Source organism: Duganella sp. P38 (genome assembly GCF_050859475.1).
Classification (GTDB): Bacteria; Pseudomonadota; Gammaproteobacteria; order Burkholderiales; family Burkholderiaceae_D; genus Rugamonas.
Map to the genome: position 1 here is coordinate 4,360,301 of NZ_CP193936.1, position 114,693 is coordinate 4,474,993.

The 114,693-nt window shown below is 64.9% G+C and carries 98 protein-coding genes, 1 tRNA gene, 6 pseudogenes and 1 riboswitch (2 of these 106 only partly in view); of the genes and pseudogenes, 43 read left to right on the top strand and 62 right to left on the bottom strand.

The features are described from left to right. On the bottom strand, window positions 1–45 hold the 5' end (the start) of the coding sequence (locus tag ACRQ5J_RS20250) for a hypothetical protein (protein WP_432379247.1). The gene continues 423 nt to the left of window position 1, outside the view; the window shows 45 of its 468 coding nt (coding positions 1–45); its start codon is at window positions 43–45; the stop codon falls past the left edge of the window. 80 nt (window positions 46–125) lie between these two features. Between ACRQ5J_RS20250 and ACRQ5J_RS20255 the strand changes: the two genes are divergently transcribed. Then, complete coding sequence (locus tag ACRQ5J_RS20255) at window positions 126–494, top strand: MerR family transcriptional regulator (protein WP_432379249.1); 369 nt, start codon at window positions 126–128, stop codon at window positions 492–494. Here ACRQ5J_RS20255 and ACRQ5J_RS20260 read toward each other — a convergent pair. Next, on the bottom strand, window positions 487–2,298 hold the full coding sequence (locus ACRQ5J_RS20260; RefSeq protein ID WP_432379251.1) for a DUF4153 domain-containing protein: 1,812 nt from the start codon (window positions 2,296–2,298) through the stop codon (window positions 487–489). The two genes, ACRQ5J_RS20255 and ACRQ5J_RS20260, sit on opposite strands and share 8 nt — an antisense overlap. Before the next feature lie 88 nt (window positions 2,299–2,386). Here ACRQ5J_RS20260 and dapC point away from each other — a divergent pair, with 88 nt between their 5' ends. The 3 genes from dapC (at window position 2,387) to ACRQ5J_RS20275 (ending at window position 5,694) form a co-directional block, all read left to right on the top strand. After that, on the top strand, window positions 2,387–3,595 hold the full coding sequence (gene dapC, locus ACRQ5J_RS20265; RefSeq protein ID WP_432379252.1) for a succinyldiaminopimelate transaminase: 1,209 nt from the start codon (window positions 2,387–2,389) through the stop codon (window positions 3,593–3,595). Window positions 3,596–3,611: 16 nt separating this feature from the next. Then, the gene (dapD, locus tag ACRQ5J_RS20270; protein ID WP_432379254.1) at window positions 3,612–4,439 is read left to right on the top strand and encodes a 2,3,4,5-tetrahydropyridine-2,6-dicarboxylate N-succinyltransferase; all 828 of its coding nucleotides are present in this window, start codon (window positions 3,612–3,614) and stop codon (window positions 4,437–4,439) included. Window positions 4,440–4,545: 106 nt separating this feature from the next. Next, complete coding sequence (locus ACRQ5J_RS20275; protein ID WP_432379256.1) at window positions 4,546–5,694, top strand: PilT/PilU family type 4a pilus ATPase; 1,149 nt, start codon at window positions 4,546–4,548, stop codon at window positions 5,692–5,694. Window positions 5,695–5,747: 53 nt separating this feature from the next. Here the strand turns inward: ACRQ5J_RS20275 and ACRQ5J_RS20280 are convergent, their stop codons facing one another. After that, a complete protein-coding gene (locus ACRQ5J_RS20280) occupies window positions 5,748–7,145 on the bottom strand; it encodes a hypothetical protein (protein WP_432379258.1) in 1,398 nt (465 codons plus the stop codon). Between the two features lie 131 nt (window positions 7,146–7,276). Between ACRQ5J_RS20280 and ACRQ5J_RS20285 the strand changes: the two genes are divergently transcribed. The 4 genes from ACRQ5J_RS20285 (at window position 7,277) to ACRQ5J_RS20300 (ending at window position 11,741) form a co-directional block, all read left to right on the top strand. Continuing rightward, a complete protein-coding gene (locus tag ACRQ5J_RS20285; protein ID WP_432379260.1) occupies window positions 7,277–7,630 on the top strand; it encodes an ArsC family reductase in 354 nt (117 codons plus the stop codon). Between the two features lies 1 nt (window position 7,631). Continuing rightward, window positions 7,632–8,765, top strand: coding sequence for a succinyl-diaminopimelate desuccinylase (dapE, locus tag ACRQ5J_RS20290; RefSeq protein WP_432379262.1), 1,134 nt, complete (start codon window positions 7,632–7,634; stop codon window positions 8,763–8,765). A 6-nt stretch (window positions 8,766–8,771) separates the two neighbouring features. Beyond that, window positions 8,772–9,659 (top strand): 50S ribosomal protein L3 N(5)-glutamine methyltransferase, encoded by an 888-nt coding sequence (gene prmB / locus ACRQ5J_RS20295; RefSeq protein ID WP_432379264.1) that lies wholly within the window; start codon window positions 8,772–8,774, stop codon window positions 9,657–9,659. A gap of 78 nt (window positions 9,660–9,737) precedes the next feature. Further along, window positions 9,738–11,741 (top strand): ATP-binding cassette domain-containing protein, encoded by a 2,004-nt coding sequence (locus ACRQ5J_RS20300; protein WP_432379266.1) that lies wholly within the window; start codon window positions 9,738–9,740, stop codon window positions 11,739–11,741. 4 nt (window positions 11,742–11,745) lie between these two features. On the opposite strand, the gene ACRQ5J_RS20305 is transcribed toward ACRQ5J_RS20300, so the two are convergent. Next, window positions 11,746–12,216 (bottom strand): chemotaxis protein CheW, encoded by a 471-nt coding sequence (locus ACRQ5J_RS20305; protein WP_432379268.1) that lies wholly within the window; start codon window positions 12,214–12,216, stop codon window positions 11,746–11,748. Between the two features lie 114 nt (window positions 12,217–12,330). Between ACRQ5J_RS20305 and arfB the strand changes: the two genes are divergently transcribed. Further along, window positions 12,331–12,729, top strand: coding sequence for an alternative ribosome rescue aminoacyl-tRNA hydrolase ArfB (gene arfB / locus ACRQ5J_RS20310; RefSeq protein ID WP_432379270.1), 399 nt, complete (start codon window positions 12,331–12,333; stop codon window positions 12,727–12,729). A 99-nt stretch (window positions 12,730–12,828) separates the two neighbouring features. Here arfB and ACRQ5J_RS20315 read toward each other — a convergent pair whose 3' ends face one another. Together ACRQ5J_RS20315 and ACRQ5J_RS20320 are read right to left on the bottom strand one after the other, a co-directional pair. Continuing rightward, window positions 12,829–13,257, bottom strand: coding sequence for a sulfite exporter TauE/SafE family protein (locus ACRQ5J_RS20315; protein ID WP_432379272.1), 429 nt, complete (start codon window positions 13,255–13,257; stop codon window positions 12,829–12,831). Continuing rightward, entirely contained in the window at window positions 13,215–13,541 is a 327-nt protein-coding gene (locus tag ACRQ5J_RS20320; protein ID WP_432379274.1) for a hypothetical protein, read from the bottom strand. The genes ACRQ5J_RS20315 and ACRQ5J_RS20320 overlap by 43 nt, the downstream gene beginning before the upstream one ends. Window positions 13,542–13,629: 88 nt before the next feature. On the opposite strand from ACRQ5J_RS20320, the gene ACRQ5J_RS20325 reads away from it, so the two are divergent. Further along, the gene (locus ACRQ5J_RS20325; RefSeq protein ID WP_432379276.1) at window positions 13,630–14,520 is read left to right on the top strand and encodes a LysR substrate-binding domain-containing protein; all 891 of its coding nucleotides are present in this window, start codon (window positions 13,630–13,632) and stop codon (window positions 14,518–14,520) included. Window positions 14,521–14,711: 191 nt separating this feature from the next. Here the strand turns inward: ACRQ5J_RS20325 and ACRQ5J_RS20330 are convergent, their stop codons facing one another. The 3 genes from ACRQ5J_RS20330 to ACRQ5J_RS20340 all read right to left on the bottom strand — a co-directional run bounded on the left by ACRQ5J_RS20330 (window position 14,712) and on the right by ACRQ5J_RS20340 (window position 19,043). Continuing rightward, the gene (locus ACRQ5J_RS20330; protein ID WP_432379278.1) at window positions 14,712–16,580 is read right to left on the bottom strand and encodes a flagellar assembly protein A; all 1,869 of its coding nucleotides are present in this window, start codon (window positions 16,578–16,580) and stop codon (window positions 14,712–14,714) included. Window positions 16,581–16,644: 64 nt separating this feature from the next. Next, window positions 16,645–18,552, bottom strand: a complete 1,908-nt coding sequence (locus ACRQ5J_RS20335) for a flagellar assembly protein A (RefSeq protein ID WP_432379280.1) — start codon at window positions 18,550–18,552, stop codon at window positions 16,645–16,647. 185 nt (window positions 18,553–18,737) lie between these two features. Next, window positions 18,738–19,043: a hypothetical protein gene (locus ACRQ5J_RS20340; protein WP_432379282.1), complete on the bottom strand. Its 306-nt coding sequence runs from the start codon at window positions 19,041–19,043 to the stop codon at window positions 18,738–18,740. A 303-nt stretch (window positions 19,044–19,346) separates the two neighbouring features. Between ACRQ5J_RS20340 and ompR the strand changes: the two genes are divergently transcribed. From ompR to ACRQ5J_RS20355, 3 genes are all read left to right on the top strand, one after another. After that, complete coding sequence (ompR, locus tag ACRQ5J_RS20345; protein ID WP_304514953.1) at window positions 19,347–20,048, top strand: osmolarity response regulator transcription factor OmpR; 702 nt, start codon at window positions 19,347–19,349, stop codon at window positions 20,046–20,048. A gap of 123 nt (window positions 20,049–20,171) precedes the next feature. Further along, window positions 20,172–21,434: an ATP-binding protein gene (locus ACRQ5J_RS20350; RefSeq protein WP_432379284.1), complete on the top strand. Its 1,263-nt coding sequence runs from the start codon at window positions 20,172–20,174 to the stop codon at window positions 21,432–21,434. Then, window positions 21,434–22,228, top strand: a complete 795-nt coding sequence (locus ACRQ5J_RS20355; RefSeq protein ID WP_432379286.1) for a hypothetical protein — start codon at window positions 21,434–21,436, stop codon at window positions 22,226–22,228. Before ACRQ5J_RS20350 ends, ACRQ5J_RS20355 begins: the two co-directional genes overlap by 1 nt. On the opposite strand, the gene ACRQ5J_RS20360 is transcribed toward ACRQ5J_RS20355, so the two are convergent. Then, window positions 22,191–22,700 (bottom strand): Imm26 family immunity protein, encoded by a 510-nt coding sequence (locus ACRQ5J_RS20360; RefSeq protein ID WP_432379288.1) that lies wholly within the window; start codon window positions 22,698–22,700, stop codon window positions 22,191–22,193. The two genes, ACRQ5J_RS20355 and ACRQ5J_RS20360, sit on opposite strands and share 38 nt — an antisense overlap. A gap of 117 nt (window positions 22,701–22,817) precedes the next feature. Beyond that, window positions 22,818–22,916, top strand: a riboswitch (TPP riboswitch). A gap of 57 nt (window positions 22,917–22,973) precedes the next feature. Between ACRQ5J_RS20360 and ACRQ5J_RS20365 the strand changes: the two genes are divergently transcribed. Continuing rightward, window positions 22,974–25,115 (top strand): TonB-dependent siderophore receptor, encoded by a 2,142-nt coding sequence (locus ACRQ5J_RS20365; protein ID WP_432379290.1) that lies wholly within the window; start codon window positions 22,974–22,976, stop codon window positions 25,113–25,115. A gap of 59 nt (window positions 25,116–25,174) precedes the next feature. On the opposite strand, the gene ACRQ5J_RS20370 is transcribed toward ACRQ5J_RS20365, so the two are convergent. The 7 genes and pseudogenes from ACRQ5J_RS20370 to ACRQ5J_RS20400 form a co-directional block, all read right to left on the bottom strand. Then, the gene (locus tag ACRQ5J_RS20370) at window positions 25,175–25,726 is read right to left on the bottom strand and encodes an AAA family ATPase (RefSeq protein WP_432379292.1); all 552 of its coding nucleotides are present in this window, start codon (window positions 25,724–25,726) and stop codon (window positions 25,175–25,177) included. Continuing rightward, window positions 25,723–26,367 (bottom strand): nicotinamide riboside transporter PnuC, encoded by a 645-nt coding sequence (pnuC, locus tag ACRQ5J_RS20375; RefSeq protein WP_432379294.1) that lies wholly within the window; start codon window positions 26,365–26,367, stop codon window positions 25,723–25,725. Before pnuC ends, ACRQ5J_RS20370 begins: the two co-directional genes overlap by 4 nt. A 1-nt stretch (window position 26,368) precedes the next feature. Further along, window positions 26,369–28,498: pseudogene (locus tag ACRQ5J_RS20380) on the bottom strand (S46 family peptidase); the annotation flags it as partial. Window positions 28,499–28,600: 102 nt separating this feature from the next. Beyond that, a complete protein-coding gene (locus tag ACRQ5J_RS20385; protein ID WP_432379295.1) occupies window positions 28,601–30,031 on the bottom strand; it encodes an efflux transporter outer membrane subunit in 1,431 nt (476 codons plus the stop codon). Further along, window positions 30,028–33,309, bottom strand: a complete 3,282-nt coding sequence (locus ACRQ5J_RS20390) for an efflux RND transporter permease subunit (RefSeq protein WP_432379297.1) — start codon at window positions 33,307–33,309, stop codon at window positions 30,028–30,030. Before ACRQ5J_RS20390 ends, ACRQ5J_RS20385 begins: the two co-directional genes overlap by 4 nt. Continuing rightward, complete coding sequence (locus tag ACRQ5J_RS20395; protein WP_432379299.1) at window positions 33,306–36,416, bottom strand: efflux RND transporter permease subunit; 3,111 nt, start codon at window positions 36,414–36,416, stop codon at window positions 33,306–33,308. Before ACRQ5J_RS20395 ends, ACRQ5J_RS20390 begins: the two co-directional genes overlap by 4 nt. Then, entirely contained in the window at window positions 36,413–37,732 is a 1,320-nt protein-coding gene (locus ACRQ5J_RS20400) for an MdtA/MuxA family multidrug efflux RND transporter periplasmic adaptor subunit (protein ID WP_432379300.1), read from the bottom strand. The genes ACRQ5J_RS20395 and ACRQ5J_RS20400 overlap by 4 nt, the downstream gene beginning before the upstream one ends. 216 nt (window positions 37,733–37,948) lie before the next feature. Here ACRQ5J_RS20400 and ACRQ5J_RS20405 point away from each other — a divergent pair. Continuing rightward, window positions 37,949–38,673: pseudogene (locus ACRQ5J_RS20405) on the top strand (response regulator). Then, window positions 38,673–39,929 (top strand): sensor histidine kinase, encoded by a 1,257-nt coding sequence (locus ACRQ5J_RS20410; protein WP_432379302.1) that lies wholly within the window; start codon window positions 38,673–38,675, stop codon window positions 39,927–39,929. Before ACRQ5J_RS20405 ends, ACRQ5J_RS20410 begins: the two are co-directional and overlap by 1 nt. A gap of 121 nt (window positions 39,930–40,050) precedes the next feature. Here the strand turns inward: ACRQ5J_RS20410 and sppA are convergent, their stop codons facing one another. Genes sppA through ACRQ5J_RS20425 form a run of 3 tightly spaced genes read right to left on the bottom strand, consistent with a single transcriptional unit; the run spans window position 40,051 to window position 44,664 of the window. Continuing rightward, window positions 40,051–41,925 (bottom strand): signal peptide peptidase SppA, encoded by a 1,875-nt coding sequence (gene sppA, locus ACRQ5J_RS20415; RefSeq protein ID WP_432379304.1) that lies wholly within the window; start codon window positions 41,923–41,925, stop codon window positions 40,051–40,053. 40 nt (window positions 41,926–41,965) lie between these two features. Then, a complete protein-coding gene (locus tag ACRQ5J_RS20420) occupies window positions 41,966–43,411 on the bottom strand; it encodes a sodium:solute symporter (RefSeq protein ID WP_432379306.1) in 1,446 nt (481 codons plus the stop codon). Between the two features lie 41 nt (window positions 43,412–43,452). Continuing rightward, the gene (locus ACRQ5J_RS20425; protein WP_432379308.1) at window positions 43,453–44,664 is read right to left on the bottom strand and encodes an MFS transporter; all 1,212 of its coding nucleotides are present in this window, start codon (window positions 44,662–44,664) and stop codon (window positions 43,453–43,455) included. A 188-nt stretch (window positions 44,665–44,852) separates the two neighbouring features. Here ACRQ5J_RS20425 and ACRQ5J_RS20430 point away from each other — a divergent pair, with 188 nt between their 5' ends. The 7 genes and pseudogenes from ACRQ5J_RS20430 (at window position 44,853) to ACRQ5J_RS20460 (ending at window position 52,760) form a co-directional block, all read left to right on the top strand. Continuing rightward, window positions 44,853–46,271 carry a TonB-dependent siderophore receptor gene (locus ACRQ5J_RS20430; protein WP_432379310.1) on the top strand — a complete coding sequence of 473 codons (1,419 nt, stop codon included), beginning with the start codon at window positions 44,853–44,855 and terminating at the stop codon, window positions 46,269–46,271. Between the two features lie 8 nt (window positions 46,272–46,279). Then, window positions 46,280–46,960: a TonB-dependent siderophore receptor gene (locus ACRQ5J_RS20435; protein ID WP_432379312.1), complete on the top strand. Its 681-nt coding sequence runs from the start codon at window positions 46,280–46,282 to the stop codon at window positions 46,958–46,960. Window positions 46,961–48,267: 1,307 nt separating this feature from the next. Continuing rightward, a pseudogene (locus tag ACRQ5J_RS20440) lies at window positions 48,268–49,226 on the top strand (beta-galactosidase); the annotation flags it as partial. 102 nt (window positions 49,227–49,328) lie between these two features. Next, on the top strand, window positions 49,329–51,116 hold the full coding sequence (locus tag ACRQ5J_RS20445; RefSeq protein WP_432383700.1) for a beta galactosidase jelly roll domain-containing protein: 1,788 nt from the start codon (window positions 49,329–49,331) through the stop codon (window positions 51,114–51,116). Window positions 51,117–51,126: 10 nt separating this feature from the next. Continuing rightward, complete coding sequence (locus tag ACRQ5J_RS20450) at window positions 51,127–51,351, top strand: DUF3820 family protein (protein ID WP_432379313.1); 225 nt, start codon at window positions 51,127–51,129, stop codon at window positions 51,349–51,351. Between the two features lie 58 nt (window positions 51,352–51,409). Beyond that, on the top strand, window positions 51,410–52,444 hold the full coding sequence (locus ACRQ5J_RS20455; protein WP_432379315.1) for a M4 family metallopeptidase: 1,035 nt from the start codon (window positions 51,410–51,412) through the stop codon (window positions 52,442–52,444). A 10-nt stretch (window positions 52,445–52,454) separates the two neighbouring features. Further along, the gene (locus ACRQ5J_RS20460; RefSeq protein ID WP_432379317.1) at window positions 52,455–52,760 is read left to right on the top strand and encodes a protealysin inhibitor emfourin; all 306 of its coding nucleotides are present in this window, start codon (window positions 52,455–52,457) and stop codon (window positions 52,758–52,760) included. On the opposite strand, the gene ACRQ5J_RS20465 is transcribed toward ACRQ5J_RS20460, so the two are convergent. The 5 genes from ACRQ5J_RS20465 to ACRQ5J_RS20485 all read right to left on the bottom strand — a co-directional run bounded on the left by ACRQ5J_RS20465 (window position 52,757) and on the right by ACRQ5J_RS20485 (window position 57,910). Beyond that, complete coding sequence (locus tag ACRQ5J_RS20465; protein WP_432379319.1) at window positions 52,757–53,125, bottom strand: glutaredoxin domain-containing protein; 369 nt, start codon at window positions 53,123–53,125, stop codon at window positions 52,757–52,759. The genes ACRQ5J_RS20460 and ACRQ5J_RS20465 overlap by 4 nt on opposite strands. A 7-nt stretch (window positions 53,126–53,132) precedes the next feature. Beyond that, entirely contained in the window at window positions 53,133–53,705 is a 573-nt protein-coding gene (locus tag ACRQ5J_RS20470; protein ID WP_432379321.1) for a BPSL1445 family SYLF domain-containing lipoprotein, read from the bottom strand. A gap of 82 nt (window positions 53,706–53,787) precedes the next feature. Beyond that, complete coding sequence (locus ACRQ5J_RS20475; RefSeq protein ID WP_432379323.1) at window positions 53,788–55,956, bottom strand: putative bifunctional diguanylate cyclase/phosphodiesterase; 2,169 nt, start codon at window positions 55,954–55,956, stop codon at window positions 53,788–53,790. Then, window positions 55,949–56,917 carry an EAL and HDOD domain-containing protein gene (locus ACRQ5J_RS20480; protein ID WP_432379325.1) on the bottom strand — a complete coding sequence of 323 codons (969 nt, stop codon included), beginning with the start codon at window positions 56,915–56,917 and terminating at the stop codon, window positions 55,949–55,951. Before ACRQ5J_RS20480 ends, ACRQ5J_RS20475 begins: the two co-directional genes overlap by 8 nt. Before the next feature lie 54 nt (window positions 56,918–56,971). Further along, a complete protein-coding gene (locus ACRQ5J_RS20485) occupies window positions 56,972–57,910 on the bottom strand; it encodes a LysR substrate-binding domain-containing protein (protein WP_432379327.1) in 939 nt (312 codons plus the stop codon). Between the two features lie 159 nt (window positions 57,911–58,069). On the opposite strand from ACRQ5J_RS20485, the gene ACRQ5J_RS20490 reads away from it, so the two are divergent. The 4 genes from ACRQ5J_RS20490 to ACRQ5J_RS20505 all read left to right on the top strand — a co-directional run bounded on the left by ACRQ5J_RS20490 (window position 58,070) and on the right by ACRQ5J_RS20505 (window position 62,202). Further along, entirely contained in the window at window positions 58,070–58,774 is a 705-nt protein-coding gene (locus ACRQ5J_RS20490) for a pirin family protein (RefSeq protein WP_432379329.1), read from the top strand. Between the two features lie 201 nt (window positions 58,775–58,975). Beyond that, entirely contained in the window at window positions 58,976–59,629 is a 654-nt protein-coding gene (ribA, locus tag ACRQ5J_RS20495; protein WP_432379331.1) for a GTP cyclohydrolase II, read from the top strand. An 18-nt stretch (window positions 59,630–59,647) separates the two neighbouring features. Beyond that, window positions 59,648–61,210: a S1 family peptidase gene (locus ACRQ5J_RS20500; RefSeq protein WP_432379333.1), complete on the top strand. Its 1,563-nt coding sequence runs from the start codon at window positions 59,648–59,650 to the stop codon at window positions 61,208–61,210. Next, the gene (locus ACRQ5J_RS20505; protein ID WP_432379335.1) at window positions 61,207–62,202 is read left to right on the top strand and encodes an FHA domain-containing protein; all 996 of its coding nucleotides are present in this window, start codon (window positions 61,207–61,209) and stop codon (window positions 62,200–62,202) included. The genes ACRQ5J_RS20500 and ACRQ5J_RS20505 overlap by 4 nt, the downstream gene beginning before the upstream one ends. A 147-nt stretch (window positions 62,203–62,349) precedes the next feature. On the opposite strand, the gene ACRQ5J_RS20510 is transcribed toward ACRQ5J_RS20505, so the two are convergent. Next, a complete protein-coding gene (locus tag ACRQ5J_RS20510; protein WP_432379337.1) occupies window positions 62,350–62,946 on the bottom strand; it encodes a TetR/AcrR family transcriptional regulator in 597 nt (198 codons plus the stop codon). Window positions 62,947–63,036: 90 nt separating this feature from the next. Here ACRQ5J_RS20510 and ACRQ5J_RS20515 point away from each other — a divergent pair, with 90 nt between their 5' ends. Next, a complete protein-coding gene (locus ACRQ5J_RS20515; RefSeq protein ID WP_432379339.1) occupies window positions 63,037–64,263 on the top strand; it encodes an MFS transporter in 1,227 nt (408 codons plus the stop codon). Between the two features lie 4 nt (window positions 64,264–64,267). On the opposite strand, the gene ACRQ5J_RS20520 is transcribed toward ACRQ5J_RS20515, so the two are convergent. Beyond that, the gene (locus ACRQ5J_RS20520) at window positions 64,268–64,558 is read right to left on the bottom strand and encodes a hypothetical protein (RefSeq protein WP_432379341.1); all 291 of its coding nucleotides are present in this window, start codon (window positions 64,556–64,558) and stop codon (window positions 64,268–64,270) included. 46 nt (window positions 64,559–64,604) lie between these two features. After that, window positions 64,605–65,315 (bottom strand): OBAP family protein, encoded by a 711-nt coding sequence (locus tag ACRQ5J_RS20525; protein ID WP_432379342.1) that lies wholly within the window; start codon window positions 65,313–65,315, stop codon window positions 64,605–64,607. A gap of 183 nt (window positions 65,316–65,498) precedes the next feature. On the opposite strand from ACRQ5J_RS20525, the gene ACRQ5J_RS20530 reads away from it, so the two are divergent. From ACRQ5J_RS20530 to ACRQ5J_RS20550, 5 genes are all read left to right on the top strand, one after another. Continuing rightward, window positions 65,499–66,398: an MBL fold metallo-hydrolase gene (locus tag ACRQ5J_RS20530; protein WP_432379344.1), complete on the top strand. Its 900-nt coding sequence runs from the start codon at window positions 65,499–65,501 to the stop codon at window positions 66,396–66,398. Between the two features lie 52 nt (window positions 66,399–66,450). Further along, complete coding sequence (locus ACRQ5J_RS20535; RefSeq protein ID WP_432379345.1) at window positions 66,451–67,005, top strand: aminotransferase class V-fold PLP-dependent enzyme; 555 nt, start codon at window positions 66,451–66,453, stop codon at window positions 67,003–67,005. Continuing rightward, on the top strand, window positions 66,902–67,591 hold the full coding sequence (locus ACRQ5J_RS20540) for an aminotransferase class V-fold PLP-dependent enzyme (RefSeq protein ID WP_432379346.1): 690 nt from the start codon (window positions 66,902–66,904) through the stop codon (window positions 67,589–67,591). The genes ACRQ5J_RS20535 and ACRQ5J_RS20540 overlap by 104 nt, the downstream gene beginning before the upstream one ends. Before the next feature lie 221 nt (window positions 67,592–67,812). Next, on the top strand, window positions 67,813–68,061 hold the full coding sequence (locus tag ACRQ5J_RS20545) for a BrnT family toxin (protein ID WP_432383701.1): 249 nt from the start codon (window positions 67,813–67,815) through the stop codon (window positions 68,059–68,061). Then, window positions 67,961–68,461: a DUF433 domain-containing protein gene (locus ACRQ5J_RS20550; protein WP_432379348.1), complete on the top strand. Its 501-nt coding sequence runs from the start codon at window positions 67,961–67,963 to the stop codon at window positions 68,459–68,461. Before ACRQ5J_RS20545 ends, ACRQ5J_RS20550 begins: the two co-directional genes overlap by 101 nt. Here ACRQ5J_RS20550 and ispF read toward each other — a convergent pair. The 26 genes and pseudogenes from ispF to ACRQ5J_RS20680 all read right to left on the bottom strand — a co-directional run bounded on the left by ispF (window position 68,401) and on the right by ACRQ5J_RS20680 (window position 92,838). Then, the gene (gene ispF, locus ACRQ5J_RS20555) at window positions 68,401–68,889 is read right to left on the bottom strand and encodes a 2-C-methyl-D-erythritol 2,4-cyclodiphosphate synthase (RefSeq protein ID WP_432379349.1); all 489 of its coding nucleotides are present in this window, start codon (window positions 68,887–68,889) and stop codon (window positions 68,401–68,403) included. The two genes, ACRQ5J_RS20550 and ispF, sit on opposite strands and share 61 nt — an antisense overlap. 2 nt (window positions 68,890–68,891) lie before the next feature. Continuing rightward, entirely contained in the window at window positions 68,892–69,680 is a 789-nt protein-coding gene (gene ispD / locus ACRQ5J_RS20560) for a 2-C-methyl-D-erythritol 4-phosphate cytidylyltransferase (RefSeq protein WP_432379351.1), read from the bottom strand. Window positions 69,681–69,688: 8 nt separating this feature from the next. Then, window positions 69,689–70,378 carry a hypothetical protein gene (locus ACRQ5J_RS20565; RefSeq protein ID WP_432379352.1) on the bottom strand — a complete coding sequence of 230 codons (690 nt, stop codon included), beginning with the start codon at window positions 70,376–70,378 and terminating at the stop codon, window positions 69,689–69,691. Then, window positions 70,375–70,926, bottom strand: a complete 552-nt coding sequence (locus ACRQ5J_RS20570) for an NUDIX domain-containing protein (RefSeq protein WP_432379354.1) — start codon at window positions 70,924–70,926, stop codon at window positions 70,375–70,377. The genes ACRQ5J_RS20565 and ACRQ5J_RS20570 overlap by 4 nt, the downstream gene beginning before the upstream one ends. A 34-nt stretch (window positions 70,927–70,960) precedes the next feature. Beyond that, window positions 70,961–71,266, bottom strand: a complete 306-nt coding sequence (locus ACRQ5J_RS20575) for a DUF2818 family protein (protein WP_432379356.1) — start codon at window positions 71,264–71,266, stop codon at window positions 70,961–70,963. Continuing rightward, window positions 71,266–72,768, bottom strand: a complete 1,503-nt coding sequence (gene nuoN / locus ACRQ5J_RS20580) for an NADH-quinone oxidoreductase subunit NuoN (RefSeq protein ID WP_432379358.1) — start codon at window positions 72,766–72,768, stop codon at window positions 71,266–71,268. Before nuoN ends, ACRQ5J_RS20575 begins: the two co-directional genes overlap by 1 nt. 21 nt (window positions 72,769–72,789) lie before the next feature. Next, window positions 72,790–74,286, bottom strand: coding sequence for an NADH-quinone oxidoreductase subunit M (locus tag ACRQ5J_RS20585; protein WP_432379360.1), 1,497 nt, complete (start codon window positions 74,284–74,286; stop codon window positions 72,790–72,792). A 31-nt stretch (window positions 74,287–74,317) separates the two neighbouring features. Continuing rightward, entirely contained in the window at window positions 74,318–76,414 is a 2,097-nt protein-coding gene (nuoL, locus tag ACRQ5J_RS20590) for an NADH-quinone oxidoreductase subunit L (protein ID WP_432379361.1), read from the bottom strand. 35 nt (window positions 76,415–76,449) lie between these two features. Further along, window positions 76,450–76,758, bottom strand: coding sequence for an NADH-quinone oxidoreductase subunit NuoK (gene nuoK, locus ACRQ5J_RS20595; RefSeq protein ID WP_432379363.1), 309 nt, complete (start codon window positions 76,756–76,758; stop codon window positions 76,450–76,452). After that, window positions 76,755–77,384, bottom strand: a complete 630-nt coding sequence (locus ACRQ5J_RS20600) for an NADH-quinone oxidoreductase subunit J (RefSeq protein WP_432379365.1) — start codon at window positions 77,382–77,384, stop codon at window positions 76,755–76,757. Before ACRQ5J_RS20600 ends, nuoK begins: the two co-directional genes overlap by 4 nt. 97 nt (window positions 77,385–77,481) lie before the next feature. Then, window positions 77,482–77,970 (bottom strand): NADH-quinone oxidoreductase subunit NuoI, encoded by a 489-nt coding sequence (gene nuoI, locus ACRQ5J_RS20605; RefSeq protein ID WP_432379367.1) that lies wholly within the window; start codon window positions 77,968–77,970, stop codon window positions 77,482–77,484. A gap of 10 nt (window positions 77,971–77,980) precedes the next feature. Beyond that, window positions 77,981–79,066: an NADH-quinone oxidoreductase subunit NuoH gene (nuoH, locus tag ACRQ5J_RS20610; RefSeq protein WP_432379369.1), complete on the bottom strand. Its 1,086-nt coding sequence runs from the start codon at window positions 79,064–79,066 to the stop codon at window positions 77,981–77,983. After that, window positions 79,066–81,384 (bottom strand): NADH-quinone oxidoreductase subunit NuoG, encoded by a 2,319-nt coding sequence (nuoG, locus tag ACRQ5J_RS20615; protein WP_432379370.1) that lies wholly within the window; start codon window positions 81,382–81,384, stop codon window positions 79,066–79,068. Before nuoG ends, nuoH begins: the two co-directional genes overlap by 1 nt. A 21-nt stretch (window positions 81,385–81,405) precedes the next feature. Further along, a pseudogene (nuoF, locus tag ACRQ5J_RS20620) lies at window positions 81,406–82,702 on the bottom strand (NADH-quinone oxidoreductase subunit NuoF). Further along, complete coding sequence (gene nuoE / locus ACRQ5J_RS20625) at window positions 82,699–83,178, bottom strand: NADH-quinone oxidoreductase subunit NuoE (protein WP_432379372.1); 480 nt, start codon at window positions 83,176–83,178, stop codon at window positions 82,699–82,701. The pseudogene nuoF and the gene nuoE overlap by 4 nt, the downstream one beginning before the upstream one ends. Before the next feature lie 18 nt (window positions 83,179–83,196). Further along, window positions 83,197–84,450, bottom strand: coding sequence for an NADH-quinone oxidoreductase subunit D (locus ACRQ5J_RS20630; RefSeq protein ID WP_432379374.1), 1,254 nt, complete (start codon window positions 84,448–84,450; stop codon window positions 83,197–83,199). Window positions 84,451–84,454: 4 nt separating this feature from the next. Next, a complete protein-coding gene (locus tag ACRQ5J_RS20635) occupies window positions 84,455–85,045 on the bottom strand; it encodes an NADH-quinone oxidoreductase subunit C (RefSeq protein WP_432379376.1) in 591 nt (196 codons plus the stop codon). A gap of 17 nt (window positions 85,046–85,062) precedes the next feature. Next, window positions 85,063–85,539 (bottom strand): NuoB/complex I 20 kDa subunit family protein, encoded by a 477-nt coding sequence (locus ACRQ5J_RS20640; RefSeq protein ID WP_008450353.1) that lies wholly within the window; start codon window positions 85,537–85,539, stop codon window positions 85,063–85,065. A 3-nt stretch (window positions 85,540–85,542) separates the two neighbouring features. Continuing rightward, window positions 85,543–85,902 (bottom strand): NADH-quinone oxidoreductase subunit A, encoded by a 360-nt coding sequence (locus ACRQ5J_RS20645; protein WP_072780614.1) that lies wholly within the window; start codon window positions 85,900–85,902, stop codon window positions 85,543–85,545. Window positions 85,903–86,062: 160 nt separating this feature from the next. Then, window positions 86,063–86,147: transfer RNA gene (locus ACRQ5J_RS20650), tRNA-Leu, on the bottom strand. Window positions 86,148–86,320: 173 nt separating this feature from the next. Further along, window positions 86,321–86,686 (bottom strand): preprotein translocase subunit SecG, encoded by a 366-nt coding sequence (gene secG / locus ACRQ5J_RS20655; protein WP_432379380.1) that lies wholly within the window; start codon window positions 86,684–86,686, stop codon window positions 86,321–86,323. Window positions 86,687–86,747: 61 nt separating this feature from the next. Continuing rightward, window positions 86,748–87,494, bottom strand: a complete 747-nt coding sequence (tpiA, locus tag ACRQ5J_RS20660; RefSeq protein ID WP_432379382.1) for a triose-phosphate isomerase — start codon at window positions 87,492–87,494, stop codon at window positions 86,748–86,750. Window positions 87,495–87,620: 126 nt separating this feature from the next. Next, on the bottom strand, window positions 87,621–88,601 hold the full coding sequence (locus tag ACRQ5J_RS20665) for an NAD(P)H-quinone oxidoreductase (protein ID WP_432379384.1): 981 nt from the start codon (window positions 88,599–88,601) through the stop codon (window positions 87,621–87,623). Window positions 88,602–88,794: 193 nt separating this feature from the next. Continuing rightward, window positions 88,795–89,403, bottom strand: a complete 609-nt coding sequence (locus ACRQ5J_RS20670) for a tetratricopeptide repeat protein (protein ID WP_432379386.1) — start codon at window positions 89,401–89,403, stop codon at window positions 88,795–88,797. Window positions 89,404–89,426: 23 nt separating this feature from the next. Then, window positions 89,427–90,194, bottom strand: a complete 768-nt coding sequence (locus ACRQ5J_RS20675) for a GIN domain-containing protein (RefSeq protein ID WP_432379388.1) — start codon at window positions 90,192–90,194, stop codon at window positions 89,427–89,429. 193 nt (window positions 90,195–90,387) lie between these two features. Then, window positions 90,388–92,838 carry a family 20 glycosylhydrolase gene (locus ACRQ5J_RS20680; RefSeq protein ID WP_432379390.1) on the bottom strand — a complete coding sequence of 817 codons (2,451 nt, stop codon included), beginning with the start codon at window positions 92,836–92,838 and terminating at the stop codon, window positions 90,388–90,390. A 208-nt stretch (window positions 92,839–93,046) separates the two neighbouring features. Here ACRQ5J_RS20680 and ACRQ5J_RS20685 point away from each other — a divergent pair, with 208 nt between their 5' ends. Further along, window positions 93,047–95,638, top strand: a complete 2,592-nt coding sequence (locus ACRQ5J_RS20685; RefSeq protein ID WP_432379391.1) for a TonB-dependent receptor — start codon at window positions 93,047–93,049, stop codon at window positions 95,636–95,638. Here the strand turns inward: ACRQ5J_RS20685 and ACRQ5J_RS20690 are convergent. Further along, the gene (locus ACRQ5J_RS20690) at window positions 95,635–96,525 is read right to left on the bottom strand and encodes a LysR substrate-binding domain-containing protein (RefSeq protein WP_432379393.1); all 891 of its coding nucleotides are present in this window, start codon (window positions 96,523–96,525) and stop codon (window positions 95,635–95,637) included. The two genes, ACRQ5J_RS20685 and ACRQ5J_RS20690, sit on opposite strands and share 4 nt — an antisense overlap. A gap of 77 nt (window positions 96,526–96,602) precedes the next feature. Here ACRQ5J_RS20690 and ACRQ5J_RS20695 point away from each other — a divergent pair, with 77 nt between their 5' ends. After that, window positions 96,603–97,001, top strand: coding sequence for a CidA/LrgA family protein (locus tag ACRQ5J_RS20695; protein ID WP_432379395.1), 399 nt, complete (start codon window positions 96,603–96,605; stop codon window positions 96,999–97,001). Then, window positions 96,998–97,681, top strand: coding sequence for an LrgB family protein (locus tag ACRQ5J_RS20700; protein ID WP_432379397.1), 684 nt, complete (start codon window positions 96,998–97,000; stop codon window positions 97,679–97,681). Before ACRQ5J_RS20695 ends, ACRQ5J_RS20700 begins: the two co-directional genes overlap by 4 nt. On the opposite strand, the gene ACRQ5J_RS20705 is transcribed toward ACRQ5J_RS20700, so the two are convergent. From ACRQ5J_RS20705 to ACRQ5J_RS20735, 7 genes are all read right to left on the bottom strand, one after another. Beyond that, window positions 97,668–98,318, bottom strand: coding sequence for a GDSL-type esterase/lipase family protein (locus ACRQ5J_RS20705; RefSeq protein ID WP_432379399.1), 651 nt, complete (start codon window positions 98,316–98,318; stop codon window positions 97,668–97,670). The two genes, ACRQ5J_RS20700 and ACRQ5J_RS20705, sit on opposite strands and share 14 nt — an antisense overlap. After that, window positions 98,282–98,710 (bottom strand): hypothetical protein, encoded by a 429-nt coding sequence (locus ACRQ5J_RS20710; RefSeq protein ID WP_432379401.1) that lies wholly within the window; start codon window positions 98,708–98,710, stop codon window positions 98,282–98,284. Before ACRQ5J_RS20710 ends, ACRQ5J_RS20705 begins: the two co-directional genes overlap by 37 nt. Window positions 98,711–98,713: 3 nt before the next feature. Beyond that, window positions 98,714–99,325 (bottom strand): GDSL-type esterase/lipase family protein, encoded by a 612-nt coding sequence (locus tag ACRQ5J_RS20715; protein ID WP_432379403.1) that lies wholly within the window; start codon window positions 99,323–99,325, stop codon window positions 98,714–98,716. Window positions 99,326–99,467: 142 nt separating this feature from the next. After that, the gene (locus tag ACRQ5J_RS20720) at window positions 99,468–100,670 is read right to left on the bottom strand and encodes a glycoside hydrolase family 27 protein (RefSeq protein ID WP_432379405.1); all 1,203 of its coding nucleotides are present in this window, start codon (window positions 100,668–100,670) and stop codon (window positions 99,468–99,470) included. Beyond that, window positions 100,667–101,989: a glycoside hydrolase 5 family protein gene (locus ACRQ5J_RS20725; protein WP_432379407.1), complete on the bottom strand. Its 1,323-nt coding sequence runs from the start codon at window positions 101,987–101,989 to the stop codon at window positions 100,667–100,669. The genes ACRQ5J_RS20720 and ACRQ5J_RS20725 overlap by 4 nt, the downstream gene beginning before the upstream one ends. 15 nt (window positions 101,990–102,004) lie before the next feature. After that, a complete protein-coding gene (locus tag ACRQ5J_RS20730; protein ID WP_432379409.1) occupies window positions 102,005–104,200 on the bottom strand; it encodes a beta-glucosidase in 2,196 nt (731 codons plus the stop codon). Beyond that, window positions 104,197–105,471: a sugar MFS transporter gene (locus ACRQ5J_RS20735; RefSeq protein WP_432379411.1), complete on the bottom strand. Its 1,275-nt coding sequence runs from the start codon at window positions 105,469–105,471 to the stop codon at window positions 104,197–104,199. Before ACRQ5J_RS20735 ends, ACRQ5J_RS20730 begins: the two co-directional genes overlap by 4 nt. Window positions 105,472–105,695: 224 nt before the next feature. On the opposite strand from ACRQ5J_RS20735, the pseudogene ACRQ5J_RS20740 reads away from it, so the two are divergent. The 7 genes and pseudogenes from ACRQ5J_RS20740 to ACRQ5J_RS20770 all read left to right on the top strand — a co-directional run. Continuing rightward, a pseudogene (locus ACRQ5J_RS20740) lies at window positions 105,696–106,723 on the top strand (LacI family DNA-binding transcriptional regulator). Between the two features lie 2 nt (window positions 106,724–106,725). After that, window positions 106,726–107,937, top strand: a complete 1,212-nt coding sequence (locus ACRQ5J_RS20745) for an AGE family epimerase/isomerase (RefSeq protein WP_432379413.1) — start codon at window positions 106,726–106,728, stop codon at window positions 107,935–107,937. A gap of 1 nt (window position 107,938) precedes the next feature. After that, window positions 107,939–108,844, top strand: coding sequence for a carbohydrate kinase family protein (locus ACRQ5J_RS20750; protein ID WP_432379415.1), 906 nt, complete (start codon window positions 107,939–107,941; stop codon window positions 108,842–108,844). A gap of 52 nt (window positions 108,845–108,896) precedes the next feature. Then, the gene (locus ACRQ5J_RS20755) at window positions 108,897–110,381 is read left to right on the top strand and encodes a histidine-type phosphatase (protein ID WP_432379417.1); all 1,485 of its coding nucleotides are present in this window, start codon (window positions 108,897–108,899) and stop codon (window positions 110,379–110,381) included. A gap of 95 nt (window positions 110,382–110,476) precedes the next feature. After that, a pseudogene (gene fdnG / locus ACRQ5J_RS20760) lies at window positions 110,477–113,547 on the top strand (formate dehydrogenase-N subunit alpha). Between the two features lie 18 nt (window positions 113,548–113,565). Beyond that, a complete protein-coding gene (fdxH, locus tag ACRQ5J_RS20765) occupies window positions 113,566–114,480 on the top strand; it encodes a formate dehydrogenase subunit beta (protein WP_432379419.1) in 915 nt (304 codons plus the stop codon). Continuing rightward, window positions 114,477–114,693: the start of a formate dehydrogenase subunit gamma gene (locus tag ACRQ5J_RS20770; protein WP_432379421.1), read on the top strand. 446 nt of this gene lie beyond the right edge of the window; the window shows 217 of its 663 coding nt (coding positions 1–217); the start codon lies at window positions 114,477–114,479; its stop codon lies beyond the right edge, outside the window. Before fdxH ends, ACRQ5J_RS20770 begins: the two co-directional genes overlap by 4 nt.

A 114,693-nucleotide genomic window follows, 5' to 3' on the forward strand; every position in this document is an offset into this window, starting at 1 on the left:
TGCGCTGGCGCGCACGATCTTGCGGTATGCGGTGGTGCTTGGCATGACAGTCTCCAGTTGAATGATGGAGCGATGCTAAAGCCTGGAGTACACTCCACGGTCAAGCATTATCTGGAGACTTGCATATGCGGATAGGGGAAATCGCCGCCGCCACCGGCATCAGCCACGACACGCTGCGCTTTTACGAAAAGCGCGGCCTGCTGCGCGCACGCCGCAGCGCCAATGGCTACCGCGACTATCCGCCTGAGGCGGTGGACTGGCTGCGCTATATCAGGCTGGCGCAGACGCTGGGTTTTACGCTGGCCGAGATCGAGGCCGACCTGCCGCTGCTGGCGGCGCCCGATGCGGCCGCGCCACAGTTGCGCGCGGCCTTGCAGCGCAAATTGACCGAGATCGACCGCCGCATCGACGGCCTGCAGTCGCTGCGCGGCGAACTGGCGCGCCGGCTCGGCGACCCGATGCAGGCCTGCCCGCTGCGCGACGGCGCTACTTGAGGCAGTTCTCGCGCGGCGGCTCCTCCGGCGTCAGTGCCACGCGCCGGTCACCGATGCGCAGTTCCTTGAAGCGCGGCGTGGCCAGCGTGAATTCGCCCTGGCGCAGCTTGTCGATCAGCGGCGCGCAGGCGGCGTCGCGGTAGCTCAGCGTGGCCACCGTGCGCCAGACACCGTCGCCGCCGGCCGCGTACAGCCGCGCGCCGAACGCCTGCTTCTTCTCCAGCAGCAGCACGTCGGACCGGCCGTCGCCGTCGGCGTCGAGCACGAAGGCGTCGCACTTTCCTTCGCGGGTGCTGAGGCAGGACGGCTTCTGGTCGTCCGGCGTGGCCTGCCAGTCCTGCGTCAGGAACCCGGCCGGCACTTGGGCGCCGGCCGGCCAGACGGTGAGGTTGGCGGCCACCGAGACGGGCGCGGTGCTGCGCGCCGGCGGCTTGCCGCGGTCTTTCTCGTCCTGCGCCAGCATGGCTTTGGCGCCAGCGCGCAGCGCCGCCGCGTCCGGACCGGTGGCGTGCGCCAGTTCCTCCAGCGCGGCCTTGCCATAGCGCCCGCCCTCGTAGCGCAGGTAGTGGAAGTCGAAATCGGCGGCCGCCACCTTGCCCTTGGCCAGCCGCGCCATCTGGCTATGCACGCCGATGCGCGCCGGGTCGGCCAGCGGCGTGAACAAGGCCAGCAGCACCGCCAGCACCAGCAAGGCGGTATAGATGTTCACCGTGGTCAGCGGCTGCAGCCAGGTGTCGTACTGGTAGGCCGCCCACAGGTAGCCGCCGGCATAGCACAGCGCCACCAGCAGGAAGGCGGCCGCCATCACGCGGTCGGCGCTCCAGCCGTATTGCGCCACGCGCAGGCCGAGCGCGTAGATGGCGACCAGCACCACCGGCAGGATCAGGATGGCGGCGGTGCGCGCGCCGACGCGCAGCGGCAGCGCCACCACGGCCGCGCCGTTCTGGAAGGCGGCGTTGGTCAGCACCAGCAGCACGCTGGCGGTGGCCAGCAGCACGGCGGTGGCGTGGCGCGTTTCCCACAGCGCCGTCAGGCCGGTGAACGGCAGCGTGCACAGGAAGCCGGAGACCAGCACCACCGCCACCGGCAATATCCACGACAGCAGCACCAGCAGCAGCGTGCGGATACCGCGCACGATGGCCGGGCGCACGTCGGTGACGTGCATGGCGCACGAGAAGGCCATGCAGATCACCGGCACGTTGAACCACGCCTGCCGCAGCAGCTGGCGCAGGAAGCCCAGCTTGACCAGCATGAACAGCTCCGCGCCCATCCACAGCACCAGGAACAGCGCGCCGACGAAGAACACGGAAAACAACAGTTGTATAGCCAGCTTCCACGCGGTTTCGAAGTAGCCGTTGTAGCTGGCGATGCGCCGGCCCTCGTGCGCGCCGGCCAGCACCATGGCGTGGGCGATGAAGAAGAACACGGCGCTGTAGAACAGCAGCGGCACCGACGGCGACCATACCGCCTTGTACTGCCAGCGCGGCAGCAGCAAGTGCGCGTGCAGCCCGCGCCAGACGTCGTGCTGGGCGAACAGCAGCAGCACCGCGGCCGCCGCCAGCAGCCAATAGCCGGCCCGGCGCGGCGCCAGGTGGCCCAGGCTCGACACCAGCAGCATGGGCCAGATCAGCAGCACCGTCAGCAGCGGCACCATGACATAGGCGGCGGTAGCCGGCCAGACGGCGTCGCGCGCGGCCGCGTACAGCCAATACAGCAGCAGTCCCTGCGCCAGTCCTGCCGCCAGCCGCGCCGCCATCACCTTGCGGCTGACTTGCGCCTCCAGCACGATTTCGTTTTCCGCCATCATCTGAGCCTTTTGATTATATATCCGCTTATTTTAACAATTTTGCATGGATGTCCGTGCTCGCGCCGAGGCGCTATAATCAGCGACTATGAACCCACTTCTCGACAAGCTGCAACCCTACCCGTTTGAAAAACTGCGCCTGCTGTTCGAGCAGGTCACGCCCAATGCGCAGTACAAGGCGATCAGCCTGGGCATGGGGGAACCCAAGCATCCGACGCCGGAGTTCATCCGGCAGGCGCTGATCGACAACCTGGGCGGCCTGGCCGTGTACCCGACCACCATCGGCACGCCGGCGCTGCGCGAGGCCATCGCCGGCTGGCTGGAACGGCGCTATCAGCTGCCCAAGCTCAACGCCGCCACCCAGGTGCTGCCGGTGAACGGCTCGCGCGAGGCGCTGTTCGCGCTGGCGCAGGCGGTGATCGACAAGGACGCCAGCTCGGTGGTGGTCAGCCCGAATCCGTTTTACCAGATTTACGAGGGCGCCGCCTATCTGGCCGGCGCCGAGCCTTACTTCGTCAATTCCGACCCGGCGCGCAACTTCGGCTGCGATTACGACAGCATTCCGGAAGAAGTGTGGAAACGCGTGGCGCTGCTGTTCGTCTGCTCGCCCGGCAACCCGACCGGCGCCGTGCTGTCGCTGACCGACTGGGAACACCTGTTCGCGCTGTCGGAGCGCTACAACTTCGTCATCGCCGCCGACGAGTGCTATTCCGAGATCTACCACGGCGACCAGCCGCCGCTGGGCGCAATGGAAGCGGCCCACCAGCTTGGCCTGGCCACCATCGAGCGGCCGTACGCGCGGCTGGTGGTGTTCAGCAGCCTGTCGAAGCGCTCCAATGTGCCCGGCATGCGCTCGGGCTTTGTCGCCGGCGACGCCGAAGTGCTGAAGAAATTCCTGTTGTACCGCACCTATCACGGCGGCGCCATGAGCACCGCCGTGCAGGCTGCGTCGATCGCGGCGTGGAACGACGAAACCCATGTCGAACAAAACCGCGAACAGTACCGCGCCAAGTTCAACGCCATCACGCCTTTGCTGAAGGAAGTGCTGGACGTGGAACTGCCGGACGCCAGCTTCTACCTGTGGGCGGACGTCAGCCGCACCGGCCTGTCCGACACCGAATTCGCCCAGCGCCTGTACGCCGAATATAATGTCACCGTCCTGCCGGGCAGCTACCTGGCGCGCGAGGCGCACGGCGTCAATCCGGGCCGCAACCGCATCCGCATGGCGCTGGTCGCCGAGACGGCCGAAGGCCTGGAAGCGGCGCAGCGCATAGTCCAATTCTGCAAGTCCCTTTAATACTATTGAGTCCATCATGAGCCAACAACTCCAGAACATCATCGAAACCGCCTGGGAAGACCGCGCGAACATCAACCCGGCCAACGGCGCCGCCGAACTGCGCGACGCCGTCAACCACGTGCTGGCCGGCCTGGACGCGGGCACCATCCGCGTGGCCGACAAGGCCACCGGCAGCTGGGTGGTCAACCAGTGGGTGAAGAAGGCCGTGCTGCTGTCGTTCCGACTGGAGAACAACGTGGTGCTGCCATCGGACGGCACCATGCAGTTCTACGACAAGGTGCCAACCAAGTTCGCCAACTACACCGCCGACGATTTCGCCAAGGGCGGCTTCCGCGTGGTGCCGCCGGCCGTGGCGCGCCGCGGTTCGTTCATCGCCAAGAACGTGGTGCTGATGCCTTCCTACGTCAACATCGGCGCCTATGTCGATGAAGGCGCGATGGTCGACACCTGGGCCACCGTCGGTTCGTGCGCGCAGATCGGCAAGAATGTCCACCTGTCGGGCGGCGTCGGCATCGGCGGCGTGCTGGAGCCGATGCAGGCCAATCCGACCATCATCGAAGACAACTGCTTCATCGGCGCCCGTTCGGAAATCGTCGAAGGCGTGATCGTTGAAGAGAACTCGGTGATCTCGATGGGCGTGTACATCGGCCAGTCGACCAAGATCTACGACCGCGCCACCGGCCAGGTGACCTACGGCCGCGTGCCAGCCGGTTCGGTGGTGGTATCGGGTTCGCTGCCTTCGGAAGACGGCAAGTACTCGCTGTACTGCGCGGTGATCGTCAAGCGCGTCGATGCGCAGACCCGTTCCAAAACCAGCATCAACGAACTGCTGCGCGGCGTTTAATACCCCCGCCGCCCGTCGTTCCGGCGCACGCCGGAATCCATGCTGACTTTGGTTGGCCGTTCCATGGGTCCCCGCCTGCGCGGGGACGACATTTGAGGAGAGTTTCATGGCAATGGACCGCTTGTTCCAGCTGATGAAGGAGAAGAACGCGTCGGATATGTTCTTCGCCGTGAACTCTCCCGTTCATATCAAAATCAACGGCAACCTGATTCCGATCAACCAGCAAAAGCTGGAGCCGGACAACATCCACGCCCTGCTGGCGGAAATCGCCACGCCGGAGCAGATGCAGGAACTGGCCGCCACCAATGAATTGAACATGGGCGTGTCGGTGCCCAATCTGGGGCGCTTCCGGCTGTCGGCGTTCCGCCAGCGCGGCAGTATCTCGGCGGTGTTCCGCTTTGTGCCGGCGACGATTCCGCCGCTGGCCGATCTGCGGCTGCCGCCGGTGCTGACGGAGCTGATCATGGAAAAGCGCGGCTTGCTGCTGCTGGTGGGCTCCACCGGCTCGGGCAAGTCGACCACCATCGCCGCCATGCTGGATCACCGCAACGCGCTGCGTTCCGGGCATATCCTGACGCTTGAAGATCCGATCGAGTACCTGTTCCACAACCAAAAATCCATCGTCAACCAGCGTGAAATCGGCAGCGATGCGCGCGATTTCGCCACCGCGCTGCGCAATTCGCTGCGCCAGGCGCCAGACTGCATCCTGATCGGCGAGATCCGCGACAAGGAGACGATGGCGGCGGCGCTGGCCTATGCGCAGTCCGGCCATCTGGTGCTGGCGACGCTGCATGCCAATAACAGCTACAACGCCTTGAACCGCATCATCAGCTTTTATCCCATCGAGAACCGCCCCGCCCTGTTGCAGGATTTGTCGAGCACCATCAAGGCGATCGTGTCGCAGCGGCTGGTGCGTTCGGCCCATGGCGGCGCGCGCTCGGCGGCGGTGGAGGTGATGGTCAATACGCGCCATGTCGCCGAGTTGATCGAGGCCGGCGAAATAGGCCAGATCAAGGAGGCGATGGAAAAGAGCCTGTCGCCCGGTTCGCAGTCGTTCGAGCAGGCTTTGCTCAAGCTGGTGCAGGATGGTGTGGTCAGCCAGGAGGAAGCGCTGGCCAACGCCGATTCCGCCACCAACCTGCTATGGCTGTTGAATAATGGCCCCGACAGCAAGAACGCCCGGGCCGATGAGCCGGAAACCAGGGCAGCCGCCAGCGGCGACGCATCCTTCACCGGATTTACCCTGAACACCTGAGCGTCGCGCCGCCGCAAGCCCGCACCTGCCGCGCGGCTCGGCGCGGGCGCGAGTCACGAGAGGTCAGGGAACAGCTGCACGCTGTCGCGCGCATACCACTGGTCCACCGTCAACGCCACGCCACCGGCATCCACGCTGGCTTTGATGCGGTCCGCCACTGCGGTGGCGTAATCGGTGGTGCAGCCGATCGCGCCGCAATCGGCATACGTCGCGCCTACCTGATGAAAGTGCACGAACATGGTCCCGCCAATGGCGTCGTTGTGGTCCATGGCCGCCATGGTGGTGGCCAGCGGAATGGTCGGCGAGCTGTCCGCTTTGGTGCCAAAGCCGCGCGACATCACATTATTCTGGTAGATGCCAAAGCGGGTGAAGTTCCCCTGTTGATCCGTGGGCGACCGCGTCGAGCGATACGTCTTCATCCCGGCCGCATCCAGGGCCGCCAACTGGGCTTCGCTGTATTCGCCATTGCTTAAGGCCATGTGATACATGGCGGGGCTGTCCAGCCGTTCGGCGGTGAAGTCGGCCCACGACTGGCGCAGATTGCCCGCCGCCTCTTTGGAGGCATAGGAAAGGACCGACACGTCAGTGGTGGTATTGGTGCCATAGGAGAGCGCCTCCCCCGCCAACGCTTTGAATGCCCGCAGATCAGCCCAGGAAAGGCGCGCGAACTTGCCATTGCCCTCGCCCACCTGGCCGGTGGGAATATACATCGTCAGCGGGATATGGCGGGCCTTGAGGATAGGCCACAGCACATCGCGGTGGGTCTTGTAGCCGTCGTCACCCGTCACCACCCATGTTGGCCGGCCTTTGGCGTTGACCAGCAGCGCGTCGACCGAGACATTGGCGGCGTTCGGCGCACTCTGGTTGACCGCCACCCGCACCGTGGTCGGGCCACGGCCGGCCGCCACCACCAGAGGACACTGCGTCGCCATATCCAGCGCCAGGGTGTGGCGGCCCGGCCTGAGCATCACATTGAAGTTTACAGCCTGGCTTACCGTGCCGCGCGCAACCACGACCTGTATCTGCTTAAAGCTGGCATTCCGGGCGGTCGGCGCCACGTGGACCAGCAACGTCATCACACCATAGGCGGCGGGATCATCACCCGGCAGCGTGCCGGTCACAAACAGCGAGCCCCTGGCGCCGATGGTGTCGGCAGATGCATCGGCTGCCTCCACCCCGCCGCCGAGCAGCTGGATCATGCCGCTGCCTTGCAACTGGCCGCTGGCCAGCAGATTGTGTCGAGCGCCCGCCACGTGATCAAAGGTGTAGCCATCCAGCGTATCGTAACCGAGCCCCAGTGCAGGCCGGGGCAAGCCCGGGATGGCGCCCTTGCGCCCGTTCGCCGGCTGCGGGGCGGCGATGCAGTCCACGCCACCAATCAACGGTAACAATGGCGAGGTCGCGAGGAATTTCACGAGGGTGCGGCGCGTTGGCGCGGTATTCTTGCTCATTTAAAAACCTCTGGCCTATAGAAGAAACCTCAATTTATCAATCGGATAATAGCATTTCGCATAGATTGACAACTATCTGTGCCGATACCGCGCGTGGTATCCTACCGGGTCTTTCTTATGTCCCACTGATCATGTCCATTACTCTCTACGGCATCCCGAATTGCGATACCGTCAAAAAGGCGCGCACCTGGCTGGCCGGCCAGCAGCAGGAGTTCATCTTCCATGACTTTAAAAAGCAGGGCCTGAGCCGCGATATCGTGGCCGGCTGGCTAAAGCACCTGTCGCGCGACGTGCTGGTGAACCGCAAGGGCACCACCTGGCGCGCCCTGTCCGATGAACGCAAGGCGTCCATCGTCGACGACGAAGCGGCCATCGCGCTGATGCTGGAAAACCCGTCCGTCATCAAGCGCCCGGTGCTGGACAACAACGGCGCCCTGGCCGTCGGCTTCTCCGACGCACAGTACCAACAAATTTTCAATGGCTGACATGACTCCTTCCAAGACCCTGGCGCTGACCGAAAAGCTGATCTCCCTGTCCTCCGTGACGCCGGACGACAAGGGCTGCCAGCAGCACCTGATCGACCTGCTGACGCCGCTCGGCTTCAAGTGCGAAACCATCGAATCGAATGGCGTCACCAATCTGTGGGCGCGGCGCGGCACGACGTCGCCGGTGATGGTATTCGCCGGCCACACCGACGTGGTGCCGACCGGCCCGGTGGAGCAATGGCGCTCGCAGCCCTTCACGCCGACCCACCGCGACGGCAAGCTGTATGGGCGCGGCGCGGCCGACATGAAAACCTCGATCGCCGCCTTCGTCGTGGCCTGCGAGGAGTTCATCGCCAAGCATGACGATCACAAAGGCTCGATCGCTTTCCTCATCACCAGCGACGAGGAAGGTCCGGCCACCGACGGCACGGTCATCGTCTGCAATATGCTGAAAGAGCGCGGCGAAACGCTGGACTACTGCATCGTCGGCGAGCCGACTTCGGACGAAACGCTGGGCGACATGATCAAGAACGGCCGCCGCGGCTCGCTGTCGGGCAAGCTGACGATCAAGGGCGTGCAAGGCCACATCGCCTATCCGCAGCTGGCCAGGAACCCGATCCACCTGGGCGCGCCGGCGCTGGCGGAACTGGCGGCCGAGGTATGGGACAACGGCAACGAATACTACCTGCCGACCTCCTGGCAGATGTCGAACATCCACGCCGGCACGGGGGCCAACAATGTCATCCCGGGCGAGATGGTGGTCGACTTCAACTTCCGCTTCTCCACCGCCAGCACGCACGAGGAGCTGAAACGCCGCGTGCACGCCATTCTGGACAAGCACCATCTGCACTACGACATCAAGTGGGCGCTGAGCGGCCTGCCGTTCCTGACGCCGCGCGGCACCTTGAGCGACGCGCTGTCGTCGGCGATCAAGTCGGAAACCGGCGTCGACACCGAGCTGTCGACCACCGGCGGCACCTCGGACGGGCGCTTTATCGCGCAGATCTGCCCGCAGGTGATAGAATTCGGCCCCCCGAACGCCAGCATTCACAAGATCGACGAGCATATCGAGCTGCGTTTCGTCGATCCGCTGAAGAACATCTATCGCCGTACGCTGGAAAACCTGTTGACCTGAAAAGCCATGACCACCAATCTGTTCACCACGCCGCGCGACCTGCTGCGCTACGCCGTCACCCGCTTCAACACCGCCCAGCTGTTCTTCGGCCACGGCAGCACCGAGGCGTATGACGAAGCGGCCTACCTGATCCTGCACACGCTGAAGCTGCCGCTGGACCTGCTCGATCCCTTCCTGGACGCGAAGCTGCTGCCGGACGAAGTGGCGGCGGTGCTGGCGGTGATCGAGCGCCGCGTGGTCGAGCGGGTGCCGGCCGCGTACATCACCAACGAGGCCTTCCTCGGCTCGTACAAGTTCTACGTTGACGAGCGCACCATCGTGCCGCGCTCCTTCATCGCCGAGCTGATACCGGAGTACTTCGCGCCGTGGGTCAACGAGCCTGAGAATGTGTCCAACATCCTGGAGCTGTGCACCGGGTCCGGCTGCCTGGCGATCATGATGGCCGACGCCTTCCCCGACGCCGCCGTCGACGCGGTCGACATCTCGGCCGACGCGCTGGAGGTGGCCAAGCGCAACGTCGCCACCTACGCGCTGGAAGACCGCCTGACGCTGATCCAGTCCGACCTGTACGCCAATGTGCCGGCCAAGAAGTATGACCTGATCATCACCAACCCGCCGTATGTGAATTCGGCCTCGATGAGCAAGCTGCCGATGGAATACCGCGCCGAGCCGGAACTGGCGCTGGACGGCGGCAAGGACGGCATGGACATCGTGCGCCGCATCGTCGCCGGCGCCGCCGAACGGCTGACCGACGACGGCCTGCTGATCGTCGAAATCGGCAACGAAAAAGAATTTGCCGAAGCCGCGTTCGGGGAACTGGGCCTGACCTGGCTCACCACCAGCAACGGCGACGACATGGTCTTCCTGCTGACGGCCGACCAACTGAAAATTTAACGTCGTTCCCGCGCAGGCGGGAATCCATGCTGAGCATGGGCTCCCGCCTGCGCGGGAGCGACGGCGCGAGAATATACAATGATCCGTTTTAACCAAGTAAGCCTGATGCGCGGCGTGAAGCCGCTGCTGGAACAAGTCGACGTCACCCTCAACCCCGGCGACAAGATCGGCCTGATCGGCGCCAACGGCGCCGGCAAATCCAGCCTGTTCGCGATGATGCGCAACGAGCTGCACCCAGACCAGGGCGACATCGACTTCCCGGCCAAATGGCGCGTCGCCTACGTGGCGCAGGAAACCCCGCCGCTGGAGCGCGCGGCGCTCGACTACGCCATCGACGGCGACGTCAACCTACGCAAGCTCGAAGCCGAACTGGCGCGCCTCGAATCCGAGCCGGAATCGACCGAGAACGGCATCGCCATGGGCGAGATCTACAGCGCGCTGGCCGACGCCGACGCCTACACCGTGCAGTCGCGCGGCGAACAGCTGCTGCTGGGCCTCGGCTTCTCGCTGGACCAGATGCAGCAGCCGGTGGCCAGCTTCTCGGGCGGCTGGCGCATGCGCCTGAACTTGGCGCAGGCGCTGATGTGCCCATCGGACCTGCTGCTGCTGGACGAACCGACCAACCACCTGGACCTGGACGCCATCATCTGGCTGGAGGACTGGCTGAAGCGCTACGCCGGCACGCTGATCATCATCTCGCACGACCGCGACTTCCTCGACGAAATCGTCAACGTCATCGTCCACATCGACGAGCGCAAGCTGAAACGCTATTCGGGCAACTACTCGGCCTTCGAGCGCCAGCGCGCGGCGCAGATGGCGCTGGCGGCCGGCGCCATGGAAAAGCAGCAGCGCAAGCGCGCCCACCTGGAATCGTTCATCGAGCGCTTCAAGGCCAAGGCCTCGAAGGCGCGCCAGGCGCAAAGCCGGATGAAGGCGCTGGCCAAGATGGAGGAGCTGGCGCCGCTGCGCGCCGCCGCCGAATTCTCGTTCGAATTCCGCGAGCCGCTGAACGCGCCGAACCCGCTGCTGGTGATGGAGGACGTCAACGCCGGCTACCGCAGCGAGAACGAGAAGACCGGCGAGATCGCCGAGAAAACCATCGTCCGCGGCATCAACTTCTCGCTGCAGATCGGCCAGCGCATCGGCCTTTTGGGCATCAACGGCGCCGGCAAGTCGACGCTGATCAAGACCATCGCCGGCGAACTGGCGCCGCTGACGGGCGAATCGACCACCGGCAAGGGCCTCAACATCGGCTACTTCGCCCAGCACCAGGTGGAGATGCTGCGCCACGACGAATCGCCGCTGTGGCACCTGGCCAAGATCGCGCCGACCACGCGCGAGCAGGAGCTGCGCAACTTCCTCGGCGGCTTCAACTTCCCCGGCACCATGGTCACCAGCCCGATCGCGCCGTTCTCCGGCGGCGAAAAGGCGCGCCTGGCCCTGGCGCTGATCGTCTGGCAGCGCCCCAACCTGCTGCTGCTCGATGAACCGACCAACCACCTGGACCTGGAAACGCGCGAGGCGCTGACCGAGGCGCTGGCGCAGTTCGAGGGCACGCTGGTGGTGGTGTCGCACGATCGCCACCTGCTGCGCGCCACCACCGACCAGTTCATCATTGTCGCCGACGGCAAGCTGCAGCCGTTCGACGGTGACCTCGACGACTACAAGGACTGGCTGTTCCAGACCAAGCTGGGTAAAGGCACCGACGTGCTGCCGGCCGCCGGCAAGGACAACAAGACCGCCTTCCCGGTGCAGTCGCCGGTGGCGCCGCCGAAAGCCGCACCGGCCGCGCCGGTGCTGAGCAAGGAGCAAAAGCGCCTGGAGGCCGAGGAGCGCCAGCGCCTGTCGGCGCAGCGCAAGCCGATCGAGCAAAAGATCAAGCGTCTCGACGAGCAGATCGCCAAGCTGACGGCACGCAAGGCCGAAGTGGACGCGCAGCTGGGCGAGGAATCGATCTACGACGCCGCCAACAAGGGCAAGCTGAAGGAACTGCTGGGCGACCAGGCCTACTGCGCCAAGGAGTTGGGCGAGCTGGAAGAACAGTGGCTGGCGCTGAGCGAGCAGCTCGAAGCGCTCGGCTAGGCCGCTACGCCGCCTGGCGGGCGCCGAACGGCACTTTGCGGATGGCCATCAGCTTATCGATGTCCACCACGATCAGGCGGCGCCCGTCCGCCTGCGCCAGGCCGACCAGATAGTCGACCGCCGCCGCGCCGGCGATCGGCCGGATCTGCTCTGCCGCCAGCGCCACGATGTCGGTGACGCCATCGACCACCATGCCCATCACGCCGCCCGACAGCTTGAGAATCACCACATCGGTCAGCGGATCGTGCTGCGGCGGGCGCGGGCCGAAGGCGACGCGCATGTCGACGATCGGCATGATGACTCCGCGCGACACCACCACGCCAGCGACCACTTCCCCGTCCGCCGATAGCCGCTCCAGCGCCTGCAAGGGGCGCAGCTCCTGCACCCGCGAGAAATCCAGCGCGTAATCGAGGCCGCCCAGCCGGAAGACCAGGTACTGGCGCGCCGCGGCCGCCGGCGTAGTGGGGATAGCCATGATGATCCTTTCGTTCGGAGAACAGCAAATGCCATGCTAACCGTGCGCGCCGGCCCCGGCGTTGACAGGCGTCAACGATTCCCGGCACGCCGGCGCGTTTGCTACAATCGTTGAATGAACTACACGATCAATCCCGACGACGTCGAATTCACCGCCATCCGCGCGCAGGGGCCGGGCGGGCAGAATGTCAACAAGGTCTCGAATGCGGTGCATGTGCGCTTCGACATCGGCGCCTCGTCGCTGCCGCCGCACATCAAGGAGCGGTTGGCGGCGCTGCGCGACAGCCGCATCACGCGCGAGGGCGTCATCGTCATGAAGGCGCAGCAGTCGCGCAGCCTCGGCGCCAACAAGCAGGACGCGCTGCAACGCCTGCAGGAGATGGTTGACAGCGTGGCGGTACTGCCAACGGTGCGCCGCGCCACCAAGCCGACTTTCAGCTCGCAGCGCCGACGCCTCGACGGCAAGGCCAAGGACAGCGAACGCAAGCAACTGCGCGGCAAAATCAAGCTTTGATGCACCCCACCGTCGTTCCCGCGCAGGCGGGAACCCATGCAGCGCTGGCCGGGCGGCGTTCCATGGATTCCCGCCTGCGCGGGAATGACGGGTAACAGCTTAACGTAGCAACTGATGACCGCCGAGCGCCAGCAAAGCGATAAAAAAGCAGCGGCGGAACAGCAGCGGCGCCATGCGCGCGCGCAGCCACTGGCCTAGCTGCATGCCGGCGATGGCAGGCAGCAGCGCCAGCGCCGACTGCCAGGCGGCCGTCACCTGCCACTCGCCGCGCGCCGCCAGCATCACCGCCAGCGCCAGCGTGCCGACGGTAAAAGCCATGCCAAGCGCCTGCACCAGATCATCCTTGTCCAGATTCAGCGCCTGCAGATACGGCGCCACCGGCATCACAAACACGCCGGTCACGCCGGCCATCAAACCGGTGGCTGCACCGGCCAGCGGCCCGGCCCAGCGCTCATGGCGCGGCGCCACGCTCAGTCGCCAGCCGCTCAATCCCAGCAGACCGTAGCCAACCAGCGCCACGCCCAGCACCCCCCGCTCCACGCCGCCGCGCCCAGCGCGAAGGCGCCCGCCACGCCGGCGCAGATGGCCAGCATCACCCAGCGGAACCGCTGCCACAGGGGATACACCGACGGCCCGGCGGCCAGTTGCCACACATTCGTCACAGACGAAGGCACAATCAGCAAGGCGGCCGCCTGCAGCGGCGGCATGCGCAGCGACAGCAGCGCGATCGCCACCGTCGGCAGGCCCATGCCGGTCACGCCTTTCACCAGGCCGGCCACTATGAACACGGCGGTAATAAACAGAATCTCCATGAACGATATTGTGCCGCGCCGCGCTGCGGCTGAAAATGTGGAATATACTGAGCCAGACTTCGGATAATACTTAGGCACGCACCCGGCCATGCGCTTCGACCTGACTGACTTGCAACTGTTCATCCACATCGCCGACAGCGGCAGCATCACCGCCGGCGCGCAGCGGGCGCACCTGGCGCTACCGTCGGCCAGCGCGCGCGTACGCGGCATGGAGGAAGCCCTCGGCGTGGCGCTGTTGCAGCGCGGCCGGCGCGGCGCCGAGCCGACCGAGGCGGGCCGCACGCTGCTGCAACACGCGCGCGCCATCACCCGACAGGTGGAAAGCATGCACGCCGACCTGGCGCAATTTGCCGAGGGCCTGCAGGGACAGGTGCGGCTGCTGTGCAACACCTCGGCCATCACTGAATTCCTGCCGGACGCGCTGGCGGCCTTTCTCAAGGCGCAGCCGCAGCTAAGCATCAACCTGGAAGAGCGCATGAGCCGCGAGATCGTGCAGGCGGTGGCCGACGGCGCCGCCGACATCGGCATCATCTCGGACGCGGTGGACAGCGCCGGGCTGCAAACCTACGCCTTCCGCGACGACCCGCTGGTGCTGGTGATGGCGCACGGCCATCCGCTGGCGCGCCAGCTCGGCCAGCGGCGCCGGCTGGCGTTCGCCGAGGCGCTCGATCACGATTTCATCGGCCTGGCTGGCGACAGCGCCTTCCAGCAGAACGCCAGCGAGCAGGCGGCGCGGCTGGGACGGCGCTTCCGCTGCAAGATCCGGCTGCTCAGTTTCGAGGCGGTGGCGCGCATGGCCGCCAGCGGCGCCGGCCTCGCCATCCTGCCGGCGACTGCTGCGCGGCGCAGCCCGGAGAAGCTGCGGGTGCTCAAGCTGAGCGATAGCTGGGCCGACCGCAAGCTGCTGATCTGCGTGCGCGACGACGCAGCACTGCCGGAGTATGCGCGCGCGCTGGTGGCGACGCTGCGCCGGCAGTAGCACGCCGGGCCGACAGCGGCATCTGCGGCACCGGCAGTAGCGCGCCGGGCTGACAGCGGCATCCGCAGCACCGGCAGTAGCGCGCCGCGCTGGCAGCGGGGTTCCGCGGCACCAGCAGTAGCGCGCCGGGCCGGCAGCGGCGTCTGCGGCGCGGCAAGCAAAGCCGGCCAGGGCAGCCGCCTGCGGCCGCGCTAGTCGTCGACCTTGGGCGCCCAGTTGATCGGGCCGACTGCGCCGCTATGCAGCACCGTCATGCCCGGCTCGGCGGTGCGCACGCGCGCCTTGACCTCCTTCGGCGGCCGGTCGTACGGCGGCGCCTCGCCCGGCACAAAGCTCATGGTCCGCAGCAGCACATCGCCGGTCAGCAGCTCCACCACGCAACGCGAGCCGCGCTGCATGGCCTGCTTCTGGCGCAGCACCTGATTGACCTCCTCGTGCGCCTGCTCCTGCTGCACCTGCGCCGCCTTCATCGCCAGCGAAATCTTCGCCACCTGGCGCAGCGCCGGCCCGACCGCCTCAGCCATCTTCTGGAACAGCGGCAGCTGCTCTGGCGTTAGCGTCACCTCGCGTTTGCGCACACGCGTGGCCAGCGTCAAATAATTGCGCACCTCGGTCTGGCCGGTGATCCCGTCCATCTCGGCCTTGCGCGCCTCGGCCTCGCGCGCGGCCGCCGCCACGCGCGGGCGCAGCGCGTCGAGCTTCTTGTCGTACTGCGCGGTATCGGGCACCAGCGCGTACAACAGCATCTCGCTCTGCTTGCGCGGGCCGGCGTGGACGATCTCGATCTTGCGGGCGGCGATGGCGCAGCCCTCCGCCACCTTGATCACCACCTCCTCGGCGATGATCTCGCAGTTGCTGGCCTCCCCGATCACCACGCGGGTGCCGGAAATAATGCAGCTCTCGGCGCGCGACAAGGCGATTTCGCCATGCCGGGTCTGCAGCACCGCGCCCGATGCCACGCCGCGCACGCGGATGGCGCCATCGGCGTTGGTGGCGCTGCCGCTCATCAGATTTTTGTTCAACGCGATATCGCCGCCGCGCGAAATGATGTTGCCGAACACATTGCCGTGGATCGTGATGTTGCCGCCTTCGACCACGCGCTGCTCCTGCACGTCGCCGAACTCCTCGTACTCGGCGGTCAATTGCAGATTGCCGGTGGTGCGCGCGCTGACGCCCTCGCGGCTGATGATCTTCGGCCCGATCGACAAGCGCTTGCTGCCCGGATCGACGCTCAGAAAACCCTCGACCGCCGACAGCAGGAACTCGCCGCCGCGCAGGTGCTCGATCACCGTCCCCTCGCCGGCCACCGCGGCCAGCTCGATATCCTTGGGCAGCGGCGGCTCCAGCACCAGGCCGGACAGCTCATAGCCGCGCACACCGGGCGCGCGCGGCACCTTGCGCAGCAACTTGACGTTGGGTTTCACCTGCGGGAAGCGGTTCTGGAAAGTCTGCAAGTCCAGCCGTCCCTCGCCCATGTCCTTGGGCGCGTTGCTGCGGTGGATATCCTGCGACACCTCGACGATGGCGGCGTCGCGCCCCGGCACCGCGTTCAGGCGGCGGGCGACGATGATGCGCGCCAGGCGGCCGCTGGCGATGACGTCGCGCACGGCCGGCGCATCGATGCCGAAGCGGATGCCCTTGGCCCACATGTCGGCGACAAACTCGTCGAAATTGAGCCGCGCCGGCTGCGGCGGCAGGCCGGGCAACTCCATGAACACCTGCTCGAAGTAATACTCGGCCTCGCCGTTGATGACCTTGACCGTCTTGTACAGCGCGCGCCGCGCCGCATGGAACGGCAGGATGATGTCGGCAAAGCGCAGCAGCGGCTGCGCGCGCAGCGCCTCGGGCAGGTCGGGGCCGACGTTGTAGAGCATCTTGCTGAAGACGGCGTAATCGAGGCCGCCGAAAAAGGCGCTGCTCATGAAGATCTGGCTGACGCCGGTCAGGCAGGCCAGCGCCGTGGCGTCGGCCTTGAAAAACACGCCGTCCTCGCGCTGGACGATCGCGGCCGGCAGCTCGCCATCGGCAGGTGGTTGCAGCGCCGTCGCCTCGTCTGACACAGTCTAATCCCCAGGAAAATAGTAGCCCAAGATTAGCATTTACGGCGGTCCAGCGCCAGCCGCATCACGGCGCCGGCCGCGGGCGCGGCTGCAGGTGCCAGTCGAGCGAACCGGCGCTGTCGGCAAACAGCAACTGGCCGCCGTTGGCGCTGCCGCGCAGGCGCTGCTTGAGCTCCCGCGCCGGCAGCTGGCGCAGCAGCGCCGCCTCGCCGGTGAACGGCAAGGTGCGCACCACCGTCTCGCCGGTGGCCAGGTGCAGGCCGCAGCGCGCCACGCCGGCCGCCTCGGCCTGCTGCGCCAGCAGCTGCGCCAGCCGGTCCCGCAGCAGCTTGTGCTGGGTCAGGCCGACCTGCAGATCCTGCTTCTGCCGGGTCAGCGCCTGCATCTCTGCGGCCACGGCGGCGGCGATCTTGCGCAGGTGCTGGCCCTGCTCGGCGGTCAGCAGCAGCTCCTGGGTGCGCAGCTTGGCCGCCAGCGCCAGGTAGCGGCGCACATCCGGCAAGGCCGACAGGCGGGCGATCTCGCGCTCGCCATCGGCATTGGCCTGGGCAAAGGCGGCCAGGCGCAGCTCCAGCTCGGCGATCTGGCGGTCGAACTGCGTCACATCCTTGACCAGCACATGGATCACCATCTCGGTGCGGCGGCGCGGACCGGCGCTCTCCACTTCGACATTGCGGCCGGCGATGGCGCAGCCCTCGGCCAGCGTCACCCGCACCTCGTCGCCGATGATCTCGCAGTTGGACGCCTCGTCGACCTGGACCCGGGTGGCGGAAATCACGCAGTTCTCGGCGCGCCGCACGCTGACAGCGCCGTCGGCCGCATGGATCACCGCGTTCGACGCCACGCCGGCGATGCGGATTTCGCCGGCGGCGTTGTGCACGCTGCCGCCGACCAGGTTGCGCCCGAGCCGCACGGCGCCGCCGCGCGAATGGATATTGCCGTAGACGTCGCCGTGCACGGTGATGTCGCTGCCGGTCAGCTCACGCTGCTCCTGCACGTCGCCATACTCCTCGTAGGCGCCGGCCAGTTGCAGGTTGCCGGTGGTGCGGCCGCTGACGCCCTCCAGGCTGACGATCTTGTCGGTGACGGCGACGCGGTTGGACTTGGCGTCGACGCTGAGAAAGCCGTCGCGCGTCGACAGCAGATACTCGCCGTCCTCGCAGCGGCGCGCCTCGGTGCCCTCGCCGGCCAGCAGCGCCAGGGTCAGCTCGCGCGGCGGCGGCGGCTCGGTGCGGCGCCCGGCAAGGTCGAAGCCCGGCAGGCCCGGCACGGCCTCCTGCTTCTTCAGCAGGCGCACGCCGGCCTTGATCTGCGGGAAGCGGTTCTGGAAGCTCTGCAGGTCGATGCGGCCGTCGGCGCGCGCCTTGGGCGCGTCGCTGCGGTGCAGCGCTGCCGACACCTCGATCACGGCGGCGTCGCGCCCGGGCGCCGGCGCCAGGTCGGAGGCAAAGGTGATGCGCTCGGCCTTGCCGCCGGCCAGCGCCATCCGCACGGCCGCGACGTCGATGCCGAAGCGGACGCCCTGGGTCCACATCCACGCGACGAACTCGTCGCTGTCGAGCCGCGCCGGGCGCTCCGGCAGCAGCGTGCCGTCGGGCAGCGTGACTTCCTCGAAATACAGCGGCTGGAAATAATACTCGGCGTAGGTCAGGCTCATCCGGGGCGGCTGGTACAGCGCCAGCCGTTCCGGCGCGAATGGCAGCGCGGCGGCCGCCAGGCGCAACGCCTGCAGGCCGCCGAGGTCGGGGCCGACGCCGTACAGCGCCTTGATCAGCGCCGGATAATCGAGGCCGGCCAGAAACCAGCCGGACCCGAACAGGTGGCCGACCGCCGCCGCCAGGGCCGGCGCCGGCATGCCCAGATCAATATAAATCCCGTCCGCGCGCTTCAGCAAACCAAGGGGCAAGCCGGGGCCGGGCGCTTGTGGCTCCTGGCCGGCGGCTAGCGCTGCGGGTGCAACGTCGTGTACCACGGTCATCCTCCCAACGGCACGCAGGCCGCCGGAGGGCGTTGCGTGTAATAAATTAATATTACACGCAGACCAAGGGAAAACCAGATGGAAAGCGCCCGGCCGGGCGCGATGTGTGCGAATATTGATACAAATCAATAGTACGCGAATAACAACTTTATGGCTGCTTGATGTTTGCTTGCCGTGGATTAACGCTTGGGCGGCACCGAGTACAGATCCTGACTGGCCTCGTTGATCTGGCGGCGCAGGTCGCGCCGCTCGTCCGGCGTCATGCGGCCGACGCGGCGGCTCATCTCGGCGTTGCGGCTGGCCTCCTGCATGGCGCGGCGCTGCTCGTCGGCGCGCAGCTCATAGTTGCGGGCCTCGAACTGGCGCGGGTCGACGCGCTGCTCGCGCTGCTCAAAACGCTGGACCTGCTGCACCTGCTGCTGCGACTCGCGCCGCTCCTGCGCCCAGGCGGCGCCAAGCGCGGCGCAGGACAGCGCGGCAGCCACGCTGAATCGAACGCAAAAAGATGCGCTAGCTGCCGCGGATTTTTTTGTGATCGATGAACATGGCGTTCCCTGGAAAGCTGACTCTATGCCGGCAGTGTAAGATGGTTTGTCGGAGGTGATAAGGCGAATTGGGTAAAGTTTGTAACACTTTGTAATGACTTATCCCGTGCGCGTTTTCCCAGGACGAATATGACGTTACCATAGCAACATGAATAAGACAAATCTGGCTGCCAAATGACTAGTACAACCACCGATGCCGGCCACCCGGCCGCCGCCAACACGCCCGGTCACGCCGCCAAGATCATGGTGGTGGACGACGACGTGCGCCTGCGCGACCTGCTGCGCCGCTACCTGACCGAACAGGGCTTCAACGTCTTCACCGCCGAAAGCGCCACCGCGATGAACAAGCTGTGGCTGCGCGAACGCTACGACCTGCTGGTGCTGGACCTGATGCTGCCCGGCGAGGACGGGCTGTCGATCTGCCGCCGCCTGCGCGGCGCCGGCGACCAGACGCCGATCATCATGCTGACCGCCAAGGGCGAGGATGTCGACCGCATCGTCGGCCTGGAAATGGGCGCCGACGACTACCTGCCCAAGCCGTTCAACCCGCGTGAGCTGGTGGCGCGCATCGGCGCCGTGCTGCGCCGCCGCGGCCCGGACGAGATCCCCGGCGCGCCGTCGGAAACGCCGCAGACCTTCGAGTTCGGCCAGTTCGTGCTCGACCTCGGCACGCGCACGCTGAAGAAAAACGGCGAGACGGTGCCGCTGACCACCGGCGAATTCTCGGTGCTGAAGGTGTTCGCGCGCCACGCGCGCCAGCCGCTGTCGCGCGAAAAGCTGATGGAACTGGCGCGCGGGCGCGAGTACGAGGTGTTCGACCGCAGCCTGGACGTGCAGATCTCGCGCCTGCGCAAGCTGATCGAGCCCGATCCGTCCAGCCCGCTTTACATCCAGACCGTCTGGGGCCTGGGCTATGTCTTCATCCCGGAGGGACAACCGCGCTGAGCGGACGGTTATGGCTTTGCAGCTCCCCTAGTCCGGCGCGCCCTCGGGCTGCGCCTGGCCGCGCTTAAAAGCGGCCTGTTCTGGCGCACCTTCTTCCTGCTCGGCGCGCTGACGACCACCAGCATGACGGCCTGGGTCGGCATGATCAGCGTGGTGCAGCACGAGCCGCAGGTGCAGCAGATCTCGGCCCAGGTGATCTCGGTGGTCACCATCACCCACGCCGCGCTGACCCACGCCGCGCCCGAGCTGCGGCGCGAGCTGCTGTTCGAGCTGGTCGCCAACGAGGGCATCCGCGTGTTCACGCTGGAGGACGACGACGTGGTGGCGCCGCCGGCCGACAACGCGCTGATGCCGGACATCGAAAAGCTGGTCAAGGCCAAGCTGGGCGCCGACACCCGCTTCTCGTCCAAGGTCAACGGCGTGGCCGGCTTCTGGGTCAGCTTCAACATCGACGACGACCGCTACTGGCTGATGCTCGAACGCGAGCGCATCCGCGGCCTGACCGGCATCCAGTGGCTCGGCTGGGCCAGCGTGGTGTCGCTGGTGTCGCTGCTGGGCGCGGCGCTGATCTCCAGCCTGGTCAACCTGCCGCTGCGCCGGCTGACCCAGGCCACGCGCGCCTTCGCCCAAGGCAGGCGGCCGGCGCCGCTGCCGGAAAAGGGGCCGCGCGAAATCATCGAGGCCAACCGCAGCTTCAACCAGATGGTCGACCAGCTGCAGCAGGTCGAATCGGACCGCGCGGTGATCCTGGCCGGCATTTCGCACGACCTGCGCACGCCGCTGGCGCGCATGCAGCTGGAAGTCGAGATGGCCAACCTGTCGGAGGCGGCGCGCGAAGGCATGCAGTCCGACATCGGCCAGATGGACGCCATCATCGGCCAGTTCCTCGACTACGCCAAGCCGACCGAGGCGTCGAGCTTCCTCGACGTCGACCTCAGCGAGCTGCTGCGCGACACCGCGCACGAGGCGGCGCGCCTGCCGGACGTGCGCATCAGCACCGACATCGCCCCCGGCGCGCACGCCATGGGCAACGCCACCGACATCAAGCGCGTGATTAACAACCTGATCGAAAACGCCCGCCGCTACGGCAAGACGCCGGGCCAGGACTACACCGAGATCGACCTGCGCTGCAGCGTCAAGGGCGCGCACGGCGCCAAGCGGGTCACCATCGAGGTGCAGGACCACGGCCCCGGCGTGCCGGCGGCGCAGATCGAGCAACTGCTCAAGCCCTTCACCCGGCTCGACGAGGCACGCGGCCAGGCCAACGGCGCCGGCCTCGGGCTGGCGATCGTCGACCGCGTGGTCGGCCGCCACGACGCCGAACTGCAGGTGCGCAACCGCGACGGCGGCGGCTTGCAGATCCAGATCGTCATGAAAGGCCTGTGATGCGCCATCCCCTGCATTCCGGCGCGCCGCTGGCGTTGTTGGCGTTGTTGGCAACGCTGCCGGCGGCCGGCAGCGCGGCTGCGGCGGCCCCTGCCCCGCCAGGCGAGGCGGCCAGCGGCGGCCGTGCCCGCGCCGCCGCCACGGCCAAGGCGGACGCAACGCAGACGCGCGCGGCCAGCGACGAGGAGCGCGCATCGTTCGAGGCTTACTACCGCCAGCAGGTGCCGGCCGGCGTCAGCGGCGGCGCGGCGCTGTTCGCGCCGACGTTCGACATCCAGCGCCGCCGCGGCGAGCCGTGGCGGGTGATCGCCCGGGTCGACTCGGCGCCGCGCCACCACACGCCGGAACTGTGCCGGCAAATCCGCACCAGCTACATCTACAATCCCAAGGCGCCGGCCGGCCAGCGCTGGGCGCCGTCGGCGGCGCCGCCGGAATGGCAAGTCTGGCTGGCCACGCCAAAAGTGATTTGCACGGCCGCCCGCTACACCACCCGCATGGACCCGGCGGTGCACCCGGACGACGTCACCGCGCTGATCTGGCAGCACCGCACGCTGCTGGCCCGCGCCCGCCTGCTATTTGCCGGCAATTCGTCGTGCGCGCGCCAGCGTTCGCTGACCTTCCGGCTGGCCGCGATCGAACCGGCGGCGCCGGCCAACGGCGCCCCGGCCATGGTCGGCATGGTGTTCGAGAGCGACCGCGACACGCTGGTGCGGGTGGCGGTGCGCAAGAGCCGCGGCGAATACGCGGCGTGGAATGTCAACTGCGCTGACTCTGCGCGCCAGCCTGCTGGTTGATCGGGTGGTCCGGCGCTTCCAGCAGCTTGGTCAGCAATAGCTCGACCGAGCCGTAGCCGTACAGCGAATCGGCGTCCAGGCCCTGGGTTTCATACGGCACCGACTCCTCGCGCTCCGAGCGGCCCGGATCGCTGTCGGCATATGTCACACGCCACGCGCGCCTGAGGGCGTCGGCGCGGCGCAGGAACTGCGGCACCGGCCACATGGCCGGCTGCCACACATCGATCTCGCCCAGCACGCGCCAGTGGCCGCTGGCCAGCGCCATGTCGCCGCAGCGCAGCACCTTGACCGCGTCCTGCGGGCGCAGCGTGTTCAACTCCTCCACCGCCGGAAAGCGCGGCAGCTTGGGGCCGAACAGATAGGCCAGCATGATTTTGCTACCCGGCGTCATGCGCGCCACCAGACCCCAACCGTAGCCGCCGTCCAGCAATGGCACGGCAAACCAGCTCCCCTCTTGATACGACTGCTTCATTCAAATCCTTTCAACCGCCGCCCTGTGGCGGCGCAAGTCGGAAGTGTAGCGACGCCGCGCAAAACGCGGCGCACGGCACCTCGCCTGCTGGCGCGGCATGACAACTGTGTTACACTGGCGCCTCGCTAGGGGTCCTGGAACATCGTTTCCGGGTGAGAGATACCCTTCGTACCTGATCTGGATAATGCCAGCGAAGGAAAGCGCAAAAGTCGGTCTCCCCTCCTTTGATGGCTCTCTTCGCCGGCGTTCCAGCCGAACACGTAGAGAGCAGATATGTCCACACCAAACTTCGCAGTGTCCGCCATCGCCCTGGCGGTTTTACAGATCACCACCGGCGGCGCGCACGCGGCCGACGAGGCAGCCGCCGAGCAAACCATGCAGGAAGTGGTGGTCAGCGCCGCCAAGACCCGCGCCGGCGCGGCCAGCGTGGCCGGCTTCAGCAACGCCCCGCTGCTGGAAACGCCGGCCTCGGTCAGCGTGCTGACCGCGCAGCAGATGCTGGACCTGCAAATCCGCTCGACCACCGACGCCGCCCGCTACGACGCCAGCCTGAGCGACGCCTACAACGCGGTCGGCTACGCCGAGCAGTTCTCGATCCGCGGCTTCAAGCTCGATAACGCGTCGAGCTACCGCAAGGACGGCATGGCGATCGCCGGCGACACCCAAATCCCGCTGGAAAACAAGGAACGGCTGGAAGTGCTCAAGGGCCTGTCCGGCCTGCAGGCCGGCGTCGCCGCGCCGGGCGGCATCGTCAACTACGTCACCAAGCGCCCGACCGACACGCCGCTGCGCACCGTGGTGCTGGAAGCGCGCGAGCGCGGCACGCTGTACGGCGCGCTGGACGTCGGCGGCCGCTTCGCCGGCAGCGACTTCGGTTACCGCGTCAACGTCGCCGGCGAACGGCTGCGCTCCTACATCAAGGGCGCCGACGGCAACCGCAAATTCGTCTCGGCCGCCTTCGACTGGCGCCTGTCGCCGCAGGCGCTGCTGCAGATCGACGCCGACTACCAACGCAAGTCGCAAATCACCGCGCCCGGCTACCAGCTGCTCAACAACGCCACGCTGCCCGACGTGCCGGCCGACCAGCTGCTCAACGACCAGCCGTGGAGCCGCCCGGTGGAAACCACCAGCAGCAACGTCGGCGCGCGTTTCGAATACCAATTCTCGCCCGAGTGGCGCGCCACCGTCAGCGCCAACCAGCACCACTTCAAGCGCGACGACTACACCGCCTTCCCTTACGGCTGCGCCGCGCAGGAACTGTATCCTGGCTTCTGCGGCAACGGCGACTACGACGTCTACAACTACATCAGCCTGGGCGAGAAAAAAGCGCCGCTGACCGCCCAGGCGCTGCTGCAGGGCCGCTTCGCCACCGGGACCGTCGGGCACGACCTCACCATCGGCGCGTCGTTCTTCAAGAATCGCGAAAAATGGGGCGACTATTTGTACGACTGGTCGGGCACCAGCAATATCTACCACCCGGTGGCGGTAGCGCCGGCGCCGGGCAGCAGCGGTCCCGTCTCGGAGCGCCGCCGCGACAACGAGCGCGCGCTGTTCGCGCAGGATATCGTCAGCATCAGCGAACAACTGAAGCTGCACGCCGGCGCGCGCTACGTGCAGGTCAAGCGCGACGAATATGTCGGCGCCGACGACAACGGCGTCGTGCTGCCTTACGCCCACACCGACATCGGCTTCTGGCTGCCGAACGTGGCGCTGGTGTACGCCGTGCGTCCCAACGTCTCGACCTATGTGTCGTATGCGCAGGGCCTGGAACACGGCGGCGTGGCGCCGATGGGCACCGGAAACCAGCACCGCGCGCTGGAGCCGGGCAAATCGAAACAAGTGGAAGTGGGCATCAAGGCCGACATCCGCCCGGACCTGAGCGCGACCGTGGCGCTGTTCCAGATCCGCAAAGGGCTGGAATACACCGACGCCGCCAACTACTACGTGCGCAACGGCGAGGCGCAGAACCGCGGCCTGGAACTGGGGCTGAACGGCCGCGTCAACCGCGATTTGAATGTCGGCGTCTCGGCCACCGCGCTGAACACGCGGCAAAGCGGCACCGGGTCGGCGGAACTGGATGGCAAGCGCGTTACCGACGTCGCCGCCTTCAAGTCATCGGTGTATGCGGATTACGCGGTGCCGGCGGTGGCGGGCCTGAAGGTTGGCGCCAACTGGCAGTATTCGGGCAAGAAGGCGTTTGACGCGGCCAATACGGTGTTTGTGCCGAAGTACCATGTGACGAATCTGAGCGCGTCGTATGCCACGCGCATCGGCGGCGTCGGCACCACCTTCCGCGCGGGGGTGGATAATGTGTTCGACAAGTTCTACTGGCGCGACGTCACGCCGGACCTGGGCGGCTACCTGATGCCGGGCGCCTCACGCACGGTGCGCATTTCGGCCACCGTCGACCTCTGACCCCGCCGTCGTCGTTCCCGCGCAGGCGGGAACCCATGCTGGGCTGGCAGGCAAGCGTTCTATGGGTTCCCGCCTGCGCGGCAGCGACGTAGTGGCTCGTCCGCCTGGGCAAGGCGTTCGGTCATACCACCACTGATCGGCACAAAGGAAATCCCACGTGCCGCCAACTCCTCATGCAGCAGGCGATGGATGGTAACGCTCACCTCCTCGCTCTCGCGCTGCAAACCATCGGCCACCCACGGAATATCGGGCGCGGTCACCAGCGTCAGCGCATAGTCGCGCGCGTGCGCGTCGGCCAGCGGGGCCAGCCCGGCATCGATACCGCCGAAATAATGGCGGCTGTACACCGCCGTCATCAGCGGCGTGGTATCGCAAAACAGGTAGCCCCGCGCGCGCGGCGCGGCGGCATCTTCATGCGCGCGCTGGGTGCGCGCGATATGGATCTGGTCCGCCGCCACCGGCACACGGCCTTGCGTATCGACGAACTCGCGCAGATACTCCGGCACCCAAAGCGTCTGATAACGCTCCGCCAGCGCGGCGGCCAGCGTGGTCTTGCCGGAGGACGCCGTGCCGAGAATGGCAATGCGCAGCGGCGCCGATGAGGCGCTCATTCCAGCGCCAGCCTGCGGCCGCCGCCATGCGTATCGCCGCTCCACGCGCGCAGGCCGATCACCGCCATCCCAACGAACACCGCGTACAAAATCGCAGTCAGCATCAGGTGCTTATGCAGATAGAGCGCCACATACAATACATCGACAATGATCCACACATGCCAGTTCTCGATCTTTTTGCGCGACAGCAGCAGCTGGCCGACCAGCGAGCCGGCGGTAAGAAACGCGTCCGACTTCGGCACGTCGGTATCGGTATAGTTCTTGAGGAACCAGGCCAGCGCCACAAAGCCCGCCAGCCAGGCCACGCCGGCGATCACGCGCCCGCGCGCCGTCAGCGATGTCACCGGCAGCCTGTCATGGCGGTCATCCCCATGCAGCCACTGATACCAGCCGAAAATCGACACGGTGATAAACACCAGTTGCAGGCCCATGTCGCCATACAGGCGCGAACCATAAAACACCAGGCCGTAGGTGGCAGACGAAATGATGGCGAACAGCCAGGCCCAATGGCTCTGGCGGATATTCAGCCACACCGTCGCCACCGACAGCAGGAACGACAGCAGCTCCAGCGGGGTCGTGGCGAAGACTGCCAGGTGCAAAGGCGTGTTCGCGTAACTTAACAGGAGCTGCAAGGTCGTCATTTTTAGGATACTTGATGGTCATCTCTTTGAGCAGATTGTCGGCATGGTCGACTTCCGCCATCACCCACAGCATATACCGGATATCCAGATGGATGGCGCGGGTGATGTCGCGGTCGAAGTACCAGTCCTTGGTGATCGACTCGTAGGTCGAATCGAAGTTCAGGCCAATCAGCTCGCCGTGCTTGTTCATCACCGCCGAACCGGAGTTGCCGCCGGTGGTATCGGCGCTGGTCAGGAAATCGACCGGCACAGTGCCCAGCACCGGGTCCTTGAACTGGCCGTAGCGCTTGGCCTTGATCGCATCGAGCAGGTTTTGCGGCGCGTCGAACGGCGCCTTGCCGGTGTTCTTCTCGACGATGCCCTCGACGGTGGTGAACGGCCCCTTGGTAATGCCGTCCTTCGGCGAATACGGCGACACGGTGCCATAGGTCACGCGCAGCGTCGAATTGGCGTCCGGGTAGACCGGCTTGCCCTGCGATTTCTTCCACGCGATGACCGCCGCCATGTACTGCGGGATCACGCGTTCCAGGTTGCCATCAAGCTCCTTGCGGCGCTCGATCAGCGACTGGTTCACGCCATCCAGCTTGACCGCCAGCTGGATGAAGGCATCCTTCGACGCCTGCACCGCGCCGGCGTCCTTGCCGATCCACGACAGGCGCGCGGCGGTATCGCCCAGCTGCGACTGCGCGTACAGCGCCGGCACCGCGTCCACCGCCGGCAGCAGCGCATCGAGGCCTTCGACGTGCATGGCCTGCGGCAGCTTGGCGTAACGTTGCAGCGCGGCCGTGAAGCGGGCCTGGTCGACACTGCCGACATACGACTGTTCCAGGCGATTCAGGCGCGCCTTGATGAAGCTCAGGTCGCGCTGCTGATAGCCCAGCTCACGCTCGGCGTCCGGCTTGGCGCTTTCCTGCGCCAGGCGGTACAGCGACGAGGCAGACTTCAGCAGGTCGCTGGTCACCGCCACGCTGTAGCCAAACTCCTCGCCGCTGAGGGCGATGTCGGCGGCGATCAGCGCATCCAGTTCCTGCAGCAGCTTCTTGTCGGCGTTGGGCTGTTTTGCATACCAGGCGCGGAACTCGGCGTCCTGCACGTCCTTGATGGCGGCGATGTCCTTGCGCGCGAAGCCGTCCATCAGGCCGCGGGTTTTCTTCATCACATTATTCAGGCCCTTGACCACGCTGGCATAGCGCACCGCGTTGGCGGCGCTGTCCTTGGTGGCGGCGGCGATCACGTCCAGGTCGGACTGGATCTCGTCGGCCTTGGCCGGATAGGCGGCGTCGCGCGCGAAGCGGATCTCCGACGGCAGCTTGTAGCGGCTGGTGCGGCCAGGATAGCCGGCCAGCAGCACCGGATCGCCGTTCTTCAGGCCTTGCGCCGAGACGACCAGGAAGTCCTTGGATTTGTACGGCACGTTGTCCGCCGACGGATCGGCGGGACGGCCATCCTTGCCGACGTAGGCGCGCAGGAAGGAATAGTCGCCGACGTGGCGCGGCCATTCGTAGTTATCGACGTCGCCGCCGAAATCGCCCAGCGAGTTGGCCGGCGCGTAGACCAGGCGCACGTCGCGGATCATCATCTGGCGAATGCGGTAGTATTCCAGGCCGCGATGGAAGGCCGGCACCGAGCAGCGGTAGAACTTGTCGCTCTCGCATTCGGCGATCAGCGACTTGATGGCCTTGTCCACGGCCACGCTGCGGGCCTTGCCGCTCATCGAAGGCGTAACGTCTTTCAGCACGCGGGCGGTGACGTTTTCCACCTTGTCGGTCACGTACACCAGCGTGTTCGGGCCGCCCGGCAGCTCGGCGTCGCGGGTCTTGGCCAGGAAGCCGTTGGCGATGTAGTTGTGTTCGGGCGTGGAGTTGCGCTGGATGGCGCCGTACGCGCAGTGGTGGTTGGTGACTACCAGGCCGGCATCCGAGACGAACGACGCCGAGCAGCCGCCCAGCGACACGATGGCGCTCATCGGGTGCTTCGACAGGTCGGCCAGCTTTTCCGCCGGGATGGCGATGCCGACGCGTTTCAGTTCGGATTTCAGTTGCGGCAGCTGGTACGGCTGCCATTGGCCTTCGTCGGCGTAAGCGCTTGTGGCGCACAGCACTGCGGCGGGAATGACTAGGTATTTAAACAAGATAAGGGCCCCTGATTGATTTCGGCGCCAGTATTATAAAGCCAAGCCAGCCCCCGTCGTCCCCGCGCCCCTCCGTCGTCCCCGCGCAGGCGGGGACGACGGCTACTCGGCCGCGTGCCAGCCGCCGCCCAGCGACTGGATCAGGGCAATGGCGGTAGTCTGGCGATCCGCCTGCGCCTGCACCAGCGCGCGGCGCGCGGTCAGCGCGGTCTGCTGCGCGGTCACCACATCGCTGTAGCTGACCTGCCCCGCGCGGTAGCGGTTCAACATCTGCACCTCGACCTGGTCGGCCGCTTCCGACGCTGCCTTGCGCAGATCCTGCTGCTGCGCCAGCGTGCGCGTGGCTGCCAGCTGGTTCTCGACATCGGCAAACGCCGTCAGCACCGTCTGGCGATAGGTGGCGATGGCCTGGTCGCGCGCCGCCTCGGCGCCGCTGACGCGCGCCTTGATGGCGCCAGCGTCGAACAGCGTCTGCGCCGCCGTCAGGCCCAGCGACCACAGATTATTGGAGGCGTTGAACAAGCCGCCGGTAGACGACGAACCGTAGCCATAAGAGCCGGTCAGGTTCAGGCTCGGGAAGTAGGCGCTGCGGGCGATGCCGATGTTCTCGTTGGCGGCGGCCACGCGGCGCTCGGCGGCGGCGATGTCCGGGCGGCGCTGCAACAGCGTCGATGGCACGCCGGCCGGCACGTCCGGCACGGCGATCTTCCACTCGGCCGGCGCCAGCGTGAAGTCGCCGGCCGGCTTGCCCAGCAGGACCGCGATCGCGTGTTCCAGCGTGGCGCGCTGGCGCACCAGCGTGATCTGGTCGATGCGCGCGCTGGCCAGTTGCGTTTGCGCCTGCAACAGATCGGACTTGGCGGCGATGCCGGCGTCGAAACGGTTTTGCGTGATTTGCAGCACGCGCTCATAGCCTTCCACCGTGGCGTCCAGCAGCGCCTTTTCGGCGTCGGTCTGGCGCAGCGAGAAGTAATTGGTGGCCAGTTCGCCCTGCGCCGACAGGCGCGCGGCGGCCAGGTCGGCGGCGCTGGCCTGCAAGCTGGCATTCGCGTTGCCGACGCCGGCGCGCAGCTTGCCCCACACGTCCGGCTCCCAGCTGGCGCCGATGTTGGCCCGGTACTGGTTGGCCGTCTGCGTGTTGTCGCCGCCGCCGGAGCGGGTGGCGCTGCCGTTCAGCGCCACACTCGGGAACAGCGACGCGCGCTGCTCGGCCACCAGCGCGCGCGCCTGCGCGTAGGACGCCACGGCGGCGGCCACGTTCTGGTTATTGACCTCGATGCTGTCGGCCATCTGGTTCAGCAGCGGATCGCCGAACAGCTGCCACCACGGGCCGCGTTCCAGCGTGTCGGCCGGCGCGGCGGCAGTCCAGCCGGCAGCCGCCTTGTCGGCGTCGCTCGGCGTTTCCTTGTAGGCCGCTGGCGCCTGCGTTTCCGGCACCTTGTAGGCCGGCGTGACCGCGCAGCCGGCCAGCAGCGCCGACGCCACGGCCAGCGCGATCAGGGAATAACGGGGAGAGGATGCGTGTTTGCTCATGGTGTAATCGGCGTTTCGTCGCTATGGATGCGGCTTAGTTGTTGTTCGGACGGGCTGCGGCGGCGCAGCTTGTCCATCAGGATATAGACCACGGGCGTCGTCAGCAGCGTCAACATCTGGCTGGCGATCAGGCCACCGATGATGGCCACGCCGAGCGGCTGGCGCAGCTCCGAGCCTTCGCCGAAGCCGATCGCCAGCGGCAGCGCGCCCAGCGCCGCCGCCACGGTGGTCATCAGGATCGGCCGGAAGCGCAGCAGGCAGGCCTCGCGCACCGCCTCCAGCGGCGACAGGCCGCGCGAGCGCTCCGCTTCCAGCGCGAAGTCGATGATCATGATGGCGTTCTTCTTGACGATACCGATCAGCAGGAAGATGCCGATCAGCGCAATCGTCGAGAACTCCATCTTGAAGATCAACAGCGCCAGCACCGCGCCAACGCCGGCAGACGGCAGCGTGGTCAGCACAGTCACCGGGTGCACCAGGCTTTCGTACAGGATGCCCAGCACGATGTAGATCACCACGATGGCGGCCAGGATCAGCAGCGGCAGCGACTTGTTGCTCTCCTGCGCCTGCTTGGCCGAACCGGCGAAGCTGCCGCGCACATTGTTCGGCATGGCGATTTCCGCCTCGGCGTCGGCGATGGCGGCCGCCGCGTCGGACAGGCTGTAGCCTTCCACCAGGTTGAAGGCGATGGTGGTGGCCAGCTCGCCGTCCTGGTGGTTGATCGAGGTGGCCGCCGAGCTTTCGGCGAAGCTGGCCACCGTCGACAAAGGCACCATGGTGGTGGTGGCGGTGCTCAGCGCGGAGCCGGACGAGGCATCCTTCACCGCCGGCGCGGCGACGTTGGCAGCGGTCGACGTGGTGGTGGTGGCGCCGGTGGACGAAGTGGTGGTGGTGGTCACGGTGGCGGCGCCGCTCGGGTTATCGGCGGTCGGCGACGGCAAGCCCTTGGACGGCACATACACATCGTTCAGCGCATTCGGGCTGCGCGCGAACTCGCGCGGCACCTCCATGATCACGTGGTACTGATTCAGCTCGCTGTAGATAGTCGCCACCTGGCGCTGGCCGAAGCTGTTGTACAACGCGTTGTCGATATCCTTGGTCGAGATGCCGAGGCGCGAGGCGCTGTCCTTGTCGATGGTGACGAAGGTCTCGACGCCGTTTTCGGCCTGGTCGGAATCCACGTCGGTCAGCGCCTTCTGCGTCTTCATCGCCTCGGCCAGACGCGCCGCCCACTTTTTCAGGTCGGCCTGGTTGTCGGACTTCAGCGTGTACTGGTAATTGGCGTTGGCCGAGCGGCCGCCGGAGCGCAAGTCCTGCACGGGGCTGAGGAACAGGCTGACGCCGGTGATCTTCGCCAGCTTGGGCCGCAGGCGCGCGATCACCGCCTGCCCCGCCACGTCGCGCTGGCTGGCCGGCTTCAGGTTGATGAACATGAAGCCGCCGCCGGCGCGGCGGCCGCCGGTAAAGCCGACCACCGTATCGACCGCCGGATCGTCCTTGATGACGTTGACCAGCTGGCGCAGCTTGCCCTGCATGGCCTGGAACGAGATGCTCTGGTCGGCGCGGATGCCGCCGCTGATCTGGCCCGTGTCCTGCTGCGGGAAGCCGCCCTTGGGGATGGCCGCGAACAGGTAGAAATTCAGGCCGATGACGAACACCAGGCTGGCCATCACGATCCACACGCTGTGCAACGCCCAGTCCAGCGCATGGGCGTAGCCGCGCAGGATGGCGTCGAAACCGCGCTCGAAGAAGCGCGCCACGCGGCCCTGCGGTTTGGCCTCGTGCCCGCCCGGCTTGAGCAGCCAGGCGCACATCATCGGCGTGGTGGTCAGCGAGATCACCAGCGAGATCATCACCGCCGCCGACAGCGTTACCGCGAATTCCTTGAACAGCGCGCCGAACTGGCCGCCCATGAACAGCAGCGGAATGAACACGGCGATCAGCGAAAGGCTGATCGACAGCACGGTGAAACCGACCTCGCGCGCGCCCAGCAGCGCCGCCTCGAAGCGGTCCATGCCGGCCTCGATGTGGCGGGTGGTATTTTCCAGCACCACGATGGCGTCATCGACGACGAAGCCGGTGGCCACGGTCAGCGCCATCAGCGACAGGTTGTTCAGGCTGAAACCCAGCATGTACATGACGCCGAAGGTGCCCAGCAGCGAAACCACCGTCGCCACCGTCGGCACGATGGTGGCGCGCACATTGCGCAGGAAGACGCTGACCACCAGCACCACCAGCAGGATGGAGATGATCAGCGTAACCTCGATTTCATGCAGCGACGAGCGGATCGAATTGGTGCTGTCGCTGGCCACCTGGATCTTGACGTCCGGTGGCAACTGCGCCTGCAGCATCGGCAGCTGTGCGCGCACGCTGTCCACCGTCTCGATGACGTTGGCGCCGGCCTGGGAGCGCAGCAGCACGATAATGGCCGGCTCGCCGTTGAACAGCCCGAGGTTGTTCTGGTCCTCGACGCCGTCCACCACTTCCGCCACGTCCTGCAGACGGATCGGCACGTCGTTGCGCACGCCGACGATCAGCTGGCGGTAATCGGCGGCGCTGCGGCCGCCGACGGCGTTGGCCGACTCGGAATAGATTTGCAGCCGGCGGCCGTTGCCTTGAATGGCGCCGCGCGGCCGGTTGGCGTTGGCGGCCTGGATGGCGGCGCGCACGTCCTCCATCGACAGGCCCTGCTTGTTCAACGCGTAAGGGTTCAGTTCCACCCGCACCGCCGGCAGCGAACTGCCGCCCAGTTCCACGTCGCCCACGCCGGTCACCTGCGACAGGCGTTGCAGCACGATGTTGGACACCGAATCGTAGATCTGGCCCGGCGTGCGGGTCTTGGAGGTCAGCGCGAGGATGATGGCCGGCGAGCCGGAAGTGTTGGCCTTGCGGTAGGTCGGATTGCTGCGCAGCGTGGCCGGCAGGTCGACGCGGCTGGCGTTGATCGCCGCCTGCACCTCGCGCGCCACCGAATCGACATTGCGGTTCAAGTCGAACTGCAGGATCACGTTGGCGGTACTGGTGCTGGACTGCGACGTCATCTCGTTGACGCCGGCGATGGTGCCCAGGTGCCGCTCCAGCGGCGTGGCCACGCTGGTGGCCATGGTCGACGGGCTGGCGCCCGGCACCGTGGCGTTCACCGAAATGATCGGGAAGTCCACCTGCGGCAGCGGCGCCACCGGCAGCACGAAGAAGGCGCCGATGCCGGCCAGCGCCACGCCGATCGTCAACAGGACGGTGGCGATCGGGCGCTTGACGAATGGCGAGGACAGGTTCACGCGGCACCGCCTTCAGCCTGCGGCTTGCGGTCGTTGCCCGAGCGGCCGCGCAGGCGGCGCGCCAGGCTGTCGAAGCCGAGGTAGATCACCGGCGTGGTGTACAGCGTGAGCAGCTGGCTGACAATCAGGCCGCCGAAGATGGCCAGGCCCAGTGGACGGCGCAGCTCCGAACCCTCGCCCCAGCCCAGCATCAGCGGCACGGCGGCGAACAGCGCGGCCAGTGTCGTCATCAGAATAGGACGGAAGCGCAGCAGCGCCGCCTGGTGGATCGCCTCGCGCGGCGGCTTGCCCTCGTCGCGCTCCGCCTCGATGGCGAAGTCGATCATCATGATGGCGTTCTTCTTGACGATGCCGATCAGCAGAATAATGCCGATAATGCCGATCACGCCCAGGTCCTGCCCCGACACCCACAGCGCCAGCAAGGCGCCGACGCCGGCCGACGGCAGCGTCGACAGAATGGTCAGCGGGTGGATGTAGCTCTCATACAGCACGCCCAGCACGATATACACGCAGACCACGGCGGCCAGGATCAGCCACAGTTGGTTGTTTAGCGAATTCTGGTACGCGCCCGAGGCGCCGAGGAAGGTCAGCGTGACCGCAGCTGGCAGGTGAATCTCGGCGGCGGCCTGCTTGATGCTATCGACGGCGGTGCCCAGCGACACGCCGGACGCGGTATCGAAGCCCAGCGTGGTGGCCGGATACTGCGCCACATGGGTGATCTGCAACGGCGCCTGGCGCTCGGTGACGGAAGCCACCGCCGACAGCGGCGTGGCCTTGCCGGAGCCGGTCTTCAGTTGCAGGTTGCCCAGGTCGGCCGGCGTGGCGATATCGTCGCGGCGCGCCTCCAGGATCACGCGGTACTGGTTGGTCTCGGTGAAGATGGTGGACACGATGCGCTGGCCGAAGGCGCTGTACAGCGCGTCGTCGATGGCGGCGGCGGTCACCGACAGGCGCGACGCGGTGTCGCGGTCGACGCTGACGTAGGCCGCGGCGGCGCTGGCGCCCACGTCCGACACCACGTTGCGCAGTTGCGACTTGGTGCGCATCTGGTTGGCCAGTTTGGTGGCCCACTCGTTGACGGTGGCGTTGTCGGCGCCTTCGATCGACACGCGGAACTGGGTCGGGCCGGTTTCCGCGTCAATCGTCAAATCCTGGGTCGGTTGCAGATACAGCGTCAGGCCGGGAATCTGCGCCACGCGGTTGCGCAGGCGGTCCATGGTTTCCTGCTGGTTGCCGCGCCCTTCCCGCTTCAGGTTAATCAGCATGCTGCCGGTGTGCAGCATGGTGTTGTTGGCCGCATCCACGCCGACCACGGAACTAAGGTTCTCCACCGCCGCATCCTCGAGGATGGCCTTGGCCGCCTGCTGCTGCAGTGCCGCCATCTTTTCATACGAGACGGCCTTGCCGGTTTCCAGGCGCGCCTGCAACTGGCCGGTGTCCTGCGTCGGGAACAGGCCTTTCGGAATCACCACGTACAGCAGCACCGTCAGCAGCAAGGTGGCCAGCGCCACCAGCAGCGTCAGGCCGCTATGTTTGATCACCCAGGTCAGCGACTTGTCGTAATGGCCGATGACCCAGTCGAAGAACTGCTGGAAGCGCAGCGCGAAGCGGCTTTGCTTTTCCTCGCCGTGCGGTTTGAGCCAGCGGCCGGACATCATCGGCACCAGCGTCAGCGACACCACGGCGGAAATCAGGATGGTGATCGCCAGCGAGATGGCGAACTCGCGGAACAGGCGCCCCACCACGTCGCCCATGAACAGCAGCGGAATCAGCACCGCGATCAGCGACACCGTCAGCGAAATGATCGTGAAGCCGATCTGCTTGGCGCCCTTCAGCGCGGCGGCCATCGGCGTTTCGCCTTCCTCGATGTAGCGGGCGATGTTCTCGATCATGACGATGGCGTCGTCGACGACAAAGCCGGTGGCGATGGTCAGCGCCATCAGCGACAGGTTGTTCAGGCTGTAGCCGAGCAAGTACATCACGCCGCAGGTGCCGATCAGCGAGATCGGCACCGACAGGCTGGCGATCACGGTCGCGCGCAGGCTATGCAGGAAGGCGAAGATCACCAGCACCACCAGCACCACGGCCAGCACCAGTTCCATCTCCACGTGTTCGACCGAGGCGCGGATGCCCTTGGTGCGGTCGCTCAGCACCTCGACCTGCATCGCGCCCGGCAGGCCGGCTTGCAGCTCCGGCAGGCGCGCCTTGATGGCGTCCACGGTGGCGATGACGTTGGCGCCGGGCTGGCGCTGCACATTGAGGATGATGGCCTGCTTGTCGTTGGCCCAGGCGCCCAGCTCCACGTTCTCGGCGCTGTCGACCACCTGCGCCACGTCGGCCAGGCGCACCGGCGCGCCGTTCTTGTAGGTCAGGATCAGCTCTTTGTAATCCCTGGCGGTCACCAGCTGGTCGTTGGCGTTGATGGTGTAGGCGCGCGTCGGGCCATCGAAGCTGCCCTTGGCGCCGTTGGCGTTGGCGGCGGTGATGGCCGTGCGCAGCGTGTCGAGGCCGAGGCCATACGAGGCCAGCGCGTTGGTGTCGGCCTGAATCCGCACCGCCGGCCGCTGGCCGCCGCTGAGCGTGACCAGGCCGACGCCGGAGACCTGGCTGATCTTCAGCGCCAGGCGGGTATTGACGATGTTCTGCACCTCGGTCAGCGGCATCGTGTCGGAGGTGATGGCCAGCGTCAGCACCGGCGCGTCGGCCGGATTGACCTTGGCGTAGACCGGTGGCGCCGGCAGGTCGGTCGGCAGCAGCGAGGAGCCGGCGTTGATCGCCGCCTGCACTTCCTGCTCGGCCACGTCCAGCGACTGGCCCAGGCCGAACTGCAAGGTGATGATGGAGACGCCGGAGGCGCTGGTGGAACTCATGCGCGACAGGCCTGCCATCTGGCCGAACTGGCGCTCCAGCGGCGCGGTCACGGTTTGCGCCATCACTTCGGGGCTGCCGCCCGGGTACAGCGTCTGCACCTGGATGGTCGGGAAATCGACCTGCGGCAGCGCCGACAGCGGCAGGAAGCGGAAGCCGACAATGCCCGCCAGGACGATGGCCAGCATCAGCAGCGAGGTCGCTACCGGGCGCTGGATGAATGGTGCGGATGGACTCATTGTTTCGCCGCGCCTTCCTGTTTGGCGGCGCCGTCCTTGTGGCGGCGATGGTGTTCGCCCTTGGCGGCGCCGTCACCGCCCGCGCCGGCCGCCCTGGCGCCCGGCAGCGTAACCTTGGCGCCTTCCTTCAGGCGGTCGGCGCCCTCGGTGATGACTTGCTCGCCCAGCTTCAGGCCTTCGGTGATCTGCACCTTGTCGACGGTCGAGGCGCCGCGCTTGACCGCGCGCACGGTGACGGTCTTGTCTTCCTTCAGCACGTAGACGAAATCGCCGCTGGTGCCGTGGCGCAGCGCCGTCACCGGCACCATGATGGCGTCCTTGATGGTGTTCAGCTCCAGGCGCACGTTGACGAACTGGCTCGGGAACAGCGTCGACTTGGCGTTGGTGAAGCGCGCCTTGGCCTTGACCGTGCCGGTCGAGGTGTCGATCTGGTTATCCATCGCGTGGAATTTGCCGCCGTCCAGCGTATTGGTGCGGCTGCGGTCCAGCGCCAGCGCCGGCAGCGACGCGCCCTCGTTGACGCGCTGCGCCACCGCCGGCACGCTGTCCTGCGGGATCGAGAATTCGACATCGATCGGCGACAGCTGGGTAATCACGGCGATGCCGCTGGTGTCGCTGGAGCCGACCAGGTTGCCGATATCGACCGTGCGCAAGCCCACCCGGCCGGAGATCGGCGCCACCACCTTGGTGTAGCCCAGATTCAGCCTGGCCGTGCCCTCGGCCGCCTTGTCGGTCATGACCGTGCCTTCCAGCTGCTTGACCAGCGCCGCCTGCGTGTCCACGTCCTGGCGCGCGATCGAGTCCTGGGTCAGCAGCGTGCGGTAGCGGTTCAGCGTCAGCCTGGCGTTTTCCAGCTGCGCCTCATCGCGCTGGCGCGTGCCGGTGGCCTGCATCAGCGCCATCTCGAACTGGCGCGGATCGATCTGCGCCAGCACCTGGCCGGCCTTGACCATCTGGCCCTCCTTGTACAAAACACTCTGCAAGATGCCGGACACTTGCGGCCGCACCGTGGTGGTGGCCGCAGCCGTGACGGTGCCCAGCGCTTCCAGCGTGACCGGGATATCGGCCTTTTCGGCGGTCGCCACGCCGACCGTGGTGGCCGGCGCGCGGCGGCCACCACCGCCCGGACCGCCCGGACCAGGACCGCCCGGACCTTGCGCACTGGCGCCGCCGGCCGGCGTCGCTGGCTGGTGCGTCAGATACCACGCCAGCCCGCCGAGGGCCGCCATCACGGCGACGGCGATCACGCTGCCGAGAAGCTTGCGGCTGCGTTTAGGCGGGTTGGCATTCAAAGTCGGCTTGGCTTGCGAATCCATCGTTATCCTTTTTGTGGGCATGCGTGTCCATGGCAGACGTACCATGGCCTTAATGCCGGGACTCTAGCACAAGGTTTTGGTGGTGTCTGTCGGTGAAACACCGGCGATACAAACTCGCTACAAATCAAGGACTTTGCGCTCACATCCTTCATCTAGCTTTACATTTCTTTACCGGCGTGACATCGGCCGCCCAAGCCGCTGGCGTAGAATGGCCCCATGAATCCTGTAGACCGCATACTCTTAGTCGAAGACGACCCGCGCCTGGCCGACATGCTGACCGAATACCTGGGCCAATCGGGCTTTCGCGTGACCCACGCGCCCACCGGCCGGCTGGCGATGGAGCATCTCGCCGCCGCCGAAGTCGACGCCGTGATCCTCGACCTGATGCTGCCCGACATGGACGGCCTGGACGTCTGCCGCCAACTGCGCGCCACCTCCGACGTGCCGGTGCTGATGCTGACCGCGCGCGGCGACGCCATCGACCGCATCGTCGGCCTGGAAATCGGCGCCGACGACTACCTGCCCAAGCCATTCGAGCCGCGCGAACTGCTGGCGCGGCTGCGCGCCATCCTGCGCCGCCGCGTCGAGCCGCGCAACGGCGGCGCAGCGCATGGCGCCGCCGCCGACGCCGCCGCGGTGCTGCGCTTCGGCCGGCTGGAAATCGACCCTGCCGCGCATGCCGCCCGGCTCGACGGCGCGCCGTGCGAGCTGACCGCCTACCAGTTCGACCTGCTGCTGGTGCTGGCCAGGCACGCCGGCCGCGTGCTGTCGCGCGATGCGCTGATGGACCTGCTCAAGGGCGAGCCGCTGGAAGCCTTCGACCGCTCGATCGATGTCCACATGTCGCGCATCCGCGCGTCCGTCGAGGACGACCCGAAAAGCCGCGCCGCATCATCACCGTGCGCGGCGCCGGCTACCTGTTCGCCAAGGTGCAGGACTGATGAAGCGTTTCAACATCGGCCTGCCGCGCCTCTACTTCCGCTTTTATGTCGCGCTGCTGTTCGTGCTGGCGCTGTTCGCGGTCGCCACCACCATGGTCTGGACCCGCACCGGCAGTCCGCTGGAGCGCTCCAACATCACCTTGTCCAAGCTGATGGCCAACATGCTGGCCCCGGCCGACGCGCCGCCGGCCGAGCAGCAGGCGGCGCTGGAGCGCGTGGCCAGGGGCCTGAACGCCCACATGACGCTGTACACGCGCGACTGGCGCCCGCTGGCGGTGGTCGGCGACATGATTCCGGCCCGTCACTGGCGCAAGCAGGGCATGACCGGGCCGCCGCCGGAATCGTTCGTGCGCCTGCCGGACGGCCGCAAGCTGCTGTCCAGCGAGCCGCTCGGCTTCACCCGGCCCAAGGCCATGCTGCACAACGCCATGCTGCTGCTGGCGATCGGCATCGGCGTGGCGGCCTTTCCGCTGGTGCGCCACCTGACCAAGCGCCTCGAACGCTTGCAGCAAGGCGTGGAATCGCTGGGCGCCGGCGACCTGTCCACGCGCGTCCGGGTCGAGGGCAAGGACGAGGTGGCGCGGCTGGCGCAGAGCTTCAACCGCGCCGCCGACCAGATCGAGCAGCTGGTCGGCGCGCACAAGACGCTGCTGGCCAACGCCTCGCACGAGCTGCGCACGCCGCTGGCGCGCATCCGCCTGGCGCTGGAGCTGATCCCGGACGGCATCGACCCGAAACGCCGCGCGGGGCTGGAGCAGGATATCGCCGAGCTGAATCATCTGCTGGACGAGATCCTGCTGGCCAGCCGCCTGGGCGCGATTCAGGAAAACACCGATACCGAGGAACTGGACCTGCTGGCACTGGCGGCCGAGGAATGCGCGCGCTACGACGACGCCACGCTGGATGGCGAGTCGGCCGTGATGCACGGCGATCCGCGCCTGCTGCGCCGCCTGCTGCGCAACCTGCTGGAAAATGCGCACCGCCATGGCGTGCCGCCGGCGAATGTGCAGATCAGTTGTGCCGATGGGATGGCGACGTTACGGGTGTGGGATCAGGGGCCGGGCGTGCCGGACCCGGAATTCGAGCGCGTGTTCGAGCCGTTCTTCCGGCGCCGCGGTACGCTCGATAATACCGGGGCGGGCCTCGGCCTGGCGCTGGTGCGGCAGATCGCCCGCCGCCATGGCGGCGAGGCGCGCTGCGTTTTGATGCGGGATGGACGCAGTTGCTTTGAGGTGCAGCTGCCGCTGCACGTTTGAGGTGACGCTGCCGCTGCACGTTTGAGGTGACGCTGCCGCTGCACGTCCGTCGCTCCCGCGAAGGCGGGAGCCCATACTGAATCGACGTTCCATGGGTTCCCGCCTGCGCGGGAACGACGGCTTACGGGGATGCGCAGAGGCAGTGGGTGACGGCGGTGAACGGCTTGCGCTGCACCGTCAGGTCCGACAGCCAGCCCAAATCGCCGGCGATGCCGCTGGCCGCATTCGGCGGCAGGCCGGTGGTGGCCGCCGCGCCCAGCTTCAGCTCCGTCGCCACCGCCTGCGCCACCGCTTTCGCCGTGCCGCCGCCGACCATCTCGACGAAACGATCGAACTTGCTGATATCGCGCTCGACATACACCACGCGATAATCGGCCGCCAGCCTGGCGCGCGACGCCGCCGATTTCAGCGCGTCGCCGTAGCTGCCCAGGCGGTCCACCAGGCCGCGCTCTTTGGCCTGCGCGCCGGTCCACACGCGCCCCTGCGCCACCTCGTCGATCTTGGCCGGCGTGGTCTTGCGCGCCTTGGCCGCGCGGGTGGTGAACTCCGAATAAATATGATTGATGCTGCCCTGGATCACCTGCGCGAAGCGCGGGTCCAGCGGCCGCAGCGGATTGCCGGCGTCGGCCAGCCAGGTGGTCGGCTGGCCGGCGGTGTGGATGCCCAGCTTGTCGACCACCTTGTCGGCGGTCGGCAGCAGCGCAAACACGCCGATCGAGCCGGTGATCGAGTTTGGATCGGCGATCACCTCGTCCGCCGACATCGAAATCCAGTAGCCGCCCGATGCCGCCAGGTTGCCCATCGAGACCACCACCGGCTTGCCGGCCGCGCGCGTCAGTTCCAGTTCGCGGCGGATCAGTTCCGAGGCGAAGGCGCTGCCGCCGGGCGAGTCGACGCGCAGCACCACGGCCTTGATGCTGCTGTCCTCACGCGCGGCGCGGATCAGCTTTGAAGTCGAATCGCCGCCGATCGAACCGGGGCCGGCGGTGCCGTCGCTGATTTCGCCCTGCGCCACGATCACGCCGACGGCGTCGCCGGTCAGCTTGCGCGGCACGCGCGCCAGGTACTCGTCGAAGCTCACCTGGCGGAAGCTCTTGCCTTCCGCGTCCGGCGCGCCGCGCTTGATCATCAGGTCGCGCACTTCATCCTTGGTTTTCAGGCCGTCGACGAACTTCGACGACAGCGACAGCTTGGCCAGGTCGCCGTTGACCGCCGCCACCTGCGCCGGCAGCTCGTTGATGGTCTTCATGATCTGGCCTTGCGGCAGCTTGCGCGCCTTCTCGACATCGGCGGTGTAGGAATCCCACAGGGCGTTGTACAGATAGGCGTCGGCCTCGGACGCCGCCGGCGACGGGCCGTTGGCGATATACGGTTCGGCGGCGGCCTTGTAGGTACCCACGCGCAGCAGGTTGACCGTCACGCCCAGCTTGTCGAGCGCATCGCGGTAGTAATTGCGGTAGCGGCCAAAGCCCTCGATCAGCACCATGCCCATCGGATGCATATACACCTCGCTGGCATGCGCGGCCAGCAGGTACTGGCGCTGGTCGTAGCTGGAACCCCACGCCACCACCGGCTTGCCGGCGGCCTTGAAGCGCTCGATGGCGCCGGCCACTTCGCGCAGCGTCGCCTGGCCGCCGCCTTGCAGCTCATCGGCCAGCAGCACCGCGCCGCCGATGTCCGGGTCCTTGGCGGCGGCGTCGAGCACTGACAGCACGTCGCGCAGCTGTATCATCTTGTGCACCTCGGCGCCGCGCGCGTTGGCCACCAGCGCCTCGGTGGCGTTGATGCTGGACTGTTCGACCAGCTGGCCCTTGAGGTCCAGCACCAGCGTGGTCTTTGGCTGCAGCGGCTTGGCGCCGCCGCCGAAGATCGCGTACAGCAGCAGCACGATCAGCAGCAGGAAAATCAGGTTCAGCACCGTGCGGCGGCAGGCGTCCAGCACGCGCCAGAAAAAGCCGAAGCCACGGCGGACATAGGAAAACGGGGATTGACTCATCAACACTCCAGTGGTTGCGTAATTTGCAATGATGATACTGCTATGCGTGCTTTTTGGAAATAAGCATCAGCCCGGCAAACACGATCGCGCCGTTCAGGACCAGCAGTTCCAGCCCGATGCGGTAGCTGCCGAACAGCAATTCCTGATTGGAATCAATAACATAGCACAGTACCGGGCCGGCCAGCGCCACCAGTGGCGCCCAGCGGTCGCGCAGCGCGCGCCGGGTCAGGATGCCGAAGGCGAACAGGCCCAGCAGCGGGCCGTAGGTATAGCCGGTCAGTTTCAGCACCAGGCCGACCATGCTGGCGTTGTCCACCCATTTGAACACCAGCACCAGCGCCAGGAAAATGGCGCAGAAGGCCAGGTGCACGCGGTGGCGCAAGCGTATCTTCTGCCGCTCCGTCATGTCGGTGCGGCGCTGCACGCCGAGGATGTCGATGCTGAACGACGACGTCAGCGCGGTCATGGCGCCGTCCGCGCTGGGGAACAGCGCCGAAATCAAGCCGATGAAAAAGATCAGCTGCAGCACCGCCGGCATGTGGCCCATCACCACTGCCGGGAAGATCTTGTCGCCGCTGGCGGTAATGCCGACCGTCGGCGCGTACAGGTACAGCAGCCCGCCAAGGTACATAAACAGTACCAGTACAGCCGTCAACACCACCGTCATCAGCGCCATGTTTTTCTGCGAATCGCGCAGCGTTCTGACCGAGATATTCTTCTGCATGGTTTCCTGGTCCATGCCGGTCATCGCCAGCACAATGAAAAAGCCGGCGCCGACCTGCTTCCAGAAATTGGCCGGGCTGTCGATGGCAGTGGTGACCACGCGCGTCAGGTTTTGCTCGTGCATCCGCGCCAGGCTGGCCAGCGGGCTGATGTCGAGGGCGTGCAGCAGCCAGCCGGCGCAGATCAGCAGGCCGAGCACCATGCCGGCCGTTTGCAGCATGTCGGTCCAGACGATGGTCTTGACGCCGCCCTCGTAGGTGTACAGCAAAATCATGCCGAGGATGACCACGGTGCTGAGCCAGAACGGCACGCCCATGCCGTCGAGGATGGTGATCTGCAAAATATTCACCACCAGGTACAGCCGCGCCGAGGCGCTCATGGTGCGCGACAAAATGAAGAAGGCCGCGCCGCTCTGGTAAGAACGGGGGCCGAGGCGCTGCTCCAGGTAGGTATAGATCGAGGTCAGCTTGAGCCGGTAGTACAGCGGCAGCAGCACGGTAATCACCACAATGTAGCCCAGCACATAGCCGAGTATCACTTGCAGGTAGCCGAAGCCGTCGCGCCCGACGGCGCCCGGCACGCTGATAAAGGTGACGCCGCTCATCGTCGTGCCGACCATGCCGAAGGCCACCAGCAGCCAGTTGCTGCTCTTGTTACCGATGAAGAAGCTATCGTTGTTGGCGTTGCGCGAGGTGCGCCAGGCTACGATCAGCAGGATCGCGAAATACGCGGAGATGAGGCTAAACAGGGATGCTGCGGACATGGTGTGGCGGCGAAGTTCAAATCGCCGCCACTATACACGCCTCAGTGGCCGACCGCATGGATCGACTTGCCGCCGCCAACGGCGGCCGGGCGCGGGTTCAGGCGATCCAGCCGTCCGCTCAGCGCCGTCAGGCCGAAGGCGCCCAGCACGACCAGGCCGCCGATCCAGCCGGTGTGCACCAGCCCCACGTGTTCGACGATCAGGCCGCCGCCCCAGGCGCCGCCGGCGATGCCGAGGTTGAACGCGGCGATATTCAGGCCCGAGGCCACGTCCACGGCGCGCGGCGTGTAGTGTTCCGCCTGCTGTACAACGTACACCTGCAAGCCCGCCACATTACCAAACGCCACCGCGCCCCATACCAGTACAGTTGCAATCACCAGCCATTTGGACGGCGCGGCCACGCTCAACACCACCAGTACAGCGGCCAGGCCGAGGAAGATGATCTTCAGCGCGCCGACCGGGCCGCGGCGGTCGGCCAGCTTGCCGCCCCAGATATTGCCCACCGCGACCGATACACCGTACACCAGCATCACCAGCCCCACCGCGTTGGCGCTGAAGCCGCTGATGTCCGTCAGGATCGGCGCCAGGAAGGTGAAGGCGATAAACGAGCCGCCATAGCCCACCGCCGTCATGGCGTACACCAGCAGCAGGCGCGGCTCGGCCAGCACTTTCATTTGCTGCAGCAGCGAGGCCGGCTGATTGTGCTTGATCGACGCCGGCACGAAGATCGCGCTGCCGATGATGGCCAGCACGCCCAGCGCGGCGACGGCCAGGAACGTTTCGCGCCAGCCAAAGTGCTGGCCGATGAAGGTGCCCAGCGGCACGCCGGTCACCAGCGCCACCGTCAGGCCGGTGAACATGATGGCGATGGCGCTGGCCGCCTTCTCCTTCGGCACCAACGAGGTGGCGATGGTCGAGCCGATCGAGAAGAACACGCCGTGCGCCAGGCCCGTCAGGATGCGGGCGATCACCAGCGATTCATAGCTGGGTGCCTGCCACGCCAGCAGGTTGCCGAGCGTGAACAACACCATCAGCGACACCAGCAGCAGCTTGCGCGGCGCCTTGCCGGTCAGCGCGGTCAGTACCGGCGCGCCGATGGCCACGCCCACGGCATACAGGCTGACCAGCAGCCCGGCCGACGGCAGGTTGACGCCGAGATCGGCGGCAATGGTCGGCAACAGGCCGACGATGACAAATTCGGTGGTACCGATGGCAAATGCGCTGATGGTCAGCGCCAGTAAGGCAATGGGCATGGCGTAACTCCTTGAAAAAGTGGATGTCACGCAGTATCGGGGCTTACGTTGATGAGAAAAAGCTCCAAAATTCCAAAACATATTTGCACCACGCGCAATTATTAGCACTCAAACTATGCAATTTGGCTATAGTCATACGATGTCATATGAGTATAATTGCGAATGCTTCTCAATTACAATTAAATCACATGACCACGACACCTACCCTGATTCTCGCCCTCGGCGCCCTCGCCCAGTTCACCCAGTACGCCCATGCCGCCGACGATGCCGATCCGGCGCCGCAAGTGGTGGAGATTTCCGGCCAGCGCGCCGAAGGCGTCGGCTATGGCGCCCGCAACGCCAGCAGCACCAAGTCTGAGCTGTCGCTGCTGGAAACGCCGCAGTCGATCAGCGTGCTGACGCGCGACCTGCTCGACGCCCGCGCCGTCACCACCCTCAACGAAGCGCTGCAAACCAGCGCCGGCGTCACGGCCGGCAACTGGGGCCGGCGCGGCTGGGACGACTTCATCATTCGCGGCCAGCGCGCTTCCGAGTCGCTATACATCGACGGATTGAAGCGCGGCCAGAACCAGTGGGTCGGGCAGGACGTGTTCGGCGTCGAACGCATCGAGATCCTCAAGGGGCCGGCGTCGATCAACTTCGGCATGGTGCAGCCGGGCGGGCTGGTGAACATGGTCAGCAAACGCCCGCGCGCCGAAGCGTTCGCCGAGATCGGCGCCACCTACGGCAGCAACGACTTCAAGCAGCTGGACTTCGACATCGGCCGTCCGCTGTCGGACAACGGCAAGGCGGCCGTGCGCATCAACGGCATGTGGTCGGACCAGGATGACCCGCTGGATTATGTGTACTTCAAGAAGCGCTACATCGCGCCATCGGTGTCGCTGGACCTGGGACCGGACACCGACTTCACCATCCTGTCCTCCTACGCCGAGCGCGAATACCTGCGCAGCCAGGGCGCGCCGCTCAAGGGCACGCTGCTGCCGAACAAGAACGGCGCCTTCAACCGCGACCAGTTCACAGGCGAGCCGGGCTTTGGCCCCTACAACTCGCGCCAGGCGGCGCTCGGCTATAGCCTGACGCACCGCTTCGGCGACGGCTGGAAACTGGCGCAGAACTTCCGCTTCCAGCAGTTCGACATGGACGGCCGCTTCGTTTCGCTGGGCGCGCTGGCCGCCGACGAGATGACGCAGGCGCGCAGCGGCTCGATTCAGGACGTGCAGGGCATCAACCGCGCGCTGGACACGTATGTGGAGCGCGCCTTCGACCTCGGCGGCCAGCGCCACACCGTCATGGCCGGCCTCGACCTGAACGACGACCAGGTGCGCAACGGCGCCACCAGTTGCCGCATCGCCGCGCTGAACCTGTACGCGCCAAGCTACTACCAGCCTTACACCTGCAACGCCACGCGCAACAGCCAGAACACCACCACGGTGACTTACGCGGCGCTGTACCTGCGCGACCAGATCGCGCTCAGCGACCAGCTGAACCTGAGCCTGTCGGCGCGGCACGACCGCAGCAAGAACAAGCTGTACAACGAGCTGACCAACCGCACCACCGCGCAGCGCAACAACGCCACCACCGGCAGCGCCGCCTGCTCTACCGACTGACGCCGAACGTGTCGCCGTACATCAGCTATGCCACGTCGTTCCTGCCGGTCAGCGGCGCTGATTTCTTCGGCGCGCAGTTCAAGCCGGAGGAAGGCAAGCAGGCCGAGGTCGGCGCCAAGTTCGAGTTCGACCACGGCCGCATCACCGGCGCCGTCGCGCTATACGATTTAAAGCGCCAGAACGTCACCACCGCCGATCCGGACCCGGCCCACATCGCCGTCCTGCCCAGCGCGCAGGTGCAGACCGGCGAGGAGCGCACCAAGGGCTTCGAGGCCGAACTGAACGCGGATCTGCGCAACGGCTGGGATGTGCAGGCGGCGCTGTCGCTGATCAATGGCCGCGTTACCGAGGACAATTCGGGCAACGTCGGCAAGCGGCTGCTGAACGTGCCGCGCCAGAGCGCCAGCCTGACCAGCCGCTACCGCTTCCGTGGCGGCGCGCTGCATGGCCTGAGCGCCGGCGCGGGCGTGCGCTACGAAGCCGGGAAGACCGGTCCGGCCGTGTCGTACACGGTGCCGGGCTATACCGCAGTCGATGCCAACCTGGGCTACGATGCCGGCCGCTACCGCGTGACGCTGACGGTCAAGAATCTGTTCGACCGCGATTATTACGCCGGTGTGTTGAGCAACAACGTGCTGCCGCTTGGCGATCCGCGCACGGTGATGCTGCGCGTGGTGGCCAGTTTCTAAGCGCTGCTACAGCCCGGCCGGCGAAACACTCACGTTTTTGACGTTTTCCGGTCGGGCAACGTGGGGAAAAGGCATTATGATCCGGGCTATCCTCAACCCGACGCCTTCCGCCCATGACGCCTGCCCTTGCCGCGCAACGCCGCCTCCGACTGTCCTTGTTGCCTCGCCTGCTGTCACTGGCTTGCGCGACGCTGGCCTTGCACGCCGGCGCGCAGGAACTGGGGATACCGCAGGCGTCTGACGTGCAAAAACAGCAGTCGCGCCAGCAGGTGACGGCGCAGTCGCCGGTGTTTGTGCTGGTCGGCGCGCCGCTGGCCAGCATTGGCAAGCTCAGTGTGTATTCATCGTTCGACGGCATTACCTTCACCCCGCTGGCATCGGAAGCGCTGGGTGCCCTGTCACCGCGAGCGTCGGCAGCCGCGCCACCGGCTGGCTCCAACCGGACGGCGGCGACGCCAGCGTCGGCTACGGAGCCGGCGGTGGGCGACGCCGGCATTGAGGCGTCCATCGTGCGACATGCTGGCCTGTACCATGTCGCCTACGTGCAGGGCGCCGGCATCGTCGTCGCGCGCTCGGCTGACCTGAAGCACTGGCAGCCGCTCGACATTCCTGCCCCCGCCCTGCCCGGCCTGACGCAAGCGTCGACTCCGCGTTGGCTGACCGGCGCCGATGGACAGCCGCAGTTGGCCGTCTCGCTCGCCACACAAGCTGGCGCGCAGACCTACCTGCTCACGCCCAACGCCGATTTCACGCAATGGTCCGCCCCCCGGCGTGCGGACGGTCTGCCTGCCGGCGCGACCATCACACGCATCGACGGTCCGGACGCGGGCCGGGGCGGCGCTGATAGCAGCGCCACGGATGCGCCCAGCCCGGCCGGCGCGAGCCGGCGCGATGCTGATCGCGGCGCTGCGGATGGTTCCAGCCCGGCCGGCGCGGGCTATGTCGCTCTGAGCCGCAATCCCGCCAGTGGCGGTCTGGAGCTGTACCGCGCCGCCACACCGGCCGGCCCGTGGAAGCCCGACGCCTCGGCCAGCCTGTCAACACTGGGCGCCATCAGCGGCGCGCCGGCCCTGGTCAAGCTGCCCAGCGGCGGCTGGCGCCTTTACGCCAACGACAGCGACGGCCGCCGACTCTGGTACGCCGACAGCACCGACAACCTGCGCACCTGGAGCGGCAAAACCCAGGTCGGCGGCATCTCCGGCACCGTCCGCCACGTCTCGGTCCTGCTGGACGACCGCCATGCCTACACCACCGCCACCAAACCCAAAGGCCAAGCCCGCAAAGTCAGCTGGGACGAACACTCGCTGATGGTCGACGGCAAGCGCATCGTCGTCTGGTCCGGCGAAATCCACCCGTTCCGCCTGCCCAGCCCCGCCCTCTGGCGCGACGTCATCCAGAAAATGAAAGCGCTCGGCTTCAACGGCGTCGCCTTCTACTTCGACTGGGGCTACCATTCGCCGGCCCCGGCGTGTACGACTTCAACGGTGTGCGCAACGTCGAACGCGCGATCGACATCGCCGAAGAAGAAGGCATGTACGTCATCGCCCGCACCGGCCCCTACGTCAACGCCGAACTGACCGGCGGCGGCTACCCCGGCTGGATGTTCCGCAACAAGGCCGAAGCCCGCACCGACGACCCGGTCTACCTGGCCGCCGCTGACGAATGGATGACGCAAATAAACGCCATCATCGCCCGCCACCAGATCACCGACGGCGGCGGCAACGTCATCGCCTATCAGCTGGAAAACGAACTGGGCAAGGTGGAACCGAAACACGTGCGCCAGATGGAACACCTGGCCAGGAAAGCCCGCGCCGACGGCATCACCGTCCCCTTCTTCCACAACGCCGCCGGCCGCCTACCCGACTGGACACCGCCCGGCTCCAGCGCGCCATGGGCCAATCCCGGCCCCACCGACATCTACGCCTTCGACGGCTATCCCGGCGGCAGCTGCAACGTCTTTGCCGATCCGTCCGGCCCGAACCGGGCGCCCGACTGGGGCATCTATGGCAAGCCCGGCTTCAAGGCCGGATCGCTGTCGTCGCCGAAAACGCCCGGCTTCGCGGCCGAACTGGGCGGCGGCTGGTTCGACTACTGGGGTTCCAACGGCACCTACAACTGCACCGCCGAGCGCCAGGGCGCCGGCTACCAGCGCGTGTTCTACGGCACCAACCTGATCAACCGCATCACCATCCACAACGTCTACATGACGTTCGGCGGCACCTCGTGGGGCTGGCTGGGCGGGCCGGTGGTCTACACCTCGTACGACTACGGCGCGCCGATCTCGGAGGACCGCGGCCTGCGCCCGAAAGCGCTGGCGCTCAAGCAGCAAGGCATGTTCGTGCAGGCCGCCGAAGCCGCGCTGGCACAGATGGACAAAGGGCCTGCGATCCGGGCCTCGTCGCCCAACGTCAAGGTTTACCACAACATCAATCCGACGCTGGGCGCCCACATCCTGTTCGCCGTGCACAGCCCATCCGACCTGCTGAGCGACGATCGCTTCACCTTCGACCTGGAAACCCGCGAGCGCCGCTACACCATCCCGCTGCGCCTCAACGGCCAGGACGCCAAAATGCTGCTGGCCTCGTACACGCTGGAGCGCCAGCATCTGGTGTACTCCACCTCGGAACTGCAAACCCACTTCCGCAACGGCGCGCGCGACCTCGCCCTGCTGCACGGCCGCGACGGCGAAGATGGCGAAACCGTGCTGCGCTACACCAGCGCGCCGCAAGTCGAGGTGCTGGCCGGCAAAGTCAGCGCCAGTTATGACGCCGCCAGCGGCGACCTCAAGCTAAGCTACGTCCACGACGGCCTGGCGCGCGTACGCATCAGCGGCGGCGGCAAAGCGCCGCTGCTGTTGCTGATCGCCGACAACAAGAACAGCCTCAACTTCTGGACCCAGCAAACTCCTGCCGGCCAGGTGCTGCAACTGACACCGGCACTGGTGCGCGGCGCCACGCTGGCCAACGGCACGCTGGCGCTGAGCGGCGACACCTCGGCCGCCAGCACACTGGAGATCTGGGGCCCATCGTTCAGCAACGCCAGCTTCAATGGCAACAGCCTGACGCTGAGCGCGCAGCCGGACGGCAGCTACCGCAGCGCGCCGCTCGCCGGCCCGGACGCCGTGCGCCTGCCCGACCTGGGCCGCGCCACGTGGTTGCGCCGCGCCGACAGTCCCGAGGCCCAGCCCGGCTTCGACGACAGCCACTGGATCCGGGTCGACACCCGCGCCTCGGCCGCGCAAACCTGGACCATGCCCGAGCGCGGCCAGCCGACGCTGGCGATGAGCGACTACGGTTTCCATCACGGCGACGTCTGGTACCGCGGCCGCGTCACCATCACCGATCCGAAAACCAACCAGCTGGAACTGTTCTACGGCGCCGGCGGCGCCGGCATGCTGCAGGTCTGGATCGATGGCCGCTACGTCGGCCAGCACGAACTGGACACCGGCCGCTCGTTCCCCGAAACCACCGACAGCGTCAAGCTGGCGCTGGGCCAGCTCACGCCGGGCCAGCACCTCATCGCCGTCATGGTGCGCAACAATTCGCACAACTGGAACCTGATGGCCGACGACTACCACCGCGAGGCGCGCGGCCTGATCTCGGCCTCGCTGACCGCGAAAGGCGGCCGGCGCTTCGCGGTGCCGGTGGCCTGGCGCATCCAGGGCGCGCGCGGCGGCGAAACGCCGACCGACATCGCGCGCGGCCCGCTCAACAACGGCGGCCTGTATGGCGAGCGCGAAGGCTGGCAGCTGCCTTCCGCGCCGCCGCAAGGCTGGCGCGCCGCGCGCCCGACCGACGCGCCGCCGGCGCCCGGCACCTACTGGCTGCGCACCGAGTTCACGCTGGACCTGCCGCTGCGGCACGACGTGCAACTGGGCCTGGCCTTCGGCGACACCACGCAGCCGCGCTCGGAGCGCGAAAACCGCGCGCTGATCTTCGTCAACGGCTGGAACATGGGGCAGTTCATCGCCCACATCGGCCCGCAGCGCACCTTCGTCATTCCGCCCGGCATCCTCAACCCGAACGGCCGCAACACCATCGCGCTGGCGGTCACCACCGACGGCAAGGCGGACAACGCGCTAGAGCCGGTACGGCTGGTCAACCTGCGCACCGCGCGCGGCGGCGTACCGCTGGAAATGGTGGCGGCGCCGCAGTAAAATCGGCCGCATGAACTCTGAAAAACTCGCCCTGCTGCTGACGCGCGAAATGCCCTATGGAAAATACAAGGGCCGCAAGATCGCTGACCTGCCCGGTCATTACCTGGGCTGGTTCGCGCGCGAAGGATTTCCTTCCGGCGAGCTGGGCGGCCTGATCGCGCTGATGTACGAACTCGACCATAACAACCTGCGCATGCTGCTCGATCCCCTGAGGCAAGCACAGCGACAACAGTGACGTCACGGCAATGCAAACACGTGTATAAATACGTTATTGCATTGTTTAGGAGAACGTCATGAGCGCGCACCCGCCCGGCTGCACCTGCTTCATCATTCCACCCAAGATGCTGCGCAAGCTGGCCGAGCAGACCGGCGACGCCAGCGAGCGTCATTGCCTGCTCGATGCGGCCGAGATTTCCGCCCACCTGCGCGGCCAGCGCTCGGTCGCGCCGGTGGTGCTCGGCATCGCCGCGGCCGCTGCCGGCGAAAAAAGCCGCAACGTCTACGATGCGCAAAACAAGTCCGCGCTGCCGGGCAAGCTGGCGCGCGGCGAAGGCGGCAAGGCCGTCACCGATGCCGCCGTCAACCAGGCTTACGACGGCGCGGGCGCCACCTACGATTTTTACCGCGAAGTGCTGAAGCGCAATTCGATCGACGGCAAGGGCATGCGCCTCGACTCCACCGTGCACTACCAGACCCGCTTCAACAACGCCTTCTGGAACGGCCAGCAGATGGTCTACGGCGACGGCGACGGCAAGCTGTTCCTCGGCTTCACCGGCGCGCTGGACGTCATCGCCCACGAGCTGACGCACGGCGTGACGCAGTACGCCGTGCCCGGCGGCCTGGTGTACGAAGACCAGAGCGGCGCGCTCAACGAGTCGATCTCGGATGTCTTCGGCAGCGTGGTCAAGCAGTGGACGCTGAAACAAAACGTCGAACAGGCGGACTGGCTGATCGGCGCCGGCATCATGGCGCCGACGGTCGGCAAGGCGCTGCGCTCGATGGCCGATCCGGGCAACCAGGCGCTGACCTGGTCGGGCGACGACCAACCGAAAAATATGTCAGGCTATGTGGAAAACGGCGATGTGCACACCAACTCCGGCATCCCCAACCACGCCTTCTACGCGGCCGCCATCGCGCTCAAGGGCAATAGCTGGGACAAGGCCGGGCCGATCTGGTACAAGGCGCTTGGCCTGCTGACGCCCAACGCCACGTTTGCCGACATGGCCAAGGCGACGTCGGAATCGGCCGCGCTGCTGTATGGCGCGGACTCGGCCGAGCAGCACGCGGTGCTGGCGGCATGGAAAGTGGTTGGCGTGAGCGTGAGCTAAAGGAAGCACCATGCGCTTGATTTTGAAATGCACCGGCGGCTTCGCCGGACCGGCCGGGGCGCAAACGCGCACCGTCGATCTGGCGCAGCTGCCGCCGGAACAGGCCAGCCAGCTGGAGCAGTTGCTGCAAGCCAGCAGCTTCTTTACGCTGCCGCCCAAGCTGGTCAAGCCGGCGCCCAAGTCGTGGGACTTCAAGTACCAGCTGGAGGTCGACGACGGCGCCGCCGCCCACTGCGTGGTCTACCACCTCGACGAGGCGTCGCCGCCGCTGAAGGCGCTGACCGAAAAGCTCAACGATGAGGTGGAGCCCGACTAGACCGCCAGCAAGCGCTGCAGCTCGCCGCTGGCGATCAGCTGTTGCAGCTCGCTGGCGCCGCCGATCAGCGTGCCGTTGACGAAGATCATCGGGAAGGTCGACCAGCCGCTCCACAGCTTGAGCGCCAGGCGCGGCCGCCATTGCGAGAAGTAATTGCCATAGCTGAGATAGGTGTACGGCGTGCCGTGCGCCTCCAGCATCTTGCGCGCCTTGGCCGGGAACGGATTCAGGCCCATGCCGACCACCACCACCGGGTTGGCGGCAATGGCGGCCTGGACCTCGGCCACCAGCGCCGGATGATTGTTTTCGATCTGCGCCAGCGCGGCGGGATGGATATGGGCCTGGTCCAGGGTGTTGCGAGTCATTATTGCCTTAGAAATTGAGTTTGGAAATCTTCGTGCCTTCGAGATTCAGGTTGGCCATCAGCCCGGCGTTGGTCAGCACAAAGCCCTGAATCGGATTGTTGGCGGTGGCGGTATCGATCTCGCCGTTGGCGCCCACCTTGATCAGCGCCACCGAGCCGTCGACGCCGGCGGTCCAGCCTTTGCCGCTGCGGAATTTGTCGAGCGCCTCGCGGCTCATGAACAGCAGCACCACCGCCTTCGACTGGGCGCCGGCCTGGAAGCCTACCGACAGCGAGGCAACGCTGTAATAATCGACCGCCTGGCCGCCGGTGCGCAGCACGCCCTTGCCGTATTCGCCGCCGACCACCAGGCCGGCCGCCACCACGTTCGGGAACACCAGCACGCCGTTGGCCTTGCGCACCAGCTCGCGCGAACCCGGCACTTCCTTGTACAGGCGCTCCAGCGTGTTATAGGCGCCCTGCTCGATCTCAGTCTTGACCGCCGCCGGGCTGGGCTTGCCCTCGCCGGTGGTGGTGGTGCAGCCGGTCATCGCCAGGCCGGCGCAAGCCAGCGCCATGGCGGCAAAAGTGTGTTTTAGCATGGAAGTCTCCTTGGATGGATGAAAACAGACCATTCTGTCAGCCTGTAACATAGCACGCTATCTGTCTTCGCTGACGCACTGCTCAGCGGTTGGAGAACGCCAGGCGTTTTCCCTCGCGCAGCATGGCGGCAAATTCCGCCGCCGGTACCGGCTGGCTGAACAGGTAGCCCTGCAACTGGTCGCAGCCCAGTTCGCGCAGGAAGCTCATCTGCTCGGCCGTCTCCACGCCCTCGGCCACGATTTCCTGGCGCAGCTGCTGCGCCATGGTGACGATGGCGCGCGCGATGGCGCAGTCGTTTTCCTCATACGGCAGGCCGATGACGAAGGCGCGGTCGATCTTCAGCGTGCTGATCGGGAACTTCTTCAGGTAGGCCAGGCTCGAATAGCCGGTGCCGAAGTCGTCCAGCGCCAGCGCCATGCCCATCGCCACCAGCTCGTTCATGATGGCGATGATTTTGTCGGTGCCGCGCACCAGCAGGCTTTCGGTGATCTCCAGGTTGATCTGGTCCGGCTGCACGCCGTACTTTTCCAGCACCGCCGCGATGCGCCGCGGCAGGTCGCTGTCGAACTGGCGCGCCGACAGGTTGACCGCCACCGGCGGCATGATCAGGTTGGCCTCGCGCCAGGCGCTGATCTGGCGGCAGGCTTCCTCCAGCACCCAGGCCCCCAGATCGTGGATCAGGCCAGTCTCCTCGGCGACCGGGATGAACACGCCCGGCGACACCAGCCCGCGCAGCGGATGCTTCCAGCGCAGCAGCGCCTCGGCGCCGACGATGCGGCCGCTGCGCAGGCTGACCTTGGGCTGGTAGTACAGCTGCAGCTGGTGCTGCTGCAAGGCCTGGCGCAGCTCGCTCTCGATGCGCAGGTGCTCCTTGGCGCGCTGGTTCATCTCCTCGCTGTAGAACAGGAAGTTCGATTCGATGCTTTGCGCCGCCTTGGCCACCGCCACGTCGGCGTAGCGGATCAGGGTCGGGACGTCGGCGCCGTCCTCGTTGTAGACGGTGATGCCGACGTGGGCGCCGACTTGCAGGCTGTGGGCGGCGATCAGGATCGGCGCGGCCAGCGCGGCCAGCAGCTTTTCGGCGACGATGCCGGCGTGCTCGCGCTTTTCCACGTGCAGCAGCGCGACGGCGAAACGGTGGCCGTCCAGCCGCGCCAGCACATCGCCCTCGCGCAGCGTCTGGCGGAACACGCGGCCGATCTCGCACAGCAGCTCGTTGCCGATCTCGTGGCCCAGCGTGTCGCTGATGGCGCCGATGCGGGTGATCTCCACCACCAGCAGGGCGCCGTGCTGGCCGGAGCGCCGCGTCTCGGCCAGCGCCTGCCCCACCAGCGTGGTCAGCAGGCACAGGTTCGGCAGCCCGGTCAGCGGATCGTAATTGGCCATGCGCTGCATGCGCGCCTCGGCGTCCTTGTGCACGCTGATGTCGGAGAACAGCGAGAACGTGTGGCTGATCTTGCCGCTCTGGTCGCGCACTGCGCTGATCGTCACCGACTGCGGGAACAGCTCGCCGTTCTTGCGCTTGCCGATGATCTCGCCGCGCCAGGCGCCGCCGCCCTGCATGGCGTGGCGCACCTTGGCGCGGAAGTCGGCGTCGTGCACGCCCGAGCGCAGCAGGTCGGCGGTCTTGCCGAGCGCCTCGGCCGGCGTGTAGCCGGTGATGCGCGTAAACGAGGAGTTGATCGAGATGATGCGTTCGTGGGCGTCGGTGATCAGCACGCCCTGCTCGCTGTCTTCGATGATGCGCGTGTGCAGGTGCACCTTGTCCTGGTCCGACAGCGCCTCGTTGGCTTCGGCCACCTGCACCAGCATGCCGAGCGGATCGCCGGCGGCGTCGTGGCGCAGGGCGATGTCGAGCTGCACCCAGATGATCTCGCCGTCCTTGCGGCGCCGGCGCACCTCGGTCAGCGCGGCCGAGGCGCCGGGCCGGTGCTCGAAGAACAGTTCGGCGATGTTGGCGTCGTCGTCGCCGCCGGCGTACAGGAACAGCACGTGCTGGCCGATCACCTCGGCCGCGGCGTAGCCGAACAGCTGCTGCGCGCCGTCGCTCCAGGCGGTGATGTAGCCGGCCAGGTCCAGCTCGAAGGTGGCGCCCGGATGCACCACGGCCGGCATGTCGGCCGGCTTGATGGCCGCGCGCGCCAGCTTCAGCGCCGCCTCCAGTTCGTCCAGCGTTTTAGCCAATGCCGCGCCGTGCTCGCCACGCGCGCGGCGGCTCAGTTCGAAGCAAAGCTCCAGCGCATTAACCATGAGCGCCGCCCGTCTTGCCGGCGGTGACGCCCTGCATCCACAGATAGGCATCGATCAGGATGCGGTTGAAGCTGGCGCTGTCGATCTGCAGCGCCGACAGGCAGTCGCCGAGGCAGCCGCAGTCGCCGCGCTCGGCGGCCTCGACCACGCACAGCAGCTGGCCCAGCTCGCCCTCGTGCGCCAGCAGCGCCTGGTGCACCGCCGGGCTGATGGTCAACGGCTTGAGCACGTCCTCCAGCGGCATGCCGAACAGCGCGCCCAGCAGCGAAAACATGCCGACCATGAACGCCTGCTCCTGGTGCAGCTTGTCCTCGCCGTTGGCCTTGGACAGCAGTTCCATCGTGCGCGCCCGCACCGCCACGCGCGACAGCAGCATGGCCGCGCGCGGGTCGCCCTCGCGCGACGAGAACAGCATCAGGTTGAGCCAGCGGCGCAGCTGTGCACGGCCGAGAATCAGGATCGCTTGCGAAAAACTGGTGACGCGGCGGCCGGCGCCGATGCCCAGCGAATTCACCAGCCGCAGCAGGTGGTACGACAGCGTCGGGTCATGCCGCAGCAGCGCTTCGATTTCGTGGGTGTCGGCGTCGGCGGACACCAGTTGCACCAGCCGCAGCGCCAGCGCGCGCGACGCCGCCTGCGTGCCGACCGGCTTCGGCGGCGCGGCAAGGAACCAGTCGCCCTCGATCCACTGCACGGTGGGCGGCAGCTGCGTTGGCAGTCCGGCATCGGCGCGGTGCACTTGCGCGGCCAGCAGCGGCCGCCAGCCGGCGTGCGTCAGCGCCTGCTGGAGTTGCTCATCGGCGCCGGGCCGATAGAAGCACGCCATGCTGCCGCCGGCCAATTCTTCAAGTAGCTTCAGCGGCGCCGCGGGCGCGACGTCCAGCAGCAATGCCGCCGGGCTGCCGTGACGGTCAGCCAGGGGATGCAAAAACAGCGGCGGCACGGCGGTGAACGCGGTCATGAAAAATTTTTCCGGCAGGAGGGACGTTCAATGATCCTGCTATGTTGCACGAAACTATTGAGCTTGGTCAACATTATGATGTGGCAGCTGGCTGATCAGCCGCTCGAACAGGCCCGGCTGGCGCATGCGGTTGCTCCACCAGTTCAGCGCGGCGCCGTTCTCGCCGCTGCGCCAGGCCAGGTAGAAAGTCTCGGCCGGCTTGGGTTCCTCGACCTGCTTCTCCACCAGCAGGCCGGCGGCTATGGCGGCGCGCGCGCACGGTTCGGGCAGGAAGCCGAAGCCCATGCCGGCAATCTGGTACTGGAACTTGGTCTTCATGTCGGGCACGGTCAGCGTGTCCTGCCCCAGCAACAAGCCGACCGTGCGCGGGGCCATCTGGCGCGCGGAGTCGGCCACGCTGACGGCGCGATAGTGTTGCAAATGCGTGCGGCCCAGCTTGTCCTGGACAGCGGCCAGCGGATGCGACGGCGCCACCGCGAACACAAAGTCCAGCTTGCCGATCGGCTCGGACACATAGCCGCCGCCGGCCGGGCCGTCACCGGCCGCGCCCACCAGAATATCGGCGCGGCGCTGCAGCAGCGCTTCCCAGGTGCCGGACAGCGCTTCCTGCACGATGCGCAGGCGGGTCTGCCTGGCAACCTCGTAGAAGGCCGGCACATCGTCATGGAACAGGCACGGCGAAAACATCGAGTCCATGCCGACCGCCAGCTCGGTCTCCCAGCCGGACGCGACACGGCGCACGCGATGCTCGAGGTCCTGCGCCGCCTTCAGCAGGTAGCGCCCCTCTTTCAGCAGCTCGGCGCCGGCGGCGGTCAGCTCCACGCGCGGGCCATTGCGCTCGAACACCTGCACGCCGAGGTCGTCTTCGAGCTTGCTGACGGTGTAGGAGATGGTCGATGGCACGCGGTGCAATTCCTTGCCGGCGGCGGAGAAGGAACCGCGCCGGTCGATGGCGTCCACGATTTGCAGGGCTTCAAGGCTTAATCTGAGCATTCGATTTTTTCGACAATAGGAGGGTAATTTTTCCGTTTTTTTATTTCGAATCAGGGGTCTACAATGTGATTCATGGATGCAGCGATACGAAAGCGGTTCACGAAAAACACTTTCAAAATTATCGCACATTAACCCAATCAAAAAGAAATGGAGCTCATCATGTTGCAAGTACGTCATTCTGATTCCCGCGGTAAAGCTAACCACGGCTGGCTGGATTCCAAACACAGCTTCTCGTTCGGCCACTATCACGATCCCGAGCACGTCGGCTTCGGCCCGCTGCTGGTGATCAACGAGGACCAGGTGCAAGGCAGCCAGGGCTTCGGCACCCACGGCCACCGCGACATGGAAATCATCTCGTATGTGCTGAGCGGCGCGCTGGAACACAAGGACAGCATGGGCACCGGTTCGGTGCTGCACTACGGCGACGTCCAGCGCATGAGCGCCGGCACCGGCGTGCGTCACAGCGAGTTCAACCATAACCGCGATGAAGTCGTGCACTTCCTGCAAATCTGGATTCAGCCTAACCAGATCGGCATTCCGCCTAGCTACGAGGAGAAAAACTTCTCGCCAGAAAGCAAAAAAGGCAAACTGGCGCTGATCGCCTCGAACGATGGCCGCAATGGTTCGGTGCTGATCCACCAGAACGCAGAACTGTACGCCTCCATCATGGACGAAGGCGACAGCCTGAAGCATGAGCTGAAGGAAGGCCGGATTGGCTATGTACATCTGATCCGCGGTGCGGTAACCGTCAACGGCGTCCACCTGAAAGCCGGCGACGCGCTGAAGCTGACCGATGAGCCGCTGGTGACGCTGAACCAGGCCGAGGAAGCCGAACTGCTGCTGTTCGACCTGCCTAAACAGTAACCCGCCATTCCCGCGCAGGCGGGAATCCATGGCGCGCCGGCATTGCAGATGCAGCATGGGTTCCCGCCTGCGCGGGAATGACGGTCGAGGGGCGGCTCAAAACATTTCCGCCAGTTTTGGTATCATGAAGGGCGCGCCGGGTCTGTTGGAACAGCCCGGCGCGCCTTTTTACATCAGATGAATAGAATAAAGAGCAAAACCATGTCGCAGAGCGCAGAAATCCCGTCCCAGGACGAACTGAACTACGTCACCTCCTGCGCCCTGCCTACACCCTGGGCCCAGTTCACGCTGCACGCTTTTGTCGAGAAGGCCACCGGCAAGGAACACCTGGCGATGGTGCTGGGCGATATCGGCGACGGCCAGCCGGTGCTGGCGCGCGTCCACTCGGAATGCCTGACCGGCGACGTGCTGTTCTCGCAACGTTGCGACTGCGGCGCCCAGCTCGAGGGCGCGCTGAAGAAGATCGCCGACGAGGGCCGCGGCGTGCTGCTCTATCTGCGCCAAGAAGGCCGCGGCATCGGCCTGGTCAACAAGATCCGCGCCTATCGCCTGCAAGAGGCCGGCGCTGACACGGTGCAGGCCAACGAACAGCTCGGCTTCAAGCCGGACCAGCGCACTTATGGCCTGGTCAAGCCCATGCTGGAACAGTTCAACGTGAAAAGCCTGCGCCTGATGACCAATAATCCGCGTAAGATCAACGCCATGACGAATCTGGGCGTTGAGGTGGCCGAGCGCGTGCCGCTGCTGGTCAACCGCAATGCCTTTAACCAGTATTATCTGGATACCAAGGCCGCCAAGCTGGGCCACATGATGACGCCGCTGACCCCGGCGCCGGTGGAGGATGGTGCGCTGTAACATTGTTTTAAGGACTGCATGAAAGTCACCAAGCTCGCCAGCACTCTTGCATTAACCTGGGCCTGCGCAGGCGTCGCGCTGGCGGCGCCCGACCCGGCCACTACGACACAGCCCGCCCCGCCGGCCGCGCGCGCCACGCCAGCCGCCCCCGCCACGACACCGCACGGCGCTAAAGCCGCTGCGACGACGCCGCCCGCAGCGAACCGGCCGGCAGCAGGCACAACGCCGCCCGCCGCCGCCGCGCCGGGCGCCACCCAAGGCGCCGCTGCGCCGCACGGCGCCCACGACGCTGCCGGCACGGACGCCGCCGACGCTGCCGACGGCGCGCCGCTGCCGCCGCCGTCGAGCGCCGCCCAGCACCTGTATGCCGCTGCCAAGAACGACATCCTGCAAGTGCGCTCGCTGCTGAAAAGCGGCCGCACGCAATCGTCGGTCGGTTCCGGCTTCCTGATCGGCACCAGCAACCTGGTGCTGACCAACTACCACGTGGTGTCGCAGTTCGCGCTCGACCCCGACACCTACATCGGCGAATGGGTCGATACCAGCGGCCAGCGCGGCAATGTCGAACTGCTGGCGGTCGACGTGCTGCACGACCTCGCCGTGCTGCGCGTCAACCGCAACGGCACCGGCTTTTTCAAGATGCCGGAAAAGCTCGCGCGCCTGACGCAGGGCCAGTACCTGTACTCGATGGGCAACCCGCTCGACCTCGGCTTCGCCATTTCCGAAGGCGCCTACAACGGCGTCATCACGCGCAGCTTCTACGACCAATTGATGTTCACCGGCCCGATCAACTCCGGCATGAGCGGCGGCCCCAGCGTGACCGCCGACGGCTCGGTGGCCGGCGTCAACGTCTCCAAGCGCCTAGACGGCGAACTGGTCAGCTTCCTGGTGCCGGCCCGCTACGCCCAGGACCTGCTGAAGAAAGTCGACGCCCAGCGCAAAGCGCCAACCGACTTCACCGCCGTGGTGGCCGGCCAGTTGTTGTCGCACCAGAGCGCGATGGTCAACCAGTTACTGTCGAGCCCGCTGAGCCTGAAGCCGATGGGCCCATACCAGGTGCCGGTGCGCGAATCCGAACAGATGCGCTGCTGGGGCCGCTCAAACGTCAAGGCCGACAAGCCCTTCAGCGTCGACGACGCCAGTTGCGCGATGGAGTCGGCGATCTTCGTCAACGGCTCGCTGCAGACCGGCCAGATCGCCATTCGCCACCAGTTCCTGCGCAGCACCGGCCTCGACCAGCTACGCTTTGCGCAACTGGCCAGCGCCTCGTTCAAGAACGAACACTTCGGCAGTAACAAGGACTCGCGCCTGACCGGCCCCAACTGCACCGAAAGCTTCGTCAAAAACAAGACGCTGCCGCTGCGCGCCGTGCTGTGCGTCCGGGCCTACCGCAAGTTCGCCGGCCTGTACGATTTCGCGCTGCTGACTGCCAGCACCGACCAAGGCCTGATGAGCCTGCAAAGCCGGCTCGACGCGCGCGGCGTCTCGTATGACAACGGCATGCGCCTGTCGCGCGTGTTCCTCGACTCGCTGTCGCTGGCGCCGGCTCCGACCGCGGCGAAGAAAGGCGGCGTGCAATGAAAGCGCCCTACTTCGTCGAAATCCTCGCGCGCAATGGCGACGTGCTGCACCGGCACAAGGTGGCCGCGCTGCCGATCCGCATCGGCCGCAGCTACGACAACGACATCATCCTGGACGACGCCCACAGCGCGGCCAGCCACGCCGTGGTCGAAACGGACCAGCACAACCAGGTGGTGCTGCGCGACCTGGGCAGCAAGAATGGCACCATCTACAGGGGCCGCCGCCAGACCAGCATGACGCTGGACGGCGACGCCGTGGTACGCCTCGGCCACACGCGGCTGCGCGTGCGCGGCGCCGACTTTCCGGTCGCGCCGGAAATCGCCGACACCACCATGCACGGCTGGGAGGGCGCCACGCCGGCCACCATCGGCCTGGCGCTGATTGCGGTATTCAGCTGCTTTGAAACGTGGCTGGGCGACGTCGAGCCGTTCGCGCTGATCCGTTACCTGCTGGTGCTCGCGTCCAGCCTGGCGGGCGCGCTATTGTGGGCGGGCGTGTGGGCGCTGGCCAATCGCCTGTTCGGCAGCCATGCGCGGATGGGACGGCACTTGTTCATTCTCGGCGGCGCGCTGGCGGTGGTCGGCCTGTGGCGGGCGCTGAGTTCGGTGCTGGCGTATGCCTGGTCGGCCGAGTCGCTGACGCGGTATGGCAGCCTGGTCACGCTGGGCATTGCCTGCGCGATGATTTTCTTCCATCTGATTACCATCAAGCCGCATCATCCGCGCCGCTTCCTGATTACCGCCACGGTGATGTTACTGGCCGGCTCCGGCCTGCTGGTGCTGTCCAACCTGCAAACCACCGGCCGCGCGTCGGACGAACTGTATATGTCGGTCTTGCTGCCGCCGGAAGTGCGCCAGAGCGAGGACCGTAGCGTCGACCAGTTCCTGCTCAATGCATCCAGGCTGAAAACCGGCGCCGACGCCGCGCGCACGCAAGCGGTCAAGGACGGCGCGATCGACAGCGACGAAGAAGACGAGGCCAGCGCCGAATAAACCAGCGCCCGCGCCGGCCAGCGGCCTGGCCGGACGCGCCTGGCCGGGATCGGCCCGGCTGACCTGGCATAGGCCGGCGGAGTCGGCAGGCCACGCCGATGCACTGGCAGCAGCAAGCCAGGCCGATGCCGTGGCGCCGGCTGGCGCCTAACTCGGCCAGCCGCGCAACACCTGGTCGACCACCTGCTGCAACTGGCTGCGGGTGGCGCCGGCGGCGGCCTGGACGGCCATGCCGTTGGATACCGTCATCACATAGCGCGCCATCTGGCCGGCGCAAAAGTCGGGCGGCAGATCACCGTCGTCCTTGGCTTGCATAAAACGCTCGCGCAGCCGCATCTCGGCCGCGGCACGCCGTTCAATCAGGGTATTGCGGATCGGCAGCGCATCGTCGCTGCACACCAGCGCGCCGTTGATGACCAGGCAGCCGTGCGGATTCGCCTCCTCCGTCTGCGCATTGGCATTGCCGCGCAAGAAATGCTCAACCACCGCGCGCGCGGTCGGCTGCTCGAGCGCGGCGTCGAACAGCGGGTCGTGCGACGCGCCATAACGCTCCAGCGCCAGCTTGAACAGATTCTCCTTGTTGCCGAACACGGCATACATGCTGGGGCGGTTCATGCCCATGGCCTCGGTCAGCTCTGGCAGCGAGCTGCCTTCGTAGCCCTTCTCCCAGAACACCTTCATGGCCTTTTCCAGCGCCACGTCAGCATCGAAGGTCCGTGGGCGGCCTAATTTTCGCTCTTTCATACCGATCGGTTAAAAATTAATTGACAAAACGCGTTGCTGCACACATTATGAACCGACCAGTAAAAAACTCAAGCTTTTTCAGGACTTTCCATGCAAAACCAAAACACCCAGGCCGCCGTCGCCGACGCGCCGCCAAGCCCTCATCATTCGCCCTGGCCCGGCGTGCTGTCGATCGCCATCGGCGCGTTCGCGCTGGTGACCACCGAGTTCCTGCCGGTCGGCCTGCTGCCGGCCATCGCCGCCGAGCTGGGTGTGACCGAAGGCCTGGCCGGCATGATGGTCACCGTGCCGGGCCTGGTGGCGGCGGTGGCCGCGATTCTGGTCACCGTTGGCATCGGCAAGACCGACCGCCGCTACGTGCTGTGGGGCCTGACCGGCACCATGCTGCTGTCGAACCTGATCGTCGCCTTCTCGGATTCCTTCCCGCTGATCCTGGCCGGCCGCGCGCTGCTGGGTGTGGGTGTGGGCGGCTTCTGGGCGCTCGGCCCGGCGCTGAGCACGCGGCTGGTGCAGCCGGGCCTGGAGCCGAAGGCGCTGTCGATGATTTTTGCCGGCGTCTCGATCGGCACCGTGGCCGGCGTGCCGGCCGGCGCGCTGATCGGCGAACTGTTCGGCTGGCGCACCGCCTTCCACGCCGGCAGCGTGGTGGCCGTGCTGGTGCTGCTGACGCAGATGCGCCTGCCGCCGCCGCTGCCGGCCAAGTCGTCGGTCACCTTCAGCCAGTTGCCGGAACTGCTGCGCGTGCCGAAGGCGCGGCTCGGCATCTTCATCACCATGCTGATCTTCATCGGCCAGTTCTCGGCCTATACCTACATCACGCCGTTCCTCGCGCAAGTGGCGCGGCTGGACGCCAAGACCATCAGCATCCTGCTGCTAGTGTACGGCGCGGCGGGCCTGGCCGGCAACGTAATCGGCGGCAAGATCCTCGCGCGCAGCGTGCAGGCCGGGCTGGTCACCACCGGCGTGGTGCTGGGCCTGTCGACCATTGCCCTGCCGCTGCTCGGTCACGGCCTGATCGGCGCGGCCGTGCTGGTGGTGGTCTGGGGCGTGGCGTTCGGCATGATGCCGATGTCGGTGCAGACCTGGATCTTCCAGGCGGCGCCGCACGCGATGGAGAGCGGCGGCGCGGTCTTCGTCACCACCGCGCAGATCGCGCTGTCCAGCGGCGCGCTGGTCGGCGGCCTGGCGGTCGATCACCTCGGCGTATCAAGCGCCATGGTGGTGGGCGGCGCGCTGGCGCTGTCGATGGCGAGCGTAGCGCTGCTGTGGGCGCGTGACGGCGAGAAGCCGGCGGCCAGGCTGCACGCGGTGCATTAAGCTGCTAGAGCCTAACGCGGCGATAGGCGCCCAGGAACACCTCGGCGTCCTTGTCCGTCAGGACCTTGATGTCGTCGCCATGCCAGACATACAGGTACTGCGGGCCGCCGAGGCGGTCGGTCAGCTTGGCGTTCACCAGGAAGCAGGTGCCGACCGGATAGACGCTGGCATCGGTCAGCCGGCGCGAGCACTGCACCGGCAAATCGGTCGAATAGGCCTGGCCGGGCAGCGGATAGATGAGCACTTGCCCGCCCCACTCCATCGATTGCACCGCCACCTGGCGGTACGCAGTCATATCGCGCGCCATCTTCGCTCCCAAAAAGGCGACATGGTAGCAGAGACTACTGCTGCCGAACGCCGGGAATCTCGGTGGTGGGGCGGTTGAACTTACCCTTCAGGTCATCCACGCCCGACTGCGGACGCGCCAGCGGCTGCAAGTCGCGGCGCGCGGCGCGGGTGGTGGCGGTATCGAGGCCCATCTTTTCATCGCGCTTTTCGACCAGGCCCGGCGCCGCTTCGTTGTCGCGGTTGAAGGACCATGCCAGCATGGGCGCGCCCAGCGGCAGGTTCTGTTTGTCGGTGTGCCAGAAATGCCAGGTCTTGCCGTAGCTGTTCATCTTGGTCTTCATCAGCGCCTTCTCGGCGGCCTTGGGGATGCCGGGCGCCATCAACTGGCCGCTGAGGATCTCGCCGTTATGCGGATGCCAGAACGCGCGCTCCTCCGCCGGCAGGCTGGCGAACAGCTTTTCCGAGATGATGTATTCGACGCCGTTCATGTTGGCGGTTTTGGTATTGCCGTCGAACAGCATGCACTGCGCGAAATCCTCGTTCATCTGATGGCAGTAATGATGGGCTTCCATCTGCTGCTCCGGGTGGTCCTTCATCGGGTGGAAACCGACCAGATAAATATCGAAGCCGGCCAGCGGGCGATTACTCTGCAATACTTTCGCCCCCGCCTCAAGCGCCCTGGTCTTCGGTTTCTTCTCATCGCCGGGCGGCGCCACTGCGGTCACTGCGGCAAGCCCCAATCCCACCAAGCAAGTCTTTAGCATACGCACCTCCATCGTTTTTCCCACGATAGCCCAAACGCCCATGCCGTGACGCGCCGCTGACCTGCGGACAGCACTGCTGTCGCCTTGCTCGAAAAACCGATAACGCTATGCCAAAATAGACTTGGCGCAAAAATCGGCGGCGCGTGAAAATCATCGGATTCCATTTTCAGGCGAGGATCAAATATGAAATTTTTCCGCTTGTTCGTTCTGCTGGCAGGATTGAGCGCCCTGCTTCCGGCCAAGGCCGATGATGCGCCGGCGCGCGTCACCGTCATCTTTGATGCATTTGGCAAGCCGTCCGACTTGCAGCGCGGCTGGGGTTACTCGGCGCTGGTCGAGTACCAGGGCAAGCGCATCCTGTTCGACGCTGGCGGTCAGTACCAGACTTTTGCCGACAACGTCCGTAAGCTGAACATCGATTTGAAGAAGCTGGACTTTGTGGTGATTTCGCATCGCCACGGCGATCACACGGGCGGGCTGGCCTACGTGCTGGAACAGAATCCCGCTGTGCAAATATACGCGCCGCTGGAAACCGGTTCATTCGGCACGCCGCCCTCGCCGCCGGCAGCAAAAGCACTGCTGCGCAATGCGGCGGGTATCGCGCCGGATCTGCGCTACTTCAACGGCCAGCCGCCGGAAAAGCTGACCATCGATTCTCCGTGGCCGGCTGCGAGGTTCACCCTGATCGACAAATCCGTAGAAGTGGCGCCAGGACTGTATCTGGTCAAGACGATCTCAGACAGCAAAGGCACGCTGGAGTTGAACGAGCTGTCGCTGGCGGTGCGGACACCCAAAGGACTGGCGGTGGTGGTCGGCTGCTCGCATCCCGGCATCGAGCGGATACTTGCAGCGGCGTCGCAGTATGACAAACAGTTGTACACAATCGTCGGCGGCCTGCATCTGGTCGACAAGAGCGACCAGCAGGTTAGCGAGGTGGTCAACAACTTCAAGACGCGCTGGCAGGTGGAGCGCATCGCTGCCGGACATTGCACCGGCGAATATGCACAAGTGGAACTGGACCGCGTGTATGGCGACAAGCACGATCACTCCGGCGTCGGCGAGATCATCGCACTGCCCCGCTGACTTGCTTCATCTTTGGATAGAATAGGACACTTCCAAAGCGAAAGACCACCTCATGCATCCCAAGTCCAGCTCCACGGTTGTTAATCTAGAACACGGCTATTTCGGGGCGATGGCCTTGCCGGTGCAAACGGCCTTCGAGGAGGCGGTGCGGCATGTGAACACGCATCTGAGTCCGTTTGTGCGTGGCGAATTCACCGCCACGCATGTTGATGCCTTGCGTGAAAAGCTGGCGCGGCTCATCAATGCGGAGCCGCATGAGATCCTGCTCACCCGCAGCGCCAGCGAGTCGATGCAGGTGTTGATCGGCCAGTACCACCAGCTACAGCCGGGCGATGTTGTCCTGTGGAGCAACCTCGATTATCCGGCGATGCGCACCAGCATGGCATGGCTGGAGCAGCGGCGCGGCGTCACGCCGCAGGTGCTGCAACTGGACTTGCCCATCAGTCAGGACAGCGCTGCTGGAAAAATACAAGGACGCTATCCGTCACACAGCGGGCTTGAAATTGCTGCTGCTGTCGCAGGTCTACCCGTGCAATGGCCAGCAGGCGCCGGTGCGGGAGATTGTGGCGTTCGCGCGCGAGCATGGCGTCGATGTGCTGGTCGATAGCGCCCATGCGCTGGGACAGTTGCCGCTGGACGTGCAGCAGTTGCACGTCGATTTCGCCGGCTTTAACCTGCACAAGTGGATCGGCGCGCCGCCGGGGCTCGGGTTCGTGTTCATTCGCGCCACGCAGCTCGCCAAGATTGAGCCGCACATGGGCGACCGCAATTATCCGTTAAGCGATATCCGCTGCCGGCTGTACGTGGGCATGCCGCCGTTGGCCGCGATCCTCGCCACGCCGGCGGCGCTGGATTTCCATGCCAATCTGGGCGGCAGCGAGGCCAAGGCCGCGCGGCTGGCGGCGCTGCGGGAATACTGGGTCGGCCGCGTGGCCGCCCTGCCCGGCTTGCGTTTGCTATCGCCACGGGAGGCGGAGCACGGCACGGCGCTGGTCGCGGTGGCCATCGACGGCATGAGCGCACGCGAGTTGCAGCAGGCGCTGCTGAACCGTTTCAACCTGTTCACGGTGGAGCGCAACGTCGGGGCGAGCGACGTCGTGCGTGTTACCGTCGCACTGACCACGACCACCGAAGAACTCGATCAACTGGTCGCCGCCCTCATGGTCTTGACGCGGGAAGCCCATGTTCTCTGAACAGTTCGTCTCGCAAGTACGGCTGAAGATGGAAGCGGCGCTGCCGTCCGATTGATCTGGCTTAAGACTGGCAAAAAAGATGGGCTCAGCCTAGTGCGATGATGTCCTGAGCGGATTGTCTGCTTCAGTTTGCTTGAAGGATATCTTTCAGCGGCTAGACTGAGATGACTATCTATTTTTGGGATGAGGCCAAGCGTAAGAGTAATCGTCGTAACCACGGTATGGACTTCGCGGACTGCGCTGAAGTGATCGAAGATAAGCGTTCGATCACGATCGAGGACACTCGCTACCACTACGACGAGCAAAGGTTTCTTACGTTGGGCTTTTGGGGCGACCAAGAGGTGGCCGTCATTTACACGGAGCGAAATAATGGAATACGAATCATCTCATTTAGGAAAGCAACAAGGAACGAGCGTCGAACCATACTTGGGCGAAGCAAGCGAATGGGCAGAGGTGATTCCCGGACCTGAAGAGGACATCAAGTTTGATGATGATTGTCCGCCGCTGGAGTCCGGGCTCTATGCCAATCCGGTCGAACGGTTTAAAGGGCGCATCATCGAGCCGCGCAATTCGCCGCTCGATCCGATTGACCCGGAATTATTGACGTTCATGCTGTCGCTGACGCCCGAGGTGCAGGTGGAGCCGGCTGTGCTTGGTGGCACGCCGGTGTTTGCCAACACGCTGGTGCCGATCAAGCGCATGTTTGATTACCTGCTGGCAGGCAAGACCGTCGAAGACTTCCTGCGCGATTATCCGTCGGTGCCGCGCGAGATTGCCGTCAGCGCCAGCGAGAATGAAGCGATGCTGTTTTACGAGGAAATCAGCAAGGCGATGGATTCGGCGGCGATGCCTTCTTCGCGGCCCAAATAACCCAGCTTTTCATTGGTCTTGGCTTTAACGTTGACCTGGCTGATGTCCACGCCCAAATCCTCGGCGATGTTGGCGCGCATGTTCTGGATATGCGGCGCCATCTTCGGGCGCTGGGCAATGATGGTGCAGTCGACGTTGCCGATCGCATAGCCGGTGGCCACCACCCGCCTGGCCGCTTCCTTCAGCAGCTTGCGCGAGTCGGCGCCCTTGAATTCCGGATCCGTGTCCGGAAAGTGCTTGCCGATGTCGCCCAAGGCGGCCGCGCCAAGAATCGAGTCGGTGATGGCGTGCAGCAGCACGTCGGCGTCCGAGTGGCCCAGCAGGCCGACGTGGTGCGGAATGTCGACGCCGCCGATGATCAGCTTGCGTCCTTCAACCAGCGCGTGGCAGTCGTAGCCCTGGCCGATGCGGAATGGGAGTTTGTTCATGATTAGTCTTCCTTGATGGCCAGGTACATCTCCGCGATGCGGATGTCGGCTGGCAGCGTTACCTTGAGATTGCGTGGATGGCCTTCGATCAGCCGCGGCGCGTAGCCGAGCATTTCGACCGCGCTGGCGTCGTCGGTGATGGCGTTGGCGTCGGGCGCGCTGCCCAGCGCGCGCAGCAGCAGCGCGTAGCTGAACATCTGCGGCGTTTGCGCCGACCACAGGCCGTTGCGCGGCACCGTGGCGGCGCTGACGCTGGCGCCGGCGGCGCCGGCGGCGCCGCGTTTCATCGTGTCGACCACCGGCAATGCCAGCAGGCCGCCGGCCGGGTCGTCGCCGACGCCGTCGATCAGGCGTGCGATCAGTGCCGGCGTCAGGCCGGGGCGCGCGGCGTCGTGCACCATGACATGGTCTTGTCCGCCCAGCACGCCATCGAGCGCGCGCAGGCCGTTCAGCACCGAGTCCATGCGGGTGGCGCCGCCGACCCGCAGCACGGTCACGCCGTCCAGCGCCGGCGGCAGCACCGAATCGATCACGCCGTCGTCGGGGCTGACGACCACGTAGGTGTGGGCCACCAGCGGCGAGGCGCGGAAGGCGTCCACCGCATGCCGCAGCATCGGCTTGCCGCCGACGGTCAGGTATTGTTTGGGGCCGTTGGCCGCCATGCGTGCGCCGACGCCGGCGGCCGGCAACAGCGCGAAGTGGCGCGGTGCGCGCGCCGGCCCGGCTTGCGGCCCCAGCGCGGACGCCTGCGCGTGCGCCGGCTGCACGGATGGGTGATGCGTATCTGTCATAACTCTCTTTATTTGCGGCGGCGCGCCAGGATTTGCGCGATCTCGCCATTACATGCCTTGGCCAGGCGGGCATATTCTTCCGGCGTGTCGATCTTGTCCTGCTCGACCTTGCCCTTCTCGAATTCGTCGCGGATGAAGTTGAACCAGGTGCTGCCGACCTCATGCTGCAACGCCGACATCGCGGTGCCGGACGGCGCATACATCGGTTGCCCGGCGAAGCGCTTGTTGAGCGCATCGCCGACCACCTTCTGCACCCGCGCCAGGTTATCCATGTGCGCCTTCAGGTGCCGCATCTCGTGCGCGAGAATCTCCTTGTACGCGCACGTGCCCGGAGCGAACTCGCTGCCGACATAAATCCGCACCGGCGAATAATACAGCTGGATGTCCACCTTGGGGGCGATGCATTCGTAGCCGCTGGCCGCGTCCTGCAGGATCGGCCCGCCGACCGAAGCCTTGTGCATGCCCTGCGTAACGGTCAGCCCCAGCGTTTCCATATTGCGGTTGCTGCTGCCGGTGCGCGCCGTCAGCGCGCGGTACGGCAACTGGTTGTTGACGGTGTAGCCGTCCTGCTGCGCCTTCAGCACCGACAGCGATTTGCTGATGGTGTCCTCGCAGCGTATCTGAAACGGCGTGCGCTGCGCCGCCGCTTGCGCGCCACCGGCGGCCAGCAGCATGGCGAGCGCCAGCCGGGTTTTCATAGCGTCCAGTCGCCGGCGCGCAGCTTTTCCAGCCAAAAGACGCCGATCACCGTTTTGACGTCGGTGATCTTGCCCTCGCGCACCCATTGCAGCAGTTCGTCAATGGTGGCAGTGAACGTTTCCAGGAATTCGCCTTCGTCGAGTTTCTGCTTGCCTGCTTGCAGGCCGCGCGCCAAGTACAGGTCCAGATGCTCGTCCGAATAGGCGATGGCGTTGTGGATCTTGGTGACGAACTGCCATTCGCCGCCGCTGTAGCCGGTTTCCTCTTCCAGTTCGCGCTGGGCGGCGACCAGCGGGTCTTCGCCCGGATCGATTTTGCCGGCAGGGAATTCAATGAACACATCGTGCAGTGGGTAGCGGAACTGGCGCTCCAGCAGCACCGTGCCGTCGTCCAGCAGCGGCAGGATCACCACCGCGCCAGGGTGCAGGATGTATTCGCGCCGGGTGCGCTTGCCGTTGGGAAGTTCTATGGTATCGCGCTGGACTTTGAGGAAGTGGCCGTCGTAGGCCAGTTCGCCGTCTATGCGCGTTTCTTTGAGGTTGTCCATCCCTGCTCCACTATCGTATGAGAACGATAGTGTATCAGCCGTGAGGCTTGCGCAGGTAGCGGACGATGAATCCCGGGAATCCGAGAACGAGGAACAGGCAGGCCGAGATCGCGTAGAACTCCCAGGTCTGCGGGAAACGGGCGCCGATGTGGGTTTCCAACGCGAAACCCACCGCGCCAACGACAAAGTACAGCACCGTCATTTCCAGCAGCCGCACGAACAGCGGTTTGCCCGTCCATTTGGCTCCCAGCACGGCGAACACTTTGTCGTTGAAGAACGGCAGGTTGGCCGCCGCGATGGCAATCGCGATGACCAGCCAGCCGGCGGTGGAGATATCCATCAGATGGCCAGCGTCGCTTTGATGGTGCGCAGCGAAACTTCCAGCAGCGGGCCAGGCAGCACGCCCAGGGCGACGATCGCCAGGCCGTTCAGGCTCAGCACCAGCTTCATGTCGGCCGGGGCGGCCAGCGGCGCGTTGTCGACCGGCTCATCGAACCAGATGTGCTTGATAACGCGCAGGTAGTAGAACGCGCCAATCAGCGAGAACATCACGGCAAACACGGTCAGCCAGATCTGGCCGGTGGCCAGCACCGAGTTCAGCACGGCGAACTTGGCGGCAAAACCCATCATCGGCGGCACGCCGGCCAGCGAGAACAGCAGGATCGTCATCACGGTGGCGAACCAGCCGCTGCGCTTGCTCAGGCCCTTGAAGTCGGCGATGTTGTCGGCGTCGAAACCGGCGCGCGACAGCAGCATCAGCGTGCCGAAGGTGCCCACCGTGGTCAGCACGTAGGTCAGCACATAATACATCGCCGAGCTGTAGGCGCCGCTGGTGCCGGTCTGGTTGGTGCCGACCACGCCGGCCAGCAGGCCCAGCAGCACGAAGCCGATTTGTGCGATGGTCGAGTACGCCAGCATACGCTTGATGTTGGTCTGCGCGATCGCGGTGACGTTACCCACCACCAGCGACAGCACGGCCAGCACCATCAGCATTTGCTGCCAGTCGAACGCCAGCGGCAGCAGGCCTTCCACCAGCAGGCGGATGCAGATCGCGAAGGTGGCGATCTTCGGCGCGCCGCCCAGCAGCAGCGTGACAGCGGTTGGCGCGCCGTCGTAGACGTCCGGCACCCACATATGGAACGGCACGGCGCCCAGTTTGAAGGCCAGGCCAGCCACCAGGAACACCAGGCCGAACACCAGCACGATAGGCTTGATGGTGCCGGCGCCGACAGCGGTGGCGATTTCACGGATGTCCAGCGTGCCGGTCGCGCCGTACAGCATCGACATGCCGTACAGCAGGAAGCCCGACGCCAGCGCGCCCAGCACGAAGTATTTCATCGCCGCCTCGGTGGCGCGCACATTGTCGCGGCGCATCGCCACCAGCGCGTACAGCGACAGCGACATCAGTTCCACGCCGAGGTAGATCGACAGCAGGCTGGAGGCCGAGATCATGATCATCTGGCCCAGCATGGCGAACAGCGCCAGCACGTAGAACTCGCCGCCCAGGTTGCCGCTCAGCATCTCGCGGTCGCCGGCGTACTGGCGCGAATACACCAGCGTCATGCCCACGGTCAGGTAGGTGAACAGTTTCAGCAGGTTGGCCATCGGGTCCGAGACGAACATGCCGTGGAAGGTGTAGGTCGTGGTGCCGGCGGCGAAGTCCGAATAGCTGATGCCGGCCAGGACCACCAGCATCAGCAGGGACAGCACGTAGGTGAACGAACGCTGCGCCTTGGACAGGAACATGTCGATCAACAGGATGGCGGAAGCGCCGATCAGCAACGCGATCTCGGCATAGGCCGGGACCAGGTTCACGACCTCTTGAGGAATAGGTGTAGTCATGTATGTATTTCCGTTTTCTTCTTAAGGCAGCTTGCTGTGTGCTACGTGCGCCAGCAGGTCAGCGACCGAGGTTTGCATCGTGTCGGTGAACGGCGCCAGGTACAGGCCCATGTACAGGGTGGCCACCGCCAGGATGCCCAGCATGAAGAACTCGCGGCCATTCAGGTCGACCAGCTCGGCCACGTGGTGGTTGGTCACTTTGCCGAAGATGACGCGCTTGGCCATCCACAGCGAGTACGCTGCACCAAAGATCAGGGCGGTCGCTGCCAGCAGGCCGATCCAGAAGTTGTACTGGGTCGCGCCCAGGATCACCATGAACTCGCCGACGAAACCGGAGGTCGCTGGCAGGCCGCAGTTGGCCATCGAGAACAGGATGAAGAAGGCGGCAAATTTCGGCATCTTGTTGACCACGCCACCGTAGTCGGCGATCTGGCGCGAGTGCGCCTGGTCGTACAGTACGCCGATGCACAGGAACATCGCGCCCGACACGAAGCCGTGCGAGATCATCTGCATGATGGCGCCCTGCACTGCCATGTCGTTGAAGACGAAGAAGCCCAGCGTGACGAAGCCCATGTGGGCGATCGACGAGTAGGCGACCAGCTTTTTCATGTCTTTCTGCACCAGCGCCACCAGGCCGATGTAGATCACGGCGATCAGCGACAGCGTAATCACGAAGCCCGACAGGTAGTGCGACGCGTCCGGCGTGATCGGCAGCGAAAAACGGATGAAGCCGTAGGCACCGAGTTTCAGCATGATCGCGGCCAGCACGGCCGAGCCGCCGGTCGGCGCCTCGACGTGGACGTCCGGCAGCCAGGTGTGGACCGGGAACATCGGCACTTTCACGGCAAACGCCATGAAGAAGGCCAGGAAGATCAGGATCTGCTCGGTCATCGTCAGCGGCGCCTTGTGCCACAGCAGGATGTCCCAGCTACCGGTGACGTTGTACAGGTAGACGATGGCAACCAGCGTCAGCAGCGAACCGAAGAAGGTGTACAGGAAGAACTTGAACGACGCATACACGCGGTTGTCGCCGCCCCAGATACCGATGATGATGTACATCGGGATCAGGGTCGCTTCAAAGAAGAAGTAGAACAGCAGGCCGTCCATGGCGGTGAACACGCCGATCATCAGGCCGGACAGGATCAGGAACGCGCCCATGTACTGGGCCACGCGTTTCTGAATCACTTGCCAGGCCGAGATCACCACGATGATGGTGATGAAGGCGGTCAGCGGCACGAACCACAGCGACAGGCCATCGATACCCAGCGAGTACCAGATGTTGAAGCGCTCGATCCACGGCGCTTTTTCGACGAACTGCATGCCGTGGGCGGCGTTGTCAAAGTGGGTGATCAGCGGCACGGTCGCGCCGAAGCTGACAATCGAGCCGATCAGGGTCAGCACGCGGGTGAATGGCGCGTTGCTGTCACGCCCTACCGCCAACACGATCAGGCCGAAAATAATCGGGAGCCAGATCGAGAGGCTCAGGTACGGAGGTAATGAAGATATTGTTGACATCATGGTTATCGTTATCTCTTTGCGTATCAGCTAATTAAGCGTGCCAAAACGGCAGGAAGTAGACCAGGAACCCCAGGATGCCCAGGATCATCACGAAGGCGTAGTGGTAGATGTAACCGGTCTGCGCCAGGCGGGTCAGCGAGGAGAACCAGCCGACGACTTTGGCGCTGCCGTTCACCAGCAGGCCGTCGATCAGTTTCTTGTCGCCGAAGTTCCACAGGCCGTTGCCCAGCAGGCGGGCGCCGCCTGCGAACACGGTTTCGTTGAACTTGTCCATGTAGTACTTGTTGTCGAGCAGCGTGTGCAGGGCCTTGAACTTTTCGTAGAACCATGCCGGCACGCGCGGATTGATCATGTAGCAGTAGTACGACGACGCCACACCGGCAATGGCCAGCCACAGCGGCAGCGTGGTCAGCGAGTGGATCGCCATGCCGACGGCGCCATGGAACTCTTCGCCCAGGATTTCCATCGCCTTGTGGTTTTCACCGATGAAGATGACATCCTTGAAGAAGTCGCCATGCAGCATAGGCTGGATGGTGAAGAAGCCGATCAGCACCGACGGGATGGCCAGCGCCACCAGCGGGAACCACACCACGAATGGCGATTCGTGCGGTTTCTGGCCCGGGGCCAGGCCGTGGTGGGCGTGGTCGTCATGGTCGTCGTGGCCGTGATCGTCGTGCGCGTGGTCGTCATGCGCGCCGTGTGCGGCTTTCGGTGCGTGATGGTCGTCGTGGCCGTGGGCGTGGGCCTGGCCGAAACGCTCTTTACCGTGGAACACCAGGAAGTACATGCGGAACGAGTAGAACGCGGTCACGAACACGCCAGCCAGCACGGCGAAGTTGGCGAAGCCGGCGCCCCAGATATGGGTTTCGTGCACGGCTTCGATGATCGAGTCTTTCGAGTAGAAGCCCGAGAAGAACGGCGTGCCGATCAGGGCCAGCGAACCCAGCAGCGAAGTGATCCAGGTGATCGGCATGTATTTGCGCAGGCCGCCCATGTTGCGGATGTCCTGGTCGTGGTGCATGCCGATGATGACCGAGCCGGCGCCCAGGAACAGCAGCGCCTTGAAGAACGCGTGGGTCATCAGGTGGAACACCGCCACCGAGTAAGCCGACGAACCCAGCGCCACGGTCATGTAGCCCAGCTGCGACAGCGTCGAGTAAGCAACCACGCGCTTGATGTCGTTCTGGATGATGCCCAGGAAGCCCATGAACAGCGCGGTAATCGAACCGATCACCAGGATGAAGCTCAGCGCGGTGTCCGACAGCTCGAACAGCGGCGACATGCGCGACACCATGAAGATGCCGGCGGTAACCATGGTTGCCGCGTGAATCAGTGCGGAAATCGGGGTCGGGCCTTCCATCGAGTCCGGCAGCCAGACGTGCAGCGGGAACTGCGCCGACTTGCCCATCGCGCCGATGAACAGGCAGATGCAGGCCACGGTCAGCAGCGCCCAGTCGGTGCCCGGCAGCGTCAGCGCCGACAGCGCTTCGCGCTTGGCGAACACTTCCTGGTAGTTCATCGAACCGGCGTAAGCCAGCAGCAGGCCGATGCCGAGGATGAAGCCGAAGTCACCGACGCGGTTGACCAGGAAGGCTTTCATATTGGCGAAGATGGCGGTCGGACGGGTGTACCAGAAGCCGATCAGCAGGTAGGACACCAGGCCCACCGCTTCCCAGCCGAAGAACAGCTGCAGGAAGTTGTTGGCCATCACCAGCATCAGCATCGAGAAGGTGAACAGCGAGATGTACGAGAAGAAGCGGTTATAGCCCTCGTCTTCCGCCATGTAGCCGATGGTGTAGATGTGCACCATCAGCGACACGAAGGTCACCACGCACATCATCATTGCCGACAGCGCATCGATCTGGAAGCCGACTTCCAGCTTCATGCCGGCTACCGTCATCCAGGTGTAGATGGTTTCGTTGAAGCGCGCGCCGTCGAGCACTTCCATCAGCGTCATCGCCGAGATGATGAATGCCACCAGCACGCCCAGGATGGTCGCCGCGGTCGCGGTCTTGCGACCGACCACGTTGCCGAAGAATTTAGTTCCCAGCAAGCCGGCCACTGCCGCGCCCGCGAGGGGCGCCAGTGGAACAGCTAGCAAGAGATTAGCGTTAAGTGTACCCGCCATGATGAACCTTAATCGTTATTTTCGGAGGTTAAAACTTAGCCCTTCAGGCTATCCAGGTCTTCTACGTTGATGGTGTCCAGGTTACGGAACAGCACCACCAGGATCGCGAGGCCGATCGCCGATTCGGCAGCGGCAACGGTCAGGATAAAGAAGACAAAGATCTGCCCTGCCGCATCACCGAGGTAATGCGAGAACGCGATGAAGTTCATATTCACTGCCAGCAGCATCAGTTCGATGGCCATCAGGATGATAATGACGTTCTTGCGGTTCAGGAAAATACCTACGATCGAGATCGCGAACAGGATCGCGCCCAGGATCAGGTAGTGAGCCAGGGATAAAGTCATGGTGCCTCCTTCACTTCGGTTTCGGCCTGGCCGCGGTTGGTGACCGGATCGATCTTGACGATCTTCAGGCGGTCATTGCGCTTGACGCGGACAGCGTCGGCTGGGTCGAAGAATTTGGTGTCCTTGCGCTTGCGCAGGGTCAGTGCCACGGCGGCGATGATCGCCACCAGCAGGACCACGGCGGCAATCTCAAAGCCATAGATGTATTTGGTGTAGATCAGCATGCCCAGTTCCTTGGTGCCGCCGATATTGTTTGGATTGGCCACTTCCTGATCGAAGGTCAGGAACGAGCGCCACAGCACGGCCGCCATTTCCAGCACGATGATCACGCCGACAAACGAGGCGACCGGCAGGTAGCCCCAGAAGTTTTCGCGCAGCTTTTCGGTGTCGATGTCCAGCATCATGACCACGAACAGGAACAGCACCATGACGGCGCCAACGTAGACCAGCACCAGCACGATGGCCAGGAATTCGGCCTCCAGCAGCATCCAGATGCCGGCGGCGTTGAAGAACGCCAGCACCAGGAACAGCGCGGCGTGCACCGGATTGCGGGCCGTGATAACGCGCAGCGAGGCCAATATCATGATGGCCGCGAAGACGTAGAACAAAGCAGTTTTAAATTCCATAACTAACCCAAGAGACGTACAGTTTTATTGATCGAATCCCTGATTAACAGGTGCCTGCCTGTGGCCTCGCCTTGGCGAGGTCAGGACAGGCGCCGTCTCAGCGATAAGGAGCGTCCGCTGCGCGGGCCGCGGCGATATCGTTTTCGTAACGGTCGCCGACGGCCAGCAGCATCTCTTTCGTGTAGTACAGATCGCCGCGTTTCTCGCCGTGGTATTCCAGCACATGCGTTTCCACGATCGAATCAACCGGGCACGACTCTTCGCAGAAGCCGCAGAAGATGCACTTGGTCAGGTCGATGTCGTAACGCGTGGTACGGCGCGAGCCGTCCGCACGCTGCTCCGATTCGATGCTGATCGCCATCGCCGGGCACACCGCTTCGCACAGTTTGCAGGCGATGCAGCGCTCTTCGCCGTTCGGATAGCGGCGCAGCGCGTGCAGGCCGCGGAAGCGCGGCGACATCGGCGTCTTCTCTTCCGGGTACTGCACGGTGATCTTGCGCGAGAACATGTACTTGCCCGTCAGCGCCATCCCTTTAACCAGTTCGGTCAGCATGAAGCTGCCGATGAAGTCTTTTAAACGTTCCATTATTTTTTCCTTACTTCCAGATATTCCAGGAGGTCTGCATCCAGCCAGCGATGAACACCAGATATGCCAGCGTCAGCGGAATGAATACTTTCCAGCCCAAACGCATGATCTGGTCATAACGGTAGCGTGGGAAGGTACCGCGCACCCAGATGAAGACCGATACCAGGAAGAACGCCTTGGCGAACAACCAGAAGAAGCCGCCGAAACCGCCCCAGAATTCCAGGAAGGCAAACGGTGCGGACCAGCCGCCCAGGAACATGATCGAACCCAGCGTGGCGATCAGGATCATGTTGGCGTATTCGGCCAGCATGAACATGGCGTAGGCCATGCCCGAGTATTCCACCATGTGGCCGGCAACGATTTCCGATTCGCCTTCCACCACGTCGAACGGGTGGCGGTTGCACTCGGCCAGGCCGGAGGTCAGGTAAACCACGAACAGCGGCAGCAGCGGCAGCCAGTTCCACGACAGGAAGTTCAGGCCCTGCTCGACCATCATGCCCTTCTGTTGGCCGGCGACGATGTCGCCGAAGTTCAGCGAACCGGACACCATCAGCACCACCACCAGCACGAAGCCCATCGGGATTTCGTAGGAAATCATCTGTGCCGAGGCGCGCATTGCGCCCATGAACGAGTACTTCGAGTTCGAGGCCCAGCCGGCGATGATGATGCCGTAGACTTCCATCGAGGTAATCGCCATCAGCAGCAGCAGACCGGCGTTGACGTTGGCGATCACGGCTTCCGGACCGAACGGCACGACGGCCCAGCATGCCAGCGCAGGCATGATGGTCATGATCGGGCCGATGACGAACAGGCCTGGGTTAGCCTTGGCCGGGGTAATGATCTCTTTGAACAGCAGTTTCAGCGCATCGGCGATCGGTTGCAGCAGACCCAGCGGGCCAACGCGGTTGGGACCGACGCGGATCTGGATCCAGCCGATGAACTTGCGTTCCCACAGCGTGGCGTAAGCAACCAGGCCCATCAGCGGCAGCAGCACGCACAGGACTTTGATCAGCGACCAGACCACTGGCCAGACTGGCGCCAGCACGCTGTTCGCGCCCAGCGTGTGTAACGTAGTGACGAATTCAGGCAGAGCCATTATTTCACCTCTCCTGCTTTTTCAACGGTGATGGAACCAAACATGCTGCCCAGGGCGGCGGTCGATGCGTGAGCAGCGGCCACGCGCACGGCGTTGGCTGGCAGTTTGGCGTCGACAGTGGCGACCAGGATCGCGCTGCCGGAACCTTGGGTAACTTTGACCTTGTCGCCTTCGGCCACACCCAGTTGTTGCGCCAGCGCGCTCGACAGGTGCGCTTTCGGCGCGGCCGCGTCGGCCATCTTCTGCAGCGACTCGGCGCGGCGGACCACGGCGTCGGCGAAGTAGATCGGCACGTCGGCGATGCGTTCGGTGCCGGTCGAGGTCGACGTTGCGGCAACCAGCGGCAGCTTCGACACGTTGTTCAGCTTGGCCGATACATCGGTCACGCCGGCGCCCAGCAGTTCGTCGCGGATCTGTTCCGAGGTGTCGTAGTCGAAACCGGTCAGGCCCAGGATGTTGCCCAGCACGCGCAGCACTTTCCACGCAGGACGGGTTTCAGCCAGCGGCTTGACGGTGCCGTTGAAGCTTTGCGCGCGGCCTTCGGCGTTGATGAAGGTGCCCGAGGTTTCGCTGAACGGCGACACCGGCAGCAGCACGTCGGCGTAGTCCATGCCGTGCTTGTAGGCGGACATGGCCACCACCATGTCGGCCTTCTTCAGCGCGGCGACGGCGGCTTGCGGGTTGTGCGCGTCCAGTTCCGGCTCGGCGTTCAGCAGCAGGTAGGCGGCTTTCGGCTCCGAGAACACCGGCGCTTTGCCGCCGTTGGCGTTGGCGATGTAGGCGCCGACGGTGTTGGCGGCTTCGGTCAGGTAGCCCAGCTTGGCGCCGGTCTGTTCGGCGATCCATTGCGCGGCGGCGTGCAGCGCGGCAGCTTGCGGGTGCTGCACGGCGGCGTTACCCAGGAACACGCCCTTGTTCTCGCCCGACAGCAGCGAAGCGGCGATGGCGTTGGCGGCGTCCGAGGCTTGCACGCCGTCGAAGCCGGCCGGTGCGGCCACTTCTTTTGCTTTGGCGACAGCCACCACCACTTGCGACAGCGCCGACAGCCATTCCGACGGCGCGGCGATCAGCTTGTTGGCCACGTTCATCAGCAGGTCGTCGTCGGTTGCGTGCAGCACGGACAGCTTGGCGCCGCCCTTGACCGCGGTACGCAGGCGGGTCGCCAGCAGCGGGTGATCCTTGCGCAGGAACGAGCCGATCACGAAGGCGCGGTTCAGCGCGCCGAATTCGGCGATCGACATGCCCAGCCATGGCGTCACGTCCAGCGAGAAATCGCTGTGGCGCAGGCGGGTGTCGACGCTGTCCGAGCCCATGGCGCGGGTCAGCTTTTGCAGCAGGTGCAGTTCTTCCAGCGTCGAGTGCGGCGTGGCGACGGCGGCCAGCGCGTTGGCGCCGTGTTCGTGACGGATGTTTTTCAGGCCGTGCGCGACGTATTCCAGCGCGGTCTGCCAGTCGACTTCCTTCCACTCGCCGCCCTGCTTCAGCATCGGCTGGGTCAGGCGGTCGGCGGTGTTCAGGCCTTCGTACGAGAAGCGGTCCTTGTCGGAAATCCAGCACTCGTTGACCGCATCGTTTTCCAGCGGCAGCACGCGCATGACTTTGCCGGCCTTGACCTGAACGATCAGGTTGGCGCCGAGGCCGTCGTGCGGCGACACCGATTTACGGCGCGACAGTTCCCAGGTACGGGCGCTGTAGCGGAACGGCTTGGAGGTCAGCGCGCCGACCGGGCACAGGTCGATCATATTGCCGGACATTTCCGAGTTGACGGTCTGGCCGACAAACGCGGTGATTTCCGAGTGTTCGCCGCGACCGATCATGCCCAGTTCCATGACGCCGGCCACTTCCTGGCCGAAACGCACGCAACGGGTGCACTGGATGCAGCGCGCCATTTCCTGCATCGACACCAGCGGGCCGGCGTCTTTCGGCACGACCACGCGCTTGTCTTCCTCGTAGCGCGATTCGCCCTTGCCGTAGCCGACGGCCAAATCCTGCAGCTGGCACTCGCCGCCCTGGTCGCAGATCGGGCAATCCAGCGGGTGGTTAATCAGCAGGAATTCCATGACCGACTTCTGCGCCTGCGTGGCCTTGTCGGAATTGGAGCGCACAATCATGCCCGCCGAGACCGGCGTAGCGCATGCTGGCAAAGGCTTGGGCGCCTTCTCCACTTCGACGAGGCACATGCGGCAGTTCGCTGCGATCGACAATTTCTTGTGATAGCAGAAGTGCGGAATGTAGGTTCCCAGTTTGTTGGCGGCGTCCATCACCATGCTACCAGCAGGGACTTCGACTTTTTTGCCGTCTATTTCGATTTCAACCATGGTGATCGTTACCTGTGACGCTTAGATGTAAGCGGGCACGCAGCATTGCTTGTGCTCGATGTGGTGTTCAAATTCTTCGCGGAATTGCTTGATGAACGCACGCATAGGCATGGCCGCCGCGTCGCCCAGCGCGCAAATCGTGCGGCCCTGGATGTTGTCGCATACCGAATTCAGCACGTCCAGGTCCGACGGGCGGCCCTGGCCGTTTTCGATACGGTGGATCATGCGGTACATCCAGCCCGTGCCTTCGCGGCACGGCGTGCACTGGCCGCACGACTCTTCAAAGTAGAAGTACGCCAGTGCGCTCCATGGCTTTCACCATGCAGCGCGTCTCGTCCATGACGATGACCGCGCCGGAACCCAGCATCGAACCGGCCTTGGCGATCGAATCGTAGTCGAGGTCAGTTTGCATCATGATCTCGCCGCGCACCACCGGCGCGGAGGAACCGCCAGGGATGACCGCCTTGATCTTTTTGCCGCCGCGCATGCCGCCTGCCAGTTCCAGCAGTTTGGCGAACGGCGTGCCCAGTGGTACTTCGTAGTTGCCCGGACGCTCGACGTCGCCGGAGATCGAGAAGATCTTCGAGCCGCCGTTGTTCGGGCGGCCGATCGCCAGGTACTTCTCCGGGCCCATGTTCAAAATGAACGGCACGGCGGCGAAGGTTTCGGTGTTGTTGATGGTGGTCGGCTTGCCGTACAGGCCGAACGAGGCCGGGAACGGCGGCTTGAAGCGCGGCTGGCCCTTCTTGCCTTCCAGCGATTCCAGCAGCGCGGTTTCCTCGCCGCAGATGTAGGCGCCATAACCGTGGTGCGCGTGCAGCTGGAAGCTGAACTCGCTGCCCATGATCTTGTCGCCCAGGAAGCCGGCGGCGCGCGCCTCTTCCAGCGCTTCTTCAAAGCGGGTGTACACCTCGAAGATTTCGCCGTGGATGTAGTTGTAGCCGACCGTGATGCCCATCGCGTAGGCGCCGATGGCCATGCCTTCGATCAGCGCGTGCGGATTGTAACGAAGAATGTCGCGGTCCTTGAAAGTGCCCGGTTCGCCCTCATCTGAATTGCATACCAGGTACTTCTGGCCCGGGAACTGGCGCGGCATGAAGCTCCACTTCAGGCCGGTAGGGAAACCGGCGCCGCCACGGCCGCGCAGCGACGACGCCTTGAGGTCGGCGATGATCTGTTCCGGGGTGATTTTCTCTTCGATGATACGGCGCAGCGCGCTGTAGCCGCCGCGTTTTACGTAATCTTCCAGGTGCCAGTTGTCACCGTTCAGGCCGGCGAGAATGACTGGATCGATATGTCGGTCGTGGAGTGACGTCATTTCTTGAGTTCCTCCACGAGGGAGTCGAGTTTATCGTTGGACATGAAGCTGCACATGCGGTGATTGTTCACCAGCACCACCGGCGCGTCGCCGCAGGCGCCCATGCACTCGCCTTCCATCAGCGTGAACTCGCCGTCGGCCGTGGTTTCACGGTAGTCGATGCCCAGCTTCTGCTTCAGGTGGTGCGCCGCGCGCTCGCCACCCGACAGGGCGCAAGGCAGGTTGGTGCACACGGTGATCTTGTGCTTGCCGACCGGCTTCAGGTTGTACATATTGTAGAAGGTCGCCACTTCCTGCACGGCGATGGCCGGCATGCGGATGTAGTCGGCCAGTTCCTGCATGGTCTCGGGCGAGATCCAGCCCAGTTCGACCTGGGCGTGCGCCAGCGCAGCCATCACGGCCGATTGGCGCTGATCGTCTGGGTACTTGGCCAGCTCGCGATCGATTTTTTTGTAGCACTGCTCAGATAACAACATTCTTTTTGCCTCTCGCACTTAGCGGTCAATACTGCCGAACACGATGTCCTGCGTACCAATGATGGTGACGGCGTCGGCAATCATGTGGCCACGCGCCATTTCATCCAGCGACTGCAGGTGTGCATAGTCTGGAGCGCGCAGTTTCACGCGGTATGGCTTGTTGGCGCCGTCCGACACAATGTAGACACCGAACTCGCCTTTCGGGTGTTCCACGGCGCTGTACGCCTCGCCTGGCGGCACGTGGAAGCCTTCGGTGAACAGCTTGAAGTGGTGGATCAGCGATTCCATATTGGTCTTCATGTCCACGCGGCCCGGCGGCGCCACCTTGCGGTTGCTGGTCATGACGGGACCCGGGTTGTTGCGCAGCCATTCGACGCACTGCTTGATGATGCGGTTCGACTGGCGCAGCTCTTCCACGCGCACCAGGTAGCGGTCGTAGCAGTCGCCGTTGGTGCCGATCGGGATGTCGAAGTCCATCAGGTCGTACACCTCGTACGGCTGGTGCTTGCGCAGGTCCCACTGCACGCCCGAGCCGCGCAGCATGGCGCCGGTGAAGCCCATCGCTTTCGCGTCTTCCGGCGACACCACGCCGATGCCGACGGTACGCTGTTTCCAGATGCGGTTGTCGGTCAGCAGGGTTTCGTATTCGTCGACATAGGTCGGGAAGCGCGCGGTGAACGCTTCGATGAAGTCCAGCATCGAGCCCTGACGATCCTTGTTCAGGTTGTCGATGGCCTTGGCCGAACGGATGATCGACGGCTTGTGCTGCGGCATCGCGTCCGGCAGGTCGCGGTAGACGCCGCCCGGACGGTAGTAGGCCGCGTGCATGCGCGCGCCCGACACCGCCTCGTAGCAGTCGAACAGGTCTTCGCGGTCGCGGAAGCAGTACAGGAACGGGCCCATGGCGCCGACGTCCAGCGCGTGCGCGCCCAGCCACATCAGGTGGTTCAGGATGCGGGTGATCTCGTCGAACATGACGCGGATGTACTGTGCGCGCAGCGGCACTTCCAGCCCCAGCATCTTTTCGATGGCCATCACGTAGGCGTGCTCGTTGCACATCATCGACACGTAGTCGAGGCGGTCCATATACGGCACCGACTGCAGGTAGGTCTTCTGCTCGGCCAGCTTCTCGGTGCCGCGGTGCAGCAGGCCGATGTGCGGATCGGCGCGCTGGATCACTTCGCCGTCGAGCTCCAGCACCAGGCGCAGCACGCCGTGCGCGGCCGGGTGTTGCGGGCCAAAGTTCAGGGTGTAGTTCTTAATTTCTGCCATGTTCTTACTTCCCGTAGGTTTCTTCGCGGATCACGCGCGGCACGTTTTCACGCGGCTCGATGGTGACCGGCTGGTAGACCACGCGCTTCTGCTCGGCGTCGTAGGTCATTTCCACGTAGCCCGAGACCGGGAAGTCCTTGCGGAACGGGTGGCCGATGAAGCCGTAGTCGGTCAGGATGCGGCGCAGGTCGTTGTGGTTTTCGAACAGGATGCCGAACATGTCGAACGCTTCGCGCTCGTACCAGTTCAGCGAGCGCCACAGCGGGGTCAGCGACGGCAGCAGCGGCATCTCGTCGTCAGCGCAGAAGGCGCGCACACGGACGCGCCAGTTGTGTTTTACCGACAGCAGGTGGGTGACGGCGGCGAAACGCTGGCCATCCCAGGCGCCGTCGCCGTAGTTCAGGTAGTCGATGCCGCACAGGTCGATGGCGGTGTCGAAGCCCAGCGTGGCGTCGTCGCGCAGCGTCTGCATCACGGCATAGTAATCAGCGGCCTTGACGGTCAGCGTGATCTCGCCCAGTGCAACGACCGTAGAAACGCGGTCGCCCAGGGCAGTGCCGAGGGCGGTTTGGAGTTGTTCCAGATGTGTAGTCATATTGTGTTGCGCCCCCGTTAGCGTGCGATCGTGTTGGTGCGCTTGATCTTATTCTGCAACTGCATGATGCCGTACAGCAGGGCCTCGGCGGTCGGCGGACAGCCCGGCACGTAGACGTCGACCGGCACGATGCGGTCGCAGCCGCGCACGACCGAGTAGGAGTAGTGATAGTAGCCGCCGCCGTTGGCGCAGGAACCCATCGAGATGACCCAGCGCGGCTCCGGCATCTGGTCGTAGACCTTGCGCAGTGCCGGGGCCATCTTGTTGCACAGCGTGCCGGCCACGATCATCACGTCGGACTGACGTGGCGATGGACGGAACACGACGCCAAAGCGGTCCATGTCGTAACGGGCAGCGCCCACGTGCATCATTTCGACTGCGCAGCAAGCCAGACCGAACGTCATCGGGAACATCGAACCCGTGCGCGCCCAGTTGATCAGCTTGTCAGCCGAGGTGGTGATGAAACCTTCGTTTAATACGCCTTCAATAGCCATGGCTTATTCCCAATCAAGGGCACCTTTCTTCCAGATGTACCAGAAACCGACCACGAATTCGGCGATGAAGACCATCATCGTGACGAAGCCTTGCCAGCCCAGTTCGCGCATGGATACGCCCCAAGGGAAGAAGAACGCCGTTTCCAGATCGAACAAAATAAAGAGAATCGCGACGAGGTAGTAACGCACGTCGAATTTCATGCGCGCGTCTTCGAAAGCTTCGAAGCCGCATTCATACGGGGACAGCTTGGCTGCGTCAGGCTTTTTCGGGCCGAGGATGTGGCCCAGCACTTGGGGAGCGATACCTACGCCGAGACCGACGAGGATGAACAACAGGACGGGGAGATAATTTTCGAGGTTCACGATTGAAGAGCTTATGTTGAACGATCAGTTTAAAGGACACATCGCGGTGCTCTGCGGTGCGCTTAACGTTCGCCCCAATCGTAAAACTGCTCAGACCAGGATCGAACGACACATCCTCGTAAAAAAGCCAGCTTGGTACCACCCTTGCTGGCCTATGTTCTGGTGCCGACGACGAGACTCGAACTCGTACAGCTTGCGCCACTACCCCCTCAAGATAGCGTGTCTACCAATTTCACCACGTCGGCATAAGGCCGTTATTCTACTTCGTTTTCACGCGGTTGTTAATCCCGTATTGCGTCAAAACAAGGAAAAATCGATAAATCTTTAACTATTTTTTCTGCTCTCAAAGATACTGCCAAAACTATGAGCAAACAACTTAAAAAATTATCAACAGCACTGATTTACTACAGCGATTATATTACTTTGGAATCGAGTTTGCAGGCGCCGGCGCCGGTGCGGCCGGTGCGGCAGGCGCCGAAGCGGCCGGGGCGGCTGGCGCCGGGGCTTGCACACGGTCCATCACACCGCCGCTGACGTTGTTGGCCTGGTGCGTGGTGATGTACGACAGCGCCAGCGTGGCAGCGAAGAAGATCGCGGCGGCCACGCCGGTCGACTTGGACATGAAGTTGGAGGAACCGGTCGCGCCGAACAGGCTGCCGGAGGCACCGGAACCGAAGGCCGCGCCCATGTCGGCGCCCTTACCGTGTTGCAGCAACACCAGGCCGATAATGGCGATGGCCGAAATCACCTGCACTACGATAACCAGATTGAAAAAGGTGCTCATGTTATTCCATTCCAAATTAAAAGTTTTGTATCGTTTTGTTTCTACTGCTTGTTTCTACCACTTAAACGGCCTGAATAATCCCGAGAAAATCACTCGACTTTAAAGCAGCGCCGCCAATCAGGCCGCCGTCAATATCGGGCTGCACCATCAATTCTTTCGCATTCTCCGGCTTCATGCTGCCGCCGTAGAGAATCTTCACTTCCGCCGCCGCTGCCGCATGCTTGCCGGCCAGGCACTGGCGCAGGAAACGGTGCGCGTCCTGGGCGATCTGCGGCGTCGCCGTCCTGCCGGTGCCGATGGCCCAGACCGGCTCGTAAGCCAGCACGATCTTCGCCACGTCCTGCGCCGCAATCGCGTCCAGCACGGCTTGCAGCTGGGCGCAGATCACCTCCTCGGTCCGCCCCGCCTCGCGCTCGGCCAGCGACTCGCCGACGCACACCACCGGCGTCAGGCCTGCCGCCAGCGCCACCACCGCCTTCTGCGCCACCAGCGCATTGCTCTCGTGGTGATAGGAACGGCGCTCCGAGTGGCCGACCAGCACGTAGGTCGAGCCGAAATCCTGCAGCATGGCGGCCGACACCTCGCCAGTATACGCGCCTGCGGCGTGGATCGACACGTCTTGCGCGCCCCAGGCCACCGGCGTGCCGCTCAGCTCCGCCTGGCACTGCGCCAGGTAGGGTGCGGGCACACAGACCGCGCAGTCGGCGCCAAAGTCGTTCAGTCCGGCGACTATCCCCGACAGCAGTGCCGTGTTGGCGGCGCGGTTGCCATTCATTTTCCAGTTGCCGATAACGAGTTTGTGACGCATAGCTTGCCCAAAGGTTTAATAACCCACCATTTTACCGCGCGCAAAAACGCATGGTCAAACAGGCAAAGCCTCTCCCCGGCTGTCGAAAACCGTAAATTTACTACGCATTTTACAACGAAATCACCATCAGATCACCTGCAACATGATTTTTCCGACGTGCGAGCTGCTCTCCATCAGCGCGTGCGCGGCGGCCGCCTGCTCCAGCGGGAAAACGGTGTGGATGATCGGCTTGAGCTTGCGTTCGGCCATCATCGGCCAGACTTTCTCCTTCAGCTTTTTGGCGATGGCGCCTTTGAAATCCGCCGAGCGCGGGCGCAAGGTGGAGCCGGTCACGGTCAGCCGGCGGCGCAGCACCTGGCCCATGTCGAGCGTCGCCTTGGCGCCGCCCAGCGTGGCGATGATGGCGATGCGGCCATCGTCCGCCAGACAGGAAACCTCGCGTGGCAGGTAGTCTCCGGCCACCATGTCGAGAATCACGTCGACGCCGCGGTCGTTGGTCAGCGACTTGACGACGGCCGCGAAGTCCTCGGTTTTGTAGTTGATGCCGCGCTCGGCGCCGAGGCCGACGCAGGCCGCGACCTTGTCGTCCGAACCGGCGGTGGCGAACACGCGGTGGCCCATCGCAGAGGCCAGCTGGATGGCGGTGACGCCGATGCCGGAACTGCCGCCCTGCACCAGCAATGTCTCGCCGGCAGTCAGGTTGGCGCGGTCAAAAACGTTGCTCCAGACTGTGAAGTAATTTTCCGGAATTGTGGCCGCTTCGAGCATCGACCAGCCTTTGGGCACCGGTAAAACTTGCTGTATCGGCGCAACAACATACTCGGCATAGCCGCCGCCCTGCACCAAAGCGCAGACGTGGTCGCCGATATCGAGGGTGGTGTAGTCGAGATCGCCGTCGACGATTTCGCCGGCCACTTCCAGGCCGGGAATGTCGGACGCGCCGGGCGGCGGGGCGTAGTTGCCGGTGCGCTGGAAGACGTCCGGGCGGTTGACGCCGGCGGCATGCACTTTAATCAGCACCTCGCCGGATTTAACCACCGGCATTGGACGTTCACACAGTTTCAGGACATCGGCTGGGCCGGGTTGGGTGATTTCAATCGCGCGCATGTTCGTCTCGGATAAAGAAAGCCCGATTCTACGCCTACCGACGCTTACGCGCAGGCGCCCCCCGTCGTGTACGCGTAGGCACCACCCCGTCGTGTAAGCGCAAGGCGCCCCCCGTCGTTCCCGCGCAGGCGGGAACCCATGGACCGCGTGCCGATCAGCGCCCCATGGATTCCCGCCTGCGCGGGAATGACGGCTAGCCGCCGCCGGTGCGCGACTTTTGCGGCAGCGGCGTATTAACACGCCACGACGCCGACAACGCCTGCCCCTCCTCGATCTGCTCCTGTGTCATCTTCTTCAACAACTGCGAACGTTGCTCCGCGGCATTGGCCGAACCATTGGCGGCCGCCAGGTTCCACAACATATAAGCGATGACATTATCCTGCGGCATGCCGCCGATGTGATAGCGGTACATCAGCCCCAGCACCTGCTGCGCCTCCGGGTGGCCCTGCTCGGCCGCCTTGCGGAACCACGCCACCGCCTGCTTGTGATCCTGAATCACCGCATTGCCCGTGTAATACATGGCGCCCACCACGTACTGCGCGTCGGCCTTGCCCTTGAGCGCGGCCTTGCGGTGCCACTCCAGCGCAGCCTTGTAATCCTGCGACACGCCCCGGCCCATGTAGTACATCAGCCCCAGCAGATGCTGCGCATCCGCATTGCCGGCCTGGGCCAACGGCCGTATCTCCCTCAGCGCCACCGCGTAGTTCTTGCTGTTGTACGCGGTCGCCCCCTCGGCGAATCCTGCCATCGCGGCCTGCTGCCAACCCAGGGCGATGGCGATCGCTAGTATGAATTTTTTCATATCGCGTGCTATATCAGGTGTGTTTACTTCCAGCTAACCTTGCCGAGGCCGTCGACCGACACATTGCGGTTCAACGGCTTGCCATACACAATGACCGATCCAAGGCCACTGAGGTTCAGCGTGATATCGGTTTTGGCAGTCACGGTGGCGTTGCCCAGCCCGCTTAGATCGACATCCACCGAATCCGCCTGGAATTGCTGCGCATTGAGGCCGCCGACGCCGCCGAGGCCGGCGCGCAGCTTCTTGCCGCGTCCGCCGAGCGTGATCTGGCCGGCGCCGCTCATGTCGAGGTCGACCTCGTCGTTCTCGCTGAGCCACACGTTCATGCTGCCGACGCCGCCCAGGTTAGCCTTCAGCAGCTTGTAATTGCACACCACCTTCATATTGCCGGCGCCGTCCATGGTCAGGTCCAGTTGCTCGCCGCTGAAGCCGTTGACTTCGGTCTGGCCCACGCCCTCGACCACCACTTCGCGCAGCTTCGGCAGGATCAGCTCGGCGCGCGCGGTGGAGCGGCCGACCTTGATGCCGCGGCCTTCGCTTTCGAGATGCAAGGTGTCGCCCGATTGCGACGCGATCAGCTTGTCCAGATAGCGCCTTTCGCCGATCAGCTTGAGCGTGGGCGTGTCGCCCTGGCGCAGCTTGAGGTCGATCACGCCGTCGACCTTGACCCGCACCACGCGGGCGTCGATGGTTACCGCGCGCGTTTCGGTGATGTCATCGGCGGCGCCGGCCCAGCCGGCCAGGGTGCAAAACGCGGCAAACAGCAAACCGAACTGGAAAAACTTCTTCATGTCGAATCCTCTGATGTTGAGGCAACCATCATATCGCGCGCGCGTGGCCGGCCAGCCCTGGATTGCGACGAACTGCACAAAACGGCGACTGGACGGTAAAACCCCGTCGTTCCCGCGCAGGCGGGAACCCATGGGCCGCCTGCCCGCACACGTCCCATGGATTCCCGCCTGCGCGGGAATGACGGCGGGGCGGCTAGCGGTTGACGATGCGCGCCACCAGCCCCGCACGGCCGGTGCGGTCGAAGGCGGCGGCAGAAATCGTGCCCCTGGCCGCAATCGGCCCGCTAACCACCTTGCTGCGCACGGTCGGCGCGCTGCCATCCGTGGTGTACCGCAAGGTCAGCCCCGGCAGCACATGGTTGACCAGCACCTTGCCGCCCTCCACCACCATCCCCGGCGGTGCGATGCGATATGCGACATCCCCGCGCTCCAGGTCCAGCCGGGGCAACACGCGCTGCCCCAGCACATTCACGAAACCCGACCACGCCCCCCGATGCAAGGCCGCAGCCTGCACCGCATCGCCGGCCTGCGCCCACGCCGGATCAGGCGCCCAGGCCCGTTCCGCCACCGCCAGCAAGCGCGGCATCATCAGGTAGTCGAGCTGGCGCGCTTCGCGCACGGTCTCCGAGAACAAAGTCGCCTCCAGCCCGCGTATCCGCTGCCGCCCCGCGTCGGTCAATTGCGCGCCCAAAGGCTTGAAGTTGTAGACCGTATCGAGCTCCACATACGCGCCCCAGTTCACGCCCGGCTCCTCCGGATTGGCGTTGGCCGCCATATCCAGATACATATTGGTCACCGGCGCCAGCACGATGTCATAGCCGGCATTGGCGGCGCGATACGCGAAGTCCTCATTGCCCGGCGTGTTATTCCACACGTACAGGCTGAAACCGCGCTGCGTGAAGCGCGGATTCGGCGACTGCTGCGCTCCCTCCTTGGCCGTGCGGCGCGCGCCCAGTTCCTCCCAGCCGGACGCCGTCATGCCATGCTTGCGCAGGATGGCGTCCACCCGGTCATAAAAGTAGTCCCAAAGGTCGGGAATGCTGGCCAGCTTCTCGCGCTGCATCAGCGCCTGGCTGGCGGGCGACTTCTCCCACGCCCCATGCGGCAGCTCGTCGCCGCCCACGTGCATGGTCTTCAGCGGCACGCCGGCCTCGCGGTGCAGCGCCGCGACCTGGCCCACCACATGGTCGATGAACGCGTAGCTGGACTCCATGCCGGGATTGATCACATGGTCGTTATACTGCTGCGGCGAGTTGTATACGGAACGGTCGTCGAAATCGTTCAGCAGGTATTGCGCGGCGCCCTTCTCGCCCGCCGCCGCCATGCGGCGATAGCGCGCCTCCATCGCCTTGACCGCCGCGCGCGCATGGCCCGGCATCTCCACCTCCGGTATCACCTCGATATGGCGCGCCGCCGCATACCGCAGAATTTCGATGTACTCGGCGCGCGTATAGTAGCCGCTGCCATGCGGATCGTCGATGCGCGGACCGGAGCCGTACGCCGGCGGCAGGCGTACGCCCTGCTGCGCGCTGTGGCCGCGCACCGCGCCAAGGCTGGTCAGCTCAGGCAGGCCGGCGATTTCAAGCCGCCAGCCTTCGTCGTCGGTGATATGGAAGTGCAGCTTGTTCAGCTTATAGGTCGCCATCAGGTCCAGCGTTTTAAGCACCACCTCCTTGGGCTGGAAGTTGCGCGCCACGTCCAGCTGGAAGCCGCGATAGGCAAAGCGCGGCGCATCGGTCACGTCCAGCTCCGGCAGTTCGATCTGCACGGTGGACGGCGACGGCAAGGGCAGCAGGTCATGCAGCGATTGCAGGCCGCGCGCCACGCCGGCCGCCGTGTTGCCGGTGATGTTGATGCCATCATCGGCGCTGATGCTCAACTCATACGCCTCCGGCGACTGCTGCGCGTCCACCGGCCCGATGCGCAAGCGCAGCGGCACCGGCGCGCGTCCGCCGTCGCCCTGCGGCAGGTAGCGCGCGAACAGCGCGCGGGCAAACGCCGTTTCATACTTCAGGCCCGGGCCGGAAATCACCTGCGGCGCGCGCGCCAGCAGCACGCGGCCGGCGCCGGCGCGCAGCGACAGCGGCGTCGGGAACACCGGCGGCAGCGCGGCCGCCGGCAGCACGTCCGACTGCGCGTTGCGGCGATAGGTATCCTGCGGCGTCACCAGGACATGCTGGCCGGCCGGACGCTGAAGCTGCTCTTCGCGCGTCGGCAGCAGTACCTGATAGTCGCCGATGGCGTGCGCCGCCTCCGGCTCGGCGTCGTAGACGAGATAAGGCCCCGCCGGCGCGCGCTCTAATTTGACCAGCACATCGGAGAAGTAATAATCCACATGCAGCGTGCGCCCGGCCTTCAGTCCTTTGAAGCCCGGCGCCGGCCGCACGCGATACAGGCCGCCGCTGACCTTCTCCATCATCAGCCGGCCGTCCAGCGGGCCGGTGACCACGCCGTAAGCGGTGTTGAAGTACAGCGACCAGCCTTGCGCCGGCAGCGGCGTGCCTTTCAGCGCGGTGATGCTCAGCCGCGCGCGGGTGCGCGGTTGCGATGCGGTCAGCTCGTTGCGCAGCACTTCCCAGCGCATCTTCAGCGCTTCCTGCTGCGCCGCGTGGGCCGGAGTGGTCAGCGCGGTCAGGGCCAGCATGCAGGCTGCAAGGTGGTATCTCTTCATGTTTAGTAAACCTGAATAAACTGCGTCATCAAATAGTGTTTTGTTTGACCCTCTGCGATCGCAGGTCAATACTAAATTGTCAGATTGCCACATCCTGAGCGCCACCGCATCAAGATTTGGTGAATGACTACTCTAATAACACCAAGGAGACAACATGCTGCACCCTACGAGTAAGACTCTGATGAGTCTTGCCGTGGCCAGCGCTTGCAGTTTCATGAGCGTGGCCGCTGCGCAGGACGAAATCCCTGAAGTTAAGGTTACCGCCACCCGCTATTCCACTTCGCTGCTCAAGACGCCGCTGGCGGTCACCGCGATCACCCAGGAGCAGCTGGCCCGCAAGGGCGCCACCAGCCTGCGTGACCTCAGCGGCGAAATGCCCAACGTCGTCATCGAAAACACCGGCCTCGATTCGGCGGTGCAGATCACCATTCGCGGCATCACCTCCACCAATTTTACCGAGACCGGCGACCCGGCGGTCGGCTTCCACGTCGACGGCATGTACTCGCCCCGCCCGCAAGGCGCGCAGGCGCTGATGTTCGACCTGGAACAGGTGGAAGTGCTGCGCGGCCCGCAAGGCACGCTGTTCGGCCGCAACTCGACCGGCGGCAGCATCAACGTCATCCCCGCCAAGCCCGATTGGACCGGCAATTACGGCAACGCCCTGCTCGACCTGGGCAACTACGACAAGAAACAACTGAACCTGGTGCAGAACTGGGTGATCAACGACGCGCCTGCGCTGCGCGGCACCTTCATGAAAGTAAAGCGCGACGGTTACGCCAACCAAAGCCGCGACGTCAGCGAGGCCAATGCGCCGGCGCTGGGCTGGGTCCCCAACGGCAAGCCGGACGTCGACCAGCGTTTCAACACGCCGATTGGCCGGAGCAAGTACTACACCAACCAGGACCAGTGGGCCGGCCGCCTGACCGCGCTGCTGAAAGTGAACCGCGACCTCACCGCCAAGGCGGCGTATGAGGAATTCCAGGATTCCAGCGCCGGCGGCGCCAACTTCCGCGATTGCGAGGCCGGCGCCGGCACCCGCTACGCTTGCACCACGCAGGGCAAGTGGGACATCAACGTCAACGTGCCGGGACACATCGACATGAAAATCCGCACGCTGCGCACGGGCGTCAACTGGAACGTCAACGACCACACCAGCTTGGACTATACCTTCCAGGTGGCGGACCAGCGCCGCTCGGAAATCACCGACGACGACAAGGGCCTGCAACACGCCGCGCCATTCCAGATCAACGGCGCCTATCCGAATTCCGCCGATGGCAACTGGGGCACCTGGCCGCTGACCGACTCCTTCCACCGCACGCTGTTCTCGCGCTATCTGTCCACCGTCCACGAAGCGCAGCTCAAGCAGCAGCTGGGCAGCGTCAAATATGTCGGAGGCCTGTTCTGGATGCACGAACGGAACGCCATCGACTACGAACAGACCAACACCATCCAGAAGCCCTACGGCGACGTTGGCAGCGTGCTGTATCACCAGCCTCACCGCCAGGTCGACGCCAAGGCCGCCTTCGCGCAGGCCGACTGGCAGTTCATCCCGACGTGGACCGCCACCGCCGGCGCCCGCTACAGCGTCGACAGCAAGGAAGACAAGGGCGGCAAGGTATATGGCGCCAACTGGATCGGCAACGCGGCTTACTACAACGGCTGGTATTCGCAGGGCACGCCCGGCACGCCGGGCTTCCATGTCCACGACGGCACCGACCTGGCGCCGGGCATGGGCGGCAGCGTGGACGCCTACCGCCTGTATGGATCGCCGACCTCCAACGACCACAAACAAACGTGGAACAAGGTCACCTGGCGCCTCGGCCTGCAAAAGCAGATCGACAACAGCAAGATGGTGTACGGCTCCATCTCCACCGGCTACAAGGCCGGCGGCTTCGCCGACAAGGCGGACACCTGCAACTACCACCTGTGCGCCGACGGCAAGCCGGGACAAGTCACCTTCCTGCCGTACGAGCCGGAGACTGTCACCAACTATGAGCTGGGCTTCAAGGGCAAATTCCTCGAAAATAAACTCAGCCTGTCCGCCACCGCCTTCTTCATGAAGTACAAGGGCATGCAGCTGACCGGCACCTACTTCGTCAACCAGATCATTCCGGACAACGGCCTGCCCTGCCCGGCCGACCAGCCGAAGTGCGACGTGTACGAAACCTGGCGTACCATCAACGTCGGCAAGGTCAACATCCCCGGCCTGGAACTGGAGTGGGATTACCGCCCGTGGCGCGGCGCGCGCTTCGGCGGCGGCTTCGCCTACATCAACACCAGCGTGCATGACTTCAACTCCTACAGCGACGATTACCTGTGCGACGTGCGCACGGAGCTGGGACTGCCGGCCTGCCCGGCCGTCTACAGCGGTTCGGACAAGACGCTGCTGGGCCGCCGCCTCGCCAACATCGACGGCAACCACCTGCCCAACACGCCGAAGTATCAGCTCAACCTGAACTTCTCGCAGGAGTTCGGGCTGGAGAACGGCTACAAGGTGATCCCGTATGTGAAGCTGAACTGGCGCGACAAGGCCTACTTCGACCTGCTCAATTCCGAGTTCGCCCACGTTGGCCGCTATCAGAGCGCTTACGCGACCGGCGATGCATCGGTGCGGTTTGAATCGCCGGAAGACAAATGGCACGCGGAGCTGTACGTCCGCAATTTCACCGACAAGCATGCGAAAACCAGCACCGACTCGGCCTTCGGCGGCTTCATGAAGTCGAACTTCATCGAGCCCCGCATGTTCGGCTTCCGGCTCGGCGCCAACTTCTAGGCAGCCCTGCTGCGCACCAGATCGAGCCAGGCGCGCGCGGCGAACGACAGATGGCCGCCGCGCCGCCAGGCCAGCATCAGCTTCCAGTCCAGCGCCGGCTCCTGTAGCCTGACCACGGTGAACCGGCCCTTTTCCAGCGTATCGCAAAACACCTTGGGCAGCAGCGTGACGCCCACGCCCAGCCGCACCAGCGAGGCGACGAAATCCCACTGGCCGCTGCGGCTGCTGATGCGCGGCTTGAAGCCGGCGCGCAGGCAGGCGTCGGCAATCACCTGATTCAGCGCGAAGCCCTCGCCGTAGAAAATGAAGGCGCAATCGGCCAGTTCGCGCAGAGCCACGCCGCGCCGGCCGCGCCATGGCGAATCGCCGGGCGCCAGCAGGCACATGGGCGATGTCAGCAGCGGGTAGGAGTCGAAGTCCTGCCATGCGGCGGCGTTGGATGGATAGTCCAGCATCGTGCCCATTTCCAACACGCCGCTGCGCAGGTCCGCCTCGATACCCTGCGAGCCGCCTTCGAATAGCTTGAGTTCTATCTGCGGGTAGCGCTTGTGATACGCGGCCAGCAAAGGCGCCAGCGGCGCGTGCGCCTGCTGGGTCACGCCGATGCGCAAGTCGCCGCGCCGCAGTTGCTGCAGGTCGGCCAGCTCGACGCCCATCTCTTCGTGCATCGCCAGCAGCGCGCGGCCGCGTTGCAGCACCACGTTGCCGGCGTCGGTCAGCGTGAAACGCTTGCCGACGCGTTCCAGCAGCGTCAGGTCGAGCGATTGCTCCAGCTGCTGGATCATTTTACTGACCGTGGGCTGGGTGACGTGCAGCGCCTCGGCGGCACGGCTGAAACTCTGCTTGTCGACCACCGCGACGAAATAGCGCAGCGCGCGGATATCCATGATGCATTCCTATTGAGAATGATTTTTATAATTTTAATTCATTTCATCTTTTATCCGCCCACGCCTAAAATGGCATCATGAAACGAATTGTCTACACATTGGCGCAGGTTCTGGGGCTGATCGGGGCGTGGTACGCGGCGGACCGCTTCTCGGCGTGGGTCGGATTGCCCTTCTCCGGCGGCGTGGTCGGCCTGATTATCATGGTCGCGCTGCTGCAAAGCGGCGTGCTGCGGCCGACCGCGATCGAGCATGGCGCGGACTGGCTGCTGTCCAACATGCTGCTGTTCTTTATTCCGCTGGTGGTATCGGTGGTGCAGTTCACCGGCATGCTGAAGGAGGACGGCTTGCGGCTGTTCGCCGCCATCGGCATAGGCTTCAGCTGCGTGATGCTGGCAACCGCCTTCACCGTCGAATGGGTGTGCCGGTTTGAGCGCGGCCGCAAGCTGCGCCGCCTGCGCGCGGAGCGTGCCGCGTGAAGCCGCTGCTGTTCCTGTTGCTGACGCTTGGCCTGTTCTACGCGAACCAGGCTTTGCACAAGCGCTACCCGCGCTTATGGCTGACGCCAGCCATCGCCACGTCGGCGGTGCTGATCGCCGTGGTGCAGCTGTCGTCCACACCTTTCCCCGTCTACTTTGGCGACACGCGCTGGCTGTCGTGGCTACTCGGCCCGGCAACGGTGGCGTTTGCGCTGCCGATCTACCAGTACCGCGAACTCGTGAAGGAGCACTGGCTGGCGCTATCGCTGGGTAGCGTGGCCGGCATCGCCGCTTCGCTGGGCAGCACGCTGCTGCTGGACCGTTTGCTCGGCCTGCATGGCAGCATGGCGCAAAGCCTGCTGGCGCGCTCGGTGTCGACGCCATTCGCGCTGGAAGCCACGCGCCATCTCGGTGGGTCGGCGCAGTTGACCGGCGTGTTTGTCATCATCACCGGCTTGTTCGGCATTCTGCTTGGACAGGTGCTGCTGGCGCGCCTGCCGCTGCGCATGCGCATTGCGCGTGGCGCGCCGTATGGCGCGGCGGCGCATGGTTTCGGCTTGAGCAAGGCGCGTTCGATCGGCCCGCAGGAAGGCGCGGTCGCCAGCCTCACCATGATCTTCAGCGGCGTGCTGATGGTGCTGCTGGCGCCAATGCTAGGTCACCTCATCACCAGCGCATAATCTGGCGTACTTGCGGCAGCAGGTCGTCGGCCATCCTGACATGCTGCTCGCGGGTCGGGTGCGCGTCGGTGGCGTCGCCGGGGTAATGGGTGGAAGCGATGGCGCGCACGCGCGGGTCGCCCACCAGCCGCACGGTGTCCGCGATATAGCTGTGCAGCGCGGCCTGCTTTTCGCTGTGCAGAATGCTGCCTTCGGTGAGCATGATCTGCGCTTGCGGATGATCGTGCAACAGTGTGCGCACCAGCGACACGTAGGCCTGCACGTACTGCTCTCGGTCCGGTATGCCGGTGGTCATATCGTTGGTGCCGATGGCGACGATGATCGCGTGCGGCAGGTAATAGCGCTGATCCCACGGCACGCTGGCCGGCTGCGTCGGCAGCGCCATGGCGTAATAGTCCGCCAGGTTCAATTCATTGGTCTTGCCTTCCCAGGTGCGGATCAGGCCACGGCCGCCGTAGCACACCAGTTGCACCTGTGCGTTCAGGCGGCGCGCCAGCAGCATGCCGTAAGATTCGCGCGGACTGCCCCAGGCGGCGGTTGGCTTCTCGCCGGCCACGCGGTCTATGGCCGCGCCGCAGGTGACGGAATCGCCGAGTACCATCAGCTTGCGCGCCGGCAGCGCCGGGGAGCGCGCCATGCGCCATCCGTGTCGAACGATAGCAAGGCAGCCGTGCCTTGCCAGGTCTCCGAACGGTTGACGATTTCCGCCGTGTGCGCGCCTGGTTTCAGGCCTTCCGCCAGCATCGTGGTCTGCATGCCCGCCTCCAGCCGCAGCTTGCGCGGCGCGCCGTCAATCAGCACGTCGAGATAACTATCCTTGCCGCTGGCCTGCGTGACAGCGCTCAGGCGCGTGCCGTCGAAGTTGAGGAGGAAGCTCACGCCGGGGTAGCTGAATCGCACGCCGCCGTCGCCGGTGAGTTGCACACGACCCATGCGGGCGACATTTGCATCGCTGGCGGCGATGGGTGCGGCGGCCACGCCGCCCGCCGCCCATGCGGCAAGCAGCAGCGCCAGGGCTGGCAGGCGCATGGCTTACTCCATCAGCTTGCGCACGGCGGGCAGCATGGCGTCGGCCCAGATCTGGTAGCCCTTGGGGCTCGGGTGCAGGAAATCACCCATCACCTCGGCCGACATGTCGCCATTCGGCTGCAGGAAGAACAAGCCATAGTCCTGATAGAACACATGCTGGCCGTCGTTCAGGCCCGCCACCATGCGGTTCAGCTCCACCACCTTGCCGCGCTGCGGGCTATGCGTGAACTGGCCGTACGGCAGCACGGCGTTCAGCAGAATGCGCGCGTCCGGATAAATCTTGCGCAGTTGCGCCACTACCGCCTTGACGCCCTGGTAGGCCTGCTCCGGCGTCGCATCGCAGAAACCGAAGTTGTTCACGCCGATGGTCAGCACCACCGCTTTCGGCCGCAGCTTGTCGGCGTGGCCGTTCTGCAAGCGCCACAGCAGGTTGCCGGTGTGATCGCCGCCGATGCCGAAATTGGCGGTCCGCCAGTTGCCGAAGGCGCGCTGGAAAACCTCCTGGTTCCACATTTCTGTAATCGAATCGCCGACAAACAGCAGGTCGACGCCCCCTTGTCGGCCACCGCGACATCCTCGTCGTAGAACTGCTGCCAGCGGACGCGCGACATCCACGGATAATCCTTCTGGCGCGGCGCCGGCGTCAGGCTGCACGCGGCGCCGTCCACTTTCTCCGCTGGCGGCGCATCCGCCGCCAACGCACCAACACAACTCGCCGCCAGCAGCGCCGAAATCACTAACTTACGCATCATTTTGCTCATCCTTTGTTTTTGAGGCGCAGTAACAATACACTATGCGGCGCCACGCGGGCTTCCAGCTTCCTGCCCGTGTCGCCCGACTTGCCGCCCCAGATGTCGCGCCATGCGTAGGTCGCCTGCTTGAAGTCCACCGCGCGCTTGCTCAATTCATCGCTGACCAGATTCGCCTTCCAGTCGTAGCTGAGATTAACCGCCTGCTCGCCGCGATTGAGTATCATCACCGCCCACTCGTTGTTCGCCAGCGGCTTGGCCCAGTATTCCAGCCGGCCGTCGTCGAAGAACTTCCACGCCTGGATGCCGGCCTTGTCCTGATTGATGGCGATAACGTCCTTGTTGCTCAAGATGCGCAGCGTCGCTTCCGGCATCTTGCGCAGGTCGTTGCCGAGGATGAGCGGCGACGCCATCATCGCCCAGATCGCAAAGTGAGCGCGGTCTTCGTCCTCCGTCATGCCCATGCCGACTTCCAGCATGTCCATGTCGTTCCAGTGGCCGGGGCCTGAATACTTGCGCAGGCCGGCCTGGCGGTCAAGAATGCGCAACACACCGAGACGCGAGAACGCATCGTGATTCAGGTCGCAGTTCCAGCAAGGGTAGATGTCGGCCGTGGTGCGCCACGAGTGGCCGATGTCCTTGGCCCATTCCCACGGCTTGTTGTCGCCCCACTCGCACATGCTGAACAACATGGGCCGGCCGGCGGCACGGATGGCGTCGCGCATGGTGGTGTAGGCGCCGACCGCGCTCAGGCCCTTGGTGTCGCACCAGTCGTACTTGATGTAGTCGATGCCCCAGTCGGCATAGGTCTTGGCGTCCTGGTACTCGTGGCCACGGCTGCCCGGCTTGCCCCCGCAAGTGGTGGCGCCGGCATCCGAGTAGATGCCCAGCTTGAGGCCCTTGCCGTGCACATAGTCGGCCAGCGCCTTCATCCCCGAAGGGAAGCGCTCGGGATCGGGATGGATGAATCCATCCTTGTCACGCTTGCCGTGCCAGCAATCGTCGATATTGACGTACTGGTAGCCGGCGTCCTTGAGCCCCAGCCTGACCATCGCGTCCGCCGTGTCCCGGATCAGCTTTTCGTTGATATCGCAGGCGAACGAGTTCCAGCTGTTCCAGCCCATCTGCGGCGTATCGGCCAGCCCGTCGAACTTCTGGGCGTGGACATTGGCGCTGGCGATCAGCGCCAGCAGCATCAGCAGGCGCTTCATCGCTTGATCGCGTGCAGTTTGTCGGCGTACTCCTTGATCAGCAGCAGCGAGCTGACGTCGGAGTCGAACACCGAGTACAGGCCCTGTTCTTCCTGCGGCGGATCGCCGACGAAGTCATTGCCCGGCTTCCACCAGTAGTCGGCGTTGGCCGCGCGGCCCATACCGCCCCATGCCCAGAAATTGAAGCCAGCGATCGGATCGCCTTTCTGCGCGCGGGTGGCGACGATGTCGAACACTTCGCGGTAGAAGCGGTCGCGGATCGTGGTGGTGGCCTTGATGCTGAACGAAGGACCGTCGCGGTCCAGTCCAAATTCTTCCAGCACGATAGGCTTGTTGAGTTTCTTGGCCAGCTCGATGTGGGAGTTAAGGTAATCGCGGCTCTTGCCGATGGCGTTATCCCAGCTGCCGGTCGGATTATTGGAGTCGAACCAGCCCCAGTTCTTCGGCCACAAGTGGTAAGTCAGGTAGTCGACATTCCTGGTGCGGTGCGCGTCGAGGAACAGCTGTGCGTCATGCGCGGAGCCGGCCAGGCCTTCGCTGCCGGTGCTGACCAGGTGGTTCTTGTCGAGGCTACGGATATAGGCCGCCGACTCGTCTATCCATTTGACGTAGACAGCTTTTTCTTCCGCCGTCGCCTTGCCGTTGCCCGGACGCGGTTCGTTGGCCAGCTGCCATGACAGGATGTGCGTGTCTTCGCTGTACGGCTTGCCGGTGATGGTGTTGACGCGCTTGACGATCCTGGCGATGACGTTGCGGTACTCGGCCTGCGCGGCGGCATTGCGGTAGAAGCCGGCCGTCTTCTGCATATAGGTATCGTAGTCCTTGGTCACGTTCGGGTCCAACGCCGGCGTGCCTTCGAACCAGTTCAGGTACTGCGTCATGCCGCCCGACCACTGCCAGAAGTTATTCAGGTAGATCACCACGGTCATGTCGCGCTTGGCCACTTCCGCCATCAGGAAGTCCAGGCCGGCCAGCAGGTTTTCGTCATACTGACCCGGCGCGGTGGTGGTGGCCGGGCTGACGGCGCTCTTCATCTCGGTCTTCTCGGAGACGGCCAGCACGCGCAGGTTGTTGATGCCGATGGCCTTCATGTTGTCCAGTTCCTTGACCAGGCGCGCGCGGTCGCCAACGCCGCTGGCCGCACCCAGATAACCGCCATACCAGAAGTTGGCGCCGGCGATGTAGTAGGCCTGGCCCTTGCGCGCAAAGTGCGTGTTCTTGACGGTGATGAAATCGCCCTTGGCGGCGGGCGCCGCCTCGACGATGCTGCAAGCGCCGATCATCATGGCGGCGGCACAGAATTTGTACAGTTGTTTCAAGTCTCGCTCCTCTGTTTATTTTCCGTTGACGTTCAGCGTGCGTTGCGCCAGCTGGACGGTGATGCTTGCTGCTTTGGCGTCTGCCGCGTCGTGCGCCAGCAGCACCTTGTAACCACCCTTGGCGATGCGCCAGGTCTTGCTCTTGCTGTCGAATACGCCCAGCAGGCGCGGGTCGACGGTGACGCTGACTTCCTTGCTCTCGCCCGGCGCCAGCTCCACCTTGTCCCAGCCGGCGAGGCGCTTCGGCGCTTCCCACTTCGCGTTCAGCGACGCCACGTACACCTGCGGCACGTCCTTGCCCTTGACCGCGCCGGTGTTGGTGACCTTGAAGCGCAACGACAGCTGGCCGTCCTTCTGGCTGGCGGCCAGGCCGGAATAGCTGAACCGCGTGTACGACAGGCCATGACCGAATGGGAACAGCGGCTTCAGCCCCTTGGCGTCGAACCACTTGTAGCCCACCGCCGCGCCCTCATGATAATTGACGGTGAAGCGCTGGGTTTCGTTTTTCGGATCGCCGTCCAGCCTGGGGCGCGGCAGCTGGCTTTCCGACGCCGGGAACGTCGCCGGCAGGTGGCCCGACGGATTGACTTCGCCGAACAGCACGCGCGCGATCGCCTCGCCGCCACTGGTGCCCGGATACCACGCTTGCAGCACGCCCGCCGCCTGATCCGCCCACGGCATCAGCACGGGGCCGGAAGTCTCCAGCACCACCACGGTTTTCGGATTGGCTTTGGCGACGGCGGAAATCAGCGCGTCCTGGTTGTCCGGCAGCGCCAGCGACACCGCATCGAGCGCCTCGCCCACCCACTGCTGGGCGAACACCAGCACCACGTCGGCACCGGCGGCGGCTTGCGCGGCGGCCGCCGGGTCCTTGCCATCGTTGTAGGTCACGGAAGCGCCGGGCGCGCGCGCCTGGATCGCCTTCAACGGCGAGGACGGGTGATACATCACCGGGCCGGGCCACGACGTCGGCGCGATGCCGGGCACCGCGTTGCCGCCAATTGGATAAACCAGCGAAGAACCGCCGCCGGCCAGCACGCCCACATCCGCATGGGCGCCGATGACGACGATGTTCTTCGCGCCCGCCTTCAAGGGCAGCACATCGCCGGCATTCTTCAGCAGGACCATGCCCTCTTCCGCGTCCGTGCGGCTGATGATGCCGTGGGCGGCGAAATCGATCTTGCCGCCTTCCGCCACCGGGTTGTCCACCACGCCCTTGTCGAACATGGCGCGCAGCACGCGCAACACCATGTTGTCGAGACGCGCTTGCGGCACATGGCCGTTGGCCACCGCCTCCTCCAGCGCGCCGCCGAAGTATTGCGACTTGTCGAATTCCCAGCCCGACTGCTGATCGAGGCCGGCGTTGGCTGCTTCCACGGTGCTGTGGGTCGCGCCCCAGTCGGTCATGACGTAGCCCTTGTAGCCCCAATCCTTTTTCAGCACCTGGTTGAGCAGGTAATCGTTCTCGCAGGCGTAGACGCCGTTCAGCCGGTTGTACGAGCACATGACCGAGCCGGGATCGGCCTGCTCCAGCAGAAACTGGAAGGCCAGCAGGTCCGACATGCGGTTGCTGGCGTCATCGATGCGCGCATCGAGCACGAAACGGCCCGTCTCCTGGCTGTTGACGGCGTAGTGCTTCATGGTGGCGATGACGCTGTTGGACTGTATGCCCTTCACCTGCTGCGCCACCATGACGCCGGCCAGCAGCGGGTCTTCGCCGGCATACTCGAAGTTGCGGCCGTTGCGCGGCTCGCGCAGCAGGTTGACGCCGCCCGCCAGCATCACGTTGAAGCCGGAAGCACGCGCCTCTGCGCCGATCATGGCCCCGCCCTTGTAGGCCAGCGCGCGGTCCCAGGTGGCGGCGGTGGCCAGCCCGGAAGGCAGCGAGGTGCGCTCGCGCGGCGTTTTCGACGCTTGCGTGGCGACACCGAGGCCGGCGTCGGTTTCGAACAGCGCCGGCAGCCCGAGTCGCGGCACGCCTTCGATGTAGCCCGCCGAGAAAGGCAGCGCGGCCGGATGCTTCTTGGTCTTGTTACCGAAGTCCGAGCCGAAATGACCCAGCACCCAGCGCAGCTTTTCCTGTTGCGTCATGGCGTTGAGCGCAAGTTCGGCGCGCTTATCGGCGCTCAGCGACTTGTCCAGCCATGGTTGATCCGCCGCCTGTGCCGTCATCGCGGCCAAGGCCAGGGCGATCGCCAGTTTCAACTTCATACAGTCTCCTTCGCGTTATACATGCCGGCATACTTCACGCCGAAATACAGGATGAACAGGTAGCACGCGGCAGGCACGAAGAACGACCATTGCAGGCCGATCGAATCGGCCATCAGGCCCTGCGCGAACGGCACCAGCGCGCCGCCGACAATCGCCATGCACAGGATGCCCGAGCCCTGGCCGGTCTGCTTGCCCAGCTTGTGCAGCGCCATGCTGAAAATGGTCGGGAACATGATGGAATTGAACAGGCCCACGGCGATGATCGACCACATGGCCAACTGGCCGTGGCCGAAGATCGCCAGCAGAATCAGGATGATCGAGGCTACAGAATTGAACGCCAGCGCCTTGCCCGGACTGACATAACGCATGACGGCAAAGCCGATGAAGCGGCCGACCATGGCGCCGCCCCAGTAATAGCTGACGTAGTGCGCCGCGTCGCCATGTGACAGTCCGGCGATATTCGCTTCGCCGAGGAAGTTGATCAGGAAGCTGCCGATGCTGACTTCCGCGCCAACGTACAGGAAGATACCGATAACGCCCAGCAGCAGGTGACGATGTGCCAGCACGCCGGTGCTGACCGACGATACGGCGCCGCCGTCTTCTTCAGCGTGCGTGATCTTCGGCAGGCGTACCAACGCGAACAGGATGGCCAGCGCCAGCAGCGCGCCGGCCAGCGCGAGATACGGCCCTTGCACCGCCGCCGCTTCCTCGGCCTTGCTGCGGACCATGCCGGCGACGGCCGGCACGCCTTCCGCCAGAATCAGAATGCCGCCCAGCGATGGCGCAATCGTCGTGCCCAGCGAATTAAAGGCCTGCGTCAGCGTCAGCCGGCTGGATGCGGTGGCCGGCGCGCCCAGCACCGTGACGAACGGATTGGCCGCCACCTGCAAAATGGTGATGCCGCTGGCCAGCACGAAGAACGCCAGCAGGAACAAGGCGTAGCCGCTGGTCGAGGCGGGATAGAACAGCGCGCAGCCGCCGGCCGCCAGCACCAGGCCGCTGACCGCGCCGCGCTGGTAGCCGATTTTCTTGATCAGCATCCCGGCCGGCAGCGAAACGATGAAGTACGCGCCGAAGAAGCAGAACTGCACCAGCATGGCCTGCACGTAGTTCAGCGTGTAGATCGATTTCAAATGCGGAATCAGCACGTCATTGAGCGAGGTCAGTAGCCCCCACATGAAGAACAGCAGCGTGATGATGATCAGCGGGACGGTGTTCCCGCCTTCGGCATGGACGTGCGGACGCGCGGTTGCGGATGCAACGTGTTCCATAGGTGTCTCCTCGCATGGATAGTTTTTGTATTAATAAATCGATTCTGCATAGTTGCCGCGAACCGGTCAAACGACATACGAATTTCAGCCCGAGTTTAGCCATCTTCACTAAATCGGGCGTGTTTAGTAAATTCCGCTAAACTCAAAGGCCAACTTGATGTCGCGGTTGACCGTCAATAGACGCTAATGCAAGCTTCAATCACACCGGAGGAGACATAACAACAATGGGCACCAACATCACGATCAGGGACATCGCCCGGGTCGCCGGCGTATCGGCGGGCACCATTTCACGCGCGTTGAAAAATGAGCCAGGCCTGACCGAGGCCACGCGCCAGATGGTGCTGGAAACGGCGCGCGATCTGGGCTACGACTTTTGCAAGCTGCGCCCGAAACGCCTGCGCCGCCTGACCTTCCTGCTGCACCGCCAGCACAACACGGCGGCCAGCAGCCCGTTTTATTCGCCGGTGCTGCACGGTGCGGAGGAAGCCTGCCGCAAACAGGGCATCGTGCTGTCGTTCATGGCGGTGGGGCCGGCCGATGGCCTGATCGACCAGATACGCATGCACGCGCCGGATGGCATCGTGTGCGCCGGATTTTTCGAACCGGAGACGCTGAGCGCCCTGCGCTCGACCGGCAAGCAGCTGGTGCTGATCGATATGAAGCTGCGCGGTTACAGCTCGGTCAACCCGGACAACATGATGGGCGGCTACCTGGCGACCAAGCATCTGATCGACACCGGCCGCACCCGCGTGGGCTTCATTTCCGGCCCGCTGGCGCACTATTCGATCCGCGAGCGCGCGCGCGGCTACCGCCAGGCGCTGTTCGAGGAAGGCATCCTGGCCGATCCACGGCTGGAAGCCTTTCTGCCGGACGGCGTCGATCTGGAAACCGGCGCATGGGAAGCGACCGAGCAGTTGCTGTCGCTGCCGCATCCGCCGGATGCACTGTTCTGTTACAACGACAGCGCCGCACTGGTGGCGATGCGCTGCTGCCTGGCCAGGGGGCTGAAGGTCCCGCACGATGTCGCCATCGTCGGCTTCGACGATATTTCGACCGCCGTGCTGGGACACCGCCCCTGACCACGCTGCGCATCGATAAGAAAGCGCTCGGCGCGTTGGGCGTGGAAATGCTGCTCAACGGCCAGCAAGAAGAGCCGGTGGAGAAGGTCGCACCGGTGGAATTAATCGTCCGCGCCAGCACCGTCATGGACGGCTGGCGCCCCAAGAACCTCGTCAACTTCAAACGGACCTGATAATGGCCCCTGATTTCCGATCCCGCACCACCCTGCTCAACCACATCCGCCACACCAAGCATTTTTACGACGTCCGCTGCATTGATCCCAGCGGCGGCCTGTATCACTTCTACAAGGATGACGGCGCAATCTACGATGCGCACACGCGCCACCTGGTAAGCAGCACGCGCTTCGTGTTTAATTATGCGATGGCGTGGCGGCAATTCGGCGATGCGGAGGATCGCCAGCGCCTGCGCCATGCGCTGGCCTTCCTGCGCGATGCACACCGCGACGCCAGCACCGGCGGCTACGCATGGCAGCTGGATTGGAGCAACGGCGAGCGCCGCGTCACCGACGGCACCAACCACTGTTACGGCCTGGCCTTCGTGCTACTGGCCTACAGCCACGCGCTGATGGCCGGCGAAACGCAGGCCGCGCCGTGGATCGCCGAGACGTTCGAGTTGATGGAGAAGCGCTTCTGGGAACCGGCGCACGGCCTGTATGCCGACGAGGCCAGCGCCGACTGGTCGCGCCTCGACAGCTATCGCGGCCAGAACGCCAATATGCACGCCTGCGAAGCGCTGATTGCAGCCTTCGAGGCCACCGGCGAGCGCGCCTACCTGCTGCGCGCTGAAACGCTGGCGCATAACATCACCATCCGTCAGGCCGCGCTGGCCGACAACATGGTGTGGGAACACTATCACGACGACTGGTCGGTGGACACGGAATACAACCGCAACGACAAGACCAATATCTTCCGGCCGTGGGGTTATCAGCCGGGCCACCTGACCGAATGGGCCAAGCTGTTGCTGCTACTTGAACGCCACGCCGCGCATCTGTCGCTCAATCCGAACTGGCTGCTGCCGCGCGCGGTGGAACTGTTCGACGCCGCGCTGGCCAAGGCATGGGACCACCAGCACGGCGGCATCTACTACGGCTTCGCTCCGGACGGCAGCATCTGCGACGACATCAAGTACTTCTGGGTGCAGGCCGAGAGCCTGGCCACCGCCGCCCTGCTGGCGGCACGCACCGGCGAACAGCGCTACTGGACCTGGTACGACAAGATCTGGGGCTATAGCTGGGAGCATTTCGTCGATCACGAATACGGCGCGTGGTATCGCATCCTGGCGCCGGACAACGGCAAGCTGACCGACGAGAAAAGCCCGGCCGGCAAGGTGGACTATCACACCATGGGCGCCTGCTATGAAGTCCTCAACGTTTTGAAGAAGGATTGAGATGTTTCCTCTATTTGTGGCGGCGGGCGAAGCGCTGACCGACATGGTGGTGCAGGACGGCGCGCAGCAGCACTGGCGCAGCCTCACCGGCGGCTCGACCTGGAACGTCGCGCGCGCAATGGCGAAGCTGGATGTGCCGACCGCGTTTGCGGGCGCCATCAGCCAGGACGTCTTTGGCGACGCGCTGTGGCAGGCCAGCGAGGCGGCCAGGCTTGACCTGCGTTTCTTGCAGCGCTACGCAAAGTCGCCGCTGCTGGCCATTGTGCACCGCACCGATCCCCCGGCTTACTTCTTTGTCGGCGACGATGCGGCCGACCTGCACTTCGATGCGGCGCAACTGCCCGAGGGCTGGCGCCAGCATGTACGGTGGGTGCACTTCGGCGGTATCAGCCTCGCACGCGAGCCGCTGGCGGGCAAGCTCGTGGCGCTGGCCGGGCAGCTGAAGCGGGACGGTGTGCGCATCAGCTACGATCCCAATTACCGGCTGCTGATGGATGAGCGATACGACGCCACGCTGCGCCGCATGACGGCGCTGGCCGACGTGGTCAAGGTATCGGAGGAAGACCTGGCGGGCCTGTTCCGCACCGCTGATATCGCCGCTGCGTTCGACACGCTGCGCAGCTGGAACCCGGCAGCCACCTATCTGTACACCAAGGGCGGCGACGGCGCTTCGCTGCACATTGGCGATCAGTCATGGACGCAGCCGGCGCCGCGCATCGACGTGGTCGACACGGTCGGCGCGGGCGACGCCAGCATCGCCGCGCTGGCGTGGAGCATGATGCACCGCGCCGAAGCAACGCCATTGCAGCACTTGCAGTTCTCTGTGGCCGCCGGCGCCGCCGCGTGTCTCGGCGCCGGGGCATCGCCGCCGTCCCTGCGCGATATCGAGAGCCTTACGCTTTCGTAATCTGCGCAAGGCTTCTCGCCGCCGGGGTCCATGTTGGCGTAGACTCCGGGGTATGAAACCGATCCGTCTTGCGGCCAGCGCCGCGCTGTTCCTGCTGCTGTCGCATGCCTATGGCGCGCAGTTTTATCAAACCAAAACGCCTTACGCGCCGCAGCAGGCGGCCAGCAGCTACGAGGCGCCGCCCAGCGGCTACCGGGCGGTCTACACGCAGATGCTGGCCCGTCACGGCTCGCGCGGCTTAAGCAGCTTCAAAACCGAACTGGCGCTGTACAAGCTGTGGCTGGCGGCGAAACAGCGGGACGCGCTGCTGCCGATGGCCGGGCAGCTTGGACCGGATCTGGAAGAGATGATGAAGGCGAACGCGCTGCTGGGCTACGGCGTGGACGGCATCACCAAGCCTGGCTACGGCAACGAGACAGCGCTCGGCGCAGAGGAACACGCCGGCCTGGCGCAGCGCATGCATGCCCGCCTGCCCGAGCTGTTTGGCGCAGCGACCGATGGCGCAGGCGCGCGCCGCATCGTCGTGGTCAGCTCTGGCCGCGACCGGGCGACGGATAGCGGCTACTTCTTCAGCCGCGCGCTGGTGCGGCAGCAGCCCGGCCTGGCGCCGCTGATTGACACCGGCATCGACCGCGCCACGCTGTACTTCCACAAGCTGAACGTCCGCCAGGACGGCCAGGTGCCAGAGGCCACCCTCGCCTACCAGCGCTGGATCGACAGCGGCGAACTCAAAGCCATCGAACAAGCCGCCCATCGGCAACCACGCCTGAAAGCCGCCGCGCTCACCACGCTGAACGCGCTGTTCAAGCCGGACTTCGTCGCGACGCTGGACGACGCCAGCTTCACCAGCAGCGGCAGCCGCACCTACAGCAGCGCCGATGGCAAGTTCACCGCCAAGCTCGCCGCCGACGGTGACGCCAGAATCGCCAGCGCCACCGACGCCGCGCTGGCGCTATACGATATGTACGCAGCCGCGGCCGGCATGCGCCATGAACTGAAGGCAGACTTCACTAAATACATCCAGCCCACCGAGGCCCGCATCTATGCCGAAGCCGAGGACACCGTCGCCTTTTACGAAAAAGGCCCCGGCATCGCCGAGAACGGCGACGTCACCTGGCGCATGGCCGCCCCGCTGCTGGACGATTTCTTTGCCGAAGCCGACGCCATCGCGGCCGGCCGGCGCGCCCACCTGGCCAAGCTGCGTTTCGCCCACGCCGAAATCGTCATGCCGCTGGCCAACGCGCTCGGCCTGGGCCGGCAACTGCCGCGCGCCACGACTTATAGTTACCAAAATAGCAGCTGGCGCGGCGAACAGGTGGCGCCGATGGCCGCCAACATTCAGTGGGATCTCTACCAGAACGCGGCCGGCCGCACGCTGGTCCGCATGCTGTACAACGAACGCGAAACCGCCTTCCAGCCCGCATGTGACCACGCCCGCATCACCCCGACCAGCCACTTTTACGACTATGCACAGCTGAAAGCTTGTTATATGCAGAATAAAAATTATCAAATCGCCCATACCAAAAGGCGTTTCTAGCGCATTAGCAACAATTAATACAAATCAGCACTCACGGCAGGGTTAATGCAGATGGTAAACTGGGAAGGTCATTAGACACTTAGAGAGGTAATCCCATGAACCAGATGTCGAGACGCCAGTTCCTTCGGGTAACCGGCGCGACCATCGCGGGTTCGAGCATTGCGTTACTCGGCTTTGCGCCGGCGACGGCCCTGGCCGAAGTCCGGCAGTACAAGCTGGCACGCAGTACCGAAACCCGCAACACTTGCCCATACTGCTCCGTCGGTTGCGGCATTCTGATGTACGGCCTGGGCGACGGCGCCAAGAACGCCAGCGCCAGCATCATCCACATTGAAGGCGACGCCGACCACCCGGTCAACCGCGGCACGTTGTGCCCGAAAGGCGCTTCGCTGATCGACTTCATCCACTCGCCTAACCGCTTGCTGGCGCCGCAGTACCGCGCCCCGGGCGCGACGGACTGGAGCCCGATCTCTTGGGATGACGCGCTGAACCGCATCGCCAAGCTGATGAAAGAGGACCGCGACGCCAACTTCATCGAAAAAACCGCAGACGGCAAAACCGTCAACCGCTGGACCACCACCGGCATGCTGTGCGCTTCGGCGGCCAGCAACGAAGTCGGCTACTTAACCCATAAAACGATGCGTGCCACCGGCATGCTCCCATTCGACAACCAAGCACGTGTTTGACACGGTCCAACGGTGGCAGGTCTTGCCTCGACATTTGGACGTGGTGCGATGACGAATCACTGGGTAGACATCAAGAATGCAGATGTCATCCTGGTCATGGGCGGCAACGCAGCGGAAGCACACCCTTGCGGGTTTAAATGGGTCACGGAAGCCAAGGCGCATCGCGGCGCCAAGCTGATCGTGGTCGATCCACGCTTTACCCGAACGGCCTCGGTGGCGGACCATTACGTCCCTACCCGTACCGGCGCGGATATCGTGTTCCTGGGCGGTATCATCAACTACCTGCTCACCAACGACAAAATTCAACACGAGTACGTCCGCAATTACACGGACATGCCTTTCATCGTGCGCGAAGATTTCGCCTTCAACGACGGCCTGTATTCGGGCTGGGACGACGAAAAGAACAAGTACACCGACAAGAGCAGCTGGAACTACGAGATGGGCGACGACGGCTACGCCAAGATCGACCCGACGCTCCAGCACCCGCGCTGCGTGTACCAGCTGATGAAAAAGCATTACTCGCGCTACACGCCTGAAATGGTGGAAAAGCCTGCGGCGTGCCGCCGGAAAAATTCCATCTGGTGGCGGAAGCCTTGGCCTCGACCGCTGTGCCGGGCCGTGCCGCGACCATCCTGTACGCACTGGGCTGGACCCAGCACTCGACCGGCGCGGAAACGCTGCGCACCGGCGCCATGGTGCAGCTGCTGCTGGGTAATATGGGCATCGCCGGCGGCGGCATGAACGCGCTGCGCGGCCACTCCAACATCCAGGGTCTGACCGACCTGGGCCTGCTGACCAATATGCTGCCGGGCTATCTGAGCCTGCCAGGCGAGGCCGAGCAGGATTGGGACGCCTATGTGGCCAAGCGCGCGCTGAAGCCGCTGCGTCCCAACCAGCTGAGCTACTACAGCAACTCGAAGAAGTTCCTGGTGTCGTTCATGAAGTCGTGGTGGGGCGACCACGCGACCGAGGACAACAACTGGGCCTTCGACTACCTGCCGAAGCTGGATAAGCCTTACGACATGATGCAGGCTTTCGAGCTGATGACTCAGGGCAAGATGACCGGCTACATCTGCCAGGGCTTCAACATCCTGGCCTCCGGCCCGGACAAGCAGAAGATCACCGACGGCCTGTCCAAGCTGAAGTGGCTGGTCATCATGGACCCGCTGCAGACCGAGACCTCCGAGTTCTGGAAACCGCACGGCGACTTCCACAAGGTCGATCCGAAAGCGATCCAGACCGAGGTGTTCAGCCTGCCGACCTCCTGCTTCGCGGAGGAACGCGGTTCGCTGGTGTCGTCGTCGCGCGTGCTGCAATGGCACTGGCAAGGCGCCGAGCCGCCAGGCCAGGCCCGCAGCGATCTGGAAATCATGTCGGCCCTGTTCCTGCGCCTGAAAAAGGCGTACCAGACCGAGGGCGGCAAGTTCCCCGATCCGATCCTGAACCTGACCTGGAACTACGCGCAGCCGCACTCGCCGCAGCCGGAAGAGATCGCGATGGAATTCAACGGTAAAGCGCTGAAGGAAATCACCGATCCGAAAGATCCGACCAAGGTTATCCTGAAGAAGAACGAGCAGCTGGCGGGCTTCGCGCAACTCAAGGACGACGGCAGCACCGCCTGCGGTTGCTGGATCTTTGCCGGTTCGTGGACGGCAGCGGGCAACCAGATGGGCCGCCGCGACAACAGCGACCCGACCGGCATCGGCCAGACCCTGAACTGGGCCTGGGCATGGCCGGCCAACCGCCGCGTGCTGTACAACCGCGCCTCGTGCGACCCGCAAGGCAAGCCGTGGGATCCGACCCGCAAGCTGATCGCGTGGAACGGCACCAACTGGGGCGGCGCCGACGTGCCGGACTACAAAGCCGACGAACCGCCGGAAAACGGCATGGGTCCCTTCATCATGTTGCAGGAAGGCGTGGCACGCTTCTTCGCGCGTGACGCAATGGCCGAGGGTCCGTTCCCTGAGCACTACGAGCCGTTCGAATCGCCGATCGGGCACAACCCGCTGCACCCGAACAATCCCAAGGCCTTCAACAACCCGGCCGGCCGGATGTTCGCCAACGACCGCAAGAAGTTGGGCAAGAAGGACGAGTATCCGCACGCGGCCACCAGCTACCGCCTGACGGAGCACTTCCACTACTGGACCAAGCACGCGCGCCTGAACTCCATTATCCAGCCGGAGCAATTCGTCGAAATCGGCGAAGCGCTGGCCAAGGAAGTGGGCGTGGTGCACGGCGAACGCGTGAAGGTGTCGTCCAAGCGCGGCTACATCATCGCCAAGGCGGTGGTGACCAAGCGTATCAAGCAGTTGACCATCGACGGCAAACCGATGCACCACGTCGGCCTGCCGATCAACTTCGGCTTCAAGGGGCTTACCAAACCGGGCTACTTGGTTAACACGCTGACGCCTACCGTGGGCGACGGCAATTCGCAGACACCGGAATCGAAATCGTTCCTGGTGAAAGTGGAAAAAGCTTAAGGCCGGAGGAGAGATAACATGGCATTACAATCACTTGATATCAAGCGCATGTCGGCGACGACGGTGCAGACGCCGGTGGCCCGCACCCCGGTGACCGGCACTGTCGCCAAGCTGATCGACGTCTCCAAATGCATCGGCTGCAAGGCTTGCCAGACGGCCTGCATGGAGTGGAACGATCTGCGCGACGAGGTGGGTGAAACCACCGGCGTCTACGACAACCCGCTGGACATGACGGCGCAATCCTGGACCGTCATGCGCTTCTCGGAATACGAGAACACCAAGGGCGACCTCGAATGGCTGATCCGCAAGGACGGCTGCATGCACTGCGAAGACCCGGGCTGCCTGAAGGCCTGTCCTTCGCCGGGCGCGATCGTGCAGTACACCAACGGCATTGTGGATTTCCATCAGGAGAACTGCATTGGCTGCGGCTACTGCGTGGCCGGCTGCCCGTTCGACGTTCCGCGTATCTCCAAGCAGGACAACCGCGCCTACAAGTGCACCTTGTGCTCGGACCGCGTGGCTGTCGGCCAGGAGCCGGCGTGCGTGAAGACCTGCCCTACCGGCGCCATCGTCTTTGGCACCAAGGAGGACATGAAGCATCACGCCGAGGAGCGCATCGAGGACCTGAAGTCGCGCGGCTTCGCGCAAGCGGGCCTGTACGATCCGGCCGGCGTTGGCGGCACCCACGTCATGTACGTGCTGCACCACGCCGACCAGCCGTCGCTGTACCACGGATTGAAGAAAGATCCGAGCATCAGCGCCACGGTCGGCCTGTGGAAGGGCCTGACCAAGCCGCTGGCACTGGCCGGCATGGCGGTGACGGCGCTGGCGGGCTGGTTCCACTACTCGCGCGTGGGTCCTAACGAAGTGTCGAAGGAAGAGGAAGCCGAGGCGGTCGCCGAGGCCCAACGTATCAGGGAGGAAGCAAAATGAGCTCGCCCAACCATGATAAAGACGGCAACCCGCTGATCCAGCGTTATACGGCCAACGACCGTAGCAACCACTGGATCACGGCCATCTGCTTCATTCTGCTGGCTGTCTCCGGCCTCGCCATGTTCCACCCGGCGACGTCGTGGATGGCGGTGTTCCTTGGCGGCGGCCAGTGGACGCGCATTCTCCACCCCTTCATCGGGCTGGTGATGTTCG

Coding starts and splice junctions, on each gene's coding strand:
- ACRQ5J_RS20255 (WP_432379249.1), top strand. CDS start 126: ATGCGGATAGGGGAAATCGCCGCCGCCACCGGCATCAGCCACGACACG.
- ACRQ5J_RS20260 (WP_432379251.1), bottom strand. CDS start 2,298: ATGGCGGAAAACGAAATCGTGCTGGAGGCGCAAGTCAGCCGCAAGGTG.
- dapC (WP_432379252.1), top strand. CDS start 2,387: ATGAACCCACTTCTCGACAAGCTGCAACCCTACCCGTTTGAAAAACTG.
- dapD (WP_432379254.1), top strand. CDS start 3,612: ATGAGCCAACAACTCCAGAACATCATCGAAACCGCCTGGGAAGACCGC.
- ACRQ5J_RS20275 (WP_432379256.1), top strand. CDS start 4,546: ATGGCAATGGACCGCTTGTTCCAGCTGATGAAGGAGAAGAACGCGTCG.
- ACRQ5J_RS20280 (WP_432379258.1), bottom strand. CDS start 7,145: ATGAGCAAGAATACCGCGCCAACGCGCCGCACCCTCGTGAAATTCCTC.
- ACRQ5J_RS20285 (WP_432379260.1), top strand. CDS start 7,277: ATGTCCATTACTCTCTACGGCATCCCGAATTGCGATACCGTCAAAAAG.
- dapE (WP_432379262.1), top strand. CDS start 7,632: ATGACTCCTTCCAAGACCCTGGCGCTGACCGAAAAGCTGATCTCCCTG.
- prmB (WP_432379264.1), top strand. CDS start 8,772: ATGACCACCAATCTGTTCACCACGCCGCGCGACCTGCTGCGCTACGCC.
- ACRQ5J_RS20300 (WP_432379266.1), top strand. CDS start 9,738: ATGATCCGTTTTAACCAAGTAAGCCTGATGCGCGGCGTGAAGCCGCTG.
- ACRQ5J_RS20305 (WP_432379268.1), bottom strand. CDS start 12,216: ATGGCTATCCCCACTACGCCGGCGGCCGCGGCGCGCCAGTACCTGGTC.
- arfB (WP_432379270.1), top strand. CDS start 12,331: ATGAACTACACGATCAATCCCGACGACGTCGAATTCACCGCCATCCGC.
- ACRQ5J_RS20320 (WP_432379274.1), bottom strand. CDS start 13,541: ATGGAGATTCTGTTTATTACCGCCGTGTTCATAGTGGCCGGCCTGGTG.
- ACRQ5J_RS20325 (WP_432379276.1), top strand. CDS start 13,630: ATGCGCTTCGACCTGACTGACTTGCAACTGTTCATCCACATCGCCGAC.
- ompR (WP_304514953.1), top strand. CDS start 19,347: ATGGTGGTGGACGACGACGTGCGCCTGCGCGACCTGCTGCGCCGCTAC.
- ACRQ5J_RS20350 (WP_432379284.1), top strand. CDS start 20,172: ATGACGGCCTGGGTCGGCATGATCAGCGTGGTGCAGCACGAGCCGCAG.
- ACRQ5J_RS20355 (WP_432379286.1), top strand. CDS start 21,434: ATGCGCCATCCCCTGCATTCCGGCGCGCCGCTGGCGTTGTTGGCGTTG.
- ACRQ5J_RS20360 (WP_432379288.1), bottom strand. CDS start 22,700: ATGAAGCAGTCGTATCAAGAGGGGAGCTGGTTTGCCGTGCCATTGCTG.
- ACRQ5J_RS20365 (WP_432379290.1), top strand. CDS start 22,974: ATGTCCACACCAAACTTCGCAGTGTCCGCCATCGCCCTGGCGGTTTTA.
- ACRQ5J_RS20370 (WP_432379292.1), bottom strand. CDS start 25,726: ATGAGCGCCTCATCGGCGCCGCTGCGCATTGCCATTCTCGGCACGGCG.
- pnuC (WP_432379294.1), bottom strand. CDS start 26,367: ATGACGACCTTGCAGCTCCTGTTAAGTTACGCGAACACGCCTTTGCAC.
- ACRQ5J_RS20385 (WP_432379295.1), bottom strand. CDS start 30,031: ATGAGCAAACACGCATCCTCTCCCCGTTATTCCCTGATCGCGCTGGCC.
- ACRQ5J_RS20395 (WP_432379299.1), bottom strand. CDS start 36,416: ATGAGTCCATCCGCACCATTCATCCAGCGCCCGGTAGCGACCTCGCTG.
- ACRQ5J_RS20400 (WP_432379300.1), bottom strand. CDS start 37,732: ATGGATTCGCAAGCCAAGCCGACTTTGAATGCCAACCCGCCTAAACGC.
- ACRQ5J_RS20410 (WP_432379302.1), top strand. CDS start 38,673: ATGAAGCGTTTCAACATCGGCCTGCCGCGCCTCTACTTCCGCTTTTAT.
- sppA (WP_432379304.1), bottom strand. CDS start 41,925: ATGAGTCAATCCCCGTTTTCCTATGTCCGCCGTGGCTTCGGCTTTTTC.
- ACRQ5J_RS20420 (WP_432379306.1), bottom strand. CDS start 43,411: ATGTCCGCAGCATCCCTGTTTAGCCTCATCTCCGCGTATTTCGCGATC.
- ACRQ5J_RS20425 (WP_432379308.1), bottom strand. CDS start 44,664: ATGCCCATTGCCTTACTGGCGCTGACCATCAGCGCATTTGCCATCGGT.
- ACRQ5J_RS20430 (WP_432379310.1), top strand. CDS start 44,853: ATGACCACGACACCTACCCTGATTCTCGCCCTCGGCGCCCTCGCCCAG.
- ACRQ5J_RS20445 (WP_432383700.1), top strand. CDS start 49,329: ATGGACAAAGGGCCTGCGATCCGGGCCTCGTCGCCCAACGTCAAGGTT.
- ACRQ5J_RS20450 (WP_432379313.1), top strand. CDS start 51,127: ATGAACTCTGAAAAACTCGCCCTGCTGCTGACGCGCGAAATGCCCTAT.
- ACRQ5J_RS20455 (WP_432379315.1), top strand. CDS start 51,410: ATGAGCGCGCACCCGCCCGGCTGCACCTGCTTCATCATTCCACCCAAG.
- ACRQ5J_RS20460 (WP_432379317.1), top strand. CDS start 52,455: ATGCGCTTGATTTTGAAATGCACCGGCGGCTTCGCCGGACCGGCCGGG.
- ACRQ5J_RS20465 (WP_432379319.1), bottom strand. CDS start 53,125: ATGACTCGCAACACCCTGGACCAGGCCCATATCCATCCCGCCGCGCTG.
- ACRQ5J_RS20470 (WP_432379321.1), bottom strand. CDS start 53,705: ATGCTAAAACACACTTTTGCCGCCATGGCGCTGGCTTGCGCCGGCCTG.
- ACRQ5J_RS20475 (WP_432379323.1), bottom strand. CDS start 55,956: ATGGTTAATGCGCTGGAGCTTTGCTTCGAACTGAGCCGCCGCGCGCGT.
- ACRQ5J_RS20480 (WP_432379325.1), bottom strand. CDS start 56,917: ATGACCGCGTTCACCGCCGTGCCGCCGCTGTTTTTGCATCCCCTGGCT.
- ACRQ5J_RS20485 (WP_432379327.1), bottom strand. CDS start 57,910: ATGCTCAGATTAAGCCTTGAAGCCCTGCAAATCGTGGACGCCATCGAC.
- ACRQ5J_RS20490 (WP_432379329.1), top strand. CDS start 58,070: ATGTTGCAAGTACGTCATTCTGATTCCCGCGGTAAAGCTAACCACGGC.
- ribA (WP_432379331.1), top strand. CDS start 58,976: ATGTCGCAGAGCGCAGAAATCCCGTCCCAGGACGAACTGAACTACGTC.
- ACRQ5J_RS20500 (WP_432379333.1), top strand. CDS start 59,648: ATGAAAGTCACCAAGCTCGCCAGCACTCTTGCATTAACCTGGGCCTGC.
- ACRQ5J_RS20505 (WP_432379335.1), top strand. CDS start 61,207: ATGAAAGCGCCCTACTTCGTCGAAATCCTCGCGCGCAATGGCGACGTG.
- ACRQ5J_RS20510 (WP_432379337.1), bottom strand. CDS start 62,946: ATGAAAGAGCGAAAATTAGGCCGCCCACGGACCTTCGATGCTGACGTG.
- ACRQ5J_RS20515 (WP_432379339.1), top strand. CDS start 63,037: ATGCAAAACCAAAACACCCAGGCCGCCGTCGCCGACGCGCCGCCAAGC.
- ACRQ5J_RS20520 (WP_432379341.1), bottom strand. CDS start 64,558: ATGACTGCGTACCGCCAGGTGGCGGTGCAATCGATGGAGTGGGGCGGG.
- ACRQ5J_RS20525 (WP_432379342.1), bottom strand. CDS start 65,315: ATGCTAAAGACTTGCTTGGTGGGATTGGGGCTTGCCGCAGTGACCGCA.
- ACRQ5J_RS20530 (WP_432379344.1), top strand. CDS start 65,499: ATGAAATTTTTCCGCTTGTTCGTTCTGCTGGCAGGATTGAGCGCCCTG.
- ACRQ5J_RS20535 (WP_432379345.1), top strand. CDS start 66,451: ATGCATCCCAAGTCCAGCTCCACGGTTGTTAATCTAGAACACGGCTAT.
- ACRQ5J_RS20545 (WP_432383701.1), top strand. CDS start 67,813: ATGGACTTCGCGGACTGCGCTGAAGTGATCGAAGATAAGCGTTCGATC.
- ACRQ5J_RS20550 (WP_432379348.1), top strand. CDS start 67,961: ATGGAATACGAATCATCTCATTTAGGAAAGCAACAAGGAACGAGCGTC.
- ispF (WP_432379349.1), bottom strand. CDS start 68,889: ATGAACAAACTCCCATTCCGCATCGGCCAGGGCTACGACTGCCACGCG.
- ispD (WP_432379351.1), bottom strand. CDS start 69,680: ATGACAGATACGCATCACCCATCCGTGCAGCCGGCGCACGCGCAGGCG.
- ACRQ5J_RS20565 (WP_432379352.1), bottom strand. CDS start 70,378: ATGAAAACCCGGCTGGCGCTCGCCATGCTGCTGGCCGCCGGTGGCGCG.
- ACRQ5J_RS20570 (WP_432379354.1), bottom strand. CDS start 70,926: ATGGACAACCTCAAAGAAACGCGCATAGACGGCGAACTGGCCTACGAC.
- ACRQ5J_RS20575 (WP_432379356.1), bottom strand. CDS start 71,266: ATGGATATCTCCACCGCCGGCTGGCTGGTCATCGCGATTGCCATCGCG.
- nuoN (WP_432379358.1), bottom strand. CDS start 72,768: ATGACTACACCTATTCCTCAAGAGGTCGTGAACCTGGTCCCGGCCTAT.
- ACRQ5J_RS20585 (WP_432379360.1), bottom strand. CDS start 74,286: ATGATGTCAACAATATCTTCATTACCTCCGTACCTGAGCCTCTCGATC.
- nuoL (WP_432379361.1), bottom strand. CDS start 76,414: ATGGCGGGTACACTTAACGCTAATCTCTTGCTAGCTGTTCCACTGGCG.
- nuoK (WP_432379363.1), bottom strand. CDS start 76,758: ATGACTTTATCCCTGGCTCACTACCTGATCCTGGGCGCGATCCTGTTC.
- ACRQ5J_RS20600 (WP_432379365.1), bottom strand. CDS start 77,384: ATGGAATTTAAAACTGCTTTGTTCTACGTCTTCGCGGCCATCATGATA.
- nuoI (WP_432379367.1), bottom strand. CDS start 77,970: ATGGAACGTTTAAAAGACTTCATCGGCAGCTTCATGCTGACCGAACTG.
- nuoH (WP_432379369.1), bottom strand. CDS start 79,066: ATGGCTCTGCCTGAATTCGTCACTACGTTACACACGCTGGGCGCGAAC.
- nuoG (WP_432379370.1), bottom strand. CDS start 81,384: ATGGTTGAAATCGAAATAGACGGCAAAAAAGTCGAAGTCCCTGCTGGT.
- nuoE (WP_432379372.1), bottom strand. CDS start 83,178: ATGTTGTTATCTGAGCAGTGCTACAAAAAAATCGATCGCGAGCTGGCC.
- ACRQ5J_RS20630 (WP_432379374.1), bottom strand. CDS start 84,450: ATGGCAGAAATTAAGAACTACACCCTGAACTTTGGCCCGCAACACCCG.
- ACRQ5J_RS20635 (WP_432379376.1), bottom strand. CDS start 85,045: ATGACTACACATCTGGAACAACTCCAAACCGCCCTCGGCACTGCCCTG.
- ACRQ5J_RS20640 (WP_008450353.1), bottom strand. CDS start 85,539: ATGGCTATTGAAGGCGTATTAAACGAAGGTTTCATCACCACCTCGGCT.
- secG (WP_432379380.1), bottom strand. CDS start 86,686: ATGAGCACCTTTTTCAATCTGGTTATCGTAGTGCAGGTGATTTCGGCC.
- tpiA (WP_432379382.1), bottom strand. CDS start 87,494: ATGCGTCACAAACTCGTTATCGGCAACTGGAAAATGAATGGCAACCGC.
- ACRQ5J_RS20665 (WP_432379384.1), bottom strand. CDS start 88,601: ATGCGCGCGATTGAAATCACCCAACCCGGCCCAGCCGATGTCCTGAAA.
- ACRQ5J_RS20670 (WP_432379386.1), bottom strand. CDS start 89,403: ATGAAAAAATTCATACTAGCGATCGCCATCGCCCTGGGTTGGCAGCAG.
- ACRQ5J_RS20675 (WP_432379388.1), bottom strand. CDS start 90,194: ATGAAGAAGTTTTTCCAGTTCGGTTTGCTGTTTGCCGCGTTTTGCACC.
- ACRQ5J_RS20680 (WP_432379390.1), bottom strand. CDS start 92,838: ATGCTGGCCCTGACCGCGCTGACCACTCCGGCCCACGCGGCGCAGCAG.
- ACRQ5J_RS20685 (WP_432379391.1), top strand. CDS start 93,047: ATGAGTCTTGCCGTGGCCAGCGCTTGCAGTTTCATGAGCGTGGCCGCT.
- ACRQ5J_RS20690 (WP_432379393.1), bottom strand. CDS start 96,525: ATGGATATCCGCGCGCTGCGCTATTTCGTCGCGGTGGTCGACAAGCAG.
- ACRQ5J_RS20695 (WP_432379395.1), top strand. CDS start 96,603: ATGAAACGAATTGTCTACACATTGGCGCAGGTTCTGGGGCTGATCGGG.
- ACRQ5J_RS20705 (WP_432379399.1), bottom strand. CDS start 98,318: ATGGCGCGCTCCCCGGCGCTGCCGGCGCGCAAGCTGATGGTACTCGGC.
- ACRQ5J_RS20710 (WP_432379401.1), bottom strand. CDS start 98,710: ATGCGCCTGCCAGCCCTGGCGCTGCTGCTTGCCGCATGGGCGGCGGGC.
- ACRQ5J_RS20720 (WP_432379405.1), bottom strand. CDS start 100,670: ATGAAGCGCCTGCTGATGCTGCTGGCGCTGATCGCCAGCGCCAATGTC.
- ACRQ5J_RS20730 (WP_432379409.1), bottom strand. CDS start 104,200: ATGAAGTTGAAACTGGCGATCGCCCTGGCCTTGGCCGCGATGACGGCA.
- ACRQ5J_RS20735 (WP_432379411.1), bottom strand. CDS start 105,471: ATGGAACACGTTGCATCCGCAACCGCGCGTCCGCACGTCCATGCCGAA.
- ACRQ5J_RS20745 (WP_432379413.1), top strand. CDS start 106,726: ATGGCCCCTGATTTCCGATCCCGCACCACCCTGCTCAACCACATCCGC.
- ACRQ5J_RS20750 (WP_432379415.1), top strand. CDS start 107,939: ATGTTTCCTCTATTTGTGGCGGCGGGCGAAGCGCTGACCGACATGGTG.
- ACRQ5J_RS20755 (WP_432379417.1), top strand. CDS start 108,897: ATGAAACCGATCCGTCTTGCGGCCAGCGCCGCGCTGTTCCTGCTGCTG.
- fdxH (WP_432379419.1), top strand. CDS start 113,566: ATGGCATTACAATCACTTGATATCAAGCGCATGTCGGCGACGACGGTG.